Below are 114930 nucleotides of genomic sequence, written 5' to 3'. Positions count from 1 at the left end.
TCACCGGATAGAGTGGAAGCGATGACCGAATCCGCTTCCGACCCGCGCTTCGAACGCGCCCTTGCCAGCCTGCGTGGCCTCTCCGTGGGGGACGCCCTGGGCTCCCAGTTCTTCGTGCCCGCCAACTATCCGCTCCTGAAGGACCGCGCCCTGCCTCCCGGGCACTGGCAGTGGACCGATGACACCGAGATGGCCGCCTCGGTCCTGGCCGTGCTGCGGAAGCACGGCCGTATCGACCAGGACGCGCTCGCCCGCTCCTTCGCGGTGCACCACGACTTCGACCGGGGGTACGGCCCCGCGGTGAACCGCCTGCTCAGGCTGGTCCGCGAGGGCGGGGACTGGCGCGAACTGGCCTCCGCGCTCTTCCAGGGCCAGGGCTCGTGGGGCAACGGCTCGTCGATGCGCATCGCACCGCTCGGCGCCTGGTACGCCGACGACCCCGAGCAGGCCACGCACCAGGCCGAGATCTCCTCGTACACCACTCATCAGCACCGGGAAGCCGTCGTCGGCGCCATGGCGGTCGCGGCGGCCGCCTCGCTCGCGGCCTCGCCCGCCGGCCCGCCGACGCCGGCGGACCTCCTGGACGGCGTGATCGCGCTCGTGCCGCGCAGCGCGGTCGGCGCCGGGCTGCGCAGGGCCCGCGACATGCTGGACTACAAGGACGCGGGTACGGTCGCCGCGGTCCTCGGCAACGGGCGCCGTACGAGCGCGCACGACACGGTTCCCTTCGCTCTCTGGTCCGCGGCACGCAGTCTCGGCGATTTCGAGCAGGCCTTCTGGGTGACCGCCCAGGCCGGCGGAGACGTCGACACGACGTGCGCGATCGTCGGCGGAGTGGTGGCGTCGGGCGCGGCGGGCGCCCCACCGGCCGAGTGGACGGCCCGGACGGAAGAACTGCCGGACTGGATGACGCGGTAGTCCGCTTTCCGCGCCGGGCCGGATGACGCGGTGGCAGACATTCGCGCCGGGCCGGATGACGCGGCAGGCAGCCTTCCACTCCCGATGGGATGGCGCGACAGGCCCCCTTCCACGCCGGACTGTCACGCGCGGTAGGCAGCCTTCCACCCCCGATCGGATGGCGCGACAGGCCGCCTTCCGCGCCGGACTGTCACGGAACTGCCACAGCGTTGCCGCGTACGGCTGACAGCCGTCACGGGGGGTTACTCTTTCGGCCACGCCGCCCGCGGTGATCATCACGACGGGTGTGCACCGAATGAGACGCCGGGGGGCCGCGCTGCCCAGGGCTCGCGCGAGCGGATCCCGGTGGGGAGGGGTCCCGTGTCAGATCACACGCCAGAATCACCCCGGCCGGAGCCTGCGCCCCGGACACCGGAGGCAGCCGGGCCGGAGCCCGTGCCTGCGGACGGCCCGCCATCCGGGGAGGCCGGGCGGGCGGAGATACCGGCGGAGCCGGCCGGCGCCACGCGGCCGGAGAACGTCGCCGGGGCGCCGGCGGCCGGTACGTCCCGGCCCGAGGGCGTCGAGGGGACGTCGGCGGGATCCGCGACACGTGGGCCCACCGGAGCCCCGCAGCCGCCCGGGGGACCCGCGGTCCCACAGCCGCGCGACACCGGACCGCAGCCCCCGAAGGTCCCGGCCTACGCGCAGCGGCCGCCGCAGCCCAACCCGTGGGGGCAGCCCAAGCAGGCGCCCTCGGAACTCTCGCGGCTGCGCCCGGTCAAGCCGGGAGCCATTCCGGGCGCCACGCTCTGGGCCGTACTCGGCACCGGACTGCTCAGTGCCCTGCTGCTCGGCGAGGGCATCGGCCTGAATCTGCTCGTCGTGGCGGCCGCCGCAGCGCTCGCGGCGTACTTCGCCGCCCGCGCGGCGGCCCGCCGGCTGCGCCCCTGGACCGCTGCCTGGGCGCTCGGCGGGCTGGCCCTGCTCGTCGTTCCGGCACTCCGCGACGCCGGCTGGCCGAGCCTCCTCGCCATCGTGTCCGCGTTCGCGCTCGGGTCTCTGGCGCTGCACGGCAGCCGCAGCTGGCTCGGGATGTTCCTCGGATCGCTGGGGCTGCTCACGTCCGTCGCCGAGTCGCTGGGCTGGGGCGCCCGCGGTGTCCGCGACCGGATGGCGGGCTCCCGGGGGCGCTGGGGTGTGGTCTTCCGGTCCACGGTCGTGGCGGTCGTCCTGCTCATCGTGTTCGGGGCGCTGTTCGCCAGCGCCGACGCGGCGTTCGCCGATGTACTCGGCAGCCTGATGCCCGATGTGTCCGTCGGTGACAGCCCGTGGAGGTTCTTCCTCGGCGTGCTCGGTCTGGTCGGCGCGCTCGCCGCCGCCTACACCGCGGCCGCCCCGGTGCGCTGGGACGGTCTGACGGTCCGCCCGGGCAAGGCGCGGGGCCGTCTGGAATGGGCCCTGCCGCTGGTCGTCCTGAACCTGCTCTTCGCCGCCTTCCTCGCCATTCAGCTCACGGTGCTGCTCGGCGGGTACGACAAGGTGATGGCCGAGACCGATCTCAGCTACTCCCAGTACGCCCGCGAGGGCTTCTGGCAGCTGCTCTGGGCCACGTTGCTCACCCTGCTGGTCATCGCGCTCGCGCTGCGCTGGGCGCCGCGCGGCGGGGCACGCGACCGTACGCTCGTCCGCGGAGTGCTCGGCACGCTGTGCCTGCTCACGCTCGTCGTCGTCGCCTCCGCGCTGCGGCGCATGGACCTCTACGTCGACGCGTACGGTCTGACCAGGCTGCGGATCTCCGTGGCGGCGGTCGAGCTGTGGCTCGGCGTGGTCCTCGTGCTGATCATGGCGGCCGGAGCCTTCGGCGCGAAGATGCTGCCGCGGGCCGTCGCGGCGAGCGCGGCCGTCGGCGTCCTGGCGTTCGGGCTCATCTCGCCCGACGGCCTGATCGCGGAGCAGAACGTCGCGCGCTACGACCGCCATCACTCGATCGACGTCGAGTACCTCCGCGGCCTCTCGGCCGATGCCGTGCCGGCCCTCGACACCCTTCCGGAGCCCCTTCGTTCCTGCGCGCTGGAGGAGATCCAGAGGTCGCTGCGGAGTTCGGACGAACCCTGGTACGCCACGAGCTGGGGCGAGGCGAGGGCCCGTGACATCCTCGGGGACTGGGATCCCGGCTACCGCACCAGGGACTGCAGCGGTCTCGGCTCGGGGGACAACGGGAGCGAACGCGGCGACGTGGACGATCCGTACGACCCCTACGACCCGTATTGATGGCCGTAGCGCATCGCACCGGAAGCGGGCCGTCCCCTGGGGGCGGTCCGCTTCCGTTCGTACGTACGGTTTCCAGCGATGCTGTTCCCGGTAGCGCGGGGGCTCGTCCGCACCCGCGAGCCTCTGCGGGGCGGCCGTCCGCACGCTAGGCCGCCGGCCCTCCTGCCGCCGCCTTTCCGCTCAGCGCCTCCAGATCGCTCTTCCGTACCCGGATCACCACCAGCGCGATCAGCAGGGCGAGTCCTGCCATGGCCACCGCGGCGAGGAACGCGGTCGAGATGCCCTGGGAGAGCACCGCGTGACCCCAGCTCCCGGGCAGCTCCTGCGTCTTGGCGAACTCCGCCTTCTGCTCCGGAGACGCCTGGGCCAGGAACTGCGGAACCTGTTTCTCCGCCTCGTTGCGGCTCGCCGTACCGAAGACCGTGACCAGAATGGAGAGCCCCAGCGAACCTCCCACCTGCTGGCTCGCGTTGAGCAGGCTGGAGGCGGCCCCGGCCTCGTGCTGGGCGACTCCGGAGACCGCTGTCAGCGTGAGGGTCACGAAGTTCAGCCCCATACCGAAGCCGAAGATGAGCATCGGGCCCAGAACGCCGGAGAGGTAGCTGCTGTCGGGGGATATGAACGTGAGCCAGAGCAGGCCCACGCCGGTGAACGCCGAGCCCGTGACCATGAACGGCTTGGGTCCGAGCACCGGAAGGAAGCGTTGCGAGAGCCCTGCTCCCACGATGATCGCGACGGTCACGGGAAGGAACGCCAGGCCCGACTCGATGGGGCTGTACGCCAGCACGTTCTGCACGAACAGCACGATGAAGAAGAACATGCCGAACATGGCCGCGGCCAGACTGAGCATGATCACGTATGTTCCGGAACGGTTGCGGTCGGCGAACATCCGCAACGGAGTGATCGGTTCCTTGGCGCGCATCTCGATGAGGACGAACGAGGCGAGCAGGATCACCGCGGCGCCGAACGAAGCCAGGGTCACGGAGTCCCGCCAGCCCTCCTCGGAGGCCCGGATGAACCCGTACACGAGCGAGGTCATGCCAAGGGTCGAGGTCAGGGCGCCCGAGATGTCGAAGCGGCCCGGATGCTTCTCGGACTCGTTGATGTACAGCGGCGCCAGGACAGCGATCAGTACGCCGATCGGCACGTTGACGAAGAAGACCCAGCGCCAGTCGAGCCATTCGGTGAGCAGCCCGCCCGCCAGCAGACCGATCGCCCCGCCCCCCGCGGACACCGCGGCGAAGACGCCGAACGCGCGGTTGCGCTCGGGACCTTCCGGGAACGTGGTGGTGATCAGGGCCAGTGAGGTCGGTGAGGCGATGGCTCCACCGATGCCCTGGAGCGCCCGCGCCGCGAGCAACTGCCAGGGCTCCTGGGCGAACCCGCCCAGCAGCGAGGCCAGCGTGAAGACCAGGATGCCCGTCATGAAGACGCGGCGGCGGCCGAGGATGTCTCCCGCCCGCCCACCGAGCAGCAGCAGACCGCCGAAGGTGAGCGTGTAGGCGCTGAGGACCCAGGAAAGATCGGTGGTCGAGAAGCTGAGCGCATCCTGGATGTGCGGGAGGGCGATGTTGACGATCGTGGAATCGAGCACAACCATCAACTGGCAGGCGGCGATGACGGCCAGGGCGATCCCCGGGCGCCCCTGCCTTCGAGCCGCGCCCGGTGCGTTCTGTGCTTCTAACTGAGAGGTTGTCACTATGGGTCCCCCACAAGTGAATTAGTGAACGGATCCGTTCACTGTCGCGTCAACGTTAGTGAGTCCCCTTGAGTGAACGCAAGCGTTCACTGAATCCTTCGTTGGTGTGCCGTGTCCGTATCCACCGTCCCGGCCGGGGCCTGCTCAGTCCCGCGCCGATCCGTTGCGACGCCCGCTCTGCCACTGACCGCCCGGTCCCGAGCACCGGTCGGCCGGCATGGGCGTACCGACCTGTTCCGATGGAGAGAAACTCATGGTTACTTCGCGATCGGCAGCCGCCGCCCGGCAGCCGGTGGTGTCCCTGAGGCGCCGTGGACCCGTGCTGGAACGCGCGATCCTCGATGCCGCGCTGGAGCGGCTGAGTACGGTCGGCTGGAGCGGGCTGACGATGGAGGGCGTCGCGGCCGGCGCCCGGACCGGCAAGGCCGCGATCTACCGTCGATGGTCCTCCAAGGAGGACCTGGTCGCGGAAGCGCTGCGCAGCGCCCTTCCGGCGATCGGTGACGCGCCGGACCACGGGAACATCCGCGAGGACCTCTACCAACTGTGCTGCGGGCTCCGTGACGCCATGCTCTCCAAGCCGGGATCCGCGCTGCGCGCCGTCCTTCACGAATGTGATGCGAATACGGCGGAACGCTTCCAGTCGGTGATCCTGAGCGGCGTGATCGGGCCGACGACCGCTCTCATCAGAGAAGTGGTGAGCAGGGGGGTCGACCGCGGTGAGGTACGTGCCGATGCGCTGCGCGGGATGGCCTTCGACGTCATTCCCGCGATGATGATGTATCGCAGCAAGGTGTGCGGAAGCGAATGGACCGACGGGGACATCGCCGACCTGATCGATCAGGTCGCGGTCCCGTTCTTCAGTGCCGGCCCCCGTTGAGCGTGCGCCGCCGAGCCCTGCGGCCGGGCTGGTGCGAGCGCTTCCCGTCTCCGTCCGGTGACCCGGAGCCGGACGGAGACGGCCCAGGTACGCCCCGGGGTGTTCTCCGCGCCCCCATCGGCGTACGCTGGCTGGCGCCATGCCGTACGAACCACCCACGCACACCGTCGAGCGCTCACTGCGCGCCACCACCGGTGCCAAGACCGTCGCCGGTGTCGACGAGGTCGGACGCGGAGCGTGGGCGGGACCGGTCACCGTGTGTGCCGCGGTCACCGGCCTCCGTAAGCCTCCCCCCGGACTCACCGACTCCAAGCTGATCAGCCCGAAGCGCCGTGCGGAGCTCGCGCCGCTGCTGGAGCGCTGGGTCACTGCGTACGCCCTCGGCGACGCCACACCGCAGGAGATCGACGAGCTCGGAATGACCGCAGCCCTCCGGCTCGCCGCCGTGCGGGCCCTGGAAGCGCTGCCGGTACGGCCCGACGCGGTGATCCTGGACGGCAAACACGACTACCTGGGCCTGCCCTGGCAGGTGCGCACGGTCATCAAGGGCGACCAGTCATGCATCGCGGTCGCCGCGGCCTCGGTGATCGCGAAGGTCCGCAGGGACGCCGTGATGGCCGAACTGGGCGCGGAATCCGGTGAGTACGCGGACTTCGCCTTCGACGCCAACGCCGGTTACCCGTCCCCTGTGCACAGGGCCGCGCTGGAGGAGCAGGGCCCCACGGCCCATCACCGCCTCTCGTGGTCCTACCTCGACGCGCTGCCCAGGTGGCAGCACCTCAAGAAGGTCCGCTTCTCCGCCGAGGCGGCCGCACTGGAAAGCGGGGGCCAGCTCGGCTTCGACTTCTGATCGCGCACATGTGCCCACCCGCCGACGCTTCGCGCGTCGGCGTTTGATAGACAACCACCCATGCCTCTCATCCCCGAGGAGCCTCAGATTCACGAGAGCGTCCAGGGTCCCCGCGCCACCACGGCCACCGGCCGTACCGCGTCGACCCCTCGTCCCGTACCCGGTCCGCGTTCCGCGGCCATGCCGCGCCCCGGTCGTCCGGGTCCCGGCCCCGCGAGGCCCGCGCCCCCGGCGCCGCGCCCGCACTCCACCTCCGGCCAGCCCCAGGCGGCCCGTCCGGAGAATCGTTCCGCACCTCAGCTCCAGGTGATCCCCGCCGCGGCCGACGGTGCGCTGGATGCCGCCGACGAGGCGGTGGATCTGCTGCTCGACTCCGGTCGCGCGCCTGCAGACATCCTGGTGCTCACCACCGGTGAACAGCACCCGTGGGCGACGCACGAGCTCTCCTTCGGCGAGGCCGCCTACTGGGCCCAGCACGAAGCGGGCGAGGACGTGTTCTTCGCCGGTGCCGCAGCGGTGGACCGGCTGAAGCCGCGGCCGGTGGTGATCATCGCGGTCAACGGTGCCGACGACGAAACCGCCGAGCGTGCACTGATGGCGGCACAGGGTCGCGCCGGAGCCCTGCTGATCGTCTGCGGCGATCCGCAGCGGATCAACGCCGTGCTCGGCGCGGGTGTCTGAGCCGGAGCGCATGTGACGTAGCGCCGGGCACGCGTGTCCGGGCCGGAGCGGATCGATGATGTGATGCGTTCCGGCGCGGACAGGCGTGACGCGCTCCGGTCCGGACAGATGCGGTGCGCTCCCGGACAGATGCGGTGCGCTCCGGCCCGGACGCCGGAGCCGTCCTTGCCCAGAGGCCCCGGTCGCCGGAGACGTGCTGTCGGGCCGTGGTGACCCGGCTGCCCGTGAGGGTGGCCGGGCCCGCGGCCCGGAACAGCGAGTCGCCCGCGGCCCGGATCAGCGAGCCGCGGTGCGGTGCAGGGCCTGGACCGCACCGCCGCCGGTGCGCACCGGGCCGGGATCCTGGTCCAGCGCGGCGTCGGCAAGGGAAGCCGGCTGCGACGTTGAGTTGGGGCGACGGCCGCCGCGCCCCTCCCCGAGCACCTGCCAGCCGCCACGGGTCAGCGTGATGTACGCGCCGCACCGCAGCCCGTGCAGGGTGCAGGCATCCCGCAACCCCCACATCCAGGCCCCGTCCTCCTCCGTCCAACGCTCGTCCCCCTCGCGGCAGTAGAGCAGTACCGCGGTACGCACGGGGGTGCGGCGGCGAAGATCGTGTGGAATCACCCGGCGCAGGTGCGCCAGCAGGGCGTTGCGGAACTCCCAGCCGTCCGCCGTCACCGAACGACGGGCGAACGAGGCGCTGGCCGTCAGACGTTCCTCGTGATCGAGCACGGCGACGACCGCGGTCTGCGGGGTCGGCCGATGCCTTGAGTGCAGACCGCTGACCACCTCGCGCGGGCTGCGCAGCAGCGGTATGCCCGCTGCCGCCCACTCGGCCGGTTCGAGCATTCTGGCAAGGCGGTTGGCGGAGTCTGTGGCCGGCGACATCGAAGTGGCTGCGGACGGAGCGAATCCGAAGGTCACGGTCCTCCCTTCGCATACGCGCCCACGATGCGGGCAGAGTCGAGTGAGGGCGCGCCGCGGCACAGCCCTTCCGGGCCCGCGAAAAGACCGTGCGGGGAGCGAGACCAATTCTTCCTGGCGTATCGGCGGGCGGCAACGAGCAATTGGCACAGCTGACGGTAATCAGCTGGAATGACACGGATATCCCTGCCCAGTCCGGCACCGGATGACGCCACCCGTCACGCCTGAACAGCGAGGACCAGCGGAAACACGGCGCCCGCCCCGGCCCGCCGCAGGAGTCGGGCCGCCACGGCGAGGGTCCAGCCGGTGTCCGAGCGATCGTCCACGAGCAGGACGGGCCCTTCTGCCGCTGCCAGGGCCTCGGCCAGCTCGGGCCCCACGACGAGTCGCTCGTGCAGTGCCCGGACCCGCTGGGCGCTGTTGGTCTGAGAGATCCGGGCACCTTCGGCTCCCGGGGCGTAGCCGACACTGCCCAGCAGGGGCATGCGTCCGACCTCGGCGATGCGGTTGCCGAGTGACTCGATGAGCTGGGGCCTGCTGTGGGAGGCCACGGTGACGACACCGACCGGCCTGGGGACGGCGTTCACCGCGCCGGCCGCCCAGCCCCCCGGGCCCCGCGCCCAGTCGGCCAGCACGGTCACCACGGCTCCGGCCACGTCGTCCGGCACCGGAGCGTCGGGCGACTGCGCGGCCAGCAGGGGGCGGAGCCTGTTGCCCCAGCCGATGTCGGAGAGGCGGCCCAGCGCCCGGCCGGTGCCGGACAACTCGCCTGCCGGGATCCGCCCCTTGAGGTCGACCCCCACCGCGGCGAGACCGGTCGGCCACATCTTGCGGGGCTCCACCTCGACGCCGGGGCGGCCGAGCTCGCCCCGCGCGGTGTCCAGGGCGGTCGTGGAGACGGCGTCGTCGAAGCGGGCTCCGGCACAGTTGTCGCAACGTCCGCAGGCCGTCGCCTCCTCGTCGTCCAACTGCCGGCGCAGGAACTCCATCCGGCAGCCGTCCGTCGTCGCGTAGTCGCGCATCGCCTGCTGCTCGGCCGCCCGCTGGCGCGCCACCCAGGCATACCGCTCGGCGTCGTAGATCCAGGGCTCGCCCGTGGCGATCCAGCCGCCCTTTACGCGACGGACCGCTCCGTCGACGTCGAGCACCTTGAGCATGGTCTCCAGGCGAGTGCGCCGCAGGTCGACCAGGGGTTCCAGAGCGGGCAGCGAGAGCGGGCGCCCAGCCTGGGCGAGCGCGTCGATCGTGCGCCGGACCTGTTCCTCCGGGGGGAAGGCGACCGACGCGAAGTACTGCCAGATCGCCTCGTCCTCCTTGCCCGGAAGCAACAGCACCTCGGCGTGTTCGACGCCGCGGCCCGCACGGCCGACCTGCTGGTAGTACGCGATGGGAGAGGAGGGCGAGCCCAGGTGGACGACGAAGCCCAGGTCGGGCTTGTCGAACCCCATGCCCAGCGCGGAGGTCGCCACCAGGGCCTTGACGCGGTTGGCCAGCAGATCGTCCTCGGCCTGCTGCCGGTCGGTGTTCTCGGTACGGCCGGTGTACGAGGCGACGGTGTGCCCGCACTGACGGAGGTACGCGGTGATCTCCTCGGCCGCCGCGACCGTCAGGGTGTAGATGATCCCGGAACCGGGGAGCTCCTTGAGGTGGTCGCCGAGCCATGCCAGCCGGTGCGCGGCATTGGGCAGTTGCAGCACACCGAGGCTCAGGCTCTCCCGGTCCAGCGGGCCGCGCAGGACGAGCGCGTCCGTCCCCACGCCGGTGCCCAGCTGTTCCGCGACGTCCGCGGTCACACGGGCGTTCGCGGTGGCGGTGGTCGCGAGGACGGGCACGCCCGCGGGCAGATCGGCGAGCATGGTCCGCAGCCGTCGGTAGTCGGGCCGGAAGTCGTGGCCCCAGTCGGAGATGCAGTGCGCCTCGTCGACCACGAGCAGTCCGGTCGCGGCGGCGAGCCTGGGCAGGACCTGATCCCGGAAATCCGGATTGTTGAGCCGCTCGGGGCTGACGAGCAGCACATCCACTTCACCGGCGGCCACCTCGGCCTGCACGGTGTCCCACTCCTCGGTGTTGGACGAGTTGATCGTTCGCGCACTGATTCCGGCCCGGGCCGCGGCCGCCACCTGGTTGCGCATCAGCGCCAGCAACGGGGAGACGATCACGGTGGGCCCGCTGCCCTGCGCGCGCAGCAGGGAGGTCGCGACGAAGTACACGGCCGACTTTCCCCAACCGGTCCGCTGGACGACCAGTGCTCTGCGCTTGTCGGCGACGAGTGCTTCGATGGCCCGCCACTGGTCCTCGCGCAGCCGGGCAGTGCCGGAGGCGTCCCCGACGAGTCGTGCCAGTACGGAATCGGCCGAAGCCCTGAGCTCTGCACGGTCTGCGTTGGTCATACCCCCATGCAACCCGATGGGTACGACAAACCGCGAACGACCGCGCGGTCCCTGTGGATAAGTTATCCACAGGGGGTCGCGGAAATTGTCCGCCCGGGGGACGGTCATCCCATGAACAAGCACCACGAATCCACCGGACCGTCCGACGAGCAGCAGATCACCTTGCGAGGGCCCGCCGAGCTGGCCGACGCCCTCCCGTATCTCATGGGGTTCCATCCGAACGACAGCGTGGTCATGGTCGCGCTGCACGGCGGTCGCGGCCGTTTCGGCGGGCGCCTGAGGCTCGGGATCCCGCAGTCCGCGCACGAGTGGCCTCCGGTTGCCGAGCAGCTCGCCGAGTGCCTGATCAAGGGGAGTGAGCGGCGCGGCGGGCGCCCCGACGCGATCGTGCTGTTCCTCTGCCAGGATCCGGCCGAAGGAGAAACGGGCAGCCAGACCATGGAGCGGCTTCGGCCCTTCGCCCAGCGGTTGCGAACCGCCTGCGGGGCGCTGGACGTGCCGGTACTCGAAGCACTCTGCATCTCCGGCGACAGGTTCTGGTCCTATGTCTGTCCCGACGCCCGCTGCTGCCCGGCCGAGGGGAATCCCCTGGCCATGCAGGGCACCTCGGTGATGGCCGCGGCAGCGGCGTACGCCGGCATCCAGGTGCGGGGATCGCTGCGCGAGATGGAGTCCAGGCTCGTGCCCCGGCCGAGTGGGGGAGGCGGGGAGCAGCAACGGGCGCTGGATTCGGCCGGGTCCGCTCTGGTGCCGAAACTCCTCGACGAGGAGAGCCGCAAGGAGGTCGGCGGCGCGACCCTGGACCTTGCCCGGCGCCTCATGGAGCGCCTCGGACAGGCCCCGGCGTCGACGCCTTCGCTGTCCGACTTCAACGACGACCGGCTGATCAGCCATGAGGAGGCGGCGGCGGTCATTCTCGGGCTTCAGGACCGGGAGACCCGGGACAGGGCCGCGGAGTGGATGGAAGGCCCGGAGGCGCAGTCCGCGCTGAGGCTGTGGCGGGCACTCGCGCGCCGGTGTGTCGCGCCGTACGAGGAGCATGCGGCGGCGCCGCTCACCCTGGCGGGCTGGGTCTCGTGGTCGACCGGTGACGAGCCGGCGGCGCGGGTGGCTCTGGGCCTCGCCCTGCGGCTGGATCCCGGGTACACCTTTGCCCAGCTGCTGCACGAGGCCTGCAACCAGGGCCTGGATCCGGAGACGCTGCGGCGCTGCCTGCGCGGTGAGCGCAGCACGCGGACGGTGCGACGCGGCCGCGGTACGGGACGGGTCGCGGGGGCCCGTTCCGTACGGGTCCAGGCTGCCGGGCGGCGCCGGACGCGGCCAGGCTCCGCCCGTCCGGGTACGTCCCCCGGCCGGCGTCGGACCGGACAGCTGCGCAGTCAGGGCCGGCGCGGGACGAGGACCGGACGATGAGCGCGGTGCGGTGGCGGATTCCGGCACCGCACCGCCGGTCCGCCGGACGCCGTGACCGACGAAGAGGGGCGCGAAGGGAGTGTTTATCGTCAGGCAGACGACTATGATCACGGCATGCCGCCCTACGACCCGTCGACCTTCCCGCCCTTCGCTGTCACCGTCGACCTGGTCGTGCTCACGGTGCGTCGTCACGCGCTCTGTGCCCTGGTGGTACGCCGAGGTGAGACGCCGTTCCAGGGCAGATGGGCGTTGCCCGGCGGATTCGTCAGGGCGGATGAGGACCTCGGTGCCGCAGCGGCACGCGAGCTCGTCGAGGAGACCGGGCTGTGTGCGCACGACCCGGCGACCCCGGCGGTCGGCAATGGGGCCCACCTCGAACAGCTGGCCACGTACGGCGACCCCGCGCGCGATCCGCGTATGAGGGTCGTCAGCGTCGCGCATCTCGCGCTGGCCCCTGATCTGCCCGCTCCGCGGGCGGGCGGTGATGCGAACAGCGCGCGCTGGGCACCCGTCGAAGACCTGCTCGGGCCGGAGGGAGGCTATGGCAGGGACGGGGAAAGCCAGGCTCCGCTGGCCTTCGATCACGCCCGCATCCTGGCCGACGGCGTGGAGCGGGCCCGCTCCAAGATCGAGTACTCCTCCCTGGCCACCGCGTTCTGCCCGCCCACGTTCACCGTCGGTGAGCTGCGCCGGGTGTACGAAGCGGTGTGGGGTGTGGTGCTCGATCCGAGGAACTTCCATCGCAAGGTGACGGGCACGCCCGGATTCCTGGTGCCCGCCGGTGGGACGACCACCAGGCAGGGCGGCCGTCCCGCCCAGCTGTTCCGGTCGGGTTCGGCTACGGTGCTGAACCCGCCGATGCTGCGGCCCGAGGTCTGACCGGACAGTTCGGGCTTGCTGTTGCTCTGCGTAGGACCTCGCGGTTCCCTGCAGGCGGAGCAGGCAGCGCCACAGGTGCCGCAGTACGGGTCCACGGGAACGCCATGGGCCCAGCCTTGAGCGAAAAGTCCGATATGTCGGGTTATCGTGCTGCGGTACCTCTGCCGTCGAGCGGCCTCACCTCCTGCGAGAGAAGCGATGCTCCAGGCCATCGGACTCACCAGCGCCCGCCACCGCGGACTTCCGCCCGCCGTGGACGACCTCACGTTCGAAGCGGGATCCGGCAGCGTGACCGCGCTGCTGGGCCCACCCGGATCAGGCAAGACCTCGGCCCTGCGCCTGATGCTGGAGATCGCGCCGGGGCGTGGCGTCACGTACTTCCGGGGCAGACCGCTGCACCGTGTGGCTCATCCGGCCCGCGAGGTGGGCGTGCTGCTCGGGGACGTGCCGGGGCACCCTGCCCGCACGGTCCGCGGGCAGCTGCGCATGCTCTGCGCCGCTGCGGGAGTGCCCGCGACCAGGGCCGACGACGTGCTGGATGCCGTCGGTCTCGTCGGGCTGGGGGACCAGCGCATCGGCACGCTCTCCCTGGGCATGGACCGCAGGCTGGCCCTCGCTTCGGCGTTGCTGGCCGACCCGCACACCCTGATCCTCGACGAACCCGCCGAAGGTCTGGGCGCCCGGGAGGCGGACTGGCTGCACGGAATGCTCAGGTCCCATGCCGACAGGGGCGGAACGGTCCTGTACACCACGCAGGATCCCAAGGAAGCCGCGCGGTCGGCCGGTCATGTCGTGACCATCGACTCCGGGCGCCTCGTCGCCGATCAGGAAGCCGCAGACTTCTCCCGTACCCGGCTGCGCCCCCGCGTCGCGGTCCGTTCCCCGCATGCTGCCCGCCTGGCCGCGATCGTCAGCCGGGAGGCCCGTGCCGCCCGGCGCTCCGTCGAAGTCGTCACCGAGGCGAGCAGCAGCCGGCTCTCCGTCTACGGCAGCAGCTGCGCGGAGATCGGGGACACGGCATTCCGCCACGGACTTCCCGTTCATCAGCTCGCCGACGAGGTGGGCGACACCGGACCCGCGTCCCGCCCCCGCGACAACGGCCTCCCGGGCGACGGTCTACGCGACAACAATTTCCCCGGCGACGCACCCCCCGGCGACGCTCTCCTCGACAACGGCCTCCCGGGCGACGGCAGCGGCGCTGCCGCGGATGCCCGCCCTGCCACGGGCGACGGTGCGGTCGCCGCCGCCTCTCGGCGTCCCGCAGGCGGCGCCGCCCAGGCTGCTGTCCCGGCCGGGGCGCAGTTGCCGCCACGGATCAGGCGGCGCCCGGCCCGTGGCCCGCTGCGCCCGGTGCGATATGAACTGCGCCGCCTCTTCGGCGTCCGGACCACGACCCTGATCGTCGCCGTCACCCTTGTCGCCTCGGCTGCGGTGTCCGTAGCGCTCGCCCGTAACGGCCGTGCCCCGCTGCCGAACGTACTGGTCGCGTGGCCCTCGCTGTTGCCACTGCCACCCGCCGCGCTCGGCGCAGGGCTGCTCGGGGCCCTGTCCTTCGGTGACGAGTTCCGTTACCCCGCGCTCGCCGCCGGCCGTGGGACCGTTCCCCGAAGACTCGGGCTGCTGCTCGCCAAACTGGCCGTCTCGGCGGGTGTCGCACTGTCGCTGGGGTTGATCGTCGTGCTGGTCTCGGCCGAATCCCTCCGTCTCGTGTACGGAGGGGACTTGCTCCAGGTGCCTTCGAATGTGATGTCGCTGGCCGTGAGTTGGTCGGGCCTGACCGTCGGCTGTGCCTGGGCCGGGTTGCTGGCCGCCGGAATCTTCCGCGTGACGGCGGCGGGCGTCGCCGCCGTACTTGCTGTTCCCGTGCTGATGGTTCCGCTCATCGAGGCGGTGCCGAAGGCGCCGACCGCCCGTTCGGTGAGCGGACTTCCGGGCCGGCTCAGGGAACTGACCTGGCTGCAGTGGCCGCATGAGGCGGACCGGTGGGTGCTGGCCCTGGTGAGGGTCGTGGCGCACCCGGTGGGGACCGCACTGACCCTGTCGTTGTCGGTCCTTGTCTGCGCGTATCTGTTCACGAGCCTCCGCGGCAGAGTGCGTTGGTGATCGGCGAAGGACATCTGAACCTACCGAGAGCCACAACTCCATTGAAAATGCCCGTTTTATACCATTAAGGCGTCAATTGGGAGGCGGGTGCCGATCACCCTTTCGTGTGCTTTTCACCAAAGACCTCAAGGGGTGGCTGAGCCGCGCCGACAAAGGATGCGTGAGTACCCTTGCGCACACCATGATGACCGCCGCCCGCACCGCCGACACCGGCCTCGCCGGCCCGGGCGAACTCGACCGATACACCCACGCGGACGCGCCGGCCGGCGAGCGTGCCGCCGCGCGGTCCTGGGGGGACCCCGACACCGAACTGGGCCGTGTGGGCCGGCGAGGGTCGGCCAGCCGGGGCCGAGGCCTGCACGGCCAACTTGTTCAGCAGTTGGGTCAGATGATCGTTTCCGGTGACCTCGGCGCGGACCGGCCCCTGGTGCCGGAGGAGATCGGCCAGCGATTCGAGGTCTCCCGCACCGTTGTCCGGGAATCTCTGCGCGTGCTGGAGGCGAAGGGCCTGGTCAGCGCCCGGCCCAACGTGGGCACCCGGGTCCGCCCCGTCAGTGACTGGAATCTGCTCGACCCCGACATCATCGAATGGCGTGCGTTCGGCCCGCAGCGTGACGACCAGCGTCGCGAGCTGGGAGAGCTCCGGTGGACGATCGAACCCCTTGCCGCCCGGCTGGCCGCCGGTCACAAGCGTGACGATCTTCAGCAGAGGCTCGGGGACATGGTCGAGATCATGGGGCACGCACTCGGGCAGGGAGATGTGATCACCTGCGCCCGTGCCGATGCGGAGTTCCACTCCTTGCTCATCCAGGCCGCGGGCAACCGCATGCTGGAGCACCTCTCCGGCATCGTGTCGGCGGCGCTCCAGGTCTCGGGCGGCCCGGTCACGGGCTGTGACCGGCCCAACGAGGCGTCGCTCGGCCACCACGCCCGCATCGTCGACGCCCTGGCGACCGGTGACGCGGCAGGTGCCGAAACGGCCATGCGTCAGCTCCTCGTCGTTCAGGTGGAGCGAGTGGTGCCGGCGCCCCGCGAGCGCGAGCACTGACAGCGGCGCGGTCAGGGTGTACGGGCCATGTGTCGTCGGACCTTCGTGGTCCGGCGGCACAATTGTGGAGAGATGTCACCCCTGGTCTCCTTCGTCGCAAATGAGGTGTGACTCGGGCCACGCGGATTGGGCGTAACACTCCTCGAAACAGCGCGATGACTTAAGAGGTGACCGCCGCGGAAGGAATACAGCAGCCGTTCAGTGCGCTGTGCAGTTCTGAGGCCTAGCCCGCGCCGTCGGTACATTCCCAGCCCGACGGTCGTCGGTACCAGCCCTCTCAGGGCAGGGCCGGAAGCCGTTTCCATCGTTCCGAGAGGTTGTTCGTGTCGGCCAGCACATCCCGTACGCTCCCGCCGGAGATCGCCGAGTCCGAATCTGTCATGGCGCTCATCGAGCGGGGAAAGGCTGATGGGCAGATCGCCGGCGATGACGTGCGTCGGGCCTTCGAGGCTGACCAGATTCCGCCAACCCAGTGGAAGAACGTTCTGCGCAGCCTCAACCAGATCCTCGAGGAAGAGGGTGTGACGCTGATGGTCAGTGCCGCGGAGCCGTCGAAGCGCGCCCGCAAGAGCAGCGTCGCAGCGAAGAGCCCGGTCAAGCGCACCGCCACCAAGACCGTCGCGGCCAAGACGACCGTGACGCGGACCGTCGCGGCCACCGCCGCGTCGGCCGAGACCGTGGACGCGGTGGCCGACGACGCCGCTGCGGCCGCACCTGCGAAGAAGGCGGCAGCCAAGAAGACGGCTGCCAAGAAGACCGCCGTGAAGAAGACGGCGGCGAAGAAGACCGCGTCCAAGAAGGCCGGCAAGCAGGACGACGAGATCCTCGACGGCGACGACGCAGCCGAGGAAGTCAAGGCCGGCAAGGGTGAGGAAGAGGAGGGCGAGGGCGAGAACAAGGGCTTCGTCCTCTCCGACGACGACGAGGACGACGCACCTGCGCAGCAGGTCGCCGTCGCCGGCGCCACGGCCGACCCGGTCAAGGACTACCTGAAGCAGATCGGCAAGGTCCCGCTCCTCAACGCCGAGCAGGAGGTCGAGCTCGCCAAGCGCATCGAGGCGGGTCTGTTCGCCGAGGACAAGCTGGCGAACTCCGACAAGCTCGCTCCCAAGCTCAAGCGCGAGCTGGAGATCATCGCCGAGGACGGCCGCCGCGCCAAGAACCACCTGCTGGAGGCCAACCTCCGTCTCGTGGTCTCGCTGGCGAAGCGTTACACCGGCCGCGGCATGCTCTTCCTGGACCTGATCCAGGAGGGCAACCTGGGTCTGATCCGCGCCGTCGAGAAGTTCGACTACACCAAGGGCTACAAGTTCTCCACGTACGCCACCTGGTGGATCCGTCAGGCGATCACCCGCGCCATGGCCGACCAGGCCCGCACCATCCGTATCCCGGTGCACATGGTCGAGGTCATCAACAAGCTCGCGCGCGTGCAGCGTCAGATGCTTCAGGACCTGGGCCGTGAGCCCACCCCGGAGGAACTGGCCAAGGAACTCGACATGACCCCCGAGAAGGTCATCGAGGTCCAGAAGTACGGCCGCGAGCCGATCTCCCTCCACACCCCGCTGGGTGAGGACGGGGACAGTGAGTTCGGCGACCTGATCGAGGACTCCGAGGCGGTCGTTCCGGCCGACGCGGTCAGCTTCACGCTCCTCCAGGAGCAGCTGCACTCGGTGCTCGACACGCTGTCCGAGCGTGAGGCGGGCGTGGTCTCCATGCGCTTCGGCCTCACCGACGGGCAGCCGAAGACGCTGGACGAGATCGGCAAGGTCTACGGCGTGACGCGTGAGCGCATCCGTCAGATCGAGTCCAAGACGATGTCCAAGCTGCGCCACCCGTCGCGTTCTCAGGTCCTGCGCGACTATCTCGACTAAGTCGCTCAGCCACTCGGCAGGCCGAGGGCCCGGATCCCCCAGGGGGATCCGGGCCCTCGGCCTGTGCGGGTGCGGGTTGCGGTCAGCGGAATGACTCTGGGTAGGCATGGTCCATCACAGAGTCAGGAGTACGCATGTCCCGTACCGTCGTCCGCACCATGACCGGGGCGCTCGCCCTCACTGCCGCAACGGCTGTGATACCGCTCGTCTCGCCTGCGCCGGCAGTCGCCGACAGCATCGTCATCGGCGGCCAGCCCGCTCACGTCAAGGACAGTCCGTGGGTGGTGGCCCTCTCCAGCCGTGACCGGTTCGGTGGTACCCGCGCCGGCCAGTTCTGCGGGGCCGTCGTGGTCGGGCCGAAGAAGGTCCTGACGGCCGCGCACTGCCTGAGCCGGGAGGCGCTGGGTGTCGATGTCGGCCAGGTGCGGGATCTGCGGATCATCTCGGGCCGGGACGAGCTGAACGGCACCGACGGCAAGGAGATCGCGGTGAGCGGGACCTGGGTCAACCCCGGTTTCGACGCCGCCACCAACAGCGGGGACGTCGCGGTGCTCACGCTCGCCGAGGCGTTGCCCGAACAGGGTGTGATCCCCATGGCCGGGGCCGGTGACTCCGCGTACGCCGCGGATACTGCCGCCGTGGTCTACGGCTGGGGCGACACGACCGGTAACGGTGACTACGCGTCGTCGCTCCGGTCCGCGAAGGTGAGCGTGCTCCCGGACAGTTCGTGCGAGCAGGCCTACCCCGGAGGCCGCAACGGCACCTACGACGCCTCCGCGATGCTCTGCGCGGGCGAACCCCAGGGCGGCCACGACGCCTGCCAGGGAGACAGCGGAGGGCCTCTGGTGGCCCAGGGGAAGCTGGTCGGCCTCGTGTCCTGGGGGAACGGCTGCGGGCTCCCGGGCAGCCCGGGCGTCTATACGCGGATCTCCGCCGCCATCGAGTGGATGGAGGGGGCAGCCTGACCGGCGCGGGCTGAGCGGGTGCGAGAACGGGCGGCTCCCCGGCTGGGGAGCCGCCCGTCGGCCGGTGCGGGACCGGCCCCTGGCTCGTCGTGGATGCGAGGTGTCAGTGTTGTTCCTCTTCGGCGGCTTGGGCCTGCACGGCCGTGAGTCGGTCCGTCTCATCCTGTATTTCCGCGGCGATCTTCTTGAGTTCCGGCTCGAACTTGCGACCGTGGTGGGCGCAGAAGAGCAGTTCACCGCCGCTGATCAGGACGACGCGCAGGTATGCCTGGGCGCCGCAACGGTCACAGCGGTCTGCTGCGGTCAGCGGGCTCGCGGGGGTCAGAACAGTAGTCACGTCGCCTCTTCTCTAGCTCGACGAGCTGTCGTACCAGGGTCAACATCCAACCAGGCCGAAAACGTTCCCGCTCGTGGCATTTCTTCGAAACTTCTTCTCAGGATGGCTGTCTGTTGCCGGTTCGCGGCGAATGTGCCGTATTGCGTGGCGCTACGGTTTCGCGTTGCTTGTCTTGGTCGGTCCCACCGGCCGGCTTGCCGGTTTGTTCATGAGGACGTGCCCGGAGCCTAAATGGTTCATGCCTGGAAGGGAACGTGATGTGCACGTCACTCCAAGGAGGGATCGAACGTGTATGCGAGGCTGGACTAGTGTGAGCGTTCTCCGAGGGTGGCGTTACACCCGCTCTACCAGGCCTCGGTACCCTCTCAGCGGCGACCGAAGCCGAGCCCGTTACCCACTGGGCCCCAAATGAAATTCAGCGAGGAGCGAACCGCGTGACCGCCGATACGTCCGTGCCGTCCACTGCGCTGCTGACCGGAGCAGACCGAGACGGTTCCAACTACACCGCGCGGCACCTGCTCGTACTCGAGGGGCTCGAAGCGGTTCGCAAGCGCCCCGGCATGTACATCGGGTCCACCGACAGCCGCGGCCTCATGCACTGCCTCTGGGAGATCATCGACAATTCCGTCGACGAGGCCCTGGGTGGTTACGGTGACCACATCGAGGTGATCCTGCACGAGGACGCCTCCGTCGAGGTCCGTGACAACGGCCGAGGCATCCCGGTCGACGTGGAGCCCAAGACGGGGCTCTCCGGCGTCGAGGTCGTGATGACGAAGCTGCACGCGGGCGGAAAGTTCGGGGGCGGCTCCTACGCCGCCTCGGGCGGTCTGCACGGCGTGGGTGCCTCCGTCGTCAACGCGCTCTCCGCGCGGCTGGACGTCGAGGTCGACCGCAATGGCTCGACCCACTCGATCAGCTTCCGCCGTGGCGTTCCCGGCATCTTCACGGAGCAGGGGGCGGAGAGCCCGTTCGATCCCGCCAACGGGCTCCGCAAGACCAAGCGGATCCCGAAGGCCCGTACCGGCACCCGCACGAGGTACTGGGCCGACCGGCAGATCTTCCTGAAGGAAGCCAAGCTCAACCTGGACACGCTGTACCAGCGCGCGCGTCAGACGGCCTTCCTGGTGCCCGGCCTCACCCTCGTCGTCCGCGACGAGCGGGGGATCGACGGCGCACCCGTCAGCGTGGAGACCTTCCACTACGACGGCGGCATCAGCGAATTCTGCGAGTACCTGGCCCAGGACAAGGCGGTCTGCGACGTCCAGCGACTGACGGGACAGGGCAGCTTCAAGGAGACCGTGCCGGTGCTGGACGAGCGTGGCCACATGATCCCGACCGAGGTCACCCGCGAACTCGGCGTGGACATCGCGCTGCGCTGGGGCACCGGATACGACACCGTCGTCAAGTCCTTCGTCAACATCATCGCCACCCCCAAGGGCGGCACCCATGTGTCCGGTTTCGAACGCTCGGTGACCAAGACGGTCAACGAGGTGCTCCGGTCCGCGAAGATGCTGCGTGTCGCCGAGGACGACATCGTCAAGGACGACGCACTGGAGGGCCTCACCGCCGTCGTGACCGTACGGCTGGCGGAACCGCAGTTCGAGGGGCAGACCAAGGAGGTGCTGGGCACCTCCGCGGCCAACCGGATCGTCGCCAACGTCGTGGCCAAGGAGCTCAAGGCATTCCTGACCTCCACCAAGCGGGACGCGAAGGCCCAGGCCAGGGCGGTTCTGGAGAAGGCGGTGGCAGCCGCCCGCACCCGGATCGCCGCCCGGCAGCACAAGGACGCGCAGCGTCGCAAGACGGCTCTGGAGTCCTCCTCGCTGCCGGCGAAGCTCGCCGACTGCCGCAGTGATGACGTGGAGCGCAGCGAGCTGTTCATCGTGGAGGGCGACTCCGCGCTCGGCACCGCCAAACTGGCGCGGAACAGCGAGTTCCAGGCGCTGCTGCCGATCCGCGGCAAGATCCTCAACGTTCAGAAGGCATCCGTCTCCGACATGCTGAAGAACGCCGAGTGCGGGGCGATCATCCAGGTCATAGGAGCGGGGTCCGGACGGACCTTCGACATCGACGCCGCCCGCTACGGCAAGATCGTGCTGCTGGTCGACGCCGATGTGGACGGGGCCCATATCCGCATCCTGCTGCTGACGCTGTTCCAGCGGTACATGCGTCCCATGGTCGAGGCGGGGCGGGTCTTCGCGGCGGTGCCCCCGCTGCACCGGATCGAGCTGGTCCAGCCGAAGAAGGGCCAGGACAAGTACATCTACACGTACTCGGACAACGAGCTGCGCCAGCGGCTGCTGGAGCTCCAGCGGAAGAACGTCCGGTACAAGGACTCGATCCAGCGCTACAAGGGTCTGGGCGAGATGGACGCCGACCAGCTGGCGGAGACGACGATGGACCCGCGCCACCGCACGCTGCGGCGGATCAACATCGGCGACCTGGAGTCGTCGGAGAAGGTCTTCGACCTGCTGATGGGCAACGAAGTGGCGCCCCGCAAGGAGTTCATCACCAGCTCGGCGGCGACGCTGGACCGTTCGCGCATCGACGTCTGAGTCCGCGTTCTCCCCGGCATGGCGCCGGATCGAGCCGTTGTCTCCACCCACGGGTGGAGGCAACGGCTCCACCCGTGATCCACCCCTCGGCCGATCTGCAGAGCGGTCCGTTTCCGTAGCGTCGGATTGTCAGCACTTTCCGCAACTCGGAGGCGCCCATGTCCGGGCTCGTCAACGTCCTGGTGATCGTCGCGGTCATCGCTCTCGTCGTGGTGCGCCAGTGCTCGGCGCAGCGGATCTCCGGCGACCGCCGCTGGTGGGTACTGCCGGGAGTACTGCTGGTCATGGCCCTGCGCGAGCCCGGACTCGTGGATCCGCACCATGAAGCGCTGTCGGTCGTCGTCCTGGGCGCCGAACTGGCCGTGGGTCTGGTCACCGGTGCAGGCTGGGCCTGGACCACCCGGCTCCGGCGCGCCGAGGACGGGACTCTCTGGGGCCAGGGCACCAGGGCGACCGCTTACGTCTGGTGCGCGGGCCTGACGCTGCGAGCGGGCTTGTACGGGCTTGGCGCGGCCATGGGCATCCATCGGGGCGCGCCCGCCCTGATGATGGCTCTCGCGGTCACCTTGCTGGTGCGCAGCGGCATTCTGGCCCGCCGGGCCGCGGAGATACCGGAGCCCTGCCGTGGATCTGCCGAGGGCCTGACCTTCGGGCCGACGTGGAAGGACCGTGTGTGACAGCCGCTGCCTGGACGAGCTGGCCGTCGAAGGAGGCGCTCGCGCGGGAGACCCGTCCCCGGTCGCGGACCGTCATCAGCCGGTTGGTACGGACGGTCGGGCTGATCACCCTGATGCTCTGGGGGACTTTCACGGATGGACCGTTCGGCCCGTGGGAGATCGTGGCCGGCGTCGTCGGAGTGGCAGGATGCGCCGCGGTCGCTGTGGCCTTCTTCCGGACCAGCCTGGAGAACCGCCTGTGGCCCTCGCTCGGCCTGCTGCTTCTGCTGATGCTTGCGGCGTTCGGGGCGCAGCAGGCGGGGGCCGAGGTGCCCGCGACGGTGCTCTGGTGCGGCTGCGCAGTCACGGCCCTGGAGCGGCTTCCACTCCGCGCGGGTGTCCCGTCCACAGCGGTGGCGCTCATCGCGTACGCCGTGGTGAACACCGACGACTGGCTGACCACGGCCGTGACCACGGCAGGGCTCTGCCTTGCGGGGTACGTGCTGCGTCTGGACGCCGAGGCCCGTGGCAGCGCGCAGCGCCTTCTGGCACAGGAACGCGCGGCACGAGTGGCGGAGGCCGAGACGGCGGCGCTGGACGAGCGGTCCAGAATCGCCCGGGAGATCCATGACGTACTCGCGCACAGCCTTTCCGCCCAGTTGGTGCACCTGGAGGCGGCGCGGCTGCTCATCGAGAGGGAGCCGGCCGGAGACTTCCGGGACGAGGTCCTGCAGCGGGTGGTCGCGGCCCGTTCCATGGCCCGTGAGGGGCTTGCGGAGACCCGCCAGGCGCTCTCTGCCCTGCGCGGGGAGGTGGCGCCCGTGGAGGAGTTCCTGCGGCAGCTGGTGGGGGCCGAGCCGGTCGAGGTCAGGGTGGAGGGTGAGCGGCGGACGCTGACCGCCGAGGCCTCGCAGACGGTCCGGCGCGTGGCGCAGGAGGCACTTACCAATGTGCGCAAGCACGCACCGGGGGCCAGCGTGCTGATCAGGCTGGAGTATCAGCCGGACGCCGTTGCCCTGGACGTGAGTGATTCGGGTGGGGGCGGCGCCGGGGGAGAGCTGTCTGTCAGTGGCTCCGGCTACGGTCTGCTGGGGATGAGGGAGCGGGCTGAACTGCTGGGCGGCAGTCTGGAGGCCGGTCCCGGCGAGGAGGGGTTCGTGGTGAGTCTGCGAGTGCCCGCGTGACCGCGCGGGTAGTGGTCGCCGACGATCAGTCGGTGGTGCGTGAGGGGATCGTCATGCTGCTGGGGCTGCTGCCCGGGATCGAGGTGGTCGGTTCGGCGAAGGACGGGGAGGAGGCCGTCGCTCTTGTGGCCGAGCACGCCCCGGACGTTGTCCTGATGGACCTGCGGATGCCCCGCTGCGACGGGGTGGAGGCGACGCGCCGCATCCGCACGGAATTCCCCGGCACACAGGTCGTGGTGCTGACGACCTTCGACGACGACGACTCGCTCTTCCCGGCGCTCCGGGCGGGAGCTCGCGGGTACCTGACGAAGGACGCGGGGGGTGACGAGATCGTGCGGGCCGTCCAGGCCGTGCTCTCCGGAGAGGCGGGGCTCTCGCCCGCCATTCAGCGCCGTCTGCTGGAACAGGTCACCGAGGGGCCACTTCCGCGGGCGGTGAGCGATGTGCCGGAGCTGCCTGACGGGATGACTCCCCGTGAGGCCGAGGTGCTGGTTCTGATCGCCGACGGGATGTCCAACGCGGAGATCGCCCGGAGCCTCCACATTTCGCAGGCCACCGTGAAGAGCCACATCAACAACCTGTTCGCCAAGGCCGGGCTCCGCGACCGGGCCCAGGCGGTCCGCTATGCGTACGTTCGAGGGATCGCACAGCCGCCCGGGACAACCTTCACCTGAAGAGGTGAAGTCCGGGGAATGAAGTGCCCGGGATCTTCCCGATCTGCCCATTCTTGGGTACGCGGCCGAAGTGGTCCGTGGACAAGGGGAGTTGTTCGGTGGAGAAGGAAGCAGGGCGCGAGGCCGCAGGGATGCGGCTCGACGACCCGTGGTACGACGCCATGGCCTCCGGATGGGGGGAGCTGGACGGCACGGGAAGTTTTGCGCCCGCTACGGTGCCCGCCCCCGCCACACCCGGGAGTGGTCCCAGCGCGGCGGAGATCTACCTGGAGGTGCAGCACAGCGAGGCCTTCCAGGAAGTGCGCCGCCGGTACCGGCGGTTCGTCGTCCCCGCCACTCTCGCCTTCCTCGTCTGGTACCTCGCCTACGTCGTCACGGCGGTCACCGCACCCGGCCTGATGGCCCGTCCGGTGGCGGGCGCGGTCAACGTCGCCATGGTCGCGGGACTCGGGCAGTTCCTCACCACGTTCCTGCTCACCGGGGCGTACGCACGGCATGCCCGGCTGCGCAGGGACCGGGCCGCGCTCGATCTGCGCTGGGACACCCAGGAGATGACGCGGGGGATCGGACGTTGAGCGGGAACCATCAGACCCTGGCGCTCCTGCTGTTCAGCGCCTTCATCGCCGTCACCCTCGGCATCACGACCTGGGTCGGCCGCAACCGGCAGGGATCGGCCGAGGAGTTCTACGCGGGCGGCCGGCTGTTCTCCCCGATGGAGAACGGTTTCGCCATCGCCGGCGACTACATGTCCGCCGCGTCCTTCCTCGGCATTTCCGGGGTGATCGCCCTCTACGGCTACGACGGCATGCTCTACTCGGTCGGCTTCCTGGTCGCCTGGCTCGTCGTGCTGCTGCTCGTGGCGGAACTCGTTCGCAACTGCGGCCGGTTCACCCTCGCCGACGTGGTGGCGGCCCGCATGGCGGAGCGTCCGGTCCGGATCGCGGCGGGGACGTCGTCCGTCACCGTCTCCGTGCTCTACCTGGTGGCCCAGATGGTGGGGGCGGGCAGCCTTGTCGCACTGCTCCTCGGCGGGACGAGCGGTGCCGCGCGGTCCTGGACGGTCATCGGTGTCGGGGCGCTCATGGTGGTCTACGTGTCGCTCGGCGGGATGCGCGCCACCACGTGGATCCAGATCGTCAAGGCCGTACTGCTGATGGCGGGCACCGTGGTGCTCACCGTTCTGGTCCTGGTCCACTTCCACGGAAACTTCAACGAGTTGCTCAACTCCGCCGCCGACCGCAGCGGGAACGGCAAGGACTTCCTCTCGCCCGGACTGCGTTACGGCGGAAGCTGGACGGCGCGTGTCGACTTCATCAGCCTGGGGCTGGCCCTGGTGCTCGGCACGGCGGGCCTCCCGCACATCCTGTCCCGCTTCTACACGGTGCCCACGGCCCGTGCGGCCCGGCGGTCCGTCGTCTGGTCCATCGGCCTCATCGGCAGCTTCTACCTGATGACGATCGTGCTCGGGTTCGGAGCGGCGGCTCTGGTCGGCTCCGCCGAGGTACGGGAGTCGAACCCCGCCGGGAACACGGCCGTTCCGCTGCTCGCCCTGGTCCTCGGCGGCGGTGAGGGCTCGACGGGGGGAACGATTCTGTTCGCGGTGGTCGCCGCCGTCGCCTTCGCGACCATCCTCGCCGTCGTCGCCGGTATCACCCTCGCCTCGTCCGCGTCCGTCGCCCACGACCTCTACGCCTCGCTCAGGCGGCCGGGGGCCCGGCAGTACAGCGAGGTCGCCGTGGCCCGCGTCGCAGCGGCCGGTATCGGGCTGGCCGCCATCGGGCTGGGGCTGCTCGCCCAGGATCTGAACGTGGCGTTCCTGGTGGGCCTGGCCTTCGCGGTCGCCGCATCGGCGAACCTGCCGGTACTGCTCTTCTCCTTGTTCTGGCGGAAGTTCACCACGCGCGGGGCCGTCTGGTCGGTCTACGGCGGTCTGCTTCCCGCCGTTGCGCTCGTCCTGATCTCCCCGGTCGTCTCGGGCAGCCCCACCTCTCTGTTCCCCGGAGTGGACTTCCAGCTCTTCCCGTTGGAGAATCCCGGACTCGTCTCCATCCCGCTGGGTTTCCTGGCCGGGTGGATCGGCACGGTCACCTCGACCGAGCCGCCCGACGAGGCCAAGCACGCGGAGACCGAGGTGCGTGCGCTGACGGGAGCCGGCGCGGTGTGACCGGGCCGGGGAGGGCTGGACCGGGCCTGACCGGACCGGGGGCTCAGGCCGCCGGTATCACCAGGTCGTGGCGAGCCACGCCGCCCCTGCGGCCAGCGCGATCAGGGCGGCGTTGAGACCGGTCTCCTTGACCTCGCCCCGGGACAGGTGCAGGGCACCTGCCAGCACCTGGAGCACGAGCAGCCCGAGCGCCGCGGCCATCGCGAGGTCGGGCGCGATGCCCGTGAGCGGCGGCAGTACCAGGCCGGCCGCACCAAGGATCTCGACGACGCCGATGCCCCGGACCAGCCACATCGGAACCGTGTCCACCCAGCCCATCATGGGCGCCAGCCGCTCCTGGCTCTGGACGGCCTTCTTGCCACCCGCGTACAGATAGAAGGCCGCCAGGAGCGTGGTGACGATCCAGTAGGCGATTTCCATGTTTGTCCTCCGTCATGGTTACGATGCGTAAGTAAGCACATGATCGGTGACTGTCGGAACGCTTACAAAAGGCACACGGGTGTGCCTTGCGAACAGGGGGCGACGATGTCGAAGTACCGCCACAGTTGCCTCATCCGTGGTGACGGAGGCCGGGCGATCCGCGGCATCCTGGACCGTATCGGCGACAAATGGACCCTGCTGGTGGTCGCCACCCTCGATGGTGAACGCATGCGCTTCACCGAGCTCCAGCAGCGCATTCCCGGCATCTCGCAGCGCATGCTCACCCGCACGGTCCGGCACCTGGAGCGCGACGGGCTGGTGTCCCGCACGGTGTTCCCCGAGGTCCCGCCACGGGTCGAGTACGAACTCACCGCGAGGGGGCGCACCCTGATCGAGCCCGCTGTGAAGCTGGCCGAGTGGGCCGTCGACAACAACCCCGGCATCGAACTGAGCCAGACGACCTACGACTCGGAGCACCCCAAGGCGGAGCACCCCAAGGCGTAGCGCCCGGGTGCCGCCGTCACCGGCCGCCGCCGGTGACCCACGCGTAACGGTGTTCGGGGCGCCCGGTCTCCCCGTACCGCAGGGTCAGCCGGACGCGGCCCGACCGTTCCAGGAGTTTCAGATAGCGCTGGGCCGTCTGCCGGCTCATCCCGGCGCTCTCCGCGATCTCCTGGGCGGAGAGCGGGCCGTCGGCGCCGCGCAGCGCCTGGCGGACGAGTTCGGCCGTCGTGGCCGAGTGCCCCTTGGGCAGATCGGGCTCGCCGGCCGCCCACAGGGCACCGAAGAGCCGGTCCACCTCGCCCTGTTCGGCCTCGCCGCCGCTCTCCAGGGAACTGCGCAGCGCGGCGTAGGCCTCCAGCTTGGTCCGCAGCCCCGCATACGTGAACGGCTTCACCAGATACTGCAGGGCGCCCTCGCGCATGGCTTCCCGCACGGTGGCGACATCGCGCGCCGCGGTCACCATGATCACGTCGGTGCGGTGGCCGCGGCTGCGCAGTTCCCGCACCACGGCCAGGCCGGTGCGGTCGGGCATGTAGTGGTCCAGCAGGATCAGATCGACCGGGCGCTCCTCGACCGCGGCCAGGGCGTCGGCGGCGCTGTGCGCCTGGGCTGCCACCCGGAAGCCGGGCACCTTCGACACGTAGGCCGCATTGATCCGCGCGACACGGACGTCGTCGTCGACGACCAGGACCTCGATCACCGCGCCGCTCCCGCCTTGTCGGATTCCGTTTCGGTCATGGCCTCGGGAAGGACGACGGCGAATACGGCGCCGCCCTCGTCCGCCGCGTCCACCGCCACGCTTCCGCCCTGCCGCTCGGCCAGCCGCCGCACCAGGGCGAGCCCGAGCCCGCGCTTGCCGTGCGCCGGAATCTCCTTGGTCGACCAGCCCTCGGTGAAGATCGTTTCGCGCTGTTCCGGCGGGACGCCGGGGCCGCTGTCGCGGACCCACAGCATCACCGTACGGCCCTCGGCGTGCAGACCCACCTCGATCAGGGCACCGTCCGTTCCTGCGGCCGCGTCCAGAGCGTTGTCGACCAGGTTGCCGACGATCGTCACCAGCCCGCGCGGGTCGACGAGCCGGTCCGGAAGCAGGCTGTCCGATGCCGTGCGCAGAGCCACGCCGCGCTCCGCGGCGACCGTGGCCTTGCCCACCAGCAGCGCGGCGAGGAGTGGGTCACGGACCTTCTCGGTGATCTGTTCCGCGGTGGCCCGGTGGACGCCGACCACCTCGGTGACGAACTCCCGCGCGTCCTCGTGCAGTTCGAGCTCCAGCAGGCCGAGGAGCGTGTGCAGGCGGTTGGCGTGTTCGTGGTCCTGGGCGCGCAGGGCGTCGATCAGGCCGCGGGTGGAGTCGAGCTCGCGGCCGAGGTGTTCGAGCTCGGTGCGGTCGCGGAGGGTGACGACGGCTCCTCCGTCGGCTGTCGGCATCCGGTTGGCGAGCAGCACCCTGCTGCCGCGCACGGTCAGCAGGTCCTCGCCGGACACGTCGCCGGCCAGCACATCGGTGGTCCGCCCGGTGCCGAACACCTCGGTCAGCGGACGGCCCGACGCTTCGGGCCCGACCCCGAGCAGCCGCTGCGCCTCGTCGTTCAGCAGCCGGATACGGCCGCCGCGGTCGAGCGCGACCACTCCTTCCCGGATGCTGTGCAGCATGGCCTCGCGCTCCGTCAGCAGCGCGGAGATGTCGGAGAAGGCGAGGTCGTGGGTCTGCCGTTGCAGGCGCCTGGAGATCAGGTAGGCGGCGAGCGCACCGACGGCCAGAGCTCCGCCCGCGTAGGCGAGCAGGCCTGGAATCGCCGCGAGGAGCCGGGCCCGGACGCTGTCGTACGCGATCCCCACGGAGACCGCACCCGCGATGTCCCCGGACCGGTCGCGCAACGGGACCTTGCCCCGGGCCGAACGTCCGAGCGTGCCGCTGTCGATCTCCATCACGTCCTGGCCCGCGAGCGCCCGGCCGGGATCGGTGGAGACGGTCCGCCCGATCCGGGAACGGTCGGGATGCGACCAGCGCACCCCGCGGCGGTCCATCACGACGACGTACTCGGCGCCCGTGGCACGCCTGATCCGCTCCGCCGCGGTCTGGACGGCGCCGCCGGGCGCCGGGTCCGTGGCGAGCAGCGCCTCGGCGATCTGCGGCTGGGCGGCCGTGCTCTGCGCGATGGACAGGGCCCGGCGCATCGCCTGGTCGTCGAGTTGTGCGCTGAGGGGTGCCAGAAAGAGACCGGTGGCTAGTACGGTGACGCCGGTGGCGATGGCCAACTGCATCAGCAGCACCTGCGAGAAGACCCGCTGGGGCCAGCCGAGCCGGCGCGGCCTCCGGGCCGTGGGCGGTGGGGCGCTCATCGTATGAACGGTAGAGGGCGTTCCGGTGCTTTCCGAAATTCGTCTCGTTTCCCGTTCCACGCAATCGGCTTGCGCTTCTTGCGCTAATCTTGCGCACATGACGCGACGACTTGCTCAGGTGGCACAGAAGGTTGGAGTCAGCGAGGCCACGGTCAGCCGGGTGCTCAACGGCAAGCCGGGTGTTTCGGACGCCACGCGGCAGGCCGTCCTGTCCGCCCTGGACGTCCTCGGCTACGAGCGCCCGACCCAGCTGCGCGGCGAACGGGCCCGCCTGGTGGGGCTGGTCCTGCCCGAGCTGCAGAACCCGATCTTCCCGGCCTTCGCCGAGGTGGTCGGCGGTGCCCTCGCCCAGCAGGGCCTGACCCCGGTGCTGTGCACCCAGACCAAGGGCGGGGTCTCCGAGGCCGACTACGTCGAGCTGCTTCTCCAGCAGCAGGTATCGGGCGTGGTCTTCGCCGGTGGTCTCTACGCCCAGGCCGACGCCCCGCACGACCATTACAAGGTGCTGGCCGACCGCAAGATCCCCGTGGTCCTGATCAACGCGGCCATCGCTCACCTCGGCTTCCCCTGCGTCTCCTGCGACGACTCCGTGGCCGTCGAGCAGGCCTGGCGCCATCTGGTCTCGCTGGGTCACGAGCGCATCGGGCTGGTGCTCGGCCCCTCGGACCACATGCCCTCGCAGCGCAAGCTGACCGCCGCCAGGGCACTTGCCGAGGCGTCCGGCACGGCCATCCCGGACGAGTGGGTGGCCAGGGCGATGTTCTCGCTGGAGGGCGGGCAGGCGGCCGCGATGCGGCTGCTGGAGCAGGGGGTCACCGGATTCATCTGCGCCAGCGACCCGCTCGCCCTGGGAGCGGTCCGGGCGGCCCGCCGCCGGGGCCTCTCGGTGCCCGAGGACGTCTCCGTCGTGGGCTACGACGACTCGGCGTTCATGAACTGCACCGAGCCGCCGCTCACCACCGTGCGTCAGCCGATCGAGGCCATGGGGCGGGCCGCCGTCGAACTGCTCTCGGTGCAGATCGGAGGCCGTACGGTGCCGTCCGACGAGCTGCTCTTCGAGCCCGAACTGGTGGTGCGGGGCTCGACGGCCCAGCCCCCGCGCAGCGCTTCCCGCTGAGCGTCGAGAATTTACACCGTGGACATCGTCTATTGCGGAACGGGTGTGTGGCTGACGGGAAGCGGCTGGGGCGGCCGGGGGCCGGTGTACTGACCGCTGGGGCGCATCCGCAGCGGACGCTCCCCGTACTCCTCCAGGGCGTGCGCGATCCAGCCCGCCGTGCGGGAGATCGCGAACACCGTCTCGCCCGCCTCCACGGCCATGCCCGAGGCGACGGACAGCACGGCGAGCGCCAGATCGACGTTGGCGTGCAGGGGTGTGTGCCGGGCGGTCGTGGTGACGACGTCACGGGCGGCAGCCAGGGCGGGCGCGGCCCGTGGGACCTCGGCGAGCAGTGCGAACAGGGTGCGGGCCCGGGGGTCCTCGCCGGCGTAGAGCCGGTGACCGAGTCCCGGAATCCGGCGTCCGCTGCGCAGATGGTCCGCGACCACCGGAGCCGCCCCGCCCCGCTCCAGGACCTCGGTCAGCATGCGGTGCGCCAGCCCGCTCGCGGCGCCGTGCAGTGGGCCCTCCAGCACCCCGAGCCCCGCCGAGACCACGGCGTACGGATGGGCGCGGGCAGAGGCGGCGACCCGTGCCGCCAGGGTGGAGGCGGCCAGATCGTGGTCGATCAGCAGCCCCAGAGCGGTGTCCAGTACGGCCAGTGACGCCTCGTCGGCCGGGCGGCCGGTGAGTTTCGGCCACAGTTGGCCCGCCAGGCGGGAGGGTGTGCCCCCTTCCGCCGGCTCCCCGCCGTCCTCCGCGACCGAAGGGAGGGCGGCGGCCAGGGTCGGGATCAGGCTCCGGGCGCCGCCGAGCACCGCCTCGCGCGACAGGTCGAAACGGAGCGGATCGGCCGCCGCGGCCGCGACGACCGCCACCCGCAGCCGGTCGGTCGCGCCGCAGTGCGCGGGCAGCGCTCCGACCGCCCGGCGGGCCGCGGCGAGCGTCTCGGCCGGCGCCGTGAAACGCATGCCGGGCCGCAACTCACCGGTCCAGAGCCACTCCGCGACCTCCTCGTACGTATGACGCCGGGCCAGCTCCGTGGCGTCCACGCCCCGGAAGAAGTACCGGTCGCTCCCGATGAGCGTGACGCCGGTGGGGAAGGACAGCGCGCCGGCCGCCGCGGTGGGTTCCCTGCGGCCCGTACGCCGTGCCAGGGCGTCGACCTCCGCCGCGTCGAACGTGCTGCCACGCCCGCCCGGGGCGCGGTTGCTGCTGAGCTGCCCCCGGCTCACGTACGCGTACACCGTCTCGGGCTTCACGCCCAGGCGCTCGGCCGTCTCCCGCGTGGTGAGCCGCTGCGCCGAGGGCTCGGTGAAGCCGGCCGCACCTGCTTGATCCGTCATGGTGACCACCGTATCCATATTGATTCAATCAACATTGACAGATCTTCAGTCAAGCATGGACAGTCGAATCAATGTCAACAGCAACCGGAATGTCCATGGAGGAAGCAATGACGACCACCACCGCCGCACCGCTCGACGTCCCCCGGGGCCTCGCCGGTGTCGTCGTGACGGATACCGCACTCGGTGACGTCCGGGGCCGCGAGGGCTTCTATCACTACCGGCAGTACTCGGCGATCGAGCTGGCGCGGACCCGCAGCTTCGAGGACGTCTGGTACCTGATGACCGAGGGCGAGCTGCCCGGTCCGGCGGCCCGCACCGAATTCGCCACCCGCACCGCCGGGCTGCGCCGGCTGCCCGCCGAGGTCCGCGACGCCCTACCCGCCATAGCCCGCGCGGGCGCGGCGGCCGGTCCCCTCGCGGGGCTGCGCACGGCGCTCTCCCCGCTCGGCGCCTCGGCCGGCTTCCGGCCCGTGTACGACATCGACGCGGACCGGCGCCGCAGCGACGCCCTGACGGCCTGTGCCGCCGTCCCCACCGTGCTGACCGCCCTCCACCGGCTCGGCCAGGGGCTCGAACCGGTGGAACCCCGCGACGACCTGCCCTACGCGGCCAACTACCTCTACATGCTGACCGGTTCCGTACCGGACGCCGACCGGGTCAGGGCAGTGGAGCAGTACCTGATCTCCACCGTCGACCACGGCTTCAACGCCTCCACCTTCACCGGCCGTGTCGTGGCCTCCACCGGAGCGGACATCGCCGCCTGCCTGGTGGCCGCCGTCGGCGCACTGTCCGGGCCGCTGCACGGCGGCGCGCCCAGCCGCGCCCTCGACACCCTGGACGCCATCGGCACCCCCGACCGCATCGACGGCTGGATCCGCGAGCGGGTGCTCGCCGGCGACCGGATCATGGGCTTCGGGCACCCGGTCTACCGCACCGAGGACCCGCGTTCACGCATGCTGCGGTCCATCGCCCAGGGTTTCGGCGGCCCGCTCGTGGACTTCGCCGTAGAGGTGGAACGGCAGGTCGAGGCGATCCTCGCCGAGCTCAAGCCGGGGCGCGAGCTGCACACCAACGTGGAGTTCTACGCCGGAGTGGTCATGGAGCTGTGCGGGCTGCCGCGCGAGATGTTCACCCCGACCTTCTGCTCGGCGCGGGTCGTCGGCTGGAGCGCCAATATCCTGGAGCAGGCGGAGGACTCGAAGATCATCCGCCCGGCGGCCCGGTACGTCGGTCCGCCCCCGCCCCAGCCGGTCCCGGCCGTGTGACACCGCAGGAAGGCCCCCGTTGAACGCGTCGCCCCCGCCCCGCAGCCGGCAGATCCCCGTCATCGTCCTCGCCGGATTCCTCGGATCCGGCAAGACGACGCTGCTCAACCACCTCCTGCGCCATCGTGCGGGAAACCGCATCGGGGTGATCGTCAACGACTTCGGGGCCATCGAGATCGACGCCATGACCGTCTCCGGGCAGGTCGGCTCCACCGTTTCGCTGGGTGGCGGCTGCCTGTGCTGCGCGGTCGACGCGAGCGAACTGGACACCTACCTGGAGACCCTGACCCGCCCCGCCGCCCGCCTCGACGTGATCGTCATCGAGGCGAGCGGGCTCGCGGAACCCCAGGAACTCGTGCGGATGCTCCTGGCCAGCGACAACCCGCACATCGTGTACGGGGGACTGGTCGAGGTCGTGGACGCCGCCGAGTTCGGGGCGACCAGGGAGCGCCATCCCGAGATCGACCGGCACCTCGCCGTCGCCGACCTCGTCGTACTGAACAAGACGGACCGGGCCGGTGAGCAGGAGCGCGCGCACCTCCGGGAAGCCGTCGAGGCGACCGGCAGTACGGCGGCCGTCATCCCCGCCACCTACGGACGCATCGACCCGGAACTGCTCTTCGACCCTGCGCTGCGGCCCGACGGCGAGGAGAAGGCGCGCCAGCTCACCTTCGAGGACCTGTATCTGGAGGAGCGCGCGCAGGAGTCCGGTGACGAACACGGGGCGCATCTGCACACGGCGTACGAGAGCGTCGACTTCACGTCCGACGTGCCGATGGACCCCCGCCGGCTGATGGAGTTCCTCGACTCGCGGCCCGGGGGTCTCTACCGGATCAAGGGCTACGTCGACTTCGGCACGGGCGACGTGGACCACGCGTACGGAGTGCACGCCGTCGGCCGGTTCCTGCGGTTCGTGCCGAGGCCCTGGACGCGCGGCGAGCCGCGGCTGACGCGGCTCGTCCTGATCGGCTCCGGCATCGACGCCCAGGCCCTCCTCAAGGGGCTGGAAGGCTGTCGCACATCAGGAAAGCTCTCGGGAAAGCCATCAGAAAAGCCCTCGGGAGAGCCCTCGGTGGAGCCGGGACGGGAAGCAGCGCAGGACGCCCCGCACGAGCGAGCCATGTGGGGCGTCCTTCGATACGTGCAACAGCCCGGCGACGACGACGCGTAGCGCCGGATCCGCCGGGCCCGCGGTCTAGACGGGGCCGGCGATCACCGCGACCGGGCTCTCCAGCGGCGTCCCCGAACCGTCGCGCCGCGGGTCGACCTCGGGCAGCGAGGCCGGGGTGCCGTTCTTCTGCGCGGCCCGGGCCGGCGTCGCACCCGCCCAGGCGAACACCAGCACGTCCTCGCCCTTCAGGAACCGCTGGCAGCGCACCCCGCCGGTGGCCCGGCCCTTGCGCGGATACTGGTCGAACGGGGTGAGCTTGCACGTCAGCACCGAATCGTCCAGCGTGCCGTGCGAACCCGCGACCGTGAACACCCTCGCGTCCACCGCCGGATCCACCGCGGCGAACGAGAGCACCACCGCGCCCTCGGTGAGCTTGACGCCCGCCATACCGCCGGCCGGACGCCCCTGCGGGCGCACCTGCGCCGCCGGGTAGCGCAGCAACTGCGCGTCCGAGGTGATGAAGACCAGGTCCTCCTCACCGGTACGCAGTTCCGCCGCACCGACGATCCGGTCACCGTCCTTGAGGGTGATGACCTCCAGCTCGTCCTTGTTGGCGGGGTAGTCGGGCACCACACGCTTCACGACGCCCTGCAGGGTGCCGATCGCCAGGCCCGGTGAGGACTCGTCGAGCGTGGTGAGGCAGATGACCTCCTCGTCCGCCTCCAGCGTGAGGAACTCCCCGACCATGGCCCCGCCCGACAGGTTGGGTGCCGCATGAGTGTCCGGCAGCTGTGGCAGGTCGATCACCGCGAGCCGCAACAGCCGCCCGGTGGACGTCACCACGCCGACATCGCCGCGCGCCGTGGCCGGTACCGCCGACACGATCACGTCGTGCTTGGCCCGCTTGGCGTCCTCGGCGAACACGATCGGGTCGTCGTTGGCCGTACGCGCCAGCAGCCCGGTCGAGGACAGCAGCACCCGGCAGGGGTCGTCCGCCACCTCCAGCGGAACCGAGGCGACCTGCGAACCGGCCGACTCCAGCAGCACCGTGCGCCGGTCGGTGCCGAACTTCTTCGCGACCGAGGCCAGTTCCGTGGAGACGAGCTTGCGCAGCTCGGTGTCCGATTCGAGGATCGCGGTCAGCTCGGCGATCTCGGCATTGAGCCGGTCGCGCTCGCTCTCCAGCTCGATCCGGTCGAACCGGGTCAGCCGGCGCAGCGGGGTGTCCAGGATGTACTGGGTCTGGATCTCGCTCAGGGAGAAGTGCTCGATGAGCCGCTCCTTGGCCTGCGCCGAGTTGTCACTGGAGCGGATGAGTCGGATGACCTCGTCGATGTCGATCAGTGCGACGAGGAGGCCCTCGACCAGGTGCAGCCGGTTGCGGCGCTTGGTCCGGCGGAACTCGCTACGCCGGCGCACCACGTCGAAGCGGTGGTCGAGGTAGACCTCCAGCAGCTCCTTGAGGCCCAGCGTGAGCGGCTGTCCGTCGACCAGCGCCACGTTGTTGATGCCGAAGGACTCCTCCATCGGCGTCAGCTTGTAGAGCTGCTCCAGCACGGCCTCGGGAACGAAACCGTTCTTGATCTCGATGACCAGACGCAGTCCGTGCGAGCGGTCGGTGAGGTCCTTGACGTCGGCGATGCCCTGCAGCTTCTTCGCCGAGACCAGGTCCTTGATCTTGGCGATCACCTTCTCCGGGCCGACGGTGAAGGGCAGTTCGGTCACGACCAGGCCCTTGCGGCGCGGCGTGACGTTCTCCACGGCGACCGTGGACCGGATCTTGAACGAGCCGCGCCCGGCGGTGTAGGCGTCCTTGATGCCGCCCAGGCCCACGATCCGGCCGCCGGTCGGCAGGTCGGGACCGGGGACGAACCGCATCAGGGTCTCCAGGTCCGCACCCGGATGCTTGATGAGATGGCGAGCGGCGGCGATGACCTCGCCCAGGTTGTGCGGCGGCATGTTGGTCGCCATACCGACCGCGATCCCGGTCGTGCCGTTGACCAGGAGGTTCGGATAAGCGGCCGGGAGGACGACCGGCTCCTGCTCCTGGCCGTCGTAGTTCGACTGGAAGGAGACGGTTTCCTCGTCGATCGACTCCGTCATCAGCGACGTCGCGTCGGCCATCCGGCATTCGGTGTACCGCATGGCGGCCGGCGGGTCGTCGTTGCCGAGCGAGCCGAAGTTCCCGTGCCCGTCGACGAGGGGGAGCCGCATGGAGAACGGCTGCGCCATCCGCACCAGCGCGTCGTAGATCGACGCGTCGCCGTGCGGGTGCAACTTACCCATGACCTCGCCGACCACACGGGCGCACTTCACGAAGCCGCGGTCCGGACGCAGGCCCATCTCGTTCATCTGGTACACGATGCGGCGGTGCACCGGCTTCAGGCCGTCACGGGCGTCCGGCAGGGCCCGTGAGTAGATCACCGAGTACGCGTACTCGAGGAAGGAGCCCTGCATTTCGTCGACGACGTCGATGTCGAGGATCTTCTCCTCGAAGTCGACCGGCGGCGGGGTCTTCGTGCTGCGGCGGGCCATCGCTGCTGCGACTCCTTCACGGATTCTGTTCGGGCAACCTCAGGTTCTGACGCGCACCATTGTGGACCGCCCCACTGACAACCCGGACCTCGACCCGTCCCAAAGGGCGTTCTCCACCCGTCCCGAGGCGCTCGGAACCCTCTTTCCCGCGAACTTTCGCGGCACGGGAACTTCGCCAGGTGCTGGTGCGCTTGCTTACAGTGGCAGGTCTCGCAGTAAAACCAGTATCGCGATCGAAGGGACGTACATGCCCATGGGTCACACGGCCACAGCCCAGGCCGGCTCCGGCGGCTTGACAGCGACCGAGCACCGTCTGGCCAACGGCCTGCGCGTGGTGCTCTCCGAGGACCATCTGACCCCGGTCGCCGCGGTGTGCCTCTGGTACGACGTCGGTTCGCGCCACGAGGTCAAGGGACGCACCGGTCTGGCTCACCTCTTCGAGCACCTGATGTTCCAGGGCTCCGGCCAGGTCAAGGGGAACGGACACTTCGAACTGGTGCAGGGCGCCGGAGGTTCCCTCAACGGGACCACCAGCTTCGAGCGGACCAACTACTTCGAGACGATGCCGACGCACCAGCTGGAGCTGGCCCTGTGGCTCGAGGCCGACCGGATGGGCTCGCTGCTCGCCGCGCTCGACGACGAGTCCATGGAGAACCAGCGCGACGTCGTCAAGAACGAGCGCCGCCAGCGCTACGACAACGTCCCCTACGGCACCGCCTTCGAGAAGCTGACGGCTCTCGCCTACCCGGAGGGCCACCCGTACCACCACACCCCGATCGGCTCGATGGCCGACCTGGACGCGGCGACGCTCGAAGACGCGCGGACCTTCTTCCGTACGTACTACGCGCCCAACAACGCGGTGCTCTCCGTCGTCGGCGACATCGACCCCGGGCGCACGCTCGCCTGGATCGAGAAGTACTTCGGCAGCATCCCCTCGCACGACGGCAAGCAGCCGCCGCGCGACGGCGCCCTGCCCGAGATCATCGGCGGTCAGCTGCGCGAGGAGGTCCGCGAGGAGGTCCCGGCGCGTGCGCTGATGGCCGCCTACCGGCTGCCGCACGACGGCACCCGTGAGTGCGACGCCGCGGACCTCGCCCTGACCGTGCTGGGCGGTGGCGAGTCGTCCCGGCTGCACAACCGGCTGGTGCGCCGCGACCGGACGGCCGTCGCCGCCGGCTTCGGGCTGCTGCGCCTGGCGGGTGCGCCCTCGCTCGGCTGGCTGGACGTCAAGACGTCCGGCGGTGTCGAGGTGGCGCAGATCGAGACCGCGGTCGACGAGGAGCTGGCCCGGTTCGCCGAGGAAGGCCCCACGCCCGAGGAGATGGAGCGCGCTCAGGCGCAGTTGGAGCGCGAGTGGCTGGACCGCCTCGGTACCGTCGCGGGCCGCGCCGACGAACTGTGCCGGTTCGCCGTGCTGTTCGGTGACCCGCAGCTCGCCCTGACCGCCGTGCACCGGGTGCTCGACGTGACCGCCGAGGAGGTCAAGGCGGCCGCCAGGGCCCAGCTGCGGCCCGACAACCGGGCGGTGCTGGTGTACGAGCCGGTCGAGCCCGCCGAAGCCGCCGAAGAGGCGGATGCCGCCGCGACCGACACCGACGCGCACGAAGGAGCGGACAAGTGACCGACGCTGCCGCGACTGGAGTTTCGATGGAGTACCACCCGCAGCCCGCCCCCGGCGTGGCCAGGCCCTGGGCCTTCCCCGCGCCCGAGCGCGGCTCCCTGCCCAACGGCCTCACGGTCCTGCGCTGCCACCGTCCCGGCCAGCAGGTCGTCGCCGTCGAGATCTTCCTCGACGCCCCCCTGGACGCCGAGCCCGAAGGGCTGGACGGGGTCGCCACGATCATGTCCCGCGCCCTGTCCGAGGGCACCGACAAGCAGAGCGCCGAGGAGTTCGCCGCCGAGCTGGAGCGGTGCGGCGCCACGCTGGACGCCCACGCCGACCATCCCGGCGTCCGGGTCTCCCTGGAGGTTCCGGCCTCCCGGCTGGCCAAGGCGCTCGGCCTCGTCGCCGAGGCGCTGCGGGCTCCGGCCTTCGCCGACAGCGAGATCGAGCGTCTCGTGGGCAACCGGCTGGACGAGATCCCGCACGAGCAGGCCAACCCGGCCCGGCGTGCCGCCAAGCAGCTCTCCAAGGAGCTGTTCCCGGCCACGGCCCGTATGTCGCGTCCGCGCCAGGGCACCGAGGAGACCGTGGCCCGGATCGACTCCGCGGCCGTGCGCGCCTTCTACGACGCACACATCCGCCCGTCCACCGCGACCGCCGTGGTCGTGGGCGACCTGACCGGAATCGACCTGGACGCGCTGCTCGCCGACACCGTCGGTGACTGGTCGGGCAACACCGCGGAGCCGCGCCCCGTCCCGCCGATCACCGCCGACGACGCGGGCCGTGTGGTGATCGTGGACCGTCCCGGCGCGGTGCAGACGCAGTTGCTGATCGGCCGGATCGGCGCCGACCGGCACGACAGCGTCTGGGCGGCCCAGGTGCTCGGCACCTACTGCCTGGGCGGCACGCTCACCTCCCGGCTCGACCGGGTGCTGCGCGAGGAGAAGGGCTACACCTACGGCGTGCGGGCCTTCGCCCAGGTGCTGCGCTCGACGGCTCCGGACTCCGCCTCCGGGGCCACGGGCGCCGCCATGCTCGCCATCAGCGGTTCCGTGGACACCGAGTCCACCGGCCCGGCGCTGGAGGACCTGTGGAAGGTCCTGCGGACCCTGGCGGCCGAAGGGCTGACGGACGCCGAGCGCGAGACGGCCGTGCAGAACCTCGTGGGCGTCGCCCCGCTGAAGTTCGAGATGGCGGCCTCCGTCGCCGGTACCCTCGCCGACCAGGTCGAGCAGCATCTCCCGGACGACTACCAGGCGCAGCTCTACGCGCGCCTCGCCGACACCGGCACGGTGGAGGCGACGGCGGCCGTGGTCAACGCCTTCCCGGAGGACCGGCTGGTCACGGTTCTCGTCGGGGACGCCGCACAGATCGCCGACCCGGTCCGGGCCCTCGGCATCGGTGAGGTGTCGGTCGTGACCGGCTGAGCACACCGGTCATCTCGCCCCGTACCAGGGCGAACGGAAGAGTGACGCAAGGTCCCGGCGGAGCGGTCTCCGCCGGGACCTTCCTTTTGTCCGCTTTGGTGGAGAGGCTGCCTGTCTGCCCTGTGGGATGCGCTACAAAACGGCCTGTCCGTTTGGTGACGGGAAGTGCCCCCGCTTAGCGTCGGCTCCGCTGTCCGCCACTCGTATGCCGCATCCGTGACATACCGGGCAGTCATCGCCGAGTCCCCGTCAGGCGCGAGCCTGGGGAGCCGGGGACCCACGCAGTCCCTGGGGTGAATCGGGTGGCCGTGTCCCGCAGGGAACCGGTGATCCGTAGGAGACCTTCCTGCTCCGAACCCGTCAGCTAACCCGGTAGGCGAGAAGGAAGGAAAGGACCAGCCACTTCATGGCGTTCACCCGTGCCACCGGGAAGCATCGTGCCCCGGGCCGTCTGACGCGCAGCGGCGCGAAGGCCGTCGGCATCGCGACCCTGGCCACCACCGGCGTCATCGGAGGACTGGCCTCCCCGGCCCTCGCCGCGGACACCGGGGCCCCCGCCGCCGGCGACACCGGCCTCACCCAGGTCATCGCCATCGAGAACGTCCTCGCCGAGCGGATCGACGCCCAGGCGGACGCGCAGCAGCACCAGGCCGACGTCGCCGAGAAGAAGGCCGAGGCAGCCAACGCCGCCGCGAAGAAGAAGGCCGAGGCCAGGAAGAAGGCCGAAGCCAAGGCTGCCGCGAAGGCCGAGGCCGCCGCGAAGGCGAAGGCCGCCCGGGCCGAGAAGGCCCGCGAGAGCGCCGCCCGCGCCGCCCGTTCCGCCGAGCGCACCCGGCTCGGCTCCTTCCAGCTCCCCGTCGCCGGTTCGTACGTGAGCACCGGCTACAAGTCCAGCGGCTCCATGTGGTCCTCCGGCAGCCACTCCGGCATCGACTTCCACGCCGCTTCCGGCAGCTCCGTCGTCGCCGTCGGCGCCGGTACGGTCGTCGAGGCCGGCTGGGGCGGGGCGTACGGCAACAACATCGTGCTGCGGATGACGGACGGCACGTACACCCAGTACGGCCACCTCTCCTCGATCGGCGTGTCCGTCGGCCAGAGCGTCGGTGCCGGCCAGCAGATCGGCCTCTCCGGCTCCACCGGCAACTCGACCGGCCCGCACCTCCACTTCGAGGCCCGCACCACGCCCTCGTACGGCTCCGACATGGACCCGGTCGCCTACCTGCGCGCCCACGGCGTCTCCGTCTGACCGGCCGACGACCCCTCGCTCAAGGCCCCGGCACCACGCCGGGGCCTTCGCCGTGTCCCGTGCCGCGGCGGTCCGCGGTGGTCGTTCCGGAACGGCCCGGTGACCAAAAGATATTCATGAATTTCCACCCGCCGTCGGAAATGCGACCGCATTGCAATAGAGTCGCAGGACAGGCGTCGATCGGCCGCGTTTCGCGGGGATTAAGGCGGAGGTTCGGACATGCGCATTCCGGCGCATTCGGTATGCACGGCAATCCGTGAAGACATCGTCTCAGGTGTCTTCGAACGCGGCAGCCGACTCACCGAGGAGGTGCTCGCACGGCGTTACGGGGTCTCCCGGGTGCCGGTACGGGAAGCGCTGCGCACCCTGGAGTCCGAAGGGTTCGTGGTCACCCGCAGGCACGCCGGAGCCTGCGTGGCCGAGCCCACCGAGCAGGAGGCCGCCGACCTCCTGGAGGTCCGGATGCTGCTGGAGCCGCTCGGTGCGGCCCGCGCCGCCCACCGCCGCTCGGACGCGCACCTCAAGGTGCTGCGCGGCCTGGTCAGGCTCGGCCAGGAGCGCGCCCGGCGGGGCGAGGGCGAGGACCTGCGCTCCCTGGGCGGCTGGTTCCACGAGACGCTCGCGCAGGCCTCCGGCAGCCCCGGCCTGATCGCGCTGCTCACCCAGCTACGGCACAAGACCACCTGGATGTACGCGATCGATTCCCCGGCCCGTCCGGCCGATTCCTGGGCCGAGCACGGAGCCATCGTGGACGCCGTGGCACGAGGGGACGCGGAGAGGGCACGGGCGCTGACCGCCCAGCACGCCGAGCGGGCCGCCGGCGCGTACCGGCTGCGCAGCCCCGGCCGGACGGAGTCCGCCGTGGCCCGGACCGGCCGGGTGAGGACTTCGCAACATGCCGTAAACACCCCGAGCGGCCGTCATTAACAAGTGCGCCGTATACAAAGAGTGGGCATTTCGAGGGGCTTTCTTTCTGCTGCCCAATTCGCCCCCGCCGAGCCATTCGGCGACCCGCGACTTTTGCCTGAACGAAAGCGCTGAACGAGGGCGCTGAACGAAAGAGCCGCGGCACCCGGTCGGGGGTGTCGCGGCTCTTTCGCGGGAATTCCCGCGGTCATGGCCCGTCGGGGTCAGACGGTCTCCGGAAGCTCGTCGAGCCCCTCGGCGACCAGCTTGGACAGACGGTCCAGAGCGGCTTCGGCGTTGTCGGCCTCGGACGCGAGGACGATCTCCTCGCCGCCCTGCGCGCCGAGTCCGAGCACGGCGAGCATGGAGGCCGCGTTCACCGGGTTGCCATCGGCCTTGGCGATGGTCACGGGGATGCCGGAAGCCGTGGCGGCACGGACGAAGATGGAAGCGGGGCGGGCGTGCAGGCCCTCGGCCCAACCGACGTTGACGCGGCGCTCAGCCATGGTTCTGCCCTTCACGAATCAATGGTTGTCTAGACCAGTCTCTCATGCAGTGCGCGATGCTCCGGCCGACCCGCGGACCGCCTTCCACCCGCGCCGCACCGTCGCCCGGCAACCCTCAGACTGCCCCGGCCCCGGCACCCACGCGACCGCTGGCGGAGCCGTACGCTTTGCCCATGCAGCCCTCTCCGGAGCAGAGTCCGCATCACGCCTACCCCGATCACTGGGAGGCGGACGTGGTGCTCCGCGACGGCGGCACCGCACGCATCAGGCCCATCACCACGGACGATGCCGACCGGCTGGTGAGCTTCTACGAGCAGGTCTCCGACGAGTCGAAGTACTACCGCTTCTTCGCTCCCTACCCCCGGCTCTCCGCCAAGGACGTCCACCGCTTCACCCATCACGACTACGTCGACCGGGTGGGCCTGGCCGTCACGGTGGGCGGCGAGTTCATCGCCACGGTCCGCTACGACCGGATCAACGCGCAGGGCAGGCCCGCCTCGGCCCCGGCCGACGAGGCGGAGGTCGCCTTCCTCGTCCAGGACGCCCATCAGGGCCGAGGTGTCGCCTCGGCCCTCCTCGAACACATCGCGGCCGTCGCCCGCGAACGCGGCATCCGGCGCTTCGCCGCCGAGGTACTGCCCGCCAACAACAAAATGATCAAGGTGTTCCGGGACGCCGGGTACACCCAGCAGCGCAGCTTCGAGGACGGGTCCGTCCACCTCACCCTCGACCTCGAACCGACCGCCGAGTCGCTCGCCGTCCAGCGCGCCCGGGAACAGCGCGCCGAGGCCCGCTCCGTTCAGCGCCTGCTCGCCCCCGGCTCCGTCGCCGTCATCGGCGCGGGCCGCACCCCCGGCGGCGTCGGCCGAACGGTCCTGCGCAACCTCCTGGGTGCTGGATTCACCGGCCGCACCTATGCCGTGAACAGGGCGTTCGCCGCCGATCAGGCCACCATCGACGGCGTGCCCGCCCACCGCTCCCTCGGTGAGATCGGTGAACGGGTCGACCTCGCCGTCGTCGCCGTCCCCGCCGACCGGGTGCCCGAAGCCGTCGCGGACTGCGGAGAGCACGGCGTCCAAGGGCTCGTCGTCCTGTCCGCCGGCTACGCCGAGTGGGGGGCCGAGGGCCGCGAACGCCAGCGCGAACTGGTGCGCCAGGCCCGTTCGTACGGCATGCGGATCATCGGCCCGAACGCCTTCGGCATCATCAACAACTCCGAGGCGGTCCGGCTCAACGCCTCCCTCGCACCCGAGCGGCCCGCCTCCGGACGCATCGGCCTGTTCACCCAGTCCGGCGCGATCGGCATCGCCCTGCTCTCCGGGCTCTACCGGCGTGGCGCCGGGCTCTCCACCTTCATCTCCGCCGGCAACCGCGCCGACATCTCCGGCAACGACTTCCTCCAGTACTGGTACGAGGACCCGGACACCGACGTCGCCCTGCTGTACCTGGAGTCGCTCGGCAACCCCCGCAAGTTCACCCGCCTCGCCCGGCGGACCGCGGCCGTGAAGCCGGTGGTCGTGGTGAAGGGCGCCCGGCACAGCGGCTCCACGCCACCCGGCCACGCGGTCCCCGTCAGCCGGATCCCGGACGCGACGGTCTCCGCGCTGATGCGACAGGCGGGCGTGATCCGCGTCGACACGGTGACGGAGATGGTCGACGCGGGCCTGCTCCTCGCCGACCAGCCCCTCCCGGCCGGCGGGCGGATCGCGATCCTCGGCAACTCGGAGTCCCTCGGGCTGCTCACGTACGACGCCTGCCTGGCGGAGGGGCTGCGCCCGCGCCCGCCCGTCGACCTCACCACGGCCGCCACCCCGCAGGACTTCCGGGACGCGCTGTCCGCGGCCCTGGCCGACGACGGCTGCGACGCGGTCGTCGTGACGGCGATCCCGTGGGTGGGCGAGAACGGCGAGGCGGAGTCGGGTGACGGCGAGGTCCTGGCCACGGCCCTGCACGCGGCGGCCGCCACCGGTCCCGCCAAGCCGGTGGCCGTGGTCCATGTGGAGATCGGCGGCCTCGCCGAGGCCCTGGCCGCCGCGACCAGCACCGTGGCGCAGCAGCGACCGGCAACGGCGTCACCCGCCCTCGGCGTACCGGGGCCGGCCGCCGCGGCGCCGCGGCGGCCGGGCACGGGCCGGACCACCACCGGCCGGCCCGCCCCCACCCCCGACAAGGCGGCAGGCGACGCGGCCCCCGCACCCGACGCCCCCCGTCCGGTGGGCCGGATCCCCGCCTACCCCGCCGCCGAACGCGCGGTCCGGGCACTCGCCGAAGCCGTGCGGTATGCCCAGTGGCGACGCCAGGCCGCCGTGCCCGGCAAGGTGCCCGAGTTCCTCGACGACACCATCGACGAAGCGGCCGCGGGCACCCTCATCGACACCCTGCTCGGCCAGGCTCCCGACCCGCGCGGCAGGCCCCTGGAACACGACGAGGCCCGCGAGCTGCTGGCCTGTTACGGCATCACCGTCCGCCCCACCCTCCCGGCCCCCGGCCCGGAGGAGGCCGCTGCCGCGGCGGCGCGGCTCGGCTACCCCGTGGCGCTCAAGACGACCGCACCGCATCTGCGTCACCGGGCCGACCTCGGCGGAGTCCGCCTGGACCTCGACGGCGAGGCGGCACTGCGGCGCGCGTACGGCGAACTGACCGACCTGCTCGGCAAGCCCGCCGAGCTCCGGCCCGTCGTGCAGTCGATGGCCCCGCGCGGCGTCGACACCGTGGTGCGGGCCACCATCGACCCGGCGGCCGGCGCCGTCCTCTCCTTCGGCCTGGCGGGCGCCCCCTCCGAACTCCTCGGCGACACCGCCCACCGGCTGGTCCCCGCCACGGACCGCGACGCCGCGGAACTGATCCGGTCCATCCGGGCGGCCCCGGTCCTCTTCGGCTGGCGCGGCTCGGCACCCGTGGACACCGCCGCGCTGGAGGAACTGCTGCTGCGGGTCTCACGACTGGTCGACGACCACCCCGAGGTGGTCTCGATCGCCCTGGAACCGGTCGTGGTCGCCACCCAGGGACTGACCGTCCTCGGAGCGAGCGTTCGGCTCTCGCCACCCCCGGCCCGTACGGACCTCGGCCCCCGGCGCCTGTCCAACTACTGACCCGCGCCGCCCCCGGCCCCGTCCGGCAGCGGCGGCGGGACCGTCCCCGGCAGCCACCGGCCCCCCGTAGGATGGTGCGTATGGCTAAGACCGGTACGACGACCCAGGGGCTGCGCGCGGCGATCGAGCGCAGCGGCTACTACCCGGCCCTCGTGGCCGAGGCGGTGGAGGCCGCCGTGGGCGGTGAGCCGGTCGCTTCGTACCTGGTGCACCAGGAGACGACCTTCGACTCCAACGAGGTGCGCAGGCACGTCACGGTGCTGGTGCTCACGGACACCCGCTTCATCGTCAGCCACACCGACGAGCAGAACGCCGACACCAGCTCCCCGACTCCGTACGCCACCACCTCCACCGAATCGGTCAAGCTCGACCGGATCTCCTCGGTCGTGGTCAGCAGGGTCGTGGCCAACCCGGAGAAGTACGTCCCCGGCACGCTGCCCCGCGAGGTCGTCCTGACCATCGGCTGGGGCGCCGTCTCCCGGATCGACCTGGAGCCCGCCGCCTGCGGCGACCCCAACTGCGAGGCCGACCACGGCTACACCGGCAGCTCCACCGCCGACGACCTGAGCCTGCGCGTCAGCGAGGCCGGCGACGGCCCCGACACCGTGCGCCAGACGCTCGCGTTCGCCCAGGCACTCTCCGAGGCCACGGCCGCGACCGCGGCGGCCGGCCGCTGATGGCCCACCCGGCCTGGCAGGACGACCCCGTGCTGCTGCCACTCGACACCGCCCCCGTGCCGGAGTACGGCAGCGGTTCGCTGGCCGATCTGCTGCCGACGCTCGTCGCGGGACAGGGCGTCCCCGGTTTCACCGCGGCGATCCCCGAGCTCACCCCCGCCGACCGCAACTGCGTCTTCCTGATCGACGGGCTCGGCTGGGAGCAGATCAAGGCGCACCCGGACGAGGCTCCGTTCCTGCACTCCCTCCTGCCCACCTCGCGCGGCGGCACGGGCCGCCCGGTCACCGCGGGTTTCCCGGCCACCACCGCGACCTCGCTGGCCTCGGTCGGCACCGGTCTCCCGCCGGGCGAGCACGGTCTGCCCGGCTACACGGCCCGCAATCCGGAGACCGGCGAGCTGATGAACCAGCTCCGCTGGAAGCCGTGGACACCGCCGAAGGTCTGGCAGCCGTACCCCACCGTCTTCCAGCTGGCCGACGCCGCCGGAGTCCGTACCGCCCAGGTGTCCGCCCCCACCTTCGAGCAGACCCCGCTGACCAAGGTCGCGCTCAGCGGCGGCTCGTTCCTGGGCCGGCTCACCGGTGAGGAACGGATGGACGTCGCCGCCCAGCGGCTGGCGGCCGGGGACCGTTCGCTGGTCTACACGTACTACAGCGAGGTCGACGGCAAGGGCCACCGCTTCGGTGTCGACTCCGACGCCTGGCGCGGGCAGCTGATGTACGTCGACGGGCTGGCCCGGCGCCTCGCCGAGCAGCTCCCGCCGCGCTCGGCCCTGTACATCACCGCCGACCACGGCATGATCGACATCCCGTTCGACGAACAGTCCAGGATCGACTTCGACGAGGACTGGGAGCTGCGCGCCGGTGTGGCCCTGCTGGGCGGCGAGGGCCGTGCCCGCCATGTCTACGCCGTCCCGGGCGCCGAGGCCGATGTGCTGACCGTCTGGCGCGAGGTGCTCGGCGAGCAGTTCTGGGTGGCGAGCCGTGACGAGGCCGTCGAGGCGGGCTGGTTCGGCCCGCGGATCGACGAGCGGGTCCTCGGCAGGATCGGCGACGTGGTCGCGGCGGCCCACGACGACGTGGTGATCACCGCCTCGCGCAACGAGCCGCACGAGTCCGCGATGGTCGGCATGCACGGCTCGATGACCCCCGTCGAGCAGCTCGTCCCGCTCCTCGAAGTACGCACCTAGCCCGTCCCGTTCCGTCCCGCCCTCCTCCCCGCCCGTCCCGAAAGGTGCTCAACCCCTCATGCCCGAGCTTGTGTTCTTCTCCGGAACGATGGACTGCGGAAAGAGCACGCTGGCCCTCCAGATCGGACACAACCGTTCGGCGCGAGGGCTCCAGGGCGTGATCTTCACCCGTGACGACCGGGCGGGGGAGGGGAAGCTCTCCTCGCGGCTGGGCCTGGTCACGGAGGCGGTCGAGGCCTCCGAAGGCATGGACCTGTACGCGCACCTCGTCGATCAGCTCTCCCAGGGCGGCAGGGTGGACTACGTGATCGTCGACGAGGCGCAGTTCCTGGCCCCGGAACAGATCGACCAGCTGGCCCGCGTCGTGGACGATCTGGGCCTGGACGTCTTCGCCTTCGGTATCACCACCGACTTCCGCACCAAGCTCTTCCCCGGCTCCCAGCGGCTGATCGAGCTCGCCGATCGCATAGAGGCCCTTCAGGTGGAGGCGCTGTGCTGGTGCGGGGCGCGCGCCACCCACAACGCCCGGACGGTGGGCGGGGAAATGGTCGTGGAGGGTGAGCAGGTCGTCGTCGGTGATGTGAGCAGCCCCGCCGCGGAGACCGGCTACGAGGTGCTGTGCCGGCGTCACCATCGTCGCCGCATGACGAGCGGTTCCGCCCGCGCCGGAGCGCTGTCGCCGGACGTCCTGCCGGTGGCCTCGGGCTGAGGGTGTGTCGGCCGGACAGGCCGTGGTTCACTGTGGCCGGCGTCTCCGAGTGAGAGAGGCAGGACGCCCGCCATGCCCCGTACGACTGACGAACAGCCGACCACCCCGGGAAGCGCGCTGTGGCTCAAGGGGCAGTTACTGGAGATCGCTTCCGCATCGGTTCCGGGCTGCGGCCCGGTGCTGGTCCGTGAGTGGACCGACCCGGTACGGCTCCGCGACCCCGACCCGGTCGGTCACCGCTTTCTGTTCCTTGTCTGCGTGAGCTGGGACGATCGCTCCTCGTCCACCGGTATCGGCGACGCGCTCAACGCCTTCACCGCAGCCGGCTGGAGCACGTCCCGACGGTCTTCGGAGCACCCCGGGGAGAGCGGGGCGACCGCGCACCGCGAGGATTTCGAGGTCCGGGTCTACGCAGGCAACGGGCCCGGATTCCTGACGTTCACCGGCTGGACCCCCGTCGTGTACACCGGACAGCAGTGGGGCCAGCCACAGGCCACGCTCAGCACGGCCCGTGGTGTGCTGTGCGACGACTGCCACGGCTGGGGATTGTGCCTGCTCTGCGAAGGCAGGGCCTACACCGGTGGCAGCGGCGGCTACGGGCGCTGCTCGTGTGCCGGAAACAACGCGGGGCCCGGCACGTGTGCGGAATGCGCCGGGCGGGGACTTCTTCCTGCCGAGGCGGTGGCGTGGAAGCGGAGCCGGTACGGGCTGCCTGATGCCGGAGACAGCCACGCATTCCCGCAGCCGCCGGCCGAGGACGGGCACGTCTCCAACGCCGACGCGTTCACCGATGTCGGCCAACGGTCCTGTGCATGCGGGGAGTTCCGCTGCTTCTGGCGCAACATCCTCTCCGATGCCGATGATCACCTGCTCTCCCGGTTCGCCGGTGTCTGCCAGGGATGCGCCGCGCAGCGCGCCTACGCGTTCAGGCTCCCCCTGCCGTAGGGCCTCAGACGCCGAGTTCGTCACACAGGTCGACGTACGCTTCGAGATAGTCCGGGTTGCTCCGGAAACCGCCGAGGCCGATCACGTCGAACTCGTCCCTGGAAGCGGTCGCCCGCACGCCGAGTGCGGCAAGCGCCTGGTTGACCGACGCACGGTCGGGCGTCACCCGGTCCTCACCGTCGAACGCGACGGCCCACTGGCCGCCCGCCCCGCCGAAGTAGTCGGTCGCGATGATCGCGAACAGCGGCCTGTCGGTCCCGGTCACTTCGCGGACGAGGTCATGCAGCACGGCCTCGGTCGGAAACAGAACGGTGAGGCCGTCGGGCAGATCGAGCAGTGCGCTGTTCCCGCGCTTCGCGGCCCAGTAGGCGGAGAAATAGTGATCGATCGGGAACACGCTGATGCCGTCGTGCGCGAGAACGGCGCGCAGCCCGAGGGAGAGGGCTCGCTCGGTGTCCACCCGTCCGGTCACGACGAGTGCGCAGACGCGATGAGACATGCGCGCATCCTAGGTCGGGTTCAGCGGGGTTCAGCCGGGTTCAGTCGCGTTCAGCCGAGCCCAGGGGACGCGAACGGATCGGACGGAGGCAGCGATCAGGGCAGCGATTCCTCTGATCACCCACCGGTGCAAGGCGGTTGGCCTATCTTACTTTCGTGAAACCGCTGACTCCCGAGGATCCCGCCCGCATCGGCCCGTACCGTCTGATCGCCCGGCTGGGTGAGGGCGGTATGGGGCTGGTCTATCTGGGCAGGTCCGAAGCCGGACGTACCGTGGCCGTCAAGGTCGTGCAGGCCGAGTATGCAGGGAACCAGGAGTTCCGCAGGCGGTTCGCCCGTGAGGTGGCGGCCGCGCGCCGGGTGGGCGGCCACTGGACCGCGGAGGTGCTCGACGCCGACCCCGAGGCCGCGGTGCCCTGGGTGGCGACCCGTTACATCCCGGGGCCCGATCTGAGCACCGTCGTAGCCAAGGACTTCGGCCCCCTGCCCGAGTACTCCGTCCGCATCCTCGCCAACCGCCTGGCCCTCGCCCTGCAGGCGGTGCACGAGGCGGGCCTGATCCACCGTGACCTCAAGCCGTCCAACGTCCTCGTCACCGTGGACGGGCCCCGCGTCATCGACTTCGGTATCGCCCGGGCCATGGACAGCCTCGCCGGGGACAGCCTGCACACGCGCACGGGCATGCTGATCGGGTCCCCGGGCTTCATGTCACCCGAGCAGGTCCGCGGCCTCGAACTCACCCCGGCCAGCGACATCTTCTGTCTGGGAGCCGTCCTCGTCCACGCGGCCACCGGGCGCCTGCTCTTCGGCGCCGCGGACACCGGCCTGCCCGCCCATCTCTTCCGGATCGCCGAGGACGAGCCGGATTTCACCGGCGTACCGGAGAGCCTGGCCGGTCTCGTCCGCGCGTGTCTGGAGAAGGACCCCGCCAAGCGGCCCACGCCCCAGGAGGTGGCCGCGCGCACGGCGCAGGATTCGGCGGCCGAATGGCTGCCGGGCGCGGTTCTCGCGCAGCTCGGACGCCATGCGGCCCAACTGCTGGACTACGCTCCCGAACTGCCCGTGGACGCACCCGTGACGGGTTCGGACCTGCTGGTCAAGGCCGCGCAGCCGCAGCCCCTGCCGCCGCCGCCCGCCTACGCCCCGACCGCCCCGGCGCAGTTCAGCCCGCCGCCGGGATTCGGACCGCCGCCCCAGGGCACCTGGCCCACATCCCCGTCGCCCTTGCCTCAGGACGAGGCGCCGGCACATCCCCGGCGCTGGTGGGGGCTGGTGGTGATCGCCCTGGCGCAACTGATGGTGCTGTTCGACGCGACCACGTTCAACATGGCGGCGCCGGCCGTCCAGACCGACCTGGGCATGAGCGGCGACAGCCTGAACTCGATGTTCACGGCGTACACGCTGTCGTTCGGCGGCCTGCTGCTGATCGGTGGGCATCTCGCGGACCGCATGGGCCGCAAACGTGTGTTCGTGATCGGCCTGGTCGGTTGCGTGCTGGCGTCCGCGCTCGCCGGCGCGGCCGCCGGCTCCGGCCTGCTGGTCCTGGCCCGCTGTCTGCAGGGCGCCTCCGCCGCGGTGCTGACCCCGGCCGCGCTGGCCCTGGTCAGCACCGGATTCGCCGGCCCGAAGGAACGCGGCCGGGCCATGGGGATCTACGCAGCCGTCGCCGGAGGCGGCACGGCACTGGCCGTGCTCGTCTCCGGAAGACTCATGGAGAGCCTCTCGTGGCGCGTCTCGCTCTACGCGGGCGCCGCTCTCGCCGTGATCGCGCTGATCGGTGCGGCGACCCTCGTGCACGAGCGTCCGGGGCGCGCCGACACCCGCCCGGACACCGCAGGAATGGTGCTCGGCACCGGCGGACTCATCGCCCTCTCCTACGGCCTCGCCCAGGCCGATCCGCGCGGCTGGACCGACCCGCTGGTCCTGGGCCTGCTGGCGGTGGGCGCCCTCCTGCTCGCCGTTTTCCTCGTGCGGCAGACCATGCGGACGGACTCCTTCCCCTCAACGCCCGGCGTCACGGGACCGGACCGTCTCGGTTGCTTCCTCGCCATGCTTGCGGCCGGGTTCGGCGTCATGACGTCGTCCGTGGCCGTGGAGGTCTTCTTGATGAACGTCCTCGGTGACAGCCTTCTCGAGACCGGCGTGGCCTTCCTGCCCATGGTCGCCGCAGTGGTCATCGGTTCCACGCAGGTGTCCGCGCGCCTGCTGCCGCGCGTCGCGCCCCGCGCCCTGATCGTGAGCGGTCTGGCGATCATGGCCGTCGGCATGCTGCTCCTGAGCGGCCTCGAAGCCGACAGTACCTATCTCACCGAGGTGCTGCCCGGCCTGCTCCTCACCGGCTTCGGTACCGGCCTCGCCTTCCTGCCGCTCTTCGCCACCGCGACCGCAGGCGGCCCCGAACTCTCCGGCGCACGTTCCGCCGCCGTCACGGCGGGCCAGCAGCTGGGCCTCGGGCTCGGCGGAGCGGTGCTGGCCGCCGTTGTCGCCGCCGAGCTGCGCCATTTGTCGGGGCCCGACGAGGTGGCGACGGCCCTGCTCGACGCCTACACCATCGCCCTGCGGTGGGCGGCCGCCGGCATGGCCCTCGCCTGTCTCGCCGCCGGTCTGCTGGTCACCTCCAGGGCGCCGGTAACGCGCACCCCGGGCCGGTGAGCAAGCGCCTCAGCGCCCCGTCGACCGCACGATCGTGAACGCCGCGCCCTCCGGGTCCGCGACCGTGGCCACCCTGCCGCCGGACCCCTCCCGGGGCGGCTGCAGGATGTGCCCGCCGAGTTCCACCACGCGCTGCGCGGCCTCGTCCGTGTCGTCGACCTCGAAGTACGTCATCCAGTGCGGACCCCGGTCGCGCGGCAGGGCGTGGCCGACGCCGTGCAGCGAGGCCACCGGGCGGCCGTCCAGGTGGAGGGTCTGGTAGTCGAAGTCGGCCGAGACGACCGCCTCGGCCTCGTAGCCGAACACCGCCTGGTAGAACTTGGCGACCGTCGACGTCTCCCGGGTCACCAGCTCGTTCCAGACCGGAGTGCCGGGGGCGCCGGCCAGCGTGGTGCCGAGGTGTGCGGCCGCCTGCCAGATCCCGAACACGGCGCCGACCGGGTCGGAGGCGATGGCCATCCGGCCCGCCTCTCCGGCGTCCAGCGGCCCGACACCGACCGTGCCGCCGCAGGCGCGGATCGCCTCCGCCGTGAGGTCGGCGTCGTCGGTGGCCAGATAGGTCGTCCAGGCGATCGGGAGGTGCCGGTCCGGCGGCAGCTGTCCGATACCCGCGACCTCCTTCCCGTCGATCAGCGCCCGGACGTACGGGCCGAGCTGCTCCGGGCCCGGCCCGAACTCCCAGCCGAACAGTTCGGCGTAGAAGTTCTGGGTCGTGTGCAGGCCGTGCACGATCAGGCTCACCCAGCATGGTGTTCCGGGCGCTCGCCGAGCGGCAGCCTCGGTCATCGTCACACTCTCCTCCGACCATCGTGGTGGCCGTACAGGGGGAACGGGGCCGGCGCGCCGTTGTGCGGTACGGGATGTGTACGCCCCGTGCAGATGCTTGCACCACCCGGCGCGTGATGCGTCCCGGCCGCGCCGCAATTTCCGCGATCTCGACCGAGGAGGTCCGGTTTGTGGTGATACATGCATTTCGGCGCTATTACGGGCGGGCCGGCCTCTGCGCGAGGATGGCACGCATGAAGCCCATCATCACCGCATCCGAATGTGCGAGCGAGTCGGCGGGGCCACGTCCGCCGGTGCTCCTGGACGTACGTTGGCAGCTGGGCGGCCCCCATGGCCGGCCCGACTACGAGGCCGGGCATCTTCCCGGCGCGGTCTTCGTCGATCTGGAGGCGGAACTCTCCGGGCCGGCGGGTGACGGCGGACGCCACCCCCTGCCCGATCCGGTGGAGTTCGGTGCCGTCATGCGCCGTGCCGGGGTGAGCCGGGACAGCTCGGTCGTCGTGTACGACGGCGGACTGAGCTGGGCGGCGGCCCGTGCCTGGTGGCTGCTGCGCTGGACGGGGCACCGGGACGTCCGGGTGCTGGACGGCGGTCTCGCCGCGTGGACCGGTGAGCTGTCGAAGGAGATTCCGAGCCCCGCGGAGGGGGACTTCGTCCCCGTGCCCGGAGCGCTGCCTCTGCTGGACGCGGACGGCGCGGCCGCTCAGGCCCGCTCGGGCCTGCTGTTCGACGCGCGGGCGGCCGAACGGTACCGGGGCGATGTGGAGCCGCTCGACCGGGTGGGCGGGCATATCCCGGGTGCGGTGTCTGCCCCCACGGTGGAGAACGTCGGCGCGGACGGGCGTTTCCTTCCCGCCGAGCGGCTGGCTTCCCGGTTCTTCGGGCTGGGTGCCACCGAGGATGTCGGGGAGGTCGGTGTCTACTGCGGCTCGGGGGTCTCCGGCGCCCACCAGGTGCTGGCGCTGGAGATCGCCGGCTTCGCGGACGCGGCCCTCTACGCGGGCTCCTGGTCGCACTGGACGCGCGACGAGTCGCGTCCGGTCGCCACGGGACCCGACCCGCAGTAGGGGATCCGTCGGGCGGCCGGGATGGCTCCGGCCCCGCCCGGACAGCGCACGAGGGCCCGTACGCGACGGCGTACGGGCCCTCGTCATGCTGCTGTCACCCGGACTCTCAGTCCTGCTTCTTGCGGCGGGTGCCGAAGACGATCTCGTCCCAGCTCGGCACGGCGGCCCGCCGGCCGGGCCGGACCCCGTCGGCCTCGGCCTGCCGGTCCGTCGTACCCGTGAGGCGGTCGCGGTGCCCCGCGACCGCACGCGGCATCAGGACGTCCGCGTACGCGGAACCCGCGCCCGCCGAGGCCGCGGGGGCCGGCGGCTCCTCAGCCTCCGGCTCGTGGGGGGCGGGTTCGAGCGCCGGGGGCTCGGGCGGTGCGGGCCGTTCCGGTACGACCATGTCGCCGCGGAAGCTCGGTACCGCCTCCAGCAGGCTGGTGAGTGAATCCCGCTCGCTCGCGGTGACCCCGCCGATGCGCTCCTCCGGCTCCGGGGGCGGAGGCGGTGCGGGGCGTTCCATCTGGCGGTCCAGGGCGCGGTCCAGCGGCCGGTCGCGCGGCAGCCGGGCGATCCGGGGGACGAACGGGAAGCTGGGCTCGGGCGCGGCGACGTCGTCGGTCTCGCCGATCAGCGAGCGTGCCTCGTCGTCGACGGCCTGGACCAGCCGGCGCGGCGGATCGTAGGTCCAGCTCGCCGAGTGCGGCTCGCCGGCGACCCGGTACACCAGGAGGACCTCCCAGGTGCCGTCGTCGCGGCGCCATGAGTCCCACTGGACGGTTTCCTTGTCGGCGCCGCGCAGCAGGAGGCGTTCCTGCACCGCCTCGCCGAGTTGAGGGCCAGTGTTCTCGCCGGGACGGCGCACAGGAGTCTTCCGGGCCCGCTCGGCCATGAAGGCGCGCTCCGCGAGCACGGGGCCCTCGAAGCGGCGGACACGGTCGACCGGAATCCCGGCGAACTGAGCGACCTCCTCCGCGGAGGCACCGGCTCGTATCCGGGCCTGGATGTCGCGGGGGCGGAGGTGGCTCTCCACCTCGATCTCGATCTGGCCGAGCCGCGCGCGGTCGTTGCGCACGGCGGCTCGCAGCCGCTCGTCGATCGGAAGCGTGTACTCCGTGCTGTCCGCAGCCTTGAGCACCAGTCGTGTGCCGTCGTTGGAGACGGCCACGACACGCAGTTCGGGCATGGGGACCTCCCGGGTGGTGCCTGCCGACGTCACGTGCGTCGCTGCTTCCGCTAGTCGAGTGTGGCCTGCCCGGGTGCAGCCTGCCACAACATTGCCGTGTTGCCCGGCGTGTCGGGCGTGAGCCCTTGATCGCCGGTATGACACGGTGACCTCTTGCGCAACGCAAAGTAACCGATGGTCACTCCGCGTAGCTGGCCCCCGTGCGATGCCGCGGCGCCGCCGGATCGAGTGCCTCCTTCGGCCCCCTCCCGAAGGTTCCGGACTTCCACGCGGGAGTCCGGCCCCAGGGCTCGCCACAGTACTCCATTCGGGCCATCGGGGTGGACCGCCGCGCCGCCGAAGTTCTCGTGAGGCACGGCAGTTGAGGTACCCCGTTGAAGGCGGGATGCCCGCAATGCGTGTCCTCCTTCACAGAATCAACGTAAGCGGAACTATCTGCTTCGCTCAAATGTCCCTTGTTGTTGCATGGTGGGAGAGATGTCAACCAAGGGCTGGAAATGGTGCAGAAGCCGGAAAGTGACACAGAACCCAGAGAAAGGCGGATAGATCTGAGCCTGCCCCAGGTGGCGGGCAGTGCGGTGGCGGCGGTCGCGGCGGCGGTGGCGGCCTCCCAACTGGGCGTGTACGGGACGATTCTCGGCGCCGGGGTGATGAGCATCGTGGCAACCTGCGGCGGCTCGGTCTTCCAGCACTTCTTCCGCCGCACGGGCGAGCAGATCCGCGAGGTCACGGTCCAGGTGAAACACCCGGGCCGCGAGGTGACGGTCCACACGCGCCAGACGCGGGACGGCGGGGACCCGGACGCGCGGTGGGAGACCTCCGGTACGCGGGTCGCCCTGCGCGAGGCCGCCGGGTCCGCCGACGCCACCGCGATGCTGCGGCCTCTGGATGCCACGACCGTGCTCCGGCAGGTCGACCCCGCGGGCATGCCGGTGGGCGGCGCTCCGAAGGACGCCGACGCCACGACCGTCCTGCGGCAGGTGGATGCCACGACCGTGCTGCGCAAGGCGACCGCCGGCCCGGACCGTACGCAGCTCATCGAGTCGCCGGCCGGAACCCGGCAGCTCGCTGCGGCCCCGGCGTCCGACGACGCCTTCACGCAGGCGACCACGCACGGCACCCGGATCCGCGGCTGGAAGCGCTCGGCCCTCGGGGCGGCCGTGGTGTTCGTCGTGTCGATGATCGGGATCACCACGTTCGAGCTGGTCTCGGGCAACGACCTGAGCGGCGGCCACGGGACCACGGTCGGCTCCGTCGTGCGCGGCGAGCGGGGCTCGGGTCCGTCCGATCCGGCACCGTCCACCGGCACCGACCCGGAGCAGGAGGCCACGACGCCCGGCGAGGACACGAGCACGGCTCCCGGCGCCGACCCGCAGGACGGCCGGAGCACGAACCCGGAGCCGGACCGGGACGGCGCCTCCACGACCGACCCGACGCCCACACCCACTCCGTCGGAATCCGCCGGCGACGACACGGCGCCGGCGCCCGCCCCCAGTCCCACCACCGGCGGCGGCAACAGCTCCACACCCGATCCGACCGGTACCGCCGACGCTCCGGCGCAGGACGGCGACGCGACGGCCGGCACGGACACGGGGGAGTGAGAGAGGAACCGGGCGCCACTTCCCCCGGACGCCGTCGGCCTCCGCCCTCATCCAGGGTGGAGGCCGACGGCGTCCGGCGACGGGGTCAGTCGCCCAGGACCCGGCGCAGGTAGTCGTTGGCGAAGAGCCGGTCCGGGTCCAGCCGGTCCCGTACGGCGGTGAACTCGCCGAAGCGCGGGTACACCCCGGCCAGGTACTCGGCGTCACGGGTGTTGACCTTGCCCCAGTGCGGACGGCCGCCGTGCGCGGTCATGATCCGCTCGACCGCCGTGAAGTACGCCTGGTAGGGCGTGCCCCGGTACAGATGGACGGCGATGTACGCGCTGTCCCGGCCCGAGGCCGTGGAGAGCGCGATGTCGTCCGCGGGGGCGGTGCGCACCTCCACCGGGAAGCTGATCCGCAGCGGGGACCGGTCCACCATCGCCTTGACCTCGCGCAGCGCGCCCACGGCGGCCTCGCGCGGCAGGGCGTACTCCATCTCCACGAACCGCACCCGGCGCGGGCTGGTGAACACCTTGTAGGGGATGTCGGTGTATGTACGCGCCGACAGGGCCCGGCTGGAGAGTTTGGCGATCGAGGGGATCGTGGCGGGGACCGCCCGGCCGAGTGAGCAGGCCACCTGGAAGACGCCGTTGGAGAGGAGCTCGTCCTCGATCCAGCCGCTGACCCTGCCGGGCGGGGCGGCAGGGCCCGCGCTCCGGTTGTTGCGCTTGGTGTTGCAGTTTCCCGTGTGCGGGAACCAGTAGAACTCGAAGTGTTCGTTCTCGGTCACCAGCTGGTCGAAGTCCGCCGTGACCTTGTCGAAGGCCATCGGCTCCTCACGTGCCGTCAGCAGGAAGACGGGCTCCACGGCGAAGGTGAGGGCGGTGATGACGCCCAGCGCGCCGAGCCCGATCCGGGCTACGGCGAAGACCTCCGGGTTCTCCGTCTCCGAGCAGGTCAGCACCGTGCCGTCCGCGGTGACCAGCTCCAGGGAGCGGATCTGCGCGGATATGGACGCCGAGTCGCGGCCGGTGCCGTGGGTGCCGGTCGAGGTGGCCCCGGCGACCGTCTGCTCCATGATGTCGCCCATGTTGGTGAGCGAGAGGCCCTCGCGGGCCAGCGCGGTGTTGAGCCGCTTCAGCGGGGTGCCGGCCTCGACGGTCACCGTCATCGCCGCGCGGTCGATGTCGCGGATGCCGGTGAGCAGATCGGGGCGGATCAGCAGTCCGTCGGTGGCGGCTGTCGCGGTGAACGAATGGCCGGTGCCGACCGGCTTCACCTTCAGGCCGTCCTCGGACGCCCTGCGCAGCGCCTCGGCGAGCTCGTCCACGGACGCGGGGGACACGGCCCTTGCCGGGCGGGCGGTGACGTTCCCCGCCCAGTTACGCCACGCGCTCGTCGTCGTCCGTGCGTAGGTGTCGGTCATCTTCCCCGCGCCCTTCCGTAGGAACCGGCCCTGTGAGCCGGCGGTACCCCAGGAACGCCACCGCGGCCGCGAGCGCTCCCGCCACGGCGGGCACCGCGTACCCCGCCTTGGCCCCGGACGCGTCGACCACCCAGCCGGCGGCCGAGGAGCCGAGCGCCACGCCTACGGCGAGCCCGGTGCTGGTCCAGGTCATGCCCTCGGTCAGTCTGGTGCGCGGTACGTGCTGTTCGACGAGGGCCATGGTCGTGACCATCGTCGGTGCGACGGAGAGACCCGCGACAAAGAGCGCCACGGCCAGGAACGGCAGGTTCCCGGCCAGTTGGAGGGGGATCATACTCACGGCCATCGCGCACACTCCCACCAGCCACCGGGTGGATGACCTGCCCTTCAGGTGCAGCAGGCCGAACACGGCCCCGGCGAGGCAGGACCCCAGCGCGTACACCGCCAGCACCAGGCTGGCCGCCGCCTTGTGGCCCTGTTCCTCGGCGAAGGCCACCGTCACCACGTCGACCGCCCCGAAGATCGCCCCGGTCGCCACGAAGGTGACCACGAGCACCTGGAGTCCGCGCGAGCCCAGCGCGGAGCCCTTGGTGTGCCGGGCATGCGGGTGCGGCACCGGCTCGGTGGCCCGCTGAGCGGTCAGCCAGAAGACTCCGACGAGCAGGAACCCGGCGGCGACCAGGGGGCCGGCCTCCGGGAACCATGCGGTGGAGAGCCCGATGGAGATGATCGGGCCGAAGATGAAGCAGACCTCGTCGACGATCGACTCCCACGCGTACGCGGTGTGCAGCTGCCGTGCCGAGCTCCGGTAGATCTCCGCCCAGCGGGCCCGGACCATCGACCCGACACTGGGCACGCAGCCCGCACCCGCGGCGAAGACGAACAGGGTCCAGTCGGGCAGCCGCTGCTGCGCGCAGACCAGCAGGCCGGCCACCGCCGCCAGCGCGACGAGCGTCACGGGACGCAGCACCCGGCGCTGCCCGTACCTGTCCACCAGCCTGGACACCTGCGGTCCGACCACGGCGGCCGACATCGCCAGCGTCGCGGAGAGCGCGCCCGCCAGCCCGTACCGGCCGGTGAGCTGGGAAATCATGGTCACCACGCCGATGCCCATCATGGACAGAGGCATCCGGCCGAAGAAGCCGGCCGAGGAGAACCCCTTGGTGCCGGGGGCGGCGAAGATCGCGCGGTAGGGACTGGGCAAGGAGGGCTCCGCTACGGCGTGATCACACGCGGTGTCAGGGGTGAACGTGGCCGATACAGCTTACGGGCGCGCCGGTGCGCCCGACAGCGGGATTCCCGGCGGGCGCGCCTCGGCGGACGGTGCCGCACGGCCGGCGGATGCGGGCCGCGGCCGTGGGCGGATGCTGTGAGCGGGATGCGAGCCGTGGCCACGGTGCGGATGTCGGTGGGAAGCGGGCCGCAGGCGGGTGGCAGGATCGATGCCATGTCCGATCTGCGCGATCCCGCTCCCTACGACGCCCTGCTGCTGCTCTCCTTCGGAGGTCCCGAAGGACCGGACGACGTGGTTCCGTTCCTGGCGAACGTGACCCGTGGCCGGGGGATCCCCGAGGAGCGGCTGAAGGAAGTCGGCAAGCACTACTTCCTCTTCGGAGGCGTCAGCCCGATCAACGCCCAGAACCGGGCGCTGCTCGACGCGCTGCGCAAGGACCTCGCGGAGCACGGACTGGATCTGCCGGTGTACTGGGGCAACCGCAACTGGGCGCCCTACCTGACCGACACCCTGCGCGAGATGGTCCGGGCGGGGCACCGCCGCATCGCCGTCCTGGCGACGAGTGCCTACGCCTCGTACTCCGGCTGCCGGCAGTACCGCGAGAACCTCGCCGAGTCGCTGGCCGTCCTGGAGGCGGAGGGCCTGCCGGTGCCGCGCGTCGACAAGCTGCGGCACTACTTCAACCACCCCGGCTTCGTCGAGCCCATGGTGGACGGCGTCCTCGCCTCGCTGGCCGAGCTGTCCCCGGAGCAGCGGGCGGGCGCCCATCTCGCCTTCACCACGCACTCCATCCCCACCTCGGCCTCGGACACCTCGGGCCCGGTGGAGGCGCACGGCGACGGTGGCGCGTACGTCGCCGAGCACCTGGACGTGGCCCGGCTGATCGTGGCGGCCGTGACCGAGCGGACCGGCGTCGAGTACCCCTGGCGGCTCGTCTACCAGTCGCGCAGCGGCGCCCCGCACATCCCGTGGCTGGAGCCCGACATCTGCGACCACCTGGAGTCGCTGCACGGTGACGGGGTCCCCGCCGTCGTCATGGCGCCCATCGGCTTCGTCTCGGACCACATGGAGGTCCTCTACGACCTCGACACCGAGGCCACCGCGAAGGCGGCCGAACTCGGGCTCACGGTGCGCCGGTCCGCGACGGTCGGTGCCGATCCGCGGTTCGCGGCCGCCGTGCGCGACCTGGTGCTGGAGCGCGCCGCCACCGAGAAGGGCCTGGACCGGGAGCGGTGTGCGCTCGGGAGCCTCGGGGCGAGCCACGACCTCTGCCCGGTCGGCTGCTGCCCGGCCCGGGCGCTCAAGCCGGCCGCCGCGGGCGCCGACAGCCCGTACTCGTAGAGCGATCCGATCCGATCCGTACCCCTCACCCCTCTGGGAGCGCCGTGACCGACCCCCTGCTGCCCGAACTGCTCGACCTCGCCCTGGACGTCGCCCGCCGCGCCGGTGCGCTGCTGCGCGACGGCCGCCCCGCCGACCTGGGCGTGGCCGCGACCAAGTCCAGTCCGGTCGACGTCGTCACCGAGATGGACATCGCCGCCGAGAAGCTGATCACCGGCTTCCTGTCCGAGCGCCGCCCGCACGACGGCTTCCTCGGCGAGGAAGGCGCCAGTTCCGAGGGCAGCAGCGGCATCCGCTGGGTGATCGACCCGCTCGACGGCACCGTGAACTACCTCTACGGCCTGCCCACGTGGGCCGTCTCCGTCGCCGCGGAACGCGACGGAGAACGGATCGTGGGCGTCGTGGAGGTCCCGATGCGCGGAGAGACCTACCACGCGGTCCTCGGCGGCGGTGCGTACGCAAAGGGCGGGGCGTACGGGGAAGGCGCCCGGCTGCGCTGCCGGCCGGCCCCGCCGCTCGACCAGGCGCTCGTGTCGACCGGCTTCAACTACGTCGCCGACGTCCGCGCGCACCAGGCGGACGTGGCGCGCGTGCTGATCCCGCGGCTGCGGGACATCCGGCGCGGCGGTTCCGCGGCGATCGACCTCTGCGACGTCGCCGCCGGACGCCTCGACGGCTACTACGAGCGCGGCCTCCATCCATGGGACCTCGCGGCCGGTGACCTCATCGCCCGGGAGGCGGGCGCGCTGACCGGCGGGCGCCCGGGACTGCCCGCCGACGGCGGCCTGACGGTGGCCGCGGCACCCGGGGTCTTCGAGCCCCTTCAGGCGCTGCTGGAGGAGCTGGGCGCCTGGCACGACTGAGAACCCGCCGTCCACGGCCCCGGGAGGCCCGCTGAGCGGGCCGTGGACGTCACCGGAACCGAGAAGGCCCCGCGGATGCGCACGCAGCATCGCGGGGCCTTCTCGTGACGGCTCAGACGCTTGTGGCGCCGATGTGAACACCGTGCTCGGCAGCGAGGCGGTGCAGGTCGTCCAGCTCGCCCTGCTCGACATCCGCGAGGAAGTCGTCGCCCGTCTCGCGGGCCTTCGTGAGGTCGGACTCGGTGGTCTGGATGCGTTGCAGCAGACCTGCGGTGAAAGCGTCCATGAAGCGCCCCCTCATCGTGGGTCGGTGGCACGGGGGTGTGCCCGGGTTTCCCTCCGCCGAGGCGGTAGGGCGGGTGATCACGCACTCTCCGGGGGACGGAGGGGCCTGTGGCACGCCACATACAAGACGTGATCGCGGGTGTGAATTCGTCCTCCCCAGCCCAATCCTCAGAGAAACCTCAACTGGCCCGGGAATCCTTCGAATTCCCGGAAGCCGCAGGTCGGGCCGCGCCGTCTTACCGCCGGTTTATACGCGTTACGGGCAGGATGGAGCCGCACAGACCGTGCCGGGACACGGTCCGGATCATGGACCACGGGTCCGTCCGGACGCTCCGCCGGTCTGTCGGGAACGCCGTGAAGTCACGCGGCGAGGTCCCGTCGTGAAGTTCTGCCGTGAAGTTCTAAGGAAGGAAGCGCCGTGCGCGTACTCGTCGTGGAGGACGAGCAGCTGCTCGCCGATGCGGTGGCCACCGGATTGCGCCGTGAGGCCATGGCCGTCGATGTCGTGTACGACGGCGCCGCGGCCCTGGAGCGCATCGAGGTCAACGACTACGACGTCGTGGTGCTCGACCGGGACCTCCCCCTGGTGCACGGCGACGACGTCTGCCGCCGGATCGTCGAGCTGGGTATGCCGACCCGGGTACTCATGCTCACCGCGTCCGGGGACGTCAGCGACCGGGTGGAGGGCCTGGAGCTCGGTGCGGACGACTACCTGCCCAAGCCCTTCGCCTTCAGTGAGCTGACCGCCCGGGTCCGGGCGCTGGGCCGCCGTACGACGGTCGCCCTGCCGCCCGTCCTGGAGCGTGCCGGGATCAAGCTCGACCCCAACCGTCGTGAGGTGTTCCGCGGCGATCAGGAGGTGCAGCTCGCTCCCAAGGAGTTCGCGGTGCTGGAGGTCCTGATGCGCAGCGAGGGCGCCGTCGTCTCGGCGGAGCAGCTCCTGGAGAAGGCATGGGACGAGAACACCGACCCGTTCACCAACGTCGTCCGGGTGACCGTCATGACCCTGCGGCGCAAGCTCGGCGAGCCGCCGGTGATCGTCACGGTGCCCGGCTCCGGCTACCGGATCTGAGGCCGGTGCCCACCGTCCCGCCCCCCGCGGCGGCGCCCCCGAAGCCCACCTGGGAGCCCAAGCAGCAGGAGCCCCCGTACACCTGGCTGCGCCCGACCATCCGGATACGGCTCACCCTGCTGTACGGCGGTATGTTCCTGATCGCCGGCATCCTGTTGCTGTCGATCATCTACATGCTGGCCGCCCAGGCCCTGCACGTGGGCAGCGAGCTGCCGTTCAAGATCGTCAGCGGCAAGGTGACCAGCGAGATCTGCAACCTGCCCGAGAACGCCCCGGCGGACGACTTCAACGCCGCGGTGAACACCTGCGTCAACCATCAGCGCCAGCAGGCGCTCGACACGCTCCTCAACCGGTCGCTGCTGGCCCTCGTGGGCCTGAGCGTCATCGCCTTCGCCTTCGGCTACGCCATGGCCGGACGGGTGCTCTCGCCGCTGGGCCGGATCACCCGCATCGCACGCAGGGTGGCCGGAACCGATCTGTCCCGCCGCATCGAACTGGACGGACCGGACGACGAGCTCAAGGAACTGGCCGACACCTTCGACGACATGCTGGAACGGCTGGAGCGGGCCTTCACCGCGCAGCAGCGGTTCGTCGGAAACGCGTCGCACGAGCTGCGCACCCCGCTGGCCATCAACCGCACGCTGCTGGAGGTCCACCTCTCCGATCCTCAGGCACCTCCCGAGCTCAAACAGCTGGGCAAGACGCTGCTGGCCACCAACGAACGCAGTGAGCAGCTCGTCGAGGGCCTGCTGCTGCTCGCCCGCAGCGACAACCAGATCGTCGAGCGCAAGCCCGTGGACCTGGCCGAGGTGGCCTCCCGCGCGCTGGACCAGGCACGGAGCGAGGCGGAGGCCAAGGGCGTGGAGATGCGCAGCGAGCTGGCCCCGGCCGTCGTCCAGGGCAACGGTGTCCTGCTGGAGCGGATCGCGCTCAATCTCGTACAGAACGCGGTGCGCTACAACGTTCCGGCGGACGGCTGGGTCGAGGTCAGCACCGAGCTGATGCCGGGGCAGGCCCTGATGGTGGTCACCAACACCGGACCCGTGGTGCCTGCCTACGAGATCGACAACCTCTTCGAGCCCTTCAGGCGGCTGCGTACGGAGCGGACGGGCAGCGACAAGGGGGTCGGTCTCGGCCTTTCGATCGCGCGCTCCGTCGCGCGCGCTCACGGAGGCCGTATCATCGCGGAGCCCCGCGAGGGCGGTGGTCTTGTGATGCGCGTCTCACTGCCCGTCTGAGAAGCTGGGCGGGGCGCGATGTGCGCGGATTATTTTTGTTCGCTTTGAGCGGAATTTTCGGGACTCGATCCCGGGAGGGCCGTGTGTGATCGATCACAGGAGCGAATTTCCGCCCGTCCACGCTCCGTGATCAGGGATCCCACCGAAAATCCGGCAAAAGTCGGGTTTTCGGGGGTCAATATCACGGGAAGTACACGGGGTGGTGCTGGCAAACAGCACCGCCGGGACCGTGTACGGTCCCCATCGCCACCCAAGCTGATCACTCTCGAGCGGTCCTTTTGGGTGTCGATTGAGTAACAGACCTTGATGTGAGGCAAAATCTCCGCCTCGGGTCGGGCACAAGTCCGGCCTCTCACGCGTTACGTGCGCTGAGACACCGCAGACACCCAGAGGGGGAGAGCGACAATGGCAACGGATTACGACACCCCACGCAAGACCGACGACGACGTCGATCAGGACAGCCTTGAAGAGCTCAAGGCTCGCCGGAGCGACAAGACGGCGTCCGCCGTCGACGTCGACGAATTCGATGCGGCCGAAGGACTGGAACTGCCCGGCGCAGACCTGTCCAACGAAGAACTGGCCGTAAGGGTCCTGCCCAAGCAGGCCGACGAGTTCACGTGCATGAGCTGCTTCCTCGTGCACCACCGCAGTCAGCTGGCCCGCGAGAAGAACGGCCAGCCGATCTGCCGCGACTGCGACTGAGGTCCGGTCGGCCGTGGCAGGGGACTCACCGTTCCGGAAGCGGCGCCGCCGGCGCAACGAAGAGCCGGAGGCGCAACAGGGCGGTACAGGCCCGGCAGAGGGCGTCACAGCGCCTGCCGAGCAGTCCGCCCTGCCACCCACGCCGGGCGAACACGACGACGAGCGAGGCCGGTCGGCCTCGCTCGAAGCAGTCGAAGCAGCTGTCGCGGCCATCGAGGCGGCTGCGGAAGTCGACGCGGCCGACAGGGCCGGACAGGTCGACAGGACGGAGCCCGTGACCGGGGCAGGCCGTCTGAAATCTGTGAAACGGGGCGTACGCAAGGGCGGGGAGAGCGCCAAGGCGGCGATCGGTCATATCGCCGACCTGATCATCGACATCGCTCCCCGCGTCCCTGTGCGCGACCTCGCCACCCTGCGCAAGCAGTTCCCGGGCCTCGGGCCCGACGAGATCGCCGACCGGCTCATCGCCGGCGCGAGCAGGGCCACCGCGACCGTCGGCGCCGGAATCGGCGCAGCGGCCATGATGCCCGTCCCGCCCGCCATGCTCGCCGAGCTGGCCGCGGAGATCACCGGTGTGGCCGCGATCGAGATGAAGCTCGTGGCGGAGCTGCACGAGGTCTACGGACTGCGCCCGCCCGGCAACATCGCCCAGCGTTCCACCGCCTACCTCACGTCCTGGACGGAGGAGCGCGGTATCGACGTCGCCCACCCCACGACGGTGAACGCGGCGCTCGGTGGCCAGATGAAGCGCGAGCTGCGCCAGCAGATCATGAAACGCACCGTGCGCGATCTGCCCAACCTCATCCCGTTCATGATCGGCGCCGCCGTCGGCGCGATGATGAACCGGCGCGACACCAGGAAGCTCGCCGAACGGGTCAGGAAGGACCTGCGCGAGCGGCAGACCCCCTGGGACCGCCTGACCGACCTGCCACCGCTGGAACGGCCCGAGCGCCCGTACAAGGCCCTGCCCGGGAGCACGGAGGGCCACGAGGACCCCAAGGGCCGCCAGGAGCCGGAGGCCTAGGCCGGGCCGGCCGCCTTCAGGGCCGCGGCCAGCGCCTGCGGCTCACGGGTCGACAGATACACGTACGGAGTCGGGTCCCCGGGATCCGTGACCTCCACGCGCACCGCCGTCGGGATGTAGCTGCGCAGCAGCATGAAGGCCCGGGTGTCCGCCTTGTACGAGCGCCAGGCGCGTGCCTCCTCGGCGTCCAGGACCTCGGCCTCACCGAGCGCCGACACGGGGATCCTCGCGTCGCCCGCGACGAGGGCACCGGCCACCACCCGGATCCGCGCGGAGCCGTACGAGCTGACCGCCACCGCCGACAGGACGGTGCCGCCGGCCAGCCCTGCGAGCAGGGGGAGGGTGCCCAGCGGCAGCAGCATCAGCGCGCACGCGATGCCGACCAGCAGGGCGATGAACCACCACGAACGGGGTGCGGTGAGACGTTCGTCGAACGGCGGGGTGGAAGGCTGCATGAACCCAAGCTTGGCACGGCGCGACCTGCGGGTACCCGCGCGGGTAAGGTCTGCGGCTGTGAGTGGAACATCTGCGGCCCTGAAGCCCCCCGCCGACGCGGTGAAACCGGTCCGGCATCCCGACGCCCCGGCACCGGGTGAGCTGCTCGGCGCGCACTACGAACACTGTTTCGGCTGCGGCGACGGACAGCCGCACGGGCTGCACCTCCAGGCGAGGGCGGGTGAGGGTGTCGGTGTCACCGCCGAGTTCACCGTGCAGGCCGCCCATCAGGGCGCCCCGGGCCTCGCCCACGGCGGGGTGCTGGCCACCGCGCTGGACGAGACGCTCGGCTCGCTGAACTGGCTGCTGCGCGTGATCGCGGTGACCGGACGGCTGGAGACCGACTTCGTCCGCCCCGTGCCGGTGGACACCGTGCTGTTCCTGGATGCCGAGATCACCGCCGTCCACGGGCGGAAGATCTACTCCCGGGCGACCGGCCGGATCGGCGGCCCGGACGGGCCCGTCGCCGTCCGCGCGGAGGCCCTGTTCATCGAGGTCAAGGTCGACCACTTCATCGACAACGGCCGCCCGGCGGAGATCCGGGCCGCGATGGCCGACCCCGACCAGGTCAAGCGCGCCCGCGCCTTCGAGGTGAACCCGTGATGCGCCACCCCGTCGACGTCCTGATCCGCCGGCTCGACCCGGAGGTGCCGATTCCGGCGTACGGGCACCCGGGCGACGCCGGAACCGACCTGGTCACCACCGAGGCCGCCGAGCTGGCGCCGGGCGAGCGGGCCGTACTCCCCACCGGGGTTTCGATCGCCCTGCCGGACGGGTACGCCGCGTTCGTGCACCCCCGGTCCGGCCTCGCCGCACGGTGCGGAGTCGCCCTGGTGAATGCTCCGGGGACGGTGGATGCCGGGTACCGTGGAGAGATCAAGGTGATCGTCATCAATCTCGACCCGCGCGAGTCCGTGCGGTTCGAGCGGTTCGACCGGATTGCCCAACTGGTCGTGCAGCAGGTCGAGAAGGTGCGCTTCCACGAAGTGTCGGAGCTTCCCGGTTCGGCGCGGGCCGAAGGGGGCTTCGGGTCCACCGGCGGTCATGCCGCCGTTGATGTTGATGGCGTCCGGGGCGGGGTTCCCCAGGGCGGGAACAGCTACGCTTCGGTCGAATCCGACCGGGAAGGAAAGTGACGTGTTCGGACGTCGCAAGAACAGTGGTTCCGCCGATGACACGGCGGACGAAGCGCGCGAGGCCGAGCAGGTCGTCGACGAGCTCGATGACGCCGAGGGCGGATCGCGCCGGACGAACCTTCCGCCGGCACCGCGGCCGGACGGTCCGTGGGACATCGAAGAGGTCTCCCAGCCCGGCGAGGGCCGGGTCGATCTGGGCGGCATCTTCGTGCCCGGTGTCGAGGGCATGGAGCTGCGCGTAGAGGTCGCCGGTGACGCGATCGTCGCCGCCACGGTGGTGCTGCGCGACAGCGCGATCCAGCTGCAGGCCTTCGCCGCCCCCAAGAAGGAGGGCATCTGGGGCGAGGTCCGCGAGGAGATCGCCTCCGGTATCACCCAGCAGGGCGGCATCATCGACGAGGTCGAGGGCCCGCTGGGCTGGGAGCTGCGCGCGCAGGTCCCCGTACAGCTCCCCGACGGGGCGAACGGCGTGCAGATGGTGCGTTTCGTCGGCATCGACGGCCCGCGCTGGTTCCTGCGCGGAGTGATCTCCGGCCAGGGCGCCGTGCAGCCGGAGGCCGCCGGTCTCCTGGAGACGGTCTTCCGGGACACCGTCGTGGTCCGCGGCGACGGGCCGATGGCCCCGCGCGACCCGATCGTCCTCAAGCTCCCCAACGACGCCCAGATGGTTCCCGAGGGCGTTCAGCAGGAGGAGCAGGAGGGCTCGAAGTTCTCCGGCGGCATGGCGGGCCTCCAGCGCGGCCCCGAGATCACCGAGGTGCGCTGACCCGCACCCCAACAGCACCGGCCGGTGGCCCGTACCCCTTCGCGGGGGTACGGGCCACCGGCTTCTGCGTGTCCGGGGGAAGAAGGGCGCGGAGGCCCCGTATGAGGCGCGTATCGGGCACGTACGGGCGCCGTCAAGGCCGGGCCCATCCCCGTATGGAAGCCATCAACGCAGGTCACGGGGGCGCGGGCAGGGGGTTTGCTCATGAGGTCCGAGAAATCCGCACCTCATCCAGGAGCACCCGATGGCCGACCTGGCCTTCGTCGTCACCACGATCGCGGTCTTCGCGTTGGTGGCACTCATTGCCAAGGGGGTGGCGAAGCTGTGACTGCCGAAAACGTGACCGGCCTCGTCGTGGCCGCAGCCCTGCTGGGCTATCTCGTCCTCGCCCTTCTGTACCCGGAGAGGTTCTGAGCCCGATATGAGCCCCGTCCTCGCCGGCGTGCTCCAGGTTCTCGCGCTCGTCGTGGCGCTGGGTCTGGCGTACCGCCCGCTCGGTGACCACATGGCCGGCGTCTACTCCTCTCCGAAGCATCTGCGGGTGGAGAAGTGGATATACAAGGCCATCGGCGCCCATCCGAACACGCAGATGCGGTGGCCCGCCTATCTGCGCGGTGTTCTCGCCTTCTCCGCCGTGAGCGTCCTCTTCCTGTACCTGCTGCAGCGGCTCCAGGGCTCTCTGCCCGGTTCGCTCGGCTTCGCCTCGATCGACCCCGACCAGGCGTTCAACACGGCGGCCTCGTTCGTCGCCAACACCAACTGGCAGTCGTACTACGGCGAGCAGGCCATGGGCCACGTCGTGCAGACCGGCGGCCTCGCGGTGCAGAACTTCGTCTCGGCCGCCGTCGGCATCGCCGTCGCGGTGGCCCTCGTCCGGGGGTTCGCCGCCACCCGCAGCGGTGAACTCGGCAACTTCTGGGCCGACCTGGTGCGCGGCACCGTACGGATCCTGCTGCCGATCGCGGTGATCGGCGCGCTCGTACTCGTCGCCTGCGGAGCGATCCAGAACTTCTCCGGCATCCACGAGGTCGGCCGGTTCACGGGCGGATCGCAGCAGTGGAACGGCGGCGCGGTCGCCTCCCAGGAGGTCATCAAGGAACTGGGCACCAACGGCGGCGGTTACTTCAACGCCAACTCGGCCCACCCCTTCGAGAACCCCAACGGGCTCTCCAACCTCTTCGAGATCTTCCTGATCCTCGTCATTCCCTTCGCCCTGACGCGCACCTTCGGACGCATGGTCGGTTCGCTCAGGCAGGGGTACGCGATCCTCGCCACCATGGGCGTCATCTGGCTCGGCTTCACCGCCCTGATGATGTGGACCGAATTCGCCCACCACGGAACCGCGTTCGAGATCGCGGGCGGCGCGATGGAGGGCAAGGAGAACCGGTTCGGCGTCGGCGGCTCGTCCATCTTCGCGGTGGCCACCACGCTCACCTCGACCGGTGCGGTGAACTCGTTCCACTCCTCGTTCACCGGCCTCGGCGGCGGCATCACGATGCTCGGCATGCAACTCGGCGAGATCGCCCCCGGCGGCACCGGCTCCGGTCTGTACGGGATGCTGATCATGGCGGTCATCGCGGTGTTCATCGCCGGTCTGATGGTCGGCCGTACGCCGGAGTACCTGGGCAAGAAGATCGGCACCCGCGAGATCAAGCTCGCCGCCTGCTACATCCTCGTCACACCGGCCCTGGTGCTCTGCTTCACCGCCGTGGCGATGGCCCTGCCCACGCCGGGCAACTCGATGACCAACTCGGGCGCACACGGCTTCTCGGAGATCCTTTACGCCTACACCTCCGGTGCCAACAACAACGGTTCGGCGTTCGCCGGGCTCAACGCGGACACCCAGTGGTTCAACACCACGATCGGGCTCGCGATGCTGCTGGGCCGGTTCCTGCCCATGGTGTTCGTCCTGGCCCTGGCGGGCTCGCTCGCCGAGCAGCGGCCCGTGCCGGCCACCGTCGGCACCCTGGGCACCCACAAACCGCTGTTCAGCGGGCTGCTGGTCGCCACCATCATGATCATCGCCGGTCTGACCTACTTCCCGGCCCTTGCCCTGGGGCCGCTGGCCGAGGGGCTGGCGTCATGACCCTCCGTACGAAGCAAGAGGCCACGATGTCCACAGTCACTCCGGCCCGAGCACCCCATCAGGACGCTCCGGCCGGGTCCGCTCCCGAAGGCCGCGTCGGCGCCGGGCTGTTCGATCCCCGGATGCTGATCGCCTCCTTCCCCGACGCGATACGCAAGCTCGACCCGCGGGTGATGGTCAAGTCGCCGGTGATGTTCGTGGTGCTGGTCGGGTCGGTGCTGACCACCGTGCTCGCGGTGCTGGACCCGGCCGACTGGTTCGGCTGGGCGATCGCCGTCTGGCTCTGGCTGACGACGATCTTCGCCAACCTGGCGGAGGCGGTCGCCGAGGGCCGCGGCAAGGCCCAGGCCGACACCCTGCGCAAGGCCAAGACCGACACCGTGGCCCGCCGGATCATCGGCAGGAACGAGGAGAGGGTCCCCGGCGCGGAACTGCGCATCGGTGATCTCGTGGTCTGCGAGGCAGGCGACATCATCCCGGGCGACGGGGACGTCGTCGAGGGCGTCGCGAGCGTCGACGAGTCCGCGATCACCGGCGAGTCCGCCCCGGTCATCCGGGAGTCCGGAGGCGACCGCAGCGCCGTCACCGGCGGTACGAAGGTGCTCTCCGACCGCGTCGTCGTCAAGATCACCACCAAGCCGGGCGAGACGTTCATCGACCGGATGATCGCCCTGGTCGAGGGCGCGGCCCGGCAGAAGACACCCAACGAGATCGCGCTCAACATCCTGCTGGCGTCCCTCACCATCGTGTTCCTGCTGGCCGTGGTCACGCTGCAGCCGTTCGCGATCTACGCCGGCGGTGAGCAGTCCATGATCGTGCTGGCCGCGCTGCTGGTCTGTCTGATCCCGACCACCATCGGCGCGCTGCTCTCCGCGATCGGCATCGCCGGCATGGACCGCCTCGTCCAGCGCAACGTGCTCGCCATGTCCGGACGCGCCGTCGAAGCGGCGGGTGACGTCTCGACGCTGCTGCTCGACAAGACCGGCACCATCACCCTCGGCAACCGCCAGGCCGCCGAGTTCCTCCCCGTCGCCGGAGTGACGGAGGCCGAACTGGCGGACGCCGCCCAGCTCTCCTCGCTGGCCGACGAAACGCCCGAGGGCCGGTCCGTGGTGATCCTCGCCAAGGAGAGGTACGGCCTGCGCGAGCGTCACCAGGGCGAACTCGCCCAGGCGGAGTGGGTGGCGTTCACCGCCCAGACCCGCATGTCGGGCGTGGACGTCGACGGGCGCAAGGTCCGCAAGGGCGCGAGCGGATCGGTCATCGCGTGGGTGAGGGAGCGGGGCGGCAGCGTCTCCCCGGACGCGCAGGCACTCACCGACCGCATCTCCGCGGCCGGCGGCACCCCGCTGCTGGTGGCCCGCCAGGACGCGGACGGGGCCCGGGTCCTGGGCGTCATCCACCTCAAGGACGTCGTCAAGGAGGGCATGCGGGAACGGTTCGACGAACTGCGCCGGATGGGCATCCGTACGGTCATGATCACCGGCGACAACCCGCTCACCGCGAAGGCCATCGCCCAGGAGGCGGGTGTCGACGACTTCCTCGCCGAGGCCACTCCCGAGGACAAGATGGCCCTCATCAAGCGGGAGCAGGCGGGCGGCAAGCTCGTCGCGATGACCGGCGACGGCACGAACGACGCCCCGGCGCTCGCCCAGGCCGATGTCGGGGTGGCCATGAACACCGGAACCTCGGCCGCGAAGGAGGCCGGGAACATGGTGGATCTGGACTCCAATCCCACCAAGCTCATCGAGATCGTGGAGATCGGCAAACAGCTGCTGATCACCCGCGGCGCCCTGACGACGTTCTCCATCGCCAACGACGTCGCGAAGTACTTCGCGATCATTCCCGCGATGTTCGCCGTGGTCTACCCGGGCCTGGACGAGCTCAACATCATGGACCTGTCCTCACCCCGGTCCGCGATCCTGTCCGCCGTGATCTTCAACGCGCTGATCATCGTCGCGCTGGTCCCGCTCGCCCTCAAGGGCGTCCGCTACCGGCCCAGCGGCGCGGACTCGATGCTCCGGCGGAACCTCTGCGTCTACGGGCTCGGCGGGCTCATCGCCCCGTTCGCCGGCATCAAGATCATCGACCTGATCATCTCCCTCATCCCCGGAATCGGCTGACCTGCCATGAACAACTCCGTAGGAAACTCCGCCCGCCTGCTCTGGGCAGGTCTGCGCGCCCTGCTCGTCCTCACCCTGGTCTGCGGCGTCATCTACCCCCTCGCCGTCACCGGCGTCGCCCAGGGGCTCATGCCCGGACGCGCCAACGGATCCGAGGTCACGGCGAACGGCAGGGTCGTCGGCTCCGAACTCATCGGCCAGCGCTACGACCTCCCCCTCAAGAAGGGCCAGGAGACCGCGGCCCCCGACCTCAAGTGGTTCCAGCCCCGTCCCTCCAACGGCCTCGGCACCAACAGCGTGAACACCCAGTACTCCCTGATCCTCTCCGGCGCGACCAACCGCTCCGGCGACAACAAGGAACTCATCGGCTGGGTCACCGCCGCCAAGGCCGCCGTCGTCAAGGACAACTCCGTCCCCGGCCACCCCGTCAGCCCCTCCCAGGTGCCGGCCGACGCGGTCACCTCCTCCGCCTCCGGCCTCGACCCGGACATCTCCCCGGCCTACGCCGATCTCCAGGTCAACCGTGTCGCGGCACGCAACCACCTCGACACCGCACGGGTCCGCGAGCTCGTCGACCAGCACACCGACGGCCGCATCCTCGGCTTCGTCGGCGAACCGCGGGTCAACGTCCTCCAGCTCAACATCGCACTGCGGGAACTCGTGAACGACACGGGAACGCGCTGAACACACCGCGTTGCCCGGGGCGGGCCACGGCGGCCCGCCCCGGGCACGGGACGACGTCGTTCCCGTGCCCGGGAACCGGTATGACATCGACCGGGCCCCGGCATCAGAATTACGTCAATACGGACCGCACCCGCAGCCCTCGCCCGATATGACGGAAATCAACGGAGTAGTTTCGACAGTGGCTGCCGCATGGGCCGCCGCCGGTCTCGGTGAACAGAACCGGTTTCAGGAAGACAATGGGGCCATGGCGCGCGGCAAACTTCGGATCTACCTCGGTGCGGCACCGGGCGTCGGCAAGACGTACGCGATGCTCTCCGAGGCACACCGCCGGGTGGAGCGCGGCACCGACTGTGTCGTCGGCTTCGTCGAGCACCACGACCGCCCGCGCACCGAGGTCATGCTGCACGGCCTGGAACAGATCCGGCGCCGCGAGATCGAGTACCGCTCCGCCGTCTTCACGGAGATGGACGTCGAGGCCGTCCTGGAGCGCGCCCCCGCCGTCGCCCTGGTGGACGAACTCGCGCACACCAATGTGCCGGGCTCCCGCAACGCCAAGCGCTGGCAGGACGTCGAAGAACTCCTCCAGGCCGGCATCGACGTGGTGTCCACGGTCAACATCCAGCACCTGGAGTCACTCGGGGACGTCGTCGAGTCCATAACCGGCGTACGCCAGCGCGAGACCGTGCCCGACGAAGTGGTCCGCCGCGCCGACCAGCTCGAACTGGTCGACATGTCTCCCCAGGCGCTGCGCCGGCGGATGGCCCACGGCAACATCTACAAGCCGGACCGGATCGACGCCTCGCTCTCCAACTACTTCCGCCCCGGCAACCTCACCGCGCTGCGCGAGCTGGCCCTGCTCTGGGTCGCCGACCGGGTCGACGAGTACCTCCAGCAGTACCGCGGCGAGCACAACATCCGCACCACCTGGCAGGCCCGTGAGCGCATCGTCGTCGGACTCACCGGCGGCCCCGAGGGCCGCACCCTCATCCGCCGCGCGTCCCGGATGGCGGCCAAGGGCTCCGGCAGCGAGATCCTCGCCGTCTACATCGCCCGCAGCGACGGACTGACGTCGGCCTCGCCCAAGGAGCTGACCGTCCAGCGCACGCTCGTCGAGGACCTCGGCGGCACCTTCCACCACGTCATCGGCGACGACATACCCTCCGCGCTCCTCGAGTTCGCCCGGGGCGTCAACGCCACCCAGATCGTCCTCGGCTCCAGCCGCCGCAAGGCCTGGCAGTACATCTACGGACCCGGCGTCGGCGCCACCGTCGCCCGCGAGTCCGGCACCGACCTCGACGTCCACATCGTCACCCACGACGAGGTCGCCAAGGGCCGCGGCCTCCCCATCGCCCGCGGTGCCCGGCTCGGCAGGGCCCGCATCATCTGGGGCTGGCTCGTCGGCGTCGGCGGACCGGCACTCCTCGCCCTGCTCCTCAAGGGCATGGAGAACGGCCCCGGCCTCGCCAACGACGTCCTGCTCTTCCTCTTCCTGACCGTCGGCGCGGCTCTGCTCGGCGGGCTGCGTCCGGCCCTCGCGTCGGCCGCCGCGGGCTCCCTGCTGCTGAACTACTGGTTCACCCCGCCGACGCACACCCTGACCGTGCAGGACCCCGAGAACTTCGTCGCCATCGTGATCTTCTTCGCGGTGGCCGTGGCGGTGGCCTCCGTCGTGGACCTGGCGGCCCGCCGCACCCATCAGGCCGCCAGGCTGCGCGCCGAGTCCGAGATCCTCTCCTTCCTGGCCGGCAGCGTGCTGCGCGGCGAGACCACCCTGGCCGCGCTTCTGGACCGCGTCCGCGAGACCTTCGGGATGGAGTCCGTAGCCCTGCTGGAGCGGCAGAGCGACGTCGATCCGTGGACGTGCGCCGGCAGCGTCGGACCGGCGCCGGTGGCCCGGCCCGAGGACGCCGATGTGGACATGCCCGTCGGCGACCACATGGCCCTGGCCCTGTCCGGCCGGGTGCTGCCCGCCGAGGACCGCCGGGTGCTCGGCGCCTTCGCCGCCCAGGCCGCCGTCGTCCTCGACCGCCAGCGCCTGGTGGGCGAGGCGGAGGAGGCCCGCAGGCTCGCCGAGGGCAACCGGATCAGGACCGCGCTGCTGGCCGCCGTCAGCCACGACCTGCGGACCCCCCTCGCCGCAATCAAGGCCGCCGTCAGCTCCCTGCGCTCCGACGACGTCGCCTGGTCCGACGACGACGAGGCCGAACTCCTCGAAGGCATCGAGAACGGCGCCGACCGCCTCGACCACCTCGTCGGCAACCTCCTCGACATGTCCCGCCTGCAGACCGGCACCGTCACCCCGCTGATCCGCGAGATCGACCTCGACGAGGTCGTGCCCATGGCCCTGGGCGGCGTCCCCGAGGACAGCGTCGAGCTGGACATCCCCGAGACGCTGCCCATGGTCGCCGTCGACCCGGGACTGCTGGAGCGTGCCGTCGCCAACATCGTGGAGAACGCCGTCAAGTACAGCCCGGACGGTGAGCGCGTCACCGTGGCCGCCAGCGCGCTGGGCGCCCGGGTCGAGCTACGGGTGGCCGACGGCGGCCGGGGCGTCCCCGACGAGGCCAAGGAACGCATCTTCGAGCCCTTCCAGCGCTACGGCGACGCCCCGCGCGGCGCGGGAGTGGGCCTGGGCCTCGCGGTGGCCCGCGGCTTCGTCGAGTCCATGGGCGGCACGCTGGACGCCGAGGACACCCCCGGCGGAGGCCTCACCATGGTCCTGACCCTCAAGGCGGCCTCGGGATACGTTCCGGTCAGCCTCGACCTGCCCGCACGGGTCACCTCATGACACGGGGAGACCTCCCCGGCCCCCGCACAGCCCAGACGTACGGACTCACGTACAGCAGAAAGGCAGGACCGCGATGACCCGGGTGCTTGTGGTCGACGACGAGCCGCAGATCGTACGCGCCCTCGTGATCAACCTGAAGGCGCGCAAGTACGAGGTGGACGCCGCGCCCGACGGGGCCACCGCGCTCCAGCTGGCCGCCGCGCGCCACCCCGACGTCGTCGTCCTCGACCTCGGGCTGCCCGACATGGACGGTGTCGAGGTGATCAGGGGCCTGCGCGGCTGGACCCGGGTGCCGATCCTGGTGCTCTCGGCCCGGCACACCTCCGACGAGAAGGTCGAGGCACTGGACGCGGGGGCCGACGACTACGTCACCAAGCCGTTCGGCATGGACGAGCTGCTGGCCCGGCTGCGCGCCTCGGTGCGCCGTGCCGAGCCCGTCGGCCAGGACGGCGGCGACGAGGTCGTGCTCGTGGAGACCGAGGGCTTCACCGTCGACCTCGCGGCCAAGAAGGTCCACCGCGAGGGGCGCGACGTGCGGCTCACCCCCACCGAGTGGCACCTGCTGGAGGTCCTGGTCCGCAACAGCGGCCGGCTGGTCAGCCAGAAGCAGCTGCTCCAGGAGGTCTGGGGGCCCTCGTACGGCACCGAGACCAACTATCTGCGGGTCTACATGGCCCAGCTGAGACGCAAGCTGGAGGCCGACCCCTCGCACCCCCGGCACTTCGTCACCGAACCCGGGATGGGCTACCGCTTCGAGCGCGCCTGAGGGGCCGCGGCCGGGGTGCCGTGCCACCCGTTCGAGTGAGACGGCGGCCACCCTCCAGGACCTCCGGAGACCGGTACCCTTCGGGTATGAGTGCCGTACCTCGATTCGAGAAGTCCCAGAAGGCCGAGCGGCCGTCCGGGCGCTTCCGGCGCATGCTCGACCGGCTCTCCAGCTCCCAGGAGGACCTGGAGTGCGAGGAGCTGGAGGAGGACTCGCAGGCATCGGGATGCACCCGGATCTCCGAGTGCACCGACCGCCAGATCGTGAAGGTCACTGGTACCTTGCGGACGGTCACCCTGCGACCGCGTGCCGGAGTGCCCGCCCTTGAGGCGGAGCTCTTCGACGGCACCGCGCCGCTCGACGTGGTCTGGCTCGGCCGCCGCTCCATCGTGGGCATAGAGCCGGGCCGCAAGCTCATCGCCTCCGGCCGCATCGCCATGAGCCACGGGCGCCGGGTGCTGTTCAACCCCAAATACGAACTCCGACCGCTCGGCAAGGAGTAGCCGGTGACGTCTCTCGACAAGCCGACGTCCGACACGGACCGCACCACAGACCAGCAGGAGGCCGACGCGAAGGCGGTCACCGAAGCCGCCCTCTTCGAGGCCTTCGGCGGCATCCGGGGCATGGTGGAGACGGTCCTGCCCGGACTGCTCTTCGTCACGATCTTCACCATCGACAAGAACCTCACGAACTCGGCCATCGCGGCCGTCGCGGTGTCGCTGGTGCTCGTGGCCGTACGGCTGATCCGCAGGGACACCGTCAAGCACGCCTTCAGCGGTGTCTTCGGTGTGGCCTTCGGCGTCGTCTTCGCGAAGATGACCGGCAACGCCAAGGACTTCTACCTCCCGGGCATGATCTACACGCTCGGACTGGCCCTCGCCTACCTGGTCAGCACGCTCGCAGGTCTCCCGCTGATCGGACTGATCCTGGGCCCGGTGTTCAAGGAGAACCTCTCCTGGCGCACCCGGAACCCCGGCCGGAAGAAGGCCTACGCCAAGGCCAGCTACGCCTGGGGACTGATCCTGCTCGCCAAGTGCGCGATCCTCTTCCCGCTGTACTGGTGGGCCGACACCACCCAGTTCGGCTGGGTCCTGATCGCCCTGAAGATCCCGCCGTTCCTGCTGGCGGTCTACCTCACCTGGGTCTTCCTCGCCAAGGCGCCGCCGCCCATCGACGTCTTCGCCGAGATGGAGGCCGAGGAGCAGGCCGAGAAGGCCCGTAAGGCGGCCGCCGCCGAAGCGGCGGCCCGCGGCCAGGAGTACTGACACACGCGACATGCGAGAGGGGCCTGTCACCGCCGCCGGCGGTGACAGGCCCCTCTCGCATGCTTTCCGCTCTCAGCTCTCCGGGTCGCCCTGGCGCACCGACAGCAGGTCCTCCAGCTGCTCCTCGCGTGCTTGGGCGGCGACGAACAGCAGCTCGTCCCCGGCCTCCAGGGTCTCCTCCGTGCTCGGCGTCAGCACGCGCTGCCCGCGGATGATCGTGACCAGCGAGGTGTCCTCCGGCCAGGCGACCTCCCCGACCTGCGTGCCCGCCAGCGCCGACTCCGGCGGCAGCGTCAGCTCGACCAGGTTCGCGTCACCGTGGCTGAAGCGCAGCAGCCGGACCAGATCGCCGACACTCACCGCCTCCTCGACCAGGGCCGACATCAGACGCGGCGTGGAGACCGCCACATCGACGCCCCAGGACTCGTTGAACAGCCACTCGTTCTTCGGGTTGTTCACCCGGGCGACGACGCGCGGCACGCCGTACTCCGTCTTGGCGAGCAGCGAGACGACCAGGTTCACCTTGTCGTCACCGGTCGCGGCGATCACGACGTTGCACCGCTGCAGCGCCGCCTCGTCCAGCGAGGTGATCTCGCAGGCGTCCGCCAGCAGCCACTCGGCCATGGGCACCCGCTCCACCGAGATGGCGGTCGGCGCCTTGTCGACGAGCAGCACCTCGTGCCCGTTCTCCAGCAGCTCGGCCGCGATGGAACGACCCACCGCGCCGGCCCCGGCAATCGCGACACGCATCAGTGACCGCCCTCCTCGGGGCCCTCGGCGAAGGCCGCCTCGACCTTCGCGATCTCGTCCGTACGCATCATCACGTGGACGAGGTCGCCCTCCTGCAGCACCGTCTGCGAGGACGGCAGTATGGCTTCGCCCAACCGGGTGAGGAAGGCCACGCGCACGCCCGTCTCCTCCTGGAGGGTGCTGATCTTGTGGCCGATCCAGGACGGGGTGGTGTGCACCTCGGCGAGCTGCACACCGCCGCTCGGATCCCGCCACAGCGGCTCCGCGCCCGAGGGCAGCAGCCGGCGCAGCATCTGGTCCGCGGTCCAGCGCACGGTGGCGACCGTGGGGATGCCGAGGCGCTGGTACACCTCGGCACGCCGGGGGTCGTAGATGCGGGCCGCGACGTTCTCGATGCCGAACATCTCGCGCGCCACGCGGGCCGCGATGATGTTGGAGTTGTCGCCGCTGCTCACCGCGGCGAACGCACCGGCTTCCTCGATCCCCGCCTCGCGGAGGGTGTCCTGGTCGAACCCGACCCCCGTGACGCGGCGGCCGCCAAAGCCGGAGCCGAGGCGCCGGAACGCCGTGGGGTCCTGGTCGATGACGGCGACCGTGTGCCCCTGCTGCTCCAGGGTCTGCGCGAGAGCGGCTCCTACTCGCCCGCAGCCCATGATGACGATGTGCACCTTGCGCCTACCTCGCAGTCCTGGTCGTCCGGCTGACCTGCGAAAACACCCTGCTCATACTCATTCCTCGGCTGGCCGGGCAAACAATGGGGCAACGGTTCGTCCCGTTGCCCAGGATTGAGCTTAAGCGGCGCCGGGTGCGTTGCCTCATTCGAGTGTGCTCATCCCGGGGGCACTGTGGCAAAGGCGACGTTCCGCGAAGCGTTCGGACGGACTTTCGAAGAGTGTTCGGAGGGTGTTCGAGAGAGCGGCCGGGGGCGCTCCGGAACGGCATTCGAGCGGCCGCGGTGCAAGGATTCCGTTAAGGATTTCGTGGCCTTTCCCGCCAGGTGCAGGAGATTGCGGGGCCACGGGGGTGGTGCGTGGGCTGCTCCCATACGGAACCCTTACGATCCTCAGCGTGTCCAAACTGACCGACGTGCCCAAACGGATCCTGATCGGCCGGGCCCTGCGCAGCGACAAACTGGGGGAGACCCTCCTCCCCAAGCGCATCGCCCTCCCCGTCTTCGCATCCGACCCGCTGTCCTCGGTGGCGTACGCACCCGGGGAAGTCCTCCTGGTGCTCTCCATCGCGGGCGTGTCGGCGTACCACTTCAGCCCGTGGATCGCGGTCGCCGTCGTGGTGCTGATGTTCACCGTCGTCGCCTCCTACCGGCAGAACGTGCACGCGTACCCGAGCGGCGGCGGCGACTACGAGGTCGCCACCACCAACCTCGGCCCGAAGGCCGGACTGACCGTGGCCAGCGCCCTGCTGGTCGACTACGTCCTGACCGTGGCGGTGTCCATCGCCTCCGGGGTGGAGAACCTCGGCTCCGCGATCCCGTTCGTCGTCGAACACAAGACGCCGTGCGCCATCGCCGCCATCGTGCTGCTGACCGTGATGAACCTGCGGGGCGTCAAGGAGTCCGGCAAACTCTTCGCCATCCCCACCTATCTCTTCGTGGCCGGCGTCTTCATCATGATCGCGTGGGGCGCCTTTCGCGGACTGGTCCTCGGCGACACGATGCACGCCCCGACCTCCGGCTACACGATCAAGGCCGAGCACGGGGGCCTGGCCGGATTCGCCCTGGTCTTCCTGCTGCTGCGGGCGTTCTCCTCCGGCTGTGCGGCCCTGACCGGCGTCGAGGCCATCAGCAACGGTGTCCCGGCCTTCCGTAAGCCGAAGAGCAAGAACGCCGCCACCACCCTCGCGATGATGGGCCTGCTGGCCGTCACCATGTTCTGCGGCATCATCGGCCTCGCCATGGCCACCGACGTCAAGATGGCCGAGAACCCGGCGCAGGACCTGATCAACAACGGCACCCCGGTCGGCTCGTCCTTCGTCCAGGACCCGGTCATCTCCCAGGTCGCGGCCGCGGTCTTCGGCGACGGCACGTTCTTCTTCGTGATCCTCGCCGCGGCCACCGCCCTCGTCCTCTTCCTGGCCGCCAACACCGCGTACAACGGCTTCCCCCTGCTCGGCTCGATCCTGGCCCAGGACCGCTACCTGCCCCGCCAGCTGCACACCCGCGGCGACCGCCTCGCCTTCTCCAACGGCATCGTGCTGCTGGCCGGCGCGGCGATCCTGCTGGTCTGGATCTACGGGGCCGACTCGACCCGGCTGATCCAGCTCTACATCGTCGGCGTGTTCGTCTCCTTCACCCTCAGCCAGACCGGCATGGTCCGGCACTGGAACCGGCACCTGCGCTCCGAGAAGGATCCGCTCAAGCGCCGCCACATGATCCGCTCCCGGGCGATCAACACCTTCGGGGCCTTCTTCACCGGCCTGGTGCTCGTCGTCGTCCTCGCCACCAAGTTCACCCACGGCGCCTGGGTCGCGCTGCTCGGCATGGTGATCTTCTACGGCACGATGACCGCGATCCGTAAGCACTACGACCGGGTCGCCGCGGAGATCGCCGCCGACGAGACGCCGTCCGACGAGACCGTCCGTCCCTCCCGGGTCCACTCGATCGTCCTGGTCTCCAAGCTGCACCGCCCCACCCTGCGCGCACTCGCGTACGCGAAGCTGATCCGCACGGACCACCTTGAGGCGCTCTCCATCAGCGTCGACCCGGCCGAGACCAAGGCGCTCAAGGAGGACTGGGAGCGGCGCGGCATCAACGTCCCGCTGAAGATCCTCGACTCGCCCTACCGCGAGGTGACCCGCCCGGTCATCGAGTACGTCAAGGGCCTGCGCCGGGAGAGTCCGCGCGACGTCGTGAGCGTCTACATCCCGGAGTACGTCGTCGGACACTGGTACGAGCACCTGCTCCACAACCAGAGCGCCCTCAGGCTCAAGGGCCGGCTGCTCTTCACCCCGGGTGTGATGGTCACCTCCGTCCCGTACCAGCTGGAGTCCTCCGAGGCGGCCAAGAAGCGGGCCCGCAAGCGTGCGGACTGGAACGCCCCGGGTTCGGTGCGACGCGGCCCCGTGGAGCGCCGGCACAAGGAACCGACGAACAAGAGCTGACGCTCCGTAGCGGCTCCTGGTAAGCGGCCGGACGACACCCACGTAGACTCGTAGGTTGTTGTCCGGCCGTTCGCCGTCCCGCCTTGATCTCTGGAGCCCTCCCCTCATGCAGAACGAATCCACTCCGCCGCAGACCGGGGAATCGCTCGTGGGGCAGGAGTACGAGGTCGAGGTCGGCCCGGTCGCCCACGGCGGCCACTGCATCGCCCGCACCGCCGAGGGCCAGGTCCTGTTCGTACGCCACACCCTGCCCGGCGAGAAAGTCGTCGCCAAGGTCACCGACGGCGCCACCGACTCCCGATTCCTGCGCGCCGACGCGGTACGGATCATCGAGGCGTCCAAGGACCGGGTGAAGGCGCCGTGCCCGTTCGCCGGCCCCGGCAAGTGCGGCGGCTGCGACTGGCAGCACGCCAAGCCCGGCGCCCAGCGGCGGCTCAAGGGCGAAGTGATCGCCGAGCAGCTCCAGCGCCTCGCGGGCCTCACCCCCGAGGAAGCGGGCTGGGACGGCACCGTCATGCCGGCCGAGGGCGACAAGCTCCCGCCGGGCGAGGTGCCCGCCTGGCGCACCCGCGTCCAGTACGCCATCGACCCGGACGGCCGCGTCGGCCTGCGCAAGCACCGCTCGCACGACGTCGAGATCATCGACCAGTGCATGATCGCGGCGCCCGGCGTCACCGAGCTCGGCATCGAGAAGCAGGACTGGCCCCAGATGGCCACGGTGGAGGCCATCGCCGCCACCGGCTCCCACGACCGCCAGGTCATCCTCACCCCGCGCGAGGGCGGCCGCCTCCCGCTGGTCGAGCTCGACAAGCCCGTCTCGGTCCTGCGCGTCGACGAGCGCGACGGCGGAGTGCACCGCGTCCACGGCCGCGGCTTCGTCCGCGAACGCGCCGACGACCGCACGTACCGCGTCGGCTCCGGCGGCTTCTGGCAGGTCCACCCGCAGGCCGCGGACACCCTGGTCCGCGCGGTCATGCAGGGCCTGCTGCCCCGCAAGAACGACACGGCGCTCGACCTCTACTGCGGCGTCGGCCTCTTCGCCGGCGCCATCGGCCAGCGCATCGGCGAGAAGGGCGCGGTGCTCGGCATCGAGTCCGGCAAGCGCGCGGTCGAGGACGCCCGCCACAACCTCAAGGACCTGGAGCGGGTCCGCATCGAGCACGGCAAGGTCGACCAGGTCCTGCCCCGCACGGGCATCACCGAATGCGACCTGATCGTCCTGGACCCGCCGCGCGCGGGCGCCGGCAAGGCCACGGTGAAGCAGCTGGTCGGCCTGGGCGCGCGCAAGATCGCGTACGTGGCGTGCGACCCGGCGGCACTGGCGCGGGACCTGGCTTACTTCGCGGAGGGCGGTTACAAGGTGCGGACGCTGCGGGCGTTCGATCTGTTCCCGATGACCCACCATGTGGAGTGCGTCGCGATCCTTGAGCCCGCCGCAAAGGGTGCCTGACCTGCGGTTTCGTCGAGTGTGCATTATGTGCGCTGTGGGCGTTACGGGCGATATCTTGACGCATATTCGACGCACGTTGGACCCTTCTGACGCACGTTTGACGCACGTTCTGATGGGGCGTCATTTGATTGTTTCTGCAGGTGACGGTGTGTCGAGTACGGCTTGAGTGGGCTCCCTCTTTGCCGCTTCTTGGTGAAGCCGCGCTCGATATGGCCTGATTTGAGGATCAGTAGGAACGGGGTCCGTAAGGGCTCCAGTGGCCGAGGAAAGGCTTGAGGTCGTCGCCGCTCGGCTTGGGTGGGGTGGGCAGCTTCGGCGCTGCGGCGGACTCGGTGAGGTGCTGGAGCCGGGCGTCCGTGAAGGCGAGCCACGCCTCGATCTCTGTCCTTTCCTGTCCGGGTGGCAGCGATGTGGCGTGGTTGCGGACTGCTGTGACGTATTCGGTCAGGCGCTTGGTCTGGTGCCAGGCGTCTGCTAGTTCTTCGAGGTGCTTGACGCGATAGGCGTAGGCGTATGCGGTGTGCGCTTCTTCCATGGCGGTTTCCCAGCGCCTCTGCTGGGCTTCCCTGACTTGCTGGTCTGCAAGGCGTTTGTGTTCTGCGGCTTTGCCACGGAGGCCGACTTCTTGTGCGATTTCGGCGAGTTGGTCTTCCAGCGGCCGGTCGGGGACATCGGCCCATTCGCTCGCACGGTGCGGGCTGCCGCTGCGGAGGATGAAGCGCAGGCGGTTTGAGGGGGTGTAGTCGAAGCGGGCGATGCGCATCCATGAGCGGGACTGTAGAACGTTCGGTGTAACTCCCGATCATGGAAGATGCATCTATACCAGCAGCAACGTGACCGAGATCGAGTCCCGACGAGCCGGCTGGGGCCGCTTCGGTGAAATCCGTGGATGACAGACTGATCGACGAGCTCGTGGGCCGGGCTCAGGCCGAGGGCCTGCAACTGACCGGCGCGGGCGGTCTGCTCCAGCAGCTGACGAAGCGGCTCCTGGAGTCCGCTCTCGAGGGTGCGATCACCGATCACCTCGGCTATGACAAGCATGACCCGGCGGGGAAGAACGGCGGCAACTCACGCAACGGCACCCGGGCCAAGACCGTGCTGACCGATGTCGGCTCGGTGGAGATATTCGTGCCCGCGCCGTTCTTCCGGTTCGACACCGAGATTCGCCGCATCGTCTGCACCACCAACGCGATCGAGTTCGTGAACGCACGGATCCGCCGGGCGGTGCAAGCTCGCGGCCACTTCCCGAATGAGCAGGCCGCCCTGAAGTGCGTTTACATGGCGATCATGTCGCTGGACCCGACCGGCAAGGGACAGGCTCGCTGGACCATGTGCTGGAAAACCGCCTTGAACGCCTTTGGCATCGCCTTCGACGGCAGGTTCTCCGCAGCCCGACCGTAACTCTCAACAACCCGAGTTACACCGCTCGTTTGACAGACCCGGGCCGCTCGACCCTCGCGCCATCCCGGCTGTCCTGCCCGAGCACCGGGCGGCGCCGCTGGACGGTCTCGACGCACCGAGACGGCAACTGCGCCGGGACGGCGATCTGCCTCGTTCAGATGGCCACCGGCTGCTCCCGCCGTTCCGCTGCCGTCTACCTTGGAATCCCCCTGGGCTCGCTGCACTCCTCCACCGTCACCATCCGCACCTGGCAGAAGCGCCCGGAAAACGCCGAGGCGTACCAGAGCGCCCTTCAGCGCGTCGCCGAAATGGTCATGGCCGAAGGACAGCGCAACGAGAGCGGCGCCCCGGCCGGGCGAAGCGCCTTCTAGCAGGGCGGTGCGACCTGCACCACGGTCTTGGCCTGACGACACGCGTGCGGATGCACCGCGCTTCCCCCACAGGGCGGGCAGCGCATGGCCGTAAGCGCCGTGACTTGGCTGTTCGTACCGGGCATAGATGAGCCCCGGATCCGGCAGCGGGGCTGTTTGTGCCGGATCCGGGGTGGCGGTGGCGCCCTGTGGGCGATTACTTGACGGCGCCGGCGGTCATGCCCCGGGTGAGGGAGCGCTGGAAGATGAGGAAGAACACGATCATCGGGACCACGCCGAGGAGTGCCGCGGCGCTCATGGCGGTGGGGTCGCTGGTGTACTGCCCCTGCATGACGGACAGGCCGAGTGGGACGGTCTGGTTGTCGTTGGAGATCAGCAGGACGAGGGGGTAGAGGAACTCGTTCCAGCTCCAGACGAAGAAGAAGACGCACATGACCGAGAGGGTGGGCCAGCTCATGGGCAGGACGATGCGCCACAGGATGGTCCAGCGGCCGGCTCCGTCCATGGAGGCGGCTTCGATGAGTTCGCGGGGGAAGCTGGAAAAGACGGAGGAGAGCAGGTAGGTGCCGAAGGCGCTGTAGGTGATGCCGACGAGGATGGTGTAGCCGAGTTTCCCGTCGTAGAGACCCATCTCCTTGAAGAGGTAGTAGATGGGGTAGACGAGTCCTTCTTGCGGCAGGACGTTGACGCCGAGGAAGAAGACGAGGAAGGCGGTGCGCCAACGGACGCGGCCGATGCCGATGGCGTAGGCGTTGAAGAGTGCGAACAGGACGGCGATGAGGACGACGCCGAGGCTGATCTGGACGCTGTTGAGGAGTTTCTGGGTGAAGCCGACGCGTTCCCAGACGTCGGCGATGATGCTCCAGTTCCACTCGGTGGGCCAGGACAGGGAGCCGTGGGCCCGGAAGTCGGCGCTGGTCTTGAACGAGTTGAGCAGGATGACCGCGAAGGGTGCGAGGAAGGCGAGGACGAAGACGGCGATGGCGGCCAGGACCGCGTATGAACCTGGGGTGCGGCGGTTTCCGGTGGCTTTGCCGGGCTTGCGTCGGGCGCCCCGGCCGCGGGGTCCTGGTGCAGGGGTGCGGGAGGGTGTGTGCGTGGTGGGATCTGTGGTCATGGTCATGGTCATCCGTCCTCGCGGGCCTGGCGGGTGAGCATCGTTCCGGCGATGATCAGCACGAGCAGCGTGATGGTGCTGGAGATGGCTGATCCGTAGCCGACGTCGGCCCGCTCGAAGAAGTTCTGGTACGCGAAGTAGGAGGGGACCAGTGTCGAGTTGCCGGGGCCGCCGCCGGTGAGGACGAAGATCTGGGCGAAAACCTTCAGGCCGGCGATGGTGGTGGTGACCAGGACGACGTAGACCTCGGGGCGCAGGATGGGCACGGTGATGCGGGTGAAGCGCTGCCACCAGGTCGCGCCGTCGAGGGAGGCTGCCTCGTAGAGTTCGGGGTCGATGCGCTGGAGCCCGGACAGGAACAGCACGAGCGGGTAGCCGAGCTGCATCCAGACCAGGACGGCGAGGACGACCCAGAGTGCGAGGTCGGGGTCACCCAGCCAGTTTTCGGCCAGGGAGGCGAGGCCGGCCTTTTCGAGGACGCTGTTGACGGCGCCTTCCGGGGCGAGGATCCATCCCCACATCAGGCCGGTGACGGCGACGGGGATGACCTGGGGAAGGTAGAGCCCGGAGCGGAAGAGGCTGACGACTCCGTCGCCGTGCTTCTTGCCGATGTAGTCGAACAAGAGGGCTGCGAGGAACAGACCGAGCAGGGTCGGGACGACCGCGATGCCGACGATGACGAAGGCGATGTTGCGGAAGGAGGCCCAGAAGTCGGAGTCGCTGAAGAGGCGGGTGTAGTTGTCGAAGCCGATCCAGGTGGGGTCTCCGATGCCCTGCCACTGGGTGAGGCTGTAGTAGAAGGTCATCACCAGCGGGACGACGAGGAAGAGCAGGCTCAGCAGCAGGCCCGGCGCGAGGAAGACGGCGTACCCCGTGGGCCGCGGATGACGTGTGGTTTTCACTGTTGCTCCTGGATGGGCGGGACGGCGGCCCGGTGCGGGCGGCCGCCGTCCCCGGAAGTGAAGGGGCTGACGCGTGGACGAGGAGGTGGGTCAGCCTCAGCGCCGCGAGGCGGCGTACTTCTCGTAGGGGGCTGCGAGCTCGTCGAGAACCTTGTCGGGCTTACTGCCGTTCATCAGGTTCTGGGTGGCGGCCATCCACGTGTCGTAGTAGCCGGCGACGGGCCAGTCCGGGTAGAAGGCGAGGCCGTTGCTGGACTGGTGGGTGTTGAAGGCGGTGATGAGTTCGCGGGCCTTGGGGTTGGTGATGCTGTCTGCCTTGGCCGCGAGGGGCACGTTGCCCTCTTCGCCGATCCGCTTCTGGATCTTGTCGGACATGGTGATGTCGATGAAGTCCTCGGCGAGCTTCTTGTTCTTCGCCTTGGTGGGGACGACCCAGTGATTGCCGCCGGAGCCGAGGGTCTTCTCGCTGCCCGGGTAGGGGGCGGTGGACCATTCGAAGTTCTTGATGTCGGTGGTCAGGCCGCCGAACCACCAGTTTCCGCCGACCATGATCGGCCGCTTCTGGGAGACGAACTGTTCGGTCATGTCGCTGCCCTTGAGGCCGACGTCCTTCTTCTCGAAGTAGCCCTTGTCGAGCCACTCCTTGTACTTGTTGACGGCGTAGGTCATCTCGGGGCCGTGGAAGTCGACCTTGCCCTTGTACAGCTGGTAGTTGTCGACCCAGGTGTCATCGGCCTGCGAGAGTGCGAGCAGGTAGAGCCAGTGGCCGGCGGGGTGGTCGTTGGCGGCGTTGGCCAGCGGTGTGACGCCGGCTGCCTTGAACTTGGCGAGGGCCGTTTCGAAGCTCTTGAAGTCGGTGGGCTTGGCCACGTTGTACTTCTTGAACAGGTCGTCGTTGTAGTACGAGAGGACGAACTCGCCGTAGTTCGGGATGCCGTACCACTTGTCGCCGCCCATTTCGCCGTTGGCGTCGTAGCGGGCGGTGACGGACGCGCTCTCGCTGATCTTCTTGTCCCAGCCGCGTTCCTTGGCGACGGAGGTCAGGTCGGTGAGCAGGCCCTGCTTGGCGAGCAGTCCGGTGGTGGCGTTGCCCTTGTTGTACTCCATGACGTCGGGCGCCTTGTCGGAGTTGAGGATCATGCCGGCGTTCTGCTGTATCTGCTCGAACGTCTTGCGTTCGAAGACGACCTTCACGTCGGGGTGGGTCTTCTTGAACTCGGCGATGGCCGCGTCCCAGGCGTTGCTCAGGGCGCCGTCCTCCTGCTCGTAGTGCCACAGGCGCAGAGTCTTGCCGTCTCCCGCCGCGGTGTCCGATCCGCCGCCGCAGGCGGTCAGCGGTGCCACGAGTGCCAGAGCGGACACGGCGAGCAGGGCTCGTCGGGTGGTGCGGCGTGGAACACGGAAGCGCATGTTCGTCATGAGGATTCCTTGGGTGTGCAGGGTCAGGGCGGTGCGGGGGGAGGCGGAACGGGTGCTCAGGTGGGGCTGGTCAGGTGTTGCGGCGGTGGACGCGGGCTTCCCAGGGCTGCAGGGTGTGCGGGGCCGTGAGAGGGGTGGTGGCGGACATGTTGGCGATGAGGGTCTCGCTGTGTTCCCAGCCGTCGGGCAGGTCGATGGTGAGGTCGGCTCCGCTGAAGTTGGCGAGGACCAGCAGTTCGGTGCCGGATGCCGCGTGGTGGCGGGTGAAGGCGTAGAGCTGCTCGTGGTCGGGGTGGAGCATGTGGAAGCCGCCGTGGGTGAGGGCGGGCTCGGTGTGCCGCAGGGAGATGAGGCGGCGGTAGTAGTGGAAGACGGAGTCCGGGTCAGCGATCTGAGCCTTGGCGTTGACGCGGGTGTGGTCGGGGTTCACCGCGATCCAGGGGACGCCGGTGGTGAAGCCGGCGTTCTGGGTGGTGTCCCACTGCAGCGGAGTGCGGGCGTTGTCCCGGCTGCGGTGGCGCAGCCCTGCCAGGATCTGTTCCTCGTCGACTCCGAGAGCGGTCTGCTCGCGGTGGTGGTTGAGGGACTCGATGTCGCGGAAGTCGTCGATGGAGGCGAAGGGGGCATTCGCCATGCCGAGTTCTTCGCCCTGGTAGACGTACGGGGTGCCGCGGTGCAGGTGCAGCACGGTGGCCAGGAGCTTGGCAGAGCGGTCGCGGTAGGCGGGGCTGTCGTCGCCGAAGCGGGAGACGATGCGGGGCTGGTCGTGGTTGTTCCAGTACAGGCTGTTCCAGCCTGTCTCGCCCAGGCCGGTCTGCCAGCGGCCGAGGCTGGCCTTGAGGTCAGTCAGCTTCAGCGGGCGGACGTCGAACTTCCCGCCGGGGCCCTGGTCGAGCCCCACGTGTTCGAACTGGAACACCATGTCGACCTCGCGGCGGGCGCGGTCGGTGAAGAGCCTGGCCTCTTCCACGGTGACACCGGGCATCTCCCCGACGGTCATCAGCTGGCGCGGACGGCCCTCGAAGACCTCGCGGTGCATCTCGGCGAGGTACTCGTGAATGCGGGGGCCGCAGATGTAGTGGGGGCTGCCGTCCCCGTGCCGGCTGCCCTCGTGCACGGCCCCGTCGGGCAGGCCGGGTGTTTTGGAGATGAGGTTGATGACATCCATGCGGAAGCCGTCGACCCCACGGTCGAGCCACCAGCGCATCATGGCGTGGACCGACTGGCGAACGACCGGGTTCTCCCAGTTGAGGTCGGGCTGTTTGCGGGAGAACAGGTGCAGGTAGTACTCGCCGCTCGGCTCGTCGTACGTCCAGGCGGGGCCGGAGAAGAAGGACCCCCAGTTGTTGGGTTCAGCACCTGGGGTGCCCGGTTCCATGCCGTCACGGGCGGGGCGCCAGATGTACCAGTCCCGCTTGCTTCCCTGCCGGCCGCCGTCGCGGGACTCGGTGAACCAGGGATGTTCGTCGGAGGTGTGGTTGACCACCAGATCCATCACGAGCTTCATGCCGCGCTCGTGGACGGCGTCCAGGAGCCGGTCGAACTCGTCGAGAGTGCCGAACAGCGGGTCGATGTCCTGGTAGTCACTGATGTCGTATCCGTTGTCGTCGTGCGGGGACGGATAGACCGGAGAGAGCCACAGAACGTCGACGCCGAGCTGGGACAGGTGGTCGAGACGCTCGATGATGCCTTGGAGGTCGCCGATTCCGTCCGCGTTGGAGTCGGCGAAGCTGCGCGGGTAGATCTGGTAGACCACCGCCTCGCTCCACCAGGAGTCGGCGGGATTGGCTTCATTCACGGGCACGTCAAACCTCATCGTGTTCGTTTGATTACGTTTAGTCATGTCGTTGGGGTGTGCGAGGCCGCAGGTGCGCCTGGCCGGCCGGGCGGGGTCAGGAGATTGCGGCGCCCACCGCGTCGCGGATGACGAGGCAGGCCGCGCCTCGGGCCCAGAGATCGTGCCGGACGGGGTCGACGTGGATGTCGCAGTCCGAAGCGGCCGTGGAGAATGCCTGCGCTTCCAGTGCTGCGGTCATGGCGGGGCCGAACAGGTCGTAGGCGACCGCACCCTCCCCAGCGATGATGATCTTTTGCAGGTTCAGCAGGTTGCACATACCGGCCATGCCCCGCCCGAGGGCGGTGCCGGCTTCGGCGAACGCGGAGCGGGCGACCGTGTTCGCCGAGCCGCCCTCGCTCCGCGCGAGGTCGATAGCTTCACCAATGGTGTCGCAGGCGATGCCGGCGTCCCGCAGGTGGCGCAGAACGGCCCGGTCGCCCGCCAGGGCCTCCAGACAGCCCCGGCGGCCGCAGCTGCACATGGGTCCGGCGGGATCCAGGGGAAGGTGGCCGAATTCTCCGGCAAGTCCGGTGGCGCCGGAAAAGAGGGAGCCGTCCAGGAGAAGACCGCAGCCGATGCCGGGACCGACGGTGACCACGGCGAAGGAGTCGATGTCCCGGCCTTCACCGAACCAGCGCTCTGCGACGACCAGGGTATTGACGTCGTTGTTGACGACCACCGGCAGCCCGGTCGCCTCCATCAGAGGGCCGGCTACGTCGACCTTGTTCCAGTCGAGCAAGGCTGAGTAGCGGCAGACCCCGGCTGCGGAGTCGACGTGGCCACTGACGCCGACTCCGAGGCCGAGCACCCTGTCCGCCACGTCGGGCGCCTCTGCGAGGAGCCTGCCGGTCAGGGAGGCGGCGGCGGACAGGGCTGTTCCAGGGGTGCAGTCATCCAAGGGTTCCTCTGCACGGGCCAGGACATTGGCCGCCATATCTGTAACGACTCCCGAGACCTGCGCAGGGCCGATCTTCAGACCCACGACCAGGTGCTTGTCCGGGTTGACGTGCAGCATCTTCTGCGGCCGCCCGCGCCCGCTCGGCGCGGTGTCACTCTCACGCAGGTAATCGTGCTCGAGAAGCGGCGGCAGCATGCGGGTCACCGAGGAGGGCACCAAACCGAGGCGCTGGGCGAGCTGGGTGCGCGAGATAGGCCCAGCAGTGAGGACGGTCGCGAAGATCTCCGCACGGGTCTGCTCACTGACAAGCTCCGAAAACCGGATCTTGGACGGGCTCATCACGCGGTACCTCCAGGTGGTAGTCGGTCAGGACGGTCGGGGGCGGCTCACCGCCATCGAACCCGATGCGGGCGCCGCGGCGCCCCGGCAGCGGTGAATCCGGTGTAGCCAAGCGTTACGGGGATGGTCATCGCGCCTCCTTCGGCTGCGACGCCGCCGGCCGGGATGCGCCCCTGTCGACTGCGTATGACCGGAGTGTGTCCCCCACGCTTTTAGTGCGTCAAGAAAGAAAACAGTGCGTTACGCAACCGTGACGAGCCATGACCGCTCATTGAGGGTGACCGTATTGCACGTCTTTGCCGTATTTATCAGCTTCTGGCTCGCGATCGCGATCGATGAATCTCGCGCATTTCATTGACACAAGGAAGAAATGACGGGACGTTAACCGGCAGCCGGGACGCGGCCGAGCATGGGCCACAGGGCTCCGGCACACCTGCAGCCCCTCACCCCTCGGGTCAGGCAGGACCGGTCATCCCGCTCGCCGGACCGGCGTCCTGCGCTCCTGGCTTTGGGACTGACCCCCACGCGTGAACTCAGCCCTTCAACTCCCCTTGAGAGGAGAGGAATCGCAATCCCCCCGGCCACCCAGCCGGGTACCGCGCGGTCCACACACCTGGTCACCCGACAAGCGGGGCCCGCGCACCGCAGGCGCCGTCAGACAACGGCCTCAGCTCCCGGCCCTGTATCGGTGCCCGCCTCTGGCCGGCACCTGGGGGCCACGCCCCATTCATCAAGGAGAGGACTTCACCATGCCCGCAGGAAGACTGCGACGGCTCAACCCGCTGGCGGCCATCGCCGCCGGCCTGGCCTTGGCGCTCGCCGGCGCCGTTGTGCCGGCCAGCGCCCTGGGCGCGGCCACCCCCCTTCCGCCGGCCCAGCTCGTCCCCACGGCAGCCCTTGCCGCCGCGGCCCCGGCACCCGCGGCAGGAGCGGCGGGAGACACCGCGAACAGCGAGCAGCTGCAGACCTGGTGGCACGACAACCACGAGTTCAACACCACCAGCCCCGTGGGCGGTGACAAGGTGCGGCGGTCCTCCTTCTACGACGTGAAGGTCGCCACGGCCGCGGCGCCGACCACGAAGTACGACTCGTTCGCCTACATGAGCATCCCCCGCAGTGGCAAGGGGAAGATCGGCTACACCGAGGAGGACGGCGCGGAGTTCTCCGCTTCGGCGAACCTCACCATGAGCTGGTCGTCGTTCCAGTACACGGCCGACGTCTGGGTGGACGTGTCGCTGCGCACCGACCAGAGCATCTCCTCGGCCGACCAGGTCAAGATCAAGCCGAGCAGCCTGAAGTTCGACAAGGAGCTCGTCAACAGCAAGACCGTCCGCATCAAGGTGCCCTACGACGCGAAGGGCTACCGGTTCTCGGTCGAGTTCGACCCGCAGCTGTACACGGCCTACAACGACATGTCCGGCCCTGCCAATGACGCCGGCAAGCTCACCACGAACAGCGGCGGCGGGAACCGGGCCATCCACACCGAGCCGCGCAACTCGATGATGATCTTTGCCGAGCCGACGCCGACCGGCGCGGAGAAGGAGCGGCTGATCCCCACTGCGGCGTCAGGGAGCATCCACTACCCCGAGCCCGGTCAGGTCACCAACCTGAACAACGTCAGCCAGGACATCATCTACTTCCGCCCGGGCACCTACACCATGGGCTCGAAGTACCACGCGGTGCTCCCGGCGAACGTCAAGTGGGTCTACCTGGCGCCCGGCGCCTACGTGAAGGGCGCCTTCCGCTTCTTCCACGACAACCAGGGCCTGTACAAGGTCACCGGGTACGGAGTCCTCTCCGGTGAGCAGTACGTCTACGAGGCGGACACCAACAACAATTACGACCACCTCAGCGGGGCGTCGAACTGTCACGCCTCCTGCGTGAAGATGCTCCAGTTCCAGTCCGCCGACGCCCAGCAGTACCTCGATCTGCAGGGTGTGACGATCAACGAACCGCCCTACCACTCGTTCGTCGTCTACGGCAACGAGCAGACCTTCCAGATGCGGGTCGACAACTACAAGCAGGTCGGCTCCTGGTACTGGCAGACCGACGGCATTGAGCTCTACCGCGGCAGCACCATGAAGAACACCTTCTTCAACGCCAACGACGACGTCCTGAAGATGTACCACAGCGACGTCAACATCGATAACACCGTCATCTGGAAGAACGAGAACGGCCCCGTCATCCAGTGGGGCTGGACCCCCCGCAACATCGACAACGTCCGGGTGACCAACACCCACGTCATCCACAACCGGATGTACTGGAAGGACGTCAAGTACAACACCTGCATCCTCAACTCCTCCTCCCACTGGGAGGACATGGGGTCCACCACCAAGGGCGATCCCAACACGAAGGTCCAGAACATGACCTTCGAGAACATTACCGTCGAAGGCCAGACCAACTGCGCGATCCGCGTCTTCGCCCTCTCCAGCACCGAGAACATCCACATCAAAAACCTCAAGATCGACGCCTGGAACGGCCTCGACCCGAGCAGCCAGGTCAGCCTCCTCAAGCGCTACACCAACACCGCCGGCCAGAAGGTCACCCTCGGCAACGAAACGAGCCAGAGCAAGGGCCTCAAGCTCGAGAACTACACCGTCGGTGGCACCGTGATCGACAAGGCCGGCACCAACTGGGGCGCGGACAAGCTGGGCAGGATCGGCTTCGACGCCGAGAACTGGGACAACTGGAACGCCTGGGGCCCCGGGGGCAACACCCCTGACCCCGACCCGGGCACTGGCACGGGCAGCGGCCGGATCGTCAACGGCGGCAACGCCAAGTGCCTCGCCCGCGCCGGAGCCGGCACGTCCAACGGCACCGAGATCCAGCAGTGGACCTGCGCGAACGTCGCGTCGATGACATGGGCGCTGGACGGCCAGCAGCTCAAGTCCGGCGGCAAGTGCCTGGATGTCGACGGCGGCGCCACCGCCAACGGCACCAAAGCACACCTGTGGGCTTGTGGCGGCTGGGACAGCCAGAAGTGGGCCTTCCAGGCCAACGGCACACTGAAGAACCTCAAGTCTGGCCGCTGCCTCGATGTCGAAGGCCAGAGCACAGCCGACGGAGCCCGCCTCCACCTGTGGGACTGCGGTACGTGGGCCAGCCAGAAGTTCACCCTGACTGCCTAGTCAGCCTCGGCGCCGGCGGCCGCCACCCCGGCGGCCGCCGGTGGACAACGCAGCGGCGCCTCCCTCCCGTCACCTCGCAGAAAGACAGCCCGCACATGCCAACAACCAGGTTCGAACAGCCAGTCCTGAGCCTCTTCCGCATCGTGAGCGGGCTGCTGTTCGCCTGCCACGGAGCCGCCACCCTCTTCGACGTCTTAGGCGGACCCCACGGCCAGGCTCCCAGCACCGGCCAGTGGCCCGGATGGTGGGCCGCGGTGATCCAACTGATCGGCGGTTCACTCGTGCTGGTCGGACTGGCCACCCGCCCGGCGGCTCTCCTGTGCTCCGGATCCATGGCCTACGCCTACTTCGTCCAACACCAGCCCGACGGGCTGTTCCCGTTGGAGAACGGCGGCGAGCAGGCCGCCCTCTTCTGCTGGGCCTTCCTGCTCATCGCCGCCCTCGGCCCCGGCCGGTGGTCCCTGACCGACCTGTCGGCTCTCACCACGCAGCTCACGCAGCGCACACGCAGAAAGGAGGTGAGCGACCGCAGCCACACCTGAACCCGACCCACACCATCGCCTGTCATGTGCACGTAATTTTCTGGCCGGTTCGGCCAGTGATCCCCCGACACACGGAGGAAAGGCACCATGAACCTCGCATCCTCAAAACCGACCCGCCGTACGGCCGTCAGCGCCGGCGTCCTGGCCACCGGCCTGCTCTGCCTGCTTCCGCTGGCACCGACGGCATCCGCCCACGGCACGGTCATCGCCCCCCAGACGCGCAACTACGGCTGCCTGCAGCGGTGGGGCTACAGCGAGCCGAACGAGGCACAGGACCCGATGTGCTACCGGACCTACCACGAGAACGCGAACGCCATAGGCGCGTGGAAGGCCGTCTACGCCAACAACACCGGGGACAACTACAAGCAGGTCATCCCCGACGGCCAGATCTGCAGCGCCGGAGGCCAGGGCGAGACGAACTACCGACCGCTCGACCGACCCGGGCCGTGGATCACCACCGACCTGGACTCCGACTTCACCGTCGACCTGTACGACGAGGCGCGCCACGGCGCGGACTGGCTCGAGGTCTACGTCACCAAGCAGGGCTTCAACCCGGAGTACCAGCTGATCGGGTGGAACGACCTCGAACTGGTGAAGAAGACCGGCCGCTACCCCTACCAGGCCCACTACACCACCGACGTCAGCACGTCGGGATACAGCGGACGGCACGTCGTGGTGACCGTCTGGAAGGCATCACACATGGACCAGAAGTACTTCCTGTGCAGCGACGTCAACTTCAGCTGACCAAAGCCGGCTGACCGGGCCCCGCAGGAGGCACCGCCTGCTGCGGGGCCCTCCCCATCCGAGACCAGCCACGACCCGGCTCCCTCGGCGAGCCGCAACCACGCCGCGGCACCCAGGCCCCCGGGCCTCGGCCTGCGCCCGAGATCGTCTCCAACGGAGGACTGACGATGCCCAGTACCTTCACCCGAACCGCCGGCACCCCCAACCCTGCCGACCGGCCACCGGCCCGGCTGAGTCCGCGACAGACCCTGCGCAACCGCCTCACATCGGCTGCCCACCGCTACACGCGGATCAGCCCCACCGTCCTGCGCATCTGCGTCGGCCTCATCTTCTGCTGGTTCGGAGTCCTGAAGTTCTTTCCCCGCGCGAGCGCAGCCGAGGACTTCGCCGTCCGGGCCATGACCGAACTGACCCTCGGACTCATCCCCGCCCAGATCTCCCTGTGCTTGCTCGCCGTCCTCGAGACAACCATCGGACTCGCCTTCATCACCGGATTCCTGCTCCGCTACGCACTGACAGCCTTCTTCCTCCACATGACAGGGGTGTTCCTCTCCCTTCTGCTACTGCCGGACGACACCTGGAACACCTACGGTGCCGTGCCCACCCTCGAGGGCCAGTACGTCATCAAGAACATCGTCATGGTGGCCGCCTGCCTCCACATCACCGCCGACGAACTCACCCCCCGACCGGCCACCTCTCGCACGTAACCCGCACCAGGAGCACTCCGTGGGCAGCACCATCACTCTTCACCATCTCGCCAAGACCTACCCGAACGGTCAGACGGCCGTACGTCAGCTCTCCCTGACCGTCGAAGACGGCGAGTTCCTCGTTCTGCTCGGCCCCTCCGGATGCGGCAAATCCACACTCCTGCGCATGATCGCCGGCCTCGAATCGATCAGCGAGGGCGAACTCCACCTCGATGGACGGCTCGCCAATGACCTCGAGCCCAGCGAGCGCAACGTCGCCATGATCTTCCAGAACTTCGCCCTCTACCCCAACATGACCACCGCGCAGAACATCGGCTTCCCCTTGGCAGTCCAGAAGCAGGACCCTGCCCAAGTGGAATCGCACGCGGCATCAGTGGCCCAGACCCTGGGCATCGACCACCTGCTCCAACGAACCCCAGGTCAGCTCTCCGGCGGGGAACGCCAACGCGTTGCCATGGGACGAGCGGTGGTCCGGCGCCCATCGGTCTTCCTGATGGACGAGCCTCTCTCCAGCCTCGACGCCCGTCTCCGTGCCCGCCTGCGCACGGAGATACTTTCGATCACCCGCCGTACCGGCGCCACAACCATCTACGTCACTCACGACCAGGCCGAGGCCATGGCTCTCGGCGACCGGGTAGCAGTCCTGCGGGGCGGAATCCTCCAGCAGGTAGACAGCCCCCGCAATCTCTACGCCCTGCCGGCCAACGCCTTCGTCGCCTCCTTCGTCGGAACGCCGAGAATCAACCTACTCCACGGCACGGTGCACGCCCCCGTCGACGGAGTCATGACCGTAAGCCTCGGAGCACAACAACTAGCCCTTCCCTATCCGCTCACACGTGACCACCAGATGCTCCGCGTCGTTCAAGGCCGGCCCCTCCTTATCGGCCTGCGCCCCGAGGCCATCCGCCTCGCAGAACACTCACGCGCCACCCCCTTCGAACGCCCACTGACGGGCATCGTCGAACATGTCGAGTTCCAAGGACACGAAGCCCTGCTCCACCTGTCACTCGGCGGCCAACAAGCCGACGTACCACCCCAGCCCTCCGCCCTGGCACCACACCTGCAAAAACGCTGGAGCGCCACCGCCCTGATACAACGCGTCCTTCGCCGCACCGGACTTTTCAACCGTCGCCCCCTCTCACCCCCGGGGCCCGATCATTTCCCGACACCGGCCCCCATCCGTAGCGGTATAGGGGAACTCGTCGTACGCGACGAACCAAGCGCCCCCCACAGACGAGGACAGCATCTACCCTTGCTTGTCGACGTCCGGAACCTGCTCATCTTCGATGACCACGGCGAACGCGTCAGCCCCGATCCCACTCAGACACCGGAACTCTGATTGCCCAGGGGGAAGGGGTGCCTCGAAGGAGTCCTCCAACGTGCGTCCAGGAGAGCGCGCCGCGGCTGGCGGGGTCAGACTGAAGGAAGGGCGCCGGGAGGCGCGGTGCGCCACTATGCGGTCTGGTGAGCGTGTAGTTGGCCCATCGGGCCAACTTAGTACTCCGGCTTCGTGCAGTCGTGCCGCCCTGGGCAGCTGCTGCCGCCGACTGGAACTCCAACGGCCGCTGGAGTGCGATGGGTGGACTGGTTTCGTGAGGGACTGCCTGGGGCCGAATGTTGGAATGGCACGCTGGGTGCCTCGTGCGTCAAGAAGCCGCACGTAACGCACACAGCGCACGTAGCGCACGCGAGCGTTTTGCCTAGAATATCCGCCGCAGGGTGCTGACCTGCGGATACTTCCACGCGTTTGCGCTCCACATGTTTCGCGATGACCCACCATGTCGAGTGCGTCGCGATCCTTGAGCCGGTCACTAAGGGTTCCTGACCTGTGGTTTTGAGCGTGCGCGTGATGTGAGGCACGGGTGTCACGGGCGATATCCTGACGCTGAAATGACGCCCGTGACCCTCGTTTGACGCTCGTCCTGATGGAGTGTCAGGCGTGTTGCGTCGCTGGCCTGATAGGGAAGTCCGCGAGGCAGGGTGCCGAAGACTCTGGTCAAACAGAGTTTGACCAGCGAAAACAGCTCTGATCGCCAAAAGGCGTGGGCGGCCATCCAGATCGTGAACCCGCGGCGATCCGGCCGGAGGCGCCGTCGAGCTTGGGAACTCGGATTCAGGACCAGCCTTCCGCTAGGAACCCGTTGCCGTGCCGAGGCGGCGGCGATGCGCTCGTTGTCGGCAGGTCGCTCCGCAGTAGCGCGCCGGGCGCCCGGTGGACCGGGTCTTGAGCCGGACCCCGCATTCCGCGCACCGTGATGCTCCGTGAGGCGCGCGGGGAGAGTAACGAAACCCGCGCCCTTCCGTTACGAATGAGGAGGCCCGCAGGCTCTCGAGTGTCAGCCGCACCATGCGGGTGCCGCCGTTCCGGTCGCGGTGCGCGGCCCGTATCGTCGCGCACCCGACGGTGAAGGCCGCGACATCGTCCACGGTGACGTCGGTGCGGACCCCACCAGCCTGCTGTGCGGCGCGGAGCAGTTGGTCAAGTGCCTGGCGGAACCGCCGTGTCGATGCGGCCAGGAGCGGCCGTGGCCAGGTCGTTCGCGTGGTCAGGGCGTCGCATGCGTGATTACGCCCGTGGGACGTTTCGACGACCTCCAGGAGGAAGCCGAAGAATGCCGCGGCAGGATCCGAGCGGGCCTCCCACTGACGAGCGGTCTCCACCAGGTCGTCGACCTGCTGGACAAGTACGGCCTCCAGCAGAATCTCCTTACTGGGGAAGTGTCGGTACACGGTGCCGGCGCCGACCCCCGCCTGCCGCGCGATCGCGTCGAGTGAGAGGTCCGGGCCGTGCTCGTCCAACGCCTGCGAAGCGGCGGCGAGTGCCTTCCTGCGGTTACGGCGGGCATCGGCCCGACCGGCGTCCTGGGGAGCTGCGGTCATGTCACGTAATCCCTTGTCCGTGCCGCTGAAATGGGTGGAGCATTCCACGTCGGCCCCGGGCCCAATCCGACTGGCCCACCGACCATCCCGAGGCGGAGGACGATATGAGTAGTGACCGTTTGGTCGTCGTGACCGGTGCGACCGGTCGGCAGGGCGGCGCCACCGCACACCGGCTCCTGGCGGCCGGAAGGCCGGTCCGTGCGCTCGTACGGGACACGACGGCGCCCGCCGCCAGATCACTTGAAGCCGCAGGAGCCGAGCTCGTGCGTGGCGACTTCGACGACCGTTCGAGTCTGCCTGCTGCGCTGGAGGGAGCAGCGGCATTGTTCGCCGTACCGCCCGTGGCCTTCGGACCGGACGGTTCCGACGTGGAGCGTGAGTTCAGCCGCGGCCGGGCCCTGATCGATGCCGCGGCGTCAGTGGGAGTCGAGCACGTCGTGTTCTCGGGCATCGCGTCCACGCCGGGTCGTCCAGGTGGCTCCGAGGGGAAGAGACGCATCGAGGGCTACCTGCGTGAGCGGATCCGGTCGGTGACGGTTCTGCGCCCGGTACGGTTTATGTCGAACTTTCTCGGTTCGACGCCCGTCGGTCTCGACGGCATCGCCCAGGGCGTGCACCGACACATTTTTCCGCCGGACGAACCTGTCCAGATCATCGCGGTGGAGGACATCGCCGAGTTCGCGGCGCTGGCTTTCGATCAGCCGGACCGGTTCGCTGGACGGAGTCTGGAGCTGGCCGGGGATGCCCCTACCCCTGTCGAGGCGGTCGCCGCGATCAGCGAGGCCACTGGTGCCGCCATTCGCTACGAGCAGATCACTCACGCCGAGGCGGCGGCTCTCAACCCCGAGATCGTTCAGGTCCGGGAGCGCTGGGCAGCCGGATCGCGCTGGCATGCAGACATCGAGACCCTGCGCATCATCCATCCCGGACTGCGGACGCTCGGGGACTGGCTTGCCGAGTCCGGCGCCACCCTGCTGCGGAAGCAGCTCCTCAAAACCGCCTAGAACTTCGGCCATCGGGCTGGTCGTCCTCGTTCTGAGTTGTAGCAGGCGCGCATCACGGTGTGTGGCCTGGGGCATTTCGCTGACAGCAGCAGCACTCTGTAGAAGGCCGTGTGCGCACGGCACTTGGGGAGTCGTCGAGGAAGGCGCAGTCGGCGGCCCGGCAGAGCACACGCATGGAGATCTGGGTCACACGATGTCACAGGGGGCGTGCGGGCGGTGTCTTGAGCTCGAACCGCTCGAAACGAGGGAGACATCATGCTTGAGAACACCGACGTCGTGGTGATCGGCGGGGGGTACGCAGGTGTCATGGCGGCCAATCGCCTGACGCGGCACGACGATGTGACCGTGACGCTGATCAACCCGCGCCCGACCTTCGTCCACCGGGTCCGCCTGCACCAACTGGTCGGCGGGACCGACGCCGCTGTCGTCGGCTACCAGGAGGTCTTGGCTGCGGGCGTGCGGTTGGTCGTCGACAGCGTGACGCGGATCGATGCGGCGGGGCGCGGCGTGGAGCTGGCGAGCGGTGGTGTGGTCGGTTACGACTACCTGGTCTACGCGGTGGGCAGTGGCAGCGCCGACCCTCAGGTGCGCGGGGCGGCCGAGTTCGCCTACCCGCTCGCGAGCCTGGAGGAGGCGCAGGGGCTGCTTCCGGTCCTCGAGGCCGCGCCCGCGTCGGCCGCGGTGACGGTGGTCGGAGCCGGTCCGACGGGCATCGAGACCGCCGCCGAGCTGGCGGATCAGGGCCGCAGCGTGACCCTCGTCTGCGGTGGGGTCCTCGGGCCGTACTTGCACCGGAGGGGTCGACGGTCGGTGGCCGGGCGACTGGCGGCGCTCGGGGTGAAGATCGTGGAAGGAGCCGCCGCGAGGGTGACGGCGGTGACACGGGATGCGGTGCGGCTTGCCGACGGCCGGGAACTGCCCAGCGCGGTGACCATCTGGACCGCAGGCTTCGGCGTGCCGGACCTGGCCTCCCGCAGTGCGCTGAGCACCGATGCCCTGGGCCGCCTGCTCACGGACGAGACGCTGACGAGCGTGGATGACGACCGCATCGTCGCGGCCGGGGACTCGGCGGCACCGTCGGGTCTGCCGCTGCGGATGAGCTGCCAGACGGCGATGCCGCTGGGTGCGCGGGCCGCCGACACGGTGCTCAGCCGGTTGGCGGATGAACAGCCCGAGCCCCTCAACCAGTCGTTCGGAGCGCAGTGCATCAGCCTGGGCCGGGCCACCGGCATCTTCCAGTTCGGCAACAGGTCCGATGTCGCGGTCTGGTTCCACATCGGCGGTCGGCTCGGCGCGAAGATGAAGGAAGGCGTGTGCAAGGGCATCGTGAAGCACTTGGCTGACGAGGCGCACAAGCCCGGTGGGTACAGCCTTCATCGCATGAAGGGAGGCTCCGGACGCCGGGAGGCATTGGAGGCCATGCGCTCCGAAGTGCCGGTTGCCGAACAGGTTTCCTAGATGCGGGCGGACCGGGAGGGAGAGGATCAGGTCATGAGTGATGATCACGTCATGGACGGCGCGACCGAGACATTCGTCGCGCACCGTAATCTGCTTTTCACCGTCGCGTACGAGATGCTCGGCTCGGCGGCCGATGCCGAGGACGTCCTGCAGGAGACCTGGTTGCGGTGGGTCGAGGTCGACCTTGAGCAGGTGCGCGACCAGCGTGCGTACCTGGTCCGGATCACGACGCGGCAGGCGCTCAACCGGCTGCGCACCATGTCCCGGCGCAAGGAGTCGTACGTGGGTCCGTGGCTGCCGGAGCCGCTGCTGACCACGCCGGACGTGGCCCAGGACGTCGAACTCGCCGAGAGTGTCTCGATGGCGGTGATGCTGGTCCTGGAAACACTGTCGCCGACCGAGCGAGCCGTTTTCGTGCTGCGGGAGGTCTTCGACGTCGGCTACGACGAGATCGCGGCGGCGGTCGACAAGACCCCGGCAGCTGTGCGTCAGATCGCGCACCGGGCCCGTCGGCACGTCGATGCCCGGCGTCCGCGCAAGGTGGTCTCCCAGAGCCAGACTCGGGCGGCTTTGGAGTCGTTCCTGCAGGCACTGGAGGGCGGAGATCTGCAGGGCCTGCTCGACGTCCTCGCGCCCGAGGTCGTCTACATGGGCGACGGAGGCGGCGTCAAGCACGCTGCGCTGCGGCCGATCGCCGGCGCCGGCAAGGTGGCTCGTCTGTTGGTCGGCGGTCTCGGTAAGAACACGGTCCCGGTCGCCTTCGCCCACACCACGGTCAACGGCAGCCCAGCGCTGGCGATCCACCTGGACGGTGAGCTGGACGCCATCATCGCGACCCGCGTAGAGGGCGGCCGCATCACCGGTCTCTACGTCGTCCGCAACCCTGAAAAGCTGTCCCGCATCGCATCCGAGACCCCGCTCACCCTTCGATGAATGAGCGGTGGCTGATCAGCCGTTTGGGGATCAGGCACCGTTCCTGCGGCCTCGTCGCCCGGAGGCGCCTCGGCACCACACCTTCTGACTGAGTGCCGACCCCTATCCGCCAAGGGGGCTCGCGCGCAGCCGAGTTGCATGCAAGCAGACCGTCGGTCCGTTCTATCTCAATGGAAAGATCATTCTTATGGAAGCTCTTCGCTACGCGTTCCTCGTCTTCCACCTTTTCGGATTCGCCGCTCTCCTGGGCGGAATTTTCTACCAGGTGCGAGGCAAAGACCCGGTGACTGGCAGTTACATGGTGACCAGCGCGGTCGTCCAACTGGTCACGGGCGCCGGGCTGATCTGGACCCGCATATCGCTGGACTTGCCTGTGCCTCACGCCAAGATGGGCGTGAAACTGGCCCTGGACGTCCTCGTGGCGATGACAGCGCTGGTTGGCATGCGCAACAAGAAGACCTGGACCTTCTACGCCGTAGCGACGTTCACGGCGGCCGCAGCGGTCGTGGCCGTGGTATGGAAATAGCTGCAATGCCCTCGTCGCCCCGACCCGCCCGAATGCGGCCTTATGCGGCACGCCTACTGAGCCTTCTCCAACCTCACGCTGACGCGTGGTGAAGGACAAGAACGGCCTGGACGATCGCGGTGATGCGGTTGGTGCTGCATCGGAGCTTCCGCAGAAGGCGCCAGCCCTTCAGAGTGGCCATGGCCTGCTCGCCGAGGCAGCGGATCTTGGCGTGCGTACTGTTGTGGCGACGCTGCCACCGCTTGAGTCATCGGCCCTTGGCCATGGTCGTGAACACCACGGCGTCGTGGTCGAGCTGGTGGCTATGTCGTTCGAGAGCCTCCAGGACGTGGGGCGGAAGCGGGACCTCCCGGCGGCTCCTGGAACTCTTGGGGTACTCCTTGCTGCCGCTCTTGGTATTGACCTCCACCACGAACAGGCGCGGGTGGTGCACGTCGATGCGGTGGCGGTGCAGGCCGGAGAGCTCGCCCCAACGAAGTCCGGTATAGAAGCCGAGCAGGCACATCGTGCGCCGGGCGGGGGCGAGCCCGTCGAGGATGCTCTGCGCCTGGTCGGCCGTGAACCACTGAGGCGGTTTGACCAACAACGTCTCAGCGAAGCCGAGCCGCTCTTCAGACAGGCCGCAGCGCAAGAGGACCGCAACGCTCTCCCGCACCTCGGCGACGTACTGAGCAAGACGGGGCGACCCGACGAGGCGGCGACACATTGGCGCATGGCGGCCGACGCCGGAGACACCACGGCGGCCATCGCCCTCGCCACGGTCCTCACCAGTCATGCTGACCGCCCTTACCTTCGCGTCGTGCTGCAAAGAGCGGCGGACGCAGGCGACAGCGATGCAGCCTTGGTGCGCGCAGCCTTGGACTTCGGAGCCTGGGCGAGACATCGGCCAGCAGGGTCCGTCAGCCTGACGCCCCGACCCAATGCGCTTGGCTGTGACGCTCGTTTGACGCTCCAGCCCTGGCCGCCCGACATTTAGGGGCTAGAAACCCCTCCTGACCTGCGCATTCTTCGGCAGCCTCACATCGCACATCTTTCCGATGGTGCATCACGTGGAGTGCGTGGCGATCCTGGAGCCTGCTGCAAAGGGGCTCTGACCTGGTTCCCGCGAGCCACCCGGCCGCCCGGCGCCGCCACCGGTCACCATGCACCGCGTCCGAGGAATTGCCGACGGGGAAGCGAGCGCTCGATGCCGACGGGGCACCACTCGTTCCACGAGGTGATATGTGGCGCCCCGTTGGCGCTCGGTGGCATTCCCGGTCACGACCCCGCACTGGACTACCAGGGCAACTGGGGCCGGTACCGGCACGTCCCTCGCCGCTACCGAGCACGAGCTGCGTGACCACGTCGCCCGGGACGGGCTCTTCTCCGACGAGTACGCCCGGGCCCCGCTCGACACCCGATGCCAGGGCCGGCGGACCCGCCTTGGTGCCCCTGCCTGCTACTGCACCCGGCTGAGGCGGGAGAAGAGCCCCCTGTGAGCCCAGCCCGTGCGGCGTAGTCCTGTCCAGACGCAGCCGGCCGCCATACAGACAGCGAGTGCCGTCGCACCGACCGCGGACGGAAGCGCGGCCATCAGGGCGACGCCCACCAACACGACGACGAACCCGTCGAACTGCCAGGCAACGAAACGCAGTCCGGAGAGGTCGCCGAACGGCGTGATGACGGGAAGGAGCAGTTCCAGCGGAAGATCCAGTTTCATCTCACGCAGGAACCTGGCGCCCAGCGCCAGGACCACCGACCCGGTGACAAGAATGGCCGTGTCCCCCAGATGCCCGCTGTGGTGGTCCCACCGGACGACGACGGCGAAGCCACCCCCCAGGAAAGCACCGGTCGTCACCGCGACGACGGGCCAGGTCAGCGTGCGGGCAAGGGTTCCACCCCACCGTTCGCCGAACAGCGGAGCCAGGGTCAGCTCATCTCGCAGTCCGCGCCACGTCTCGCCCACCCACCCCGATCCCAGGTACACGCACAGCGCTCCCAGCGCCCACAGCCACGACGCCGGCCCGTCCCCCCGTCCGCCTGCCCCGTGCGTCAGCACGGAGGAGCCGATCAGGAGGAGTGCCGCGCCCGCGCCCGCGCGCCCGGGTGTCCGCAGTGCTCGGACCGCACCCTGCGGCAGATATCCGCGAAGACGCCCGTCCGGACGGATCAGGGCCGAGGTGAGACCGGACGGCTCCGGCCGGTACAGATCCAGCGCGTGATGGAGTGTCCCGGTCCAGGCGTATGTCTGGGCCTGGGAGGCGCGGGCCGACTCGCGGGCGAGCCGGGCGAGGTCGACGGTGCGGATCGCCGGGAGGGCCGCCCGTCCCAGGACCGCCGCGGTGGCCGCCAGCACTCCGGCGAGGAGCCACAGCCCCGTTCCGCTGTCCGGAGCCACTCGGCTCACCCCGCCGACCACAATCGCCGTGCCGCCGAGGGCGGAAGCCAGCAGGAGATTGTCGCGCAACGGCCGTACCTGGCCCCAGAGCCACGCGAACGCCGCGAGGGCGCTGAGTCCCACCCCGGACGTGAGGCCCTGCACCGCGGAATCGAGGTGATCGAAGAGGTCGGTCGCGAGGTACGCCGCCACGCAGGCCGAGAGCAGTCCGGTCGCACCGACGTACGTCAGTCTGCGCCGGGCGATCGTGCCGAGGTAGCGCGTCGGGGAGATGTCCGTGGACATGAACACGTGCAGCAGGAACGGCTGGACCACCATCGGCCCCCAGAACCGCCCGGCGATCTGGGCCGCCCAGCACACCGCCACCGCGAGCGCGCAGACCCAGGGCGCCGCCTCCGTGAGGGACCCTACGGCGACCGATGCGGGCGAGGTGCTCCGGGCGTGGACCACCGGCACCAGGTAGAACGCGGCGAACAGGGCGACGAGGTAGAGGCTGTAGGCGTGCCCACGCACCGTGCCGCGGTCACCGCGTCGGGCGTAACGCTGCCGCACGGCACGGACGCGGGCCGTGGGGTCGGACCCGGGTGCCGCGAGAGTGTCCACCGTCATCCCAGCTCCACGCGGCCGTCACGCACCTCCACCAGGGCGGGCTCATGAGTGGCGACCAGAAAGGCCGTGCCCTCCTCGGCCCGCTCCGTGAGCAAGGCCGCCACCAGTTCGACGCGGTCGCTGTCGAGGTGTCGCTCTGGCTCGTCGAGCAGCACCACGTCAGCGGGGCGCACCAACGTCATCGCGATGCCGAAGAGTTGCAACTGGCCCGAAGAGACCTGATGGGGAAACCGCTCGCCCAGCGGGGACAGTCCCAGTCGCTCGATGATCTCTTCGGCGGCTTCGGCGGTTGTCGCGCTGTTGCCGTACCAGGAGGCGGCCACCAGGGTCACCTGCTCGCGCAGCGTCATGTCACGGGCGAACGGGATCGCGTCGACCAAGGAAGCCACGAGGCGCCGGTGCTGCGGCTTGGCCATGTCGGCGGGTTCGCCCCGCACCGAGCACGAACCGGCCGTGAGACTCCGGCTGCCCAGGAAGGCCCGCAGAAGCGTCGTCTTCCCCGACCCGTTGCCGCCGGTGAGGCACCAGACCTCGCCCGGCAGCACCGCGAACGAGGTCGGCTCCAGCAGGGTGACGTCGCCCATGGTGACCGTGGCACCCTCGGCAGCGAGGATGGGAACAGCGGTCACTTCGCCTCCAGAACCACAAGCATCTCCCGTGAGCGTGCAGTGTATGGGTCACCCGCGTACGATCCGTCGACGGCCGTCACCTCCAAGCCGGCGATCCGTGCCAGGAGCCGGATCTCCGGCAGCGACGCCCAGGTGGCCATCTCGTGGAACGAGGTGAGGGTCGAGGCGCCCTGGACCATGAAGATGCTCATGATGGCCTGGGTTGCCCGGTCGGCGTTCTGAGTGATCGTCACCATCCGGTCACGGCCCAGGGGGTAGGTGACGGTGTGGGCGGTCCCGTCCGCACGGAGGTACTCGACGGGGTCGGTGCAGTCGAGGAAGGCGGCACCTCCCGGCTTGAGGTGCCGCCCGATGGCACGGAGCAGCTCGATCTTCTCGTCGTGGCTCTGTGCCAGGAAGAACGTGTTCTTGGACATGGTGACGACGTCGAAAGCGGAATCGAGCTGAAGGCCCCGGAAATCCGCTTCGACCGTGTCGATCTTGCGCTCACCACGCCTGCTCTCCAGCAGGTCCAGCGAGGGACGTGAGGCGTCGACGGCCACGACCTGCGCACCGGCGTCGGCGAGCGCGAAGGACGAGACGCCGGTTCCGGCGCCCAGGTCCAGAACGGTCCGCCCGGCCAACGGGCGGTGCGACGACACCCATGCCGCGAGTCCGGCTCCCGGGGAGAGCATCGACGAGATCAGGTTGTAGGCGTCAATGGCCGCCGCGTCGTAAACGGTCGGTTCACTCATGGAAAGAGCCCTTCTTCACCATCTCATTGGCAACGACGATGGCGCCGGGCAGATTGAATCCCACCTCGGCAGCCGCGCGATTGCTGGCGCGCACACCGGTCACCCGTGGTGCGAATTCGACATTCGGACGGAGCAGCAGAGTCTTCAGGTTGCTCTCCACGATCTCGTTGGATCCGGGGATCGTGTCGGCGATCACGATGGGGCGGTCCGTCACCTGCAGCATCATCAGAGCGGGCGAATCCGCCCGCCCCTGGGCCAGGCGCATAAGAGTGTCCAAGGTCGCCGGGAACACGATGAAGCACTCGGCGGCGCCACTCTGCCCGGAATTGACCTCGGGCGGCAGGCTCGGATCCTCCCATGAATCCGCCCACACCTGGCCGTTGGCCAGATGCCGCAATGCCCGGACCGTCACGAACTGCGTGGCGGACCGAGATACGGAGACATTCACGACCACGTCGGGATTCATCTGACGCAGCCAGTGAATCCACCAGGGCACCAGTGCGGCACTGATGGATCCCGTCACATGAAGATGCAACTCGGCACCCTCGAACTGCTCGACGTTCATCCAGCGGTTTCCTTGTGTTCGGACGCGGAGTCGAGCGGGATCCACTCGGAAGTGAGAATCGGTTTCATGCGACTTTCCGGCGGTGCGCTGGGGAAAACGTTCATGAGGAGGAACTGCAGAGCCTGCGCATCGTCCGCCGCCGATGCCCGGCTGGCCGAGAACACCAACTGGTACGGCACGCTCTGCGTGGCCCACGAGAAGCCTGCTTGGTTCATGCTCATTACGGAGAGCTGCTGCATGGCGTCGAACAGGGCCTTGGGGCCCCGGCTCGCGGGATTCCAGATGACCTGCGTCCACCCGTGCGGGACCTTCGGGGTCACGTCGCGCCAAGGGCTCGGCTGAGCGTCGCCCGCCCTGGCGTCGCGCACCAGCAGGTGGACGTTCTGCACACCCGGGTTCGGGGCGAAGAACCGCCAACCCGGGATGGGCCAGCCCCCGGTGAACTGGCGTAGATCCTGGTTGTACGAGTCGGGGGTGTTCTGCAGAACGGTCGAGACCAGGTGCGCCGCGACCGCCCCTGCGGCCAGCACGCCCGCTGCACCACGAATCCGGTTACTCAGCATGTATGAACCTTCGGATGGCGCCTTCGACCTTCGCGGCGTGATTTCTGTACCCGATGATCGACCTGTGCGCCGATCCCGGAACGACCTCGATGCCGGCCCCGATCTTCTTGGCGAACGTCTGCTGCTGCTCGGCGTTCTCGCCCGACGAGACCACCAGGACCGACGGGACCGCACCCAGGCTGTCCAGGGCGCCCTCGGTGCTCACCTTCGCGTACTCGCTGATCGAGTTGACGATGTTCCGCGGCGCGAACACGAACTGCACGTGGCTGTACTGGGTGTCGGGCGTGTAGCCCGCCTGGCGCTCCACCCCGTTCGGCGCCCATACGTAGATGCCGGTCACCGCGGCGAAGAGCGAGTGAACCTGGACCTGGATGAACTTGCCGAACCTCCGCCGATCGGACCGGTCCGCGTCGAGCAGCTCCGGGTCGGTGCCGTCGACGACGACCAGCTTGCCGATCCGGTGGGCGAAACGGGGATCCTGGACGTAGGAGGCGGCACTCAGGGAGCCGATCGAGTGGGTCACCACCACGATCTCGCCCTTCGCCCCGACTTCTCCGAGGATGGCGTCGAGGATGTCGCCGCTGGAGGCGCGGGACTTCGTGAGGCCGTAACCGGCCCGGTGGTAACGGACGACCGTGTGGTCCTGGCCCAGGCTCTCCGCCACCCACTCCCACGATTCGAGGGACTGGCCGAGCCCGCACTCCATCACTACGACGGGCTTGTTCTGGTCCGGCCCTTCCGGTGGATGGTTCACGACGTACTCGATGGCGCCGATCTCGCCGTCGAGCTGCGTGACGCCCTTGGGGCCGAGCCGGCGCTGTTTGGCGATCTTCCGCTTCTCACGGGCTATCAGCGCACTGGCGAGGGCCACGCCGCCGGCTGTCCCCAACACGGCCTTCTCGAACGTTCGCGGCTGGCCCCGGGTGTCCAGCACATGACCGACCGCTCCGTGGGAACCGAAGAATCCCCAGACGAACCGCGGCAGCTCCATGGTGGCCGCGACACCGATGTGGAACGCCTTGACCGCGGAGAGCGCGTGAGAAGCCTGCCTGCGCGGCAACAGGTAGATCAGCGGGAACGACCCCTCCCACACGATCGTGCCGACGGTCATCGCTCTGCAGAACCTCGGATAGCGTCGCAGGATCTGCGCGGCCGGCCCGCGGCCGTAGGCCTCGGTCTCCAAGACCTCCGGCAGCGCGTAACCCTGTACCCAACTGCTGCCGAAAGCCTTGGAGATTCCCGAGACCGCGTAGCTGAGCGCCGCCTGGAAGTTCACCGCCCGCAGGAAGAAGTCGTCGGACACCTTCTGGTCGGGTATCAGCGCAGTGAGCGCGCGGTACTGCGTGATGACCGCCGTCATCTGGTCGGCGCCGTCCCGACCGTACGGAGTGCGGACCTCGCTCAGCCGGTTGCACGCGCCGATGACCGCTGACGCCACGATCTGGACCTTGCGGTTGCCGCGCCCCAACGCCAGCCCGGTGGACGCCGCGAGCGTCAGCCCGGCGAGCACCTTGGGCGTACGTGGGTGGTCGAGCGCGCTGCCGAGGCGGTGCCGCAGGCTACCAGGAGGATAGTTCTGAGCCGACACGCCTCGGAGATATCCGTCGTCGTCGAAAACGTGCTTGAGGCTCAGGGTCTCCGCGGAAGCGAGAATCTGCCCGACCGCGATCGGTAATAGGACGCGATCGGCAGCCCTTTGGGTAGCGGTCGCGCTCGCAGCGCGCCGTATCCCCCGTCGAAATCTCACGAAGCTCTTCAACTTTCCGTTGCGAACTCGAACGTTCCTACGCGCAAGTTGGGCGCGCGTGCCGGGGGAGCGGCCACAGGGCCGGCTCCTCCGACACGCGAGTCAGTCCACCATCAGCAAATGAGGCAGATGGTGCTTCCCTGGATGACGAACTGGGCCACGACGGGGGTGGCCATCGCGGGGGTCTCGGGGTCCGAGTGGAAACCCGGAACCGCACCGACGAGAGCACTGTTGGCGAAGTCCTGGGTCGCCATCGACTCCGGCAGTGCCGCTGCGGCCTTCTCCTGCGTTGCAATCGAATCGAGTCGCATTTCGCTGTCCTTCCTCGAAACCTATGCTGAGCGAACAGGGCGTGGCGATCCCAACGTGCCCATCTCCCCTCGCCAGCTCTGATTTGAACGCGCTATGCACAACGTCAGCCACCTGGTTTACAAAATCCCGCAAAACTGGTGATCAACATTGCGCACCCAGCGTAAAAGGGCGGTCAAGAACCGTCAACACCGCATCTGTCCCACGCGTATCAGGGTTACAAGCCGCAAGCCATCCCCAAAGAAGACAAGTTGCCGTCCGGATTCTCTGCGGACGGGCTCGCTGAACGACGCACCGACGAACTGCGCACCGCCGTAACCGGAACGGGAAGCGGAACCATAAGCGGAACCGGTACCGGACACCCGCTCCCGCGCCGACACTGCCAAGGGAAGCGCTCACTTCTTGTCCGAGTCTTATGTGGGCCTGGACCGCGGGGGAGGAATCCGGCGGCCGGAGAGCCGCAGGCGCGACGCGAGCAACGGCCGGGAGCCGGGGCCTGGCGTGACTACGCGGGTGGCGAGACCGACGGCGCCCACGGGCCCCGCGTGCAACTGCCGATCTGGTCGCTGTCGACCATGAGCAGACCGGTCGCTTCCGTATCCCGGACCTTCGTTCGGAACGATTACTGGACGGCATCGACTGGATCAACCAGCCACGTCTGCACGGCGAACTCGGAATCATCACCCCCGCCGAACACGAAGCCGCCCACTGTGCGGCCCCAACCCCTGCGTCACTCCGGTCGGGCATGGGACATCGTCAGGGTCGGCTCCGTGGAAGCACTCGGCGCGCAGGACCAGCGATCCATGAACGGCGTGGGTGGTCTCGTCTGCCCAGGTGCGCCGGATTTCTGCGACAACGGCGTCCACATGTCCTGCGAGGAACGCGCCGGCAGTCTGTTGGCGGTGCTCGTGGCTGCCCGACCCGGCAGCCGGATTCCGGAACTCGGCACTGGCGTGGGCGAGGGCGCGTGGCCGCTGAGTGAGATGACAGCGCCTCCCGTCGTGACCCAGGTCACGGATCTCGTTCGGTGAGGCAATCCCTTCGCAAAGCATCCGTTCGGCACGCGGCGCACGGCGCATGATCACGACGCCGAAATCGAATGCTTGAGCGTATGAGGGATGTGTCGTGAGTCGTAGATGGGTGAAGGTCCTGGCCATCGCGGTGGTCGTAGTCGCTGTGCTCTTCACCTTGGTCGACCGGGTGGCGGTGCACTATGCCGACAAGGAGGTCGCTCAGCTCGCGAAGGAGAAGTACGGATACGGGAACACCACTGACGGTCATCTGGACCTGGCCATCAAGGGCTTTCCGTTCCTGACTCAGGTAGCCGGCGGCACCCTTCATCACGTCACGCTGGACGCGGGCAGGTTCTACGTCTCCAACACGACCAACGCGCGGGGTGGTTATCTGCACATCGAACGCCTCCACCTCGATTTGAACGACGTGACGGTGACCTCGCTGTCCGGGCGCAGAGCCGAAGCGAATCTTGCCACCGGCACCCTGACCCTTTCCTATAAGGAACTGTCCGGGGCCGTGACCCGGCTGGCAGGCGATGGTGGCCCGCTCACGGTCTCGCAAGCCTCCGGATCGAGCGGCCAAGCGGCACGCGTCAGGATCTCGGGCACGGTCGGCGGGAAGGCCGTGAACGGCATCGGGACGCTTCTCGCGCAGGGCGACGAACTCACCCTGAACCTTCCTGGTGTCGAGAGGGCCAACATGGTGTGGACGGTCGGCCTTCCGAGTGGCGCCGGCTTCACCGCGGCCCGCGCCGACGAGGACGGGGTGGAGATGAGCATCGTCGGACATCAGGTCAACCTCGGCTCGTCCCGCTACTGAGCGTCGGCCGAGGGTGATCCGGCGGAACTGCGACAGCGCGACCGCCATGAAGACTGCCAACGACCTTGCGGCCCAAGAGTGAGAGATGTCGGCGACATCGCCCCCAGGGTCATGACCAGGGATGCTCCGACCACCGCCAACTTCTGCAGCATCAGGGCTTCTTGTGAGAGGTGATGGAAGTCATCACGGGTATGTCATGGATGCGCCAATGCGACGTGCATCTGGACAGGTGGAGTTGTCCGGCCCTCACCCGTCCGGCCGGCATGTCGTGCTGCCGGACAGGCCGCACCCTCACGCTGGACCGGGCTCGCGTTCAAGCGATTCGCCAGGCGGTGCCCGGTCTGTCGGGTTCCGGCAAGTGCGCGCCCCGGCAGTCGTTCGCCTTTGGTCCAGACCTATTGACGGGCCCGGTCGCCCCTTCTACGATCCCGTCGATCGCCGCACTGCATCTCTCCAGTTCATCCGGCGCCGTGCGGCCACGCCCCCTCACGCACGCTCATGCCCACGGCGGCACGTGGCGAGAATGGAGCACAGCATGTTCCGTTGGAGGATTCGTAATCTGCCCGGGGCGGATGACGGGCATTCGACCGCCGTCCGGACTCGGCGCAGCTCGACCGTCCTGACTCGTACGATCGCCGGGGTGAGCGCCGCCGCCGTCATCGGTGCCTGCGTCACCCTGGTCGGTTCCGGCGCGGCCGGCGCCGCCGCCACCAACCTGGTGACCAACTCAGGTTTCGAGAGCGGTCTTTCCGGATGGTCCTGCGCCAACGGTTCCGGCGCGGTCACCGGCAGCCCGGCGCACTCCGGTTCGTCCGCGCTGAAGGCCACGCCGTCCGGCCAGGGCAACGCCCAGTGCACCCAGACGGTCAGCGTGCAGCCCAATTCGACGTACAAGCTGAGCGCCTTCGTCCAGGGCAGTTACGTCTACCTCGGCGCCAGCGGCACCGGTGCCGCCGGCGAGCCGCAGACCTGGACGCCCAACTCCTCGTCGTACAGCGAGCTCAGCGTCGACTTCACCACCGGCGCGAACACCACATCGGTGACGGTCTACCTGCACGGCTGGTACGGGACGCCCGCGTACTTCGCGGACGACGTGTCGCTCACCGGCCCCGGTGGCACGACGCCCCCGCCCACCGATCCGCCGACCACCCCGCCGCCCACCACGCCGCCGCCCACCGACCCGCCCACCGACCCGCCCGGCGACGACACCTGTGCCACGAAGCCCAAGCCGACCGGCAAGGTGCTGCAGGGATACTGGGAGAACTGGGACGGCGCCTCGAACGGCGTCCACCCCGGCATGGGCTGGGTCCCCATCACCGACAGCCGGATCGCCCAGCACGGCTACAACGTCATCAACGCCGCCTTCCCGGTGATCCTCTCGGACGGAACCGTCCTGTGGGAGGACGGCATGGACGTGGGCGTGAAGGTGTCGACGCCGGTGGAGATGTGTGAGGCCAAGGCGAACGGCGCCACGATCCTGATGTCCATCGGCGGCGCGGCCGCGGGCATCGACCTGTCGTCGAGCAAGGTCGCCGACCGCTTCGTGGAGACGGTCGTACCGATCCTCAAGAAGTACAACTTCGACGGGATCGACATCGACATCGAGACCGGTCTGTCCGGCAGCGGGGACATCAACACGC

At 69.7% G+C, this 114930-nt stretch carries 99 protein-coding genes, 5 pseudogenes and 1 riboswitch (2 of these 105 cut by a window edge); of the genes and pseudogenes, 69 read left to right on the top strand and 35 right to left on the bottom strand.

Translation table 11 applies throughout. The features are described 5' to 3' along the window. The 3 genes from OG959_RS07720 to OG959_RS07710 all read left to right on the top strand — a co-directional run. Positions 1-11, top strand: partial view of a histidine phosphatase family protein gene (locus OG959_RS07720; RefSeq protein WP_326657443.1) — the end only. Its footprint begins 649 nt before the window's first position; the window shows 11 of its 660 coding nt (coding positions 650-660); the start codon falls outside the window, past its left edge; it ends in the stop codon at positions 9-11. A gap of 10 nt (positions 12-21) precedes the next feature. Then, positions 22-918, top strand: a complete 897-nt coding sequence (locus OG959_RS07715) for an ADP-ribosylglycohydrolase family protein (RefSeq protein ID WP_326657442.1) — start codon at positions 22-24, stop codon at positions 916-918. A 435-nt stretch (positions 919-1353) separates the two neighbouring features. Beyond that, the gene (locus OG959_RS07710; protein WP_442805553.1) at positions 1354-3171 is read left to right on the top strand and encodes a DUF4153 domain-containing protein; all 1818 of its coding nucleotides are present in this window, start codon (positions 1354-1356) and stop codon (positions 3169-3171) included. Positions 3172-3316: 145 nt separating this feature from the next. Here the strand turns inward: OG959_RS07710 and OG959_RS07705 are convergent, their stop codons facing one another. Continuing rightward, positions 3317-4870, bottom strand: a complete 1554-nt coding sequence (locus OG959_RS07705) for an MFS transporter (RefSeq protein WP_326657441.1) — start codon at positions 4868-4870, stop codon at positions 3317-3319. Positions 4871-5123: 253 nt separating this feature from the next. Between OG959_RS07705 and OG959_RS07700 the strand changes: the two genes are divergently transcribed. The 3 genes from OG959_RS07700 (at position 5124) to OG959_RS07690 (ending at position 7281) form a co-directional block, all read left to right on the top strand. Next, complete coding sequence (locus tag OG959_RS07700; RefSeq protein WP_326657440.1) at positions 5124-5750, top strand: TetR/AcrR family transcriptional regulator; 627 nt, start codon at positions 5124-5126, stop codon at positions 5748-5750. Between the two features lie 139 nt (positions 5751-5889). Beyond that, complete coding sequence (locus OG959_RS07695) at positions 5890-6600, top strand: ribonuclease HII (protein ID WP_326657439.1); 711 nt, start codon at positions 5890-5892, stop codon at positions 6598-6600. Between the two features lie 60 nt (positions 6601-6660). Next, a complete protein-coding gene (locus OG959_RS07690; RefSeq protein WP_326657438.1) occupies positions 6661-7281 on the top strand; it encodes a hypothetical protein in 621 nt (206 codons plus the stop codon). A 276-nt stretch (positions 7282-7557) separates the two neighbouring features. Here OG959_RS07690 and OG959_RS07685 read toward each other — a convergent pair whose 3' ends face one another. Next, positions 7558-8187: a hypothetical protein gene (locus tag OG959_RS07685; protein ID WP_326657437.1), complete on the bottom strand. Its 630-nt coding sequence runs from the start codon at positions 8185-8187 to the stop codon at positions 7558-7560. Between the two features lie 218 nt (positions 8188-8405). Continuing rightward, entirely contained in the window at positions 8406-10577 is a 2172-nt protein-coding gene (locus OG959_RS07680) for a RecQ family ATP-dependent DNA helicase (protein WP_326657436.1), read from the bottom strand. A gap of 111 nt (positions 10578-10688) precedes the next feature. Between OG959_RS07680 and OG959_RS07675 the strand changes: the two genes are divergently transcribed. The 6 genes from OG959_RS07675 to OG959_RS07650 all read left to right on the top strand — a co-directional run bounded on the left by OG959_RS07675 (position 10689) and on the right by OG959_RS07650 (position 18856). Continuing rightward, the gene (locus OG959_RS07675; protein WP_326657434.1) at positions 10689-11990 is read left to right on the top strand and encodes a DUF4192 domain-containing protein; all 1302 of its coding nucleotides are present in this window, start codon (positions 10689-10691) and stop codon (positions 11988-11990) included. A 114-nt stretch (positions 11991-12104) separates the two neighbouring features. Then, a complete protein-coding gene (locus tag OG959_RS07670; RefSeq protein ID WP_326657433.1) occupies positions 12105-12869 on the top strand; it encodes an NUDIX hydrolase in 765 nt (254 codons plus the stop codon). 198 nt (positions 12870-13067) lie between these two features. After that, on the top strand, positions 13068-14972 hold the full coding sequence (locus OG959_RS07665; protein ID WP_326657431.1) for an ATP-binding cassette domain-containing protein: 1905 nt from the start codon (positions 13068-13070) through the stop codon (positions 14970-14972). A gap of 181 nt (positions 14973-15153) precedes the next feature. Further along, on the top strand, positions 15154-16020 hold the full coding sequence (locus tag OG959_RS07660) for a FadR/GntR family transcriptional regulator (protein ID WP_326666268.1): 867 nt from the start codon (positions 15154-15156) through the stop codon (positions 16018-16020). 323 nt (positions 16021-16343) lie between these two features. Continuing rightward, positions 16344-17891, top strand: coding sequence for an RNA polymerase sigma factor (locus OG959_RS07655; RefSeq protein WP_326657429.1), 1548 nt, complete (start codon positions 16344-16346; stop codon positions 17889-17891). 134 nt (positions 17892-18025) lie between these two features. Further along, entirely contained in the window at positions 18026-18856 is an 831-nt protein-coding gene (locus tag OG959_RS07650; protein ID WP_326657428.1) for a S1 family peptidase, read from the top strand. A 103-nt stretch (positions 18857-18959) separates the two neighbouring features. Here the strand turns inward: OG959_RS07650 and OG959_RS07645 are convergent, their stop codons facing one another. Then, positions 18960-19193, bottom strand: a complete 234-nt coding sequence (locus OG959_RS07645) for a DUF7455 domain-containing protein (RefSeq protein ID WP_024489001.1) — start codon at positions 19191-19193, stop codon at positions 18960-18962. Positions 19194-19627: 434 nt separating this feature from the next. Here OG959_RS07645 and OG959_RS07640 point away from each other — a divergent pair, with 434 nt between their 5' ends. The 6 genes from OG959_RS07640 to OG959_RS07615 all read left to right on the top strand — a co-directional run bounded on the left by OG959_RS07640 (position 19628) and on the right by OG959_RS07615 (position 26426). Continuing rightward, on the top strand, positions 19628-21748 hold the full coding sequence (locus tag OG959_RS07640; protein ID WP_326657426.1) for a DNA gyrase/topoisomerase IV subunit B: 2121 nt from the start codon (positions 19628-19630) through the stop codon (positions 21746-21748). A gap of 158 nt (positions 21749-21906) precedes the next feature. Next, the gene (locus OG959_RS07635; protein ID WP_326657425.1) at positions 21907-22425 is read left to right on the top strand and encodes a DUF1453 domain-containing protein; all 519 of its coding nucleotides are present in this window, start codon (positions 21907-21909) and stop codon (positions 22423-22425) included. Then, positions 22422-23588: a sensor histidine kinase gene (locus OG959_RS07630; RefSeq protein WP_326657424.1), complete on the top strand. Its 1167-nt coding sequence runs from the start codon at positions 22422-22424 to the stop codon at positions 23586-23588. Before OG959_RS07635 ends, OG959_RS07630 begins: the two co-directional genes overlap by 4 nt. Continuing rightward, the gene (locus tag OG959_RS07625) at positions 23585-24262 is read left to right on the top strand and encodes a response regulator transcription factor (RefSeq protein WP_326657423.1); all 678 of its coding nucleotides are present in this window, start codon (positions 23585-23587) and stop codon (positions 24260-24262) included. Before OG959_RS07630 ends, OG959_RS07625 begins: the two co-directional genes overlap by 4 nt. A gap of 131 nt (positions 24263-24393) precedes the next feature. Then, on the top strand, positions 24394-24837 hold the full coding sequence (locus OG959_RS07620; protein ID WP_326666266.1) for a DUF485 domain-containing protein: 444 nt from the start codon (positions 24394-24396) through the stop codon (positions 24835-24837). Beyond that, positions 24834-26426 (top strand): solute symporter family protein, encoded by a 1593-nt coding sequence (locus OG959_RS07615; RefSeq protein ID WP_326657422.1) that lies wholly within the window; start codon positions 24834-24836, stop codon positions 26424-26426. Before OG959_RS07620 ends, OG959_RS07615 begins: the two co-directional genes overlap by 4 nt. Before the next feature lie 57 nt (positions 26427-26483). On the opposite strand, the gene OG959_RS07610 is transcribed toward OG959_RS07615, so the two are convergent. Continuing rightward, positions 26484-26846, bottom strand: coding sequence for a DoxX family protein (locus OG959_RS07610; RefSeq protein WP_326657420.1), 363 nt, complete (start codon positions 26844-26846; stop codon positions 26484-26486). A gap of 105 nt (positions 26847-26951) precedes the next feature. On the opposite strand from OG959_RS07610, the gene OG959_RS07605 reads away from it, so the two are divergent. Further along, positions 26952-27350: a winged helix-turn-helix transcriptional regulator gene (locus OG959_RS07605; protein ID WP_326657419.1), complete on the top strand. Its 399-nt coding sequence runs from the start codon at positions 26952-26954 to the stop codon at positions 27348-27350. Positions 27351-27366: 16 nt separating this feature from the next. Here the strand turns inward: OG959_RS07605 and OG959_RS07600 are convergent, their stop codons facing one another. Next, positions 27367-28050 (bottom strand): DUF7342 family protein, encoded by a 684-nt coding sequence (locus tag OG959_RS07600; protein ID WP_326657418.1) that lies wholly within the window; start codon positions 28048-28050, stop codon positions 27367-27369. Then, positions 28047-29693, bottom strand: coding sequence for a sensor histidine kinase (locus tag OG959_RS07595; protein WP_326657417.1), 1647 nt, complete (start codon positions 29691-29693; stop codon positions 28047-28049). Before OG959_RS07595 ends, OG959_RS07600 begins: the two co-directional genes overlap by 4 nt. Before the next feature lie 97 nt (positions 29694-29790). Here OG959_RS07595 and OG959_RS07590 point away from each other — a divergent pair, with 97 nt between their 5' ends. Next, positions 29791-30810: a LacI family DNA-binding transcriptional regulator gene (locus OG959_RS07590; RefSeq protein ID WP_326657416.1), complete on the top strand. Its 1020-nt coding sequence runs from the start codon at positions 29791-29793 to the stop codon at positions 30808-30810. 29 nt (positions 30811-30839) lie between these two features. Here the strand turns inward: OG959_RS07590 and OG959_RS07585 are convergent, their stop codons facing one another. Further along, positions 30840-32138, bottom strand: a complete 1299-nt coding sequence (locus OG959_RS07585; protein ID WP_326657415.1) for a citrate synthase — start codon at positions 32136-32138, stop codon at positions 30840-30842. Positions 32139-32245: 107 nt separating this feature from the next. On the opposite strand from OG959_RS07585, the gene OG959_RS07580 reads away from it, so the two are divergent. Both OG959_RS07580 and OG959_RS07575 read left to right on the top strand, forming a co-directional pair. Further along, positions 32246-33403, top strand: a complete 1158-nt coding sequence (locus OG959_RS07580) for a citrate/2-methylcitrate synthase (RefSeq protein ID WP_326657414.1) — start codon at positions 32246-32248, stop codon at positions 33401-33403. 19 nt (positions 33404-33422) lie between these two features. Then, the gene (locus OG959_RS07575) at positions 33423-34574 is read left to right on the top strand and encodes a CobW family GTP-binding protein (protein ID WP_326657413.1); all 1152 of its coding nucleotides are present in this window, start codon (positions 33423-33425) and stop codon (positions 34572-34574) included. Positions 34575-34598: 24 nt separating this feature from the next. On the opposite strand, the gene OG959_RS07570 is transcribed toward OG959_RS07575, so the two are convergent. After that, positions 34599-37049 carry a DNA gyrase/topoisomerase IV subunit A gene (locus OG959_RS07570; protein WP_326657412.1) on the bottom strand — a complete coding sequence of 817 codons (2451 nt, stop codon included), beginning with the start codon at positions 37047-37049 and terminating at the stop codon, positions 34599-34601. Between the two features lie 247 nt (positions 37050-37296). Between OG959_RS07570 and OG959_RS07565 the strand changes: the two genes are divergently transcribed. The 4 genes from OG959_RS07565 (at position 37297) to OG959_RS07550 (ending at position 42252) form a co-directional block, all read left to right on the top strand. After that, positions 37297-38670 carry a M16 family metallopeptidase gene (locus OG959_RS07565; RefSeq protein ID WP_326657411.1) on the top strand — a complete coding sequence of 458 codons (1374 nt, stop codon included), beginning with the start codon at positions 37297-37299 and terminating at the stop codon, positions 38668-38670. Between the two features lie 26 nt (positions 38671-38696). Next, positions 38697-40079: a M16 family metallopeptidase gene (locus tag OG959_RS07560; RefSeq protein WP_219572555.1), complete on the top strand. Its 1383-nt coding sequence runs from the start codon at positions 38697-38699 to the stop codon at positions 40077-40079. Positions 40080-40305: 226 nt separating this feature from the next. Then, a riboswitch (cyclic di-AMP (ydaO/yuaA leader) is annotated at positions 40306-40472 on the top strand. A gap of 13 nt (positions 40473-40485) precedes the next feature. Continuing rightward, entirely contained in the window at positions 40486-41325 is an 840-nt protein-coding gene (locus OG959_RS07555; RefSeq protein ID WP_326657410.1) for a M23 family metallopeptidase, read from the top strand. Positions 41326-41544: 219 nt separating this feature from the next. Further along, positions 41545-42252, top strand: coding sequence for a GntR family transcriptional regulator (locus OG959_RS07550; protein ID WP_326657408.1), 708 nt, complete (start codon positions 41545-41547; stop codon positions 42250-42252). Positions 42253-42455: 203 nt separating this feature from the next. Here the strand turns inward: OG959_RS07550 and OG959_RS07545 are convergent, their stop codons facing one another. After that, positions 42456-42737, bottom strand: coding sequence for an HPr family phosphocarrier protein (locus OG959_RS07545; RefSeq protein WP_123462851.1), 282 nt, complete (start codon positions 42735-42737; stop codon positions 42456-42458). A gap of 173 nt (positions 42738-42910) precedes the next feature. Between OG959_RS07545 and OG959_RS07540 the strand changes: the two genes are divergently transcribed. The 5 genes from OG959_RS07540 to OG959_RS07520 all read left to right on the top strand — a co-directional run bounded on the left by OG959_RS07540 (position 42911) and on the right by OG959_RS07520 (position 49350). After that, entirely contained in the window at positions 42911-45829 is a 2919-nt protein-coding gene (locus tag OG959_RS07540; RefSeq protein ID WP_326657406.1) for a bifunctional acetate--CoA ligase family protein/GNAT family N-acetyltransferase, read from the top strand. Positions 45830-45909: 80 nt separating this feature from the next. Next, entirely contained in the window at positions 45910-46506 is a 597-nt protein-coding gene (locus OG959_RS07535) for a DUF5998 family protein (RefSeq protein ID WP_136327834.1), read from the top strand. Next, positions 46506-47696 (top strand): alkaline phosphatase family protein, encoded by a 1191-nt coding sequence (locus tag OG959_RS07530; RefSeq protein ID WP_326657405.1) that lies wholly within the window; start codon positions 46506-46508, stop codon positions 47694-47696. Before OG959_RS07535 ends, OG959_RS07530 begins: the two co-directional genes overlap by 1 nt. Positions 47697-47754: 58 nt before the next feature. Further along, complete coding sequence (locus OG959_RS07525; RefSeq protein WP_326657404.1) at positions 47755-48405, top strand: thymidine kinase; 651 nt, start codon at positions 47755-47757, stop codon at positions 48403-48405. Between the two features lie 72 nt (positions 48406-48477). Then, the gene (locus OG959_RS07520) at positions 48478-49350 is read left to right on the top strand and encodes a hypothetical protein (protein WP_326657403.1); all 873 of its coding nucleotides are present in this window, start codon (positions 48478-48480) and stop codon (positions 49348-49350) included. Positions 49351-49354: 4 nt separating this feature from the next. On the opposite strand, the gene OG959_RS07515 is transcribed toward OG959_RS07520, so the two are convergent. Beyond that, positions 49355-49849: a hypothetical protein gene (locus OG959_RS07515; protein ID WP_326657402.1), complete on the bottom strand. Its 495-nt coding sequence runs from the start codon at positions 49847-49849 to the stop codon at positions 49355-49357. A 155-nt stretch (positions 49850-50004) separates the two neighbouring features. On the opposite strand from OG959_RS07515, the gene OG959_RS07510 reads away from it, so the two are divergent. Then, positions 50005-52500, top strand: coding sequence for an MDR family MFS transporter (locus OG959_RS07510; protein WP_326657401.1), 2496 nt, complete (start codon positions 50005-50007; stop codon positions 52498-52500). Between the two features lie 9 nt (positions 52501-52509). Here OG959_RS07510 and OG959_RS07505 read toward each other — a convergent pair whose 3' ends face one another. After that, the gene (locus OG959_RS07505; RefSeq protein WP_326657400.1) at positions 52510-53286 is read right to left on the bottom strand and encodes a VOC family protein; all 777 of its coding nucleotides are present in this window, start codon (positions 53284-53286) and stop codon (positions 52510-52512) included. A gap of 233 nt (positions 53287-53519) precedes the next feature. Here OG959_RS07505 and OG959_RS07500 point away from each other — a divergent pair, with 233 nt between their 5' ends. Next, positions 53520-54353, top strand: a complete 834-nt coding sequence (locus tag OG959_RS07500; RefSeq protein WP_326657399.1) for a sulfurtransferase — start codon at positions 53520-53522, stop codon at positions 54351-54353. A 106-nt stretch (positions 54354-54459) separates the two neighbouring features. Here the strand turns inward: OG959_RS07500 and sepH are convergent, their stop codons facing one another. Continuing rightward, positions 54460-55524, bottom strand: a complete 1065-nt coding sequence (sepH, locus tag OG959_RS07495; RefSeq protein ID WP_148021365.1) for a septation protein SepH — start codon at positions 55522-55524, stop codon at positions 54460-54462. A 497-nt stretch (positions 55525-56021) separates the two neighbouring features. Here sepH and OG959_RS07490 point away from each other — a divergent pair, with 497 nt between their 5' ends. Continuing rightward, positions 56022-57125: a hypothetical protein gene (locus tag OG959_RS07490; protein ID WP_326657397.1), complete on the top strand. Its 1104-nt coding sequence runs from the start codon at positions 56022-56024 to the stop codon at positions 57123-57125. A gap of 85 nt (positions 57126-57210) precedes the next feature. Here OG959_RS07490 and OG959_RS07485 read toward each other — a convergent pair whose 3' ends face one another. Together OG959_RS07485 and OG959_RS07480 are read right to left on the bottom strand one after the other, a co-directional pair. Further along, a complete protein-coding gene (locus OG959_RS07485) occupies positions 57211-58533 on the bottom strand; it encodes a D-arabinono-1,4-lactone oxidase (RefSeq protein ID WP_326657396.1) in 1323 nt (440 codons plus the stop codon). Then, the gene (locus tag OG959_RS07480) at positions 58490-59737 is read right to left on the bottom strand and encodes an MFS transporter (protein ID WP_326657395.1); all 1248 of its coding nucleotides are present in this window, start codon (positions 59735-59737) and stop codon (positions 58490-58492) included. Before OG959_RS07480 ends, OG959_RS07485 begins: the two co-directional genes overlap by 44 nt. Positions 59738-59980: 243 nt before the next feature. On the opposite strand from OG959_RS07480, the gene OG959_RS07475 reads away from it, so the two are divergent. Together OG959_RS07475 and OG959_RS07470 are read left to right on the top strand one after the other, a co-directional pair. Continuing rightward, a complete protein-coding gene (locus OG959_RS07475) occupies positions 59981-61108 on the top strand; it encodes a ferrochelatase (RefSeq protein WP_326657393.1) in 1128 nt (375 codons plus the stop codon). 44 nt (positions 61109-61152) lie between these two features. Then, positions 61153-61971: an inositol monophosphatase family protein gene (locus tag OG959_RS07470; RefSeq protein ID WP_326657391.1), complete on the top strand. Its 819-nt coding sequence runs from the start codon at positions 61153-61155 to the stop codon at positions 61969-61971. 112 nt (positions 61972-62083) lie between these two features. On the opposite strand, the gene OG959_RS07465 is transcribed toward OG959_RS07470, so the two are convergent. Next, the gene (locus tag OG959_RS07465) at positions 62084-62257 is read right to left on the bottom strand and encodes a hypothetical protein (RefSeq protein WP_187285335.1); all 174 of its coding nucleotides are present in this window, start codon (positions 62255-62257) and stop codon (positions 62084-62086) included. Positions 62258-62674: 417 nt separating this feature from the next. On the opposite strand from OG959_RS07465, the gene OG959_RS07460 reads away from it, so the two are divergent. The 4 genes from OG959_RS07460 to OG959_RS07445 all read left to right on the top strand — a co-directional run bounded on the left by OG959_RS07460 (position 62675) and on the right by OG959_RS07445 (position 66292). Beyond that, a complete protein-coding gene (locus tag OG959_RS07460; protein WP_018551468.1) occupies positions 62675-63328 on the top strand; it encodes a response regulator transcription factor in 654 nt (217 codons plus the stop codon). A 5-nt stretch (positions 63329-63333) separates the two neighbouring features. After that, positions 63334-64566 (top strand): sensor histidine kinase, encoded by a 1233-nt coding sequence (locus OG959_RS07455; RefSeq protein WP_326657389.1) that lies wholly within the window; start codon positions 63334-63336, stop codon positions 64564-64566. Positions 64567-64971: 405 nt separating this feature from the next. Further along, positions 64972-65268 (top strand): DUF4193 domain-containing protein, encoded by a 297-nt coding sequence (locus OG959_RS07450; RefSeq protein WP_003965732.1) that lies wholly within the window; start codon positions 64972-64974, stop codon positions 65266-65268. 13 nt (positions 65269-65281) lie between these two features. Continuing rightward, positions 65282-66292: a hypothetical protein gene (locus tag OG959_RS07445; RefSeq protein WP_326657387.1), complete on the top strand. Its 1011-nt coding sequence runs from the start codon at positions 65282-65284 to the stop codon at positions 66290-66292. Here OG959_RS07445 and OG959_RS07440 read toward each other — a convergent pair. After that, complete coding sequence (locus OG959_RS07440; protein WP_326657386.1) at positions 66289-66747, bottom strand: DUF3093 domain-containing protein; 459 nt, start codon at positions 66745-66747, stop codon at positions 66289-66291. The two genes, OG959_RS07445 and OG959_RS07440, sit on opposite strands and share 4 nt — an antisense overlap. Before the next feature lie 58 nt (positions 66748-66805). On the opposite strand from OG959_RS07440, the gene OG959_RS07435 reads away from it, so the two are divergent. The 11 genes from OG959_RS07435 (at position 66806) to OG959_RS07385 (ending at position 78401) form a co-directional block, all read left to right on the top strand. Further along, positions 66806-67390, top strand: a complete 585-nt coding sequence (locus tag OG959_RS07435) for a PaaI family thioesterase (RefSeq protein ID WP_326657385.1) — start codon at positions 66806-66808, stop codon at positions 67388-67390. Further along, positions 67390-67923 (top strand): dUTP diphosphatase, encoded by a 534-nt coding sequence (gene dut, locus OG959_RS07430; RefSeq protein ID WP_326657384.1) that lies wholly within the window; start codon positions 67390-67392, stop codon positions 67921-67923. Before OG959_RS07435 ends, dut begins: the two co-directional genes overlap by 1 nt. Before the next feature lies 1 nt (position 67924). Beyond that, positions 67925-68689, top strand: a complete 765-nt coding sequence (locus OG959_RS07425) for a DUF3710 domain-containing protein (protein WP_148021374.1) — start codon at positions 67925-67927, stop codon at positions 68687-68689. A gap of 324 nt (positions 68690-69013) precedes the next feature. Further along, positions 69014-69103 carry a K(+)-transporting ATPase subunit F gene (gene kdpF / locus OG959_RS07420; RefSeq protein ID WP_326657383.1) on the top strand — a complete coding sequence of 30 codons (90 nt, stop codon included), beginning with the start codon at positions 69014-69016 and terminating at the stop codon, positions 69101-69103. 7 nt (positions 69104-69110) lie between these two features. Continuing rightward, positions 69111-70775: a potassium-transporting ATPase subunit KdpA gene (gene kdpA / locus OG959_RS07415; RefSeq protein ID WP_326657382.1), complete on the top strand. Its 1665-nt coding sequence runs from the start codon at positions 69111-69113 to the stop codon at positions 70773-70775. A 26-nt stretch (positions 70776-70801) separates the two neighbouring features. Continuing rightward, on the top strand, positions 70802-72898 hold the full coding sequence (kdpB, locus tag OG959_RS07410; protein WP_326666264.1) for a potassium-transporting ATPase subunit KdpB: 2097 nt from the start codon (positions 70802-70804) through the stop codon (positions 72896-72898). A gap of 6 nt (positions 72899-72904) precedes the next feature. Further along, the gene (locus OG959_RS07405) at positions 72905-73582 is read left to right on the top strand and encodes a potassium-transporting ATPase subunit C (protein WP_326657381.1); all 678 of its coding nucleotides are present in this window, start codon (positions 72905-72907) and stop codon (positions 73580-73582) included. 244 nt (positions 73583-73826) lie between these two features. Then, entirely contained in the window at positions 73827-76370 is a 2544-nt protein-coding gene (locus OG959_RS07400; protein WP_326657380.1) for a sensor histidine kinase KdpD, read from the top strand. Positions 76371-76443: 73 nt separating this feature from the next. Then, on the top strand, positions 76444-77136 hold the full coding sequence (locus OG959_RS07395) for a response regulator (protein ID WP_148021380.1): 693 nt from the start codon (positions 76444-76446) through the stop codon (positions 77134-77136). Positions 77137-77222: 86 nt separating this feature from the next. After that, positions 77223-77639: an OB-fold nucleic acid binding domain-containing protein gene (locus OG959_RS07390; protein WP_326657379.1), complete on the top strand. Its 417-nt coding sequence runs from the start codon at positions 77223-77225 to the stop codon at positions 77637-77639. Between the two features lie 3 nt (positions 77640-77642). Beyond that, on the top strand, positions 77643-78401 hold the full coding sequence (locus OG959_RS07385; protein ID WP_219570099.1) for a DUF3159 domain-containing protein: 759 nt from the start codon (positions 77643-77645) through the stop codon (positions 78399-78401). A gap of 72 nt (positions 78402-78473) precedes the next feature. Here OG959_RS07385 and OG959_RS07380 read toward each other — a convergent pair whose 3' ends face one another. Further along, positions 78474-79151, bottom strand: a complete 678-nt coding sequence (locus tag OG959_RS07380) for a potassium channel family protein (protein WP_148021383.1) — start codon at positions 79149-79151, stop codon at positions 78474-78476. Then, the gene (locus OG959_RS07375) at positions 79151-79819 is read right to left on the bottom strand and encodes a potassium channel family protein (RefSeq protein ID WP_026242838.1); all 669 of its coding nucleotides are present in this window, start codon (positions 79817-79819) and stop codon (positions 79151-79153) included. The genes OG959_RS07380 and OG959_RS07375 overlap by 1 nt, the downstream gene beginning before the upstream one ends. Positions 79820-80219: 400 nt before the next feature. Between OG959_RS07375 and OG959_RS07370 the strand changes: the two genes are divergently transcribed. Next, positions 80220-82268: an APC family permease gene (locus tag OG959_RS07370; RefSeq protein WP_326657377.1), complete on the top strand. Its 2049-nt coding sequence runs from the start codon at positions 80220-80222 to the stop codon at positions 82266-82268. A gap of 106 nt (positions 82269-82374) precedes the next feature. Continuing rightward, positions 82375-83718 (top strand): class I SAM-dependent RNA methyltransferase, encoded by a 1344-nt coding sequence (locus OG959_RS07365; protein ID WP_326657375.1) that lies wholly within the window; start codon positions 82375-82377, stop codon positions 83716-83718. Between the two features lie 226 nt (positions 83719-83944). Here OG959_RS07365 and OG959_RS07360 read toward each other — a convergent pair whose 3' ends face one another. Beyond that, a complete protein-coding gene (locus OG959_RS07360; RefSeq protein WP_326657374.1) occupies positions 83945-84481 on the bottom strand; it encodes a hypothetical protein in 537 nt (178 codons plus the stop codon). Between the two features lie 113 nt (positions 84482-84594). On the opposite strand from OG959_RS07360, the pseudogene OG959_RS38655 reads away from it, so the two are divergent. The 3 genes and pseudogenes from OG959_RS38655 to OG959_RS07350 all read left to right on the top strand — a co-directional run. After that, a pseudogene (locus OG959_RS38655) lies at positions 84595-84852 on the top strand (transposase); the annotation flags it as partial. Between the two features lie 3 nt (positions 84853-84855). Next, positions 84856-85119 (top strand): annotated as a pseudogene (locus OG959_RS38650) (transposase); the annotation flags it as partial. A gap of 29 nt (positions 85120-85148) precedes the next feature. Further along, positions 85149-85490 (top strand): hypothetical protein, encoded by a 342-nt coding sequence (locus OG959_RS07350; protein ID WP_326657372.1) that lies wholly within the window; start codon positions 85149-85151, stop codon positions 85488-85490. Positions 85491-85686: 196 nt separating this feature from the next. Here OG959_RS07350 and OG959_RS07345 read toward each other — a convergent pair whose 3' ends face one another. The 5 genes from OG959_RS07345 to OG959_RS07325 form a co-directional block, all read right to left on the bottom strand. Next, positions 85687-86607, bottom strand: coding sequence for a carbohydrate ABC transporter permease (locus OG959_RS07345; protein ID WP_285567864.1), 921 nt, complete (start codon positions 86605-86607; stop codon positions 85687-85689). A gap of 8 nt (positions 86608-86615) precedes the next feature. Next, on the bottom strand, positions 86616-87509 hold the full coding sequence (locus OG959_RS07340; protein ID WP_306068535.1) for a carbohydrate ABC transporter permease: 894 nt from the start codon (positions 87507-87509) through the stop codon (positions 86616-86618). A 96-nt stretch (positions 87510-87605) separates the two neighbouring features. Beyond that, positions 87606-88928 (bottom strand): ABC transporter substrate-binding protein, encoded by a 1323-nt coding sequence (locus tag OG959_RS07335; protein WP_326657371.1) that lies wholly within the window; start codon positions 88926-88928, stop codon positions 87606-87608. Between the two features lie 70 nt (positions 88929-88998). Next, positions 88999-90732: an alpha-glucosidase gene (locus OG959_RS07330; protein WP_326657369.1), complete on the bottom strand. Its 1734-nt coding sequence runs from the start codon at positions 90730-90732 to the stop codon at positions 88999-89001. Between the two features lie 88 nt (positions 90733-90820). Beyond that, the gene (locus OG959_RS07325; protein ID WP_326657367.1) at positions 90821-92002 is read right to left on the bottom strand and encodes an ROK family transcriptional regulator; all 1182 of its coding nucleotides are present in this window, start codon (positions 92000-92002) and stop codon (positions 90821-90823) included. A 749-nt stretch (positions 92003-92751) separates the two neighbouring features. Between OG959_RS07325 and OG959_RS07320 the strand changes: the two genes are divergently transcribed. The 5 genes from OG959_RS07320 (at position 92752) to OG959_RS07300 (ending at position 98462) form a co-directional block, all read left to right on the top strand. Further along, positions 92752-95130, top strand: a complete 2379-nt coding sequence (locus OG959_RS07320) for a family 49 glycosyl hydrolase (protein WP_326657365.1) — start codon at positions 92752-92754, stop codon at positions 95128-95130. A gap of 95 nt (positions 95131-95225) precedes the next feature. After that, a complete protein-coding gene (locus OG959_RS07315; protein ID WP_326657364.1) occupies positions 95226-95672 on the top strand; it encodes a DoxX family protein in 447 nt (148 codons plus the stop codon). A gap of 87 nt (positions 95673-95759) precedes the next feature. Next, a complete protein-coding gene (locus tag OG959_RS07310; RefSeq protein WP_326657362.1) occupies positions 95760-96416 on the top strand; it encodes a lytic polysaccharide monooxygenase auxiliary activity family 9 protein in 657 nt (218 codons plus the stop codon). A 167-nt stretch (positions 96417-96583) separates the two neighbouring features. Further along, a complete protein-coding gene (locus OG959_RS07305; protein ID WP_326657361.1) occupies positions 96584-97123 on the top strand; it encodes a DoxX family membrane protein in 540 nt (179 codons plus the stop codon). Between the two features lie 19 nt (positions 97124-97142). Then, positions 97143-98462 carry an ABC transporter ATP-binding protein gene (locus OG959_RS07300; protein ID WP_326657360.1) on the top strand — a complete coding sequence of 440 codons (1320 nt, stop codon included), beginning with the start codon at positions 97143-97145 and terminating at the stop codon, positions 98460-98462. 791 nt (positions 98463-99253) lie between these two features. Here OG959_RS07300 and OG959_RS07295 read toward each other — a convergent pair. Beyond that, positions 99254-100003: a TetR/AcrR family transcriptional regulator gene (locus OG959_RS07295; protein WP_306072019.1), complete on the bottom strand. Its 750-nt coding sequence runs from the start codon at positions 100001-100003 to the stop codon at positions 99254-99256. A gap of 104 nt (positions 100004-100107) precedes the next feature. Between OG959_RS07295 and OG959_RS07290 the strand changes: the two genes are divergently transcribed. The 4 genes from OG959_RS07290 to OG959_RS07275 all read left to right on the top strand — a co-directional run bounded on the left by OG959_RS07290 (position 100108) and on the right by OG959_RS07275 (position 103924). Then, the gene (locus OG959_RS07290; protein WP_306072020.1) at positions 100108-101007 is read left to right on the top strand and encodes an NmrA/HSCARG family protein; all 900 of its coding nucleotides are present in this window, start codon (positions 100108-100110) and stop codon (positions 101005-101007) included. A gap of 255 nt (positions 101008-101262) precedes the next feature. Next, positions 101263-102465, top strand: coding sequence for an NAD(P)/FAD-dependent oxidoreductase (locus tag OG959_RS07285; protein ID WP_306072021.1), 1203 nt, complete (start codon positions 101263-101265; stop codon positions 102463-102465). Between the two features lie 33 nt (positions 102466-102498). Beyond that, complete coding sequence (locus OG959_RS07280) at positions 102499-103398, top strand: RNA polymerase sigma-70 factor (RefSeq protein ID WP_326657356.1); 900 nt, start codon at positions 102499-102501, stop codon at positions 103396-103398. Between the two features lie 187 nt (positions 103399-103585). Further along, positions 103586-103924: a hypothetical protein gene (locus tag OG959_RS07275; protein WP_306072023.1), complete on the top strand. Its 339-nt coding sequence runs from the start codon at positions 103586-103588 to the stop codon at positions 103922-103924. Positions 103925-103997: 73 nt separating this feature from the next. Here OG959_RS07275 and OG959_RS38645 read toward each other — a convergent pair. From OG959_RS38645 to OG959_RS07235, 9 genes and pseudogenes are all read right to left on the bottom strand, one after another. Next, a pseudogene (locus tag OG959_RS38645) lies at positions 103998-104159 on the bottom strand (transposase family protein); the annotation flags it as partial. A gap of 12 nt (positions 104160-104171) precedes the next feature. Beyond that, a complete protein-coding gene (locus OG959_RS38640) occupies positions 104172-104699 on the bottom strand; it encodes a tyrosine-type recombinase/integrase (RefSeq protein ID WP_371930293.1) in 528 nt (175 codons plus the stop codon). Between the two features lie 663 nt (positions 104700-105362). After that, positions 105363-106910 carry a hypothetical protein gene (locus OG959_RS07265; protein WP_326657354.1) on the bottom strand — a complete coding sequence of 516 codons (1548 nt, stop codon included), beginning with the start codon at positions 106908-106910 and terminating at the stop codon, positions 105363-105365. Next, positions 106907-107539 carry an ABC transporter ATP-binding protein gene (locus OG959_RS07260; protein WP_219567369.1) on the bottom strand — a complete coding sequence of 211 codons (633 nt, stop codon included), beginning with the start codon at positions 107537-107539 and terminating at the stop codon, positions 106907-106909. The genes OG959_RS07265 and OG959_RS07260 overlap by 4 nt, the downstream gene beginning before the upstream one ends. After that, positions 107536-108273: a class I SAM-dependent methyltransferase gene (locus OG959_RS07255; protein WP_326657353.1), complete on the bottom strand. Its 738-nt coding sequence runs from the start codon at positions 108271-108273 to the stop codon at positions 107536-107538. Before OG959_RS07255 ends, OG959_RS07260 begins: the two co-directional genes overlap by 4 nt. Beyond that, positions 108266-108838 (bottom strand): CypD family RiPP peptide-cysteine decarboxylase, encoded by a 573-nt coding sequence (locus OG959_RS07250; RefSeq protein ID WP_326657352.1) that lies wholly within the window; start codon positions 108836-108838, stop codon positions 108266-108268. The genes OG959_RS07255 and OG959_RS07250 overlap by 8 nt, the downstream gene beginning before the upstream one ends. After that, the gene (locus OG959_RS07245) at positions 108835-109401 is read right to left on the bottom strand and encodes a hypothetical protein (protein ID WP_219567372.1); all 567 of its coding nucleotides are present in this window, start codon (positions 109399-109401) and stop codon (positions 108835-108837) included. Before OG959_RS07245 ends, OG959_RS07250 begins: the two co-directional genes overlap by 4 nt. Further along, on the bottom strand, positions 109391-110989 hold the full coding sequence (locus tag OG959_RS07240; RefSeq protein WP_326657350.1) for an alpha/beta fold hydrolase: 1599 nt from the start codon (positions 110987-110989) through the stop codon (positions 109391-109393). The genes OG959_RS07245 and OG959_RS07240 overlap by 11 nt, the downstream gene beginning before the upstream one ends. Positions 110990-111261: 272 nt before the next feature. Further along, positions 111262-111459: a cypemycin family RiPP gene (locus tag OG959_RS07235; protein WP_219567374.1), complete on the bottom strand. Its 198-nt coding sequence runs from the start codon at positions 111457-111459 to the stop codon at positions 111262-111264. 768 nt (positions 111460-112227) lie between these two features. Here OG959_RS07235 and OG959_RS07230 point away from each other — a divergent pair. From OG959_RS07230 to OG959_RS07215, 4 genes and pseudogenes are all read left to right on the top strand, one after another. Continuing rightward, positions 112228-112488, top strand: a complete 261-nt coding sequence (locus tag OG959_RS07230; protein ID WP_326657348.1) for a hypothetical protein — start codon at positions 112228-112230, stop codon at positions 112486-112488. Positions 112489-112582: 94 nt separating this feature from the next. Next, the gene (locus OG959_RS07225) at positions 112583-113290 is read left to right on the top strand and encodes an LmeA family phospholipid-binding protein (protein ID WP_326657347.1); all 708 of its coding nucleotides are present in this window, start codon (positions 112583-112585) and stop codon (positions 113288-113290) included. A 121-nt stretch (positions 113291-113411) separates the two neighbouring features. Beyond that, positions 113412-114341 (top strand): annotated as a pseudogene (locus OG959_RS07220) (carbohydrate binding domain-containing protein); the annotation flags it as partial. Positions 114342-114494: 153 nt separating this feature from the next. Next, positions 114495-114930 (top strand): annotated as a pseudogene (locus OG959_RS07215) (chitinase) (its annotated part continues 521 nt past the right edge of the window); the annotation flags it as partial.

The sequence above is a fragment of the Streptomyces sp. NBC_00385 genome (genome assembly GCF_035917155.1).
GTDB lineage: Bacteria > Actinomycetota > Actinomycetes > Streptomycetales > Streptomycetaceae > Streptomyces > Streptomyces poriferorum.
This window is presented reverse-complemented; position numbering and strand designations above follow the sequence as displayed.

What these genes read in the sequence shown, in the direction of transcription:
- OG959_RS07520 (WP_326657403.1), top strand. Translation starts at nt 48,478, where the DNA reads ATGCCCCGTACGACTGACGAACAGCCGACCACCCCGGGAAGCGCGCTG.
- OG959_RS07475 (WP_326657393.1), top strand. Translation starts at nt 59,981, where the DNA reads ATGTCCGATCTGCGCGATCCCGCTCCCTACGACGCCCTGCTGCTGCTC.
- OG959_RS07325 (WP_326657367.1), bottom strand. Translation starts at nt 92,002, where the DNA reads ATGAGCCCGTCCAAGATCCGGTTTTCGGAGCTTGTCAGTGAGCAGACC.
- OG959_RS07560 (WP_219572555.1), top strand. Translation starts at nt 38,697, where the DNA reads ATGGAGTACCACCCGCAGCCCGCCCCCGGCGTGGCCAGGCCCTGGGCC.
- kdpA (WP_326657382.1), top strand. Translation starts at nt 69,111, where the DNA reads ATGAGCCCCGTCCTCGCCGGCGTGCTCCAGGTTCTCGCGCTCGTCGTG.
- OG959_RS07360 (WP_326657374.1), bottom strand. Translation starts at nt 84,481, where the DNA reads ATGCGCATCGCCCGCTTCGACTACACCCCCTCAAACCGCCTGCGCTTC.
- OG959_RS07465 (WP_187285335.1), bottom strand. Translation starts at nt 62,257, where the DNA reads ATGGACGCTTTCACCGCAGGTCTGCTGCAACGCATCCAGACCACCGAG.
- OG959_RS07590 (WP_326657416.1), top strand. Translation starts at nt 29,791, where the DNA reads ATGACGCGACGACTTGCTCAGGTGGCACAGAAGGTTGGAGTCAGCGAG.
- OG959_RS07540 (WP_326657406.1), top strand. Translation starts at nt 42,911, where the DNA reads ATGCAGCCCTCTCCGGAGCAGAGTCCGCATCACGCCTACCCCGATCAC.
- OG959_RS07320 (WP_326657365.1), top strand. Translation starts at nt 92,752, where the DNA reads ATGCCCGCAGGAAGACTGCGACGGCTCAACCCGCTGGCGGCCATCGCC.
- OG959_RS07395 (WP_148021380.1), top strand. Translation starts at nt 76,444, where the DNA reads ATGACCCGGGTGCTTGTGGTCGACGACGAGCCGCAGATCGTACGCGCC.
- OG959_RS07335 (WP_326657371.1), bottom strand. Translation starts at nt 88,928, where the DNA reads ATGACGAACATGCGCTTCCGTGTTCCACGCCGCACCACCCGACGAGCC.
- OG959_RS07515 (WP_326657402.1), bottom strand. Translation starts at nt 49,849, where the DNA reads ATGTCTCATCGCGTCTGCGCACTCGTCGTGACCGGACGGGTGGACACC.
- OG959_RS07405 (WP_326657381.1), top strand. Translation starts at nt 72,905, where the DNA reads ATGAACAACTCCGTAGGAAACTCCGCCCGCCTGCTCTGGGCAGGTCTG.
- OG959_RS07715 (WP_326657442.1), top strand. Translation starts at nt 22, where the DNA reads ATGACCGAATCCGCTTCCGACCCGCGCTTCGAACGCGCCCTTGCCAGC.
- OG959_RS07690 (WP_326657438.1), top strand. Translation starts at nt 6,661, where the DNA reads ATGCCTCTCATCCCCGAGGAGCCTCAGATTCACGAGAGCGTCCAGGGT.
- sepH (WP_148021365.1), bottom strand. Translation starts at nt 55,524, where the DNA reads ATGCCCGAACTGCGTGTCGTGGCCGTCTCCAACGACGGCACACGACTG.
- OG959_RS07500 (WP_326657399.1), top strand. Translation starts at nt 53,520, where the DNA reads ATGAAGCCCATCATCACCGCATCCGAATGTGCGAGCGAGTCGGCGGGG.
- OG959_RS07235 (WP_219567374.1), bottom strand. Translation starts at nt 111,459, where the DNA reads ATGCGACTCGATTCGATTGCAACGCAGGAGAAGGCCGCAGCGGCACTG.
- OG959_RS07570 (WP_326657412.1), bottom strand. Translation starts at nt 37,049, where the DNA reads ATGGCCCGCCGCAGCACGAAGACCCCGCCGCCGGTCGACTTCGAGGAG.
- OG959_RS07345 (WP_285567864.1), bottom strand. Translation starts at nt 86,607, where the DNA reads ATGACCACAGATCCCACCACGCACACACCCTCCCGCACCCCTGCACCA.
- OG959_RS07525 (WP_326657404.1), top strand. Translation starts at nt 47,755, where the DNA reads ATGCCCGAGCTTGTGTTCTTCTCCGGAACGATGGACTGCGGAAAGAGC.
- OG959_RS07315 (WP_326657364.1), top strand. Translation starts at nt 95,226, where the DNA reads ATGCCAACAACCAGGTTCGAACAGCCAGTCCTGAGCCTCTTCCGCATC.
- OG959_RS07310 (WP_326657362.1), top strand. Translation starts at nt 95,760, where the DNA reads ATGAACCTCGCATCCTCAAAACCGACCCGCCGTACGGCCGTCAGCGCC.
- OG959_RS07250 (WP_326657352.1), bottom strand. Translation starts at nt 108,838, where the DNA reads ATGAACGTCGAGCAGTTCGAGGGTGCCGAGTTGCATCTTCATGTGACG.
- OG959_RS07505 (WP_326657400.1), bottom strand. Translation starts at nt 53,286, where the DNA reads ATGACCGAGGCTGCCGCTCGGCGAGCGCCCGGAACACCATGCTGGGTG.
- OG959_RS07265 (WP_326657354.1), bottom strand. Translation starts at nt 106,910, where the DNA reads ATGACGGTGGACACTCTCGCGGCACCCGGGTCCGACCCCACGGCCCGC.
- OG959_RS07635 (WP_326657425.1), top strand. Translation starts at nt 21,907, where the DNA reads ATGTCCGGGCTCGTCAACGTCCTGGTGATCGTCGCGGTCATCGCTCTC.
- OG959_RS07535 (WP_136327834.1), top strand. Translation starts at nt 45,910, where the DNA reads ATGGCTAAGACCGGTACGACGACCCAGGGGCTGCGCGCGGCGATCGAG.
- OG959_RS07670 (WP_326657433.1), top strand. Translation starts at nt 12,105, where the DNA reads ATGCCGCCCTACGACCCGTCGACCTTCCCGCCCTTCGCTGTCACCGTC.
- OG959_RS07440 (WP_326657386.1), bottom strand. Translation starts at nt 66,747, where the DNA reads ATGCAGCCTTCCACCCCGCCGTTCGACGAACGTCTCACCGCACCCCGT.
- OG959_RS07555 (WP_326657410.1), top strand. Translation starts at nt 40,486, where the DNA reads ATGGCGTTCACCCGTGCCACCGGGAAGCATCGTGCCCCGGGCCGTCTG.
- OG959_RS07675 (WP_326657434.1), top strand. Translation starts at nt 10,689, where the DNA reads ATGAACAAGCACCACGAATCCACCGGACCGTCCGACGAGCAGCAGATC.
- OG959_RS07545 (WP_123462851.1), bottom strand. Translation starts at nt 42,737, where the DNA reads ATGGCTGAGCGCCGCGTCAACGTCGGTTGGGCCGAGGGCCTGCACGCC.
- OG959_RS07620 (WP_326666266.1), top strand. Translation starts at nt 24,394, where the DNA reads ATGCGGCTCGACGACCCGTGGTACGACGCCATGGCCTCCGGATGGGGG.
- OG959_RS07380 (WP_148021383.1), bottom strand. Translation starts at nt 79,151, where the DNA reads ATGCGTGTCGCGATTGCCGGGGCCGGCGCGGTGGGTCGTTCCATCGCG.
- OG959_RS07485 (WP_326657396.1), bottom strand. Translation starts at nt 58,533, where the DNA reads ATGACCGACACCTACGCACGGACGACGACGAGCGCGTGGCGTAACTGG.
- OG959_RS07665 (WP_326657431.1), top strand. Translation starts at nt 13,068, where the DNA reads ATGCTCCAGGCCATCGGACTCACCAGCGCCCGCCACCGCGGACTTCCG.
- OG959_RS07365 (WP_326657375.1), top strand. Translation starts at nt 82,375, where the DNA reads ATGCAGAACGAATCCACTCCGCCGCAGACCGGGGAATCGCTCGTGGGG.
- OG959_RS07700 (WP_326657440.1), top strand. Translation starts at nt 5,124, where the DNA reads ATGGTTACTTCGCGATCGGCAGCCGCCGCCCGGCAGCCGGTGGTGTCC.
- OG959_RS07550 (WP_326657408.1), top strand. Translation starts at nt 41,545, where the DNA reads ATGCGCATTCCGGCGCATTCGGTATGCACGGCAATCCGTGAAGACATC.
- OG959_RS07255 (WP_326657353.1), bottom strand. Translation starts at nt 108,273, where the DNA reads ATGAGTGAACCGACCGTTTACGACGCGGCGGCCATTGACGCCTACAAC.
- dut (WP_326657384.1), top strand. Translation starts at nt 67,390, where the DNA reads ATGCGCCACCCCGTCGACGTCCTGATCCGCCGGCTCGACCCGGAGGTG.
- OG959_RS07660 (WP_326666268.1), top strand. Translation starts at nt 15,154, where the DNA reads ATGATGACCGCCGCCCGCACCGCCGACACCGGCCTCGCCGGCCCGGGC.
- OG959_RS07530 (WP_326657405.1), top strand. Translation starts at nt 46,506, where the DNA reads ATGGCCCACCCGGCCTGGCAGGACGACCCCGTGCTGCTGCCACTCGAC.
- OG959_RS07285 (WP_306072021.1), top strand. Translation starts at nt 101,263, where the DNA reads ATGCTTGAGAACACCGACGTCGTGGTGATCGGCGGGGGGTACGCAGGT.
- OG959_RS38640 (WP_371930293.1), bottom strand. Translation starts at nt 104,699, where the DNA reads ATGACTGGTGAGGACCGTGGCGAGGGCGATGGCCGCCGTGGTGTCTCC.
- kdpB (WP_326666264.1), top strand. Translation starts at nt 70,802, where the DNA reads ATGTCCACAGTCACTCCGGCCCGAGCACCCCATCAGGACGCTCCGGCC.
- OG959_RS07295 (WP_306072019.1), bottom strand. Translation starts at nt 100,003, where the DNA reads ATGACCGCAGCTCCCCAGGACGCCGGTCGGGCCGATGCCCGCCGTAAC.
- OG959_RS07490 (WP_326657397.1), top strand. Translation starts at nt 56,022, where the DNA reads ATGGTGCAGAAGCCGGAAAGTGACACAGAACCCAGAGAAAGGCGGATA.
- OG959_RS07565 (WP_326657411.1), top strand. Translation starts at nt 37,297, where the DNA reads ATGCCCATGGGTCACACGGCCACAGCCCAGGCCGGCTCCGGCGGCTTG.
- OG959_RS07580 (WP_326657414.1), top strand. Translation starts at nt 32,246, where the DNA reads ATGACGACCACCACCGCCGCACCGCTCGACGTCCCCCGGGGCCTCGCC.
- OG959_RS07680 (WP_326657436.1), bottom strand. Translation starts at nt 10,577, where the DNA reads ATGACCAACGCAGACCGTGCAGAGCTCAGGGCTTCGGCCGATTCCGTA.
- OG959_RS07610 (WP_326657420.1), bottom strand. Translation starts at nt 26,846, where the DNA reads ATGGAAATCGCCTACTGGATCGTCACCACGCTCCTGGCGGCCTTCTAT.
- OG959_RS07275 (WP_306072023.1), top strand. Translation starts at nt 103,586, where the DNA reads ATGGAAGCTCTTCGCTACGCGTTCCTCGTCTTCCACCTTTTCGGATTC.
- OG959_RS07595 (WP_326657417.1), bottom strand. Translation starts at nt 29,693, where the DNA reads ATGAGCGCCCCACCGCCCACGGCCCGGAGGCCGCGCCGGCTCGGCTGG.
- OG959_RS07390 (WP_326657379.1), top strand. Translation starts at nt 77,223, where the DNA reads ATGAGTGCCGTACCTCGATTCGAGAAGTCCCAGAAGGCCGAGCGGCCG.
- OG959_RS07400 (WP_326657380.1), top strand. Translation starts at nt 73,827, where the DNA reads ATGGCGCGCGGCAAACTTCGGATCTACCTCGGTGCGGCACCGGGCGTC.
- OG959_RS07695 (WP_326657439.1), top strand. Translation starts at nt 5,890, where the DNA reads ATGCCGTACGAACCACCCACGCACACCGTCGAGCGCTCACTGCGCGCC.
- OG959_RS07305 (WP_326657361.1), top strand. Translation starts at nt 96,584, where the DNA reads ATGCCCAGTACCTTCACCCGAACCGCCGGCACCCCCAACCCTGCCGAC.
- OG959_RS07585 (WP_326657415.1), bottom strand. Translation starts at nt 32,138, where the DNA reads ATGACGGATCAAGCAGGTGCGGCCGGCTTCACCGAGCCCTCGGCGCAG.
- OG959_RS07450 (WP_003965732.1), top strand. Translation starts at nt 64,972, where the DNA reads ATGGCAACGGATTACGACACCCCACGCAAGACCGACGACGACGTCGAT.
- OG959_RS07280 (WP_326657356.1), top strand. Translation starts at nt 102,499, where the DNA reads ATGAGTGATGATCACGTCATGGACGGCGCGACCGAGACATTCGTCGCG.
- OG959_RS07605 (WP_326657419.1), top strand. Translation starts at nt 26,952, where the DNA reads ATGTCGAAGTACCGCCACAGTTGCCTCATCCGTGGTGACGGAGGCCGG.
- OG959_RS07245 (WP_219567372.1), bottom strand. Translation starts at nt 109,401, where the DNA reads ATGCTGAGTAACCGGATTCGTGGTGCAGCGGGCGTGCTGGCCGCAGGG.
- OG959_RS07290 (WP_306072020.1), top strand. Translation starts at nt 100,108, where the DNA reads ATGAGTAGTGACCGTTTGGTCGTCGTGACCGGTGCGACCGGTCGGCAG.
- OG959_RS07650 (WP_326657428.1), top strand. Translation starts at nt 18,026, where the DNA reads ATGTCCCGTACCGTCGTCCGCACCATGACCGGGGCGCTCGCCCTCACT.